This window comes from Bradyrhizobium canariense, from assembly GCF_900105125.1.
Classification (GTDB): Bacteria; Pseudomonadota; Alphaproteobacteria; order Rhizobiales; family Xanthobacteraceae; genus Bradyrhizobium; species Bradyrhizobium canariense_A.
This window is the reverse complement of the sequence record NZ_LT629750.1, coordinates 395,536-506,239: the sequence shown is the minus strand read 5'-3', so window position 1 is coordinate 506,239 and position 110,704 is coordinate 395,536. Positions and strand designations below refer to the sequence as shown.

The following is a 110,704-nucleotide window of genomic DNA, read 5'->3' as shown; positions in this document are numbered from 1 at the left end:
AAAATCAGAACACCGAACAACGACTGCAGCGGACGGTCGACCAAAAGATAGTACATCATGAAGCCGGTCACGAGCAGGAAGATCGCCGGGGTGATCGGGTAGCCCCAGGTGCGGTAAGGCCGATGCAGATCGGGCTGCATGATCCGCAATTTGATGACGCCGAGCACCGTGAAGAACGAGCAGAACAATAGGCCGAACTGGATGAAGTCGAGCACAGCCTCGAAACTGCGGGTGAACAGCAATAGTCCTGCTACCGCGAGCTGGAACAGGATGGCGTAAGCAGGCGCGCCGTTGGCGGACTTGCGGGCGAACAGCCGCAGCGCCGGAATATCCTCTCCCATTGTCATCATGACGCGCGGACCGATCCACATCATCGCACTGATGGAAGAAATCAGGCCGATGCAAATCATGGCGCCGGCGATGCGGCCGCCGATCTCGCCGAAGATCTGGCTGCCTGCGATACGGGCGACGTCGAGTTGCCCCGACAGCTTGTCGATCGGCGTGGTGTAAAGGAACACCGCGTTGAGGGCGACATACAGCAACAGCACGATCAGTGTTCCCGCCAGCAGTGCGCGCGGCAGGTTTTGCTGCGGCAGCCGCATTTCGCCGATGATGTAGGTTGCGGCGTTCCACCCCGAGAACGAATACATCACGAAGACCAAGCCGATCGCGAACGGCGCGCTGGTGATGTGGGCAAAATCGGCAGCCGACGGCGCGAACGTGGCCTGCTGCGGCACGCCGATGACAAATCCCGCGATCAGGAACGCCACGATCAGCGCCACCTTCACGATCGTCGCGGTCAATTGAAAGGTGCTGGAGTGCCTGACGCCGCATAGCTGCACGATCGACACCACCCAGATCACGCCCATCGCAAGCGCGAGCGGCGGCGCACCCGGAACCACCGACCTGCCGTACTCGCCGAAAGCCATCGCGGCCAGCGCCACCGGTGCGGCGAAACCAACCGTCGCCGACACCCAGCCGGCCAGGAATCCAAACGCCGGATGGTAGGCGCGGGTCAGGAAATTGTATTCGCCGCTCGAGCGCGGAAACATCGCGCCAAGCTCGCTGTAGGAAAAGACCCCGCACAGGGCGACGACGCCGCCCACGGTCCACAGCAGCAGGATCGCAAAGCCCGAAGGGAGGTCCTTGACCTGAAAACCGAGGCTCGTGAAAACGCCGACACCGATCATGTCCGCGACCACGATAGCGGCCGCCACGATGACCGAGACGGTAGCCCGCTCACCCGGGAGCCGACCGCGCAACGCCGCGCCTCCCGTTTCTGATACCGTCATATCCGGGGCTCACTGCCATCGCGCGCTGGTGGCTTCATCGTGCAGGCTGCGTCCCCTCAATTCAAGCAGTGTTATCAGCGATTTAATGCCTCAGCCGAATTCCGTATCATGATACCGAAAACGCCCCGGCGATTGCGAAATGTTCGTGACGGTCCCACAATCGGGACACGATTTCGTGCTCTCTCTTGGGCTCTTTCGGTCTTCCCGGGATGTGGGGAGTTTCTTGGTCAGCTCCCGGGGAGCTTAACGTCACCTAAACGCCAGCGCGCTGAAATACGGGCCGCGTTGAATTGGGTCGGTGGGTGGATGGTCGGGGCTAATCCGAAATGGCGGATGTTTGACCTTGCGCGCCGGTTGAAGACACCGGTCGCGGCTTGGTGCGAGCCGCATTCGGCACGACGATATCGCGCCGGTGTTCTCCGATCGCGCCGGATCGCCCTGCTCTGCGCATTCATGCCCCTGTCGTTGGTCCTGGCTCAATGCGGACAGGCGCCGAGCGGAGCTTCCTTCGACGAACGTTTCCCGAAACCTCAATTCAAGGACCGCTTCCCGACGGCGAGTGAGAGTTTCCAGCAACGCCAAGCCGCCGATCTCCTGCCCAACCGCACGGAGCAAACGGTCGCTCAAGCCGCGCCAGCACCGTACCGGGTTGCCTCATTGGCGCCGGAGCTTCCGTACCAGCGGCCACCGAGAGGCGATCAGACCACGCTGGTCAGCCTGAAATCCTCGGCCTTCCCCTATTCCGGCAATAATCCCCGCACCGACGAGCCGTTCCTGAACGTTTCGAAGGGCGAGCGCCGGGGCCATCGCGGCTTGGGCGGCAAGGTTTTCTGGCAGGACGAGACCTTCAACGACAATCGCGTGCTGATGCATGTCCCGGAGAATTTCGATATCCGCAAACCGGGCGTGATCGTCGTGTTCTTCCACGGCAACGGCGCTACGCTGGAACGGGATGTGCGCGACCGGCAGCTGGTGCCGCAACAGATCTCGGATTCCGGCGTCAATGCGGTGTTGCTGGCACCGCAGCTTGCGGTCGATGCCGCCGATTCAAGCGCCGGCAAGTTCTGGCAATCGGGCGGGCTCAAGCGTTTTGTGACGGAGTCCGCCGATCACCTCGCCGCGCTCTATGGCGATCCGCGCGCGGCCAAGGCTTTCGCCAACATGCCGGTCATCATCGTGGGCTATAGCGGTGGCTTTTTACCGACGGCCTGGAGCCTGAACGTCGGTGGTCTTGGCAATCGCGTGCGCGGCGTGTTCCTGCTCGATGCGGTTTATGGCGAATTGGATAAGTTCGCGTCCTGGATCGAGAACGACCGCACCGGCTTTTTCGTCAGTTCTTACACGCACTACACCGCGCGCCACGACCAGGAACTCATGCATATGCTCAGAGACAAGGGCATCGCCATTTCCGAAAGCATGGACGGACCGTTGAAGCCCGGCAGCGTGGTTTTTGTCGAAACGCCGGAGGGCGTGACGCATCGTGATTATGTCACGCACGCCTGGACGAAGAATCCCGTCGAGGAGGTGTTGGAGAAGATGGCTGCTTCACCTGCGCTGACGAGGATTGCAGCGAGTTCCACATCGCCGGCGGGTCAATAATCGCGGCCTTCACAGCCCGTAAATCTCGCGCCGGTTCCATAATTAAATTGCGGTGTTGATGGCCGCGCATTTTCTTTTGCGCGGGATTGTTCGGCGCGTATCCGAACCATAAAGTACAACTCGGAAAATTCTTGAACCGCCGGGGATGCAGGTTGCGGCAAGGTTTATACAAAGTTGAGTTTCATACCGTCCACGGCAGCGGCAGCGGCGTGGTGTACGCCATCGACGGCAAAATTCGCGGTGGCAATTCCGGATTTGCCTTTATCGGAAACTACACCGGCACGGACGACGACATTCATGTCAAACTATCGACGCTGCGCCACAACGCGGATCCCGGGTTCAAGCCGTTGTTCGGAATCGACATGATCACGCTAATGCTCAAGGGCAGGCAAACCGACGACGATATGTTCGACTTCGAGGGTGAAGCGCTGCAACTGCCCGGCGTTTCCTTCAAGGCGATATTGACCCGCATCGGCGACTGACAGCCGCTCCCTTCACGAAACGATCTTCGCGCGGCGAGATTTCATCCGCGGGGCCAGCGCCTCGTGAGAACGATTCAGGAGGCGCCGGCTATCGCGAAATCCCGCAGATCAGAATTTCGGTATCTTCTCCGCGAACCCGTTGTAGCAAGCCAGCCGGTCGTCTTCTTCCTTGGTAAGACGGCAATCCGCGACGCGCTGCGCAGCCGGCGCCTTCGGATTTGGCTTGGGCGGGAAGATCGCGTCGTAGCAATCCAGTCGGCCTTTCGTCCCATCGTCGATGTCCAGGCAGGCTTGCAGCTTGCCCGCAATCGACGTCGGTTTTGCCGGCGCAGGCGCACCGTGCGGCTTCACCTGTACTAGCGGTTTTCCCCCGATCGTCGGCGGCGGACTCCCTTGAGCCATGGCAGTGGCCGAATAGAGCACCGCGACGATCGCCAGCATTAGTCTCATATAACCTCACCTCGTTTTTGTCCGGCACGCGATTTAGTTCACCGTCGGCAGCGCCAGCGCGACAAAACTCATCAACATATAACCGGCGCCATATAACAGATCGCGCCGCATATAACATACCGCCCTGCCGGCGCCAGAAACATCCACGTAGCGCTTCACCGCCCCCTATTAGCAGACGCCGACTCCAATGCAATTGCATCTAAATACCTGGCCAGCCGTCATTGCCCCATCGCGCCCGTTACTGTGCCGGGCTGAAGGTAAGACCGGGAGACGCGATCACTGACTTCGCATTGGCCGGCGCGGCTGGACACGACGCCAGGAACTGCGTCCACGCCGCCTCCATGCCATTTGTGTCGATGTCAAATGTCGCAAGGCTGGTCTTGCCTTCCGACATTGACGCCCCCTCGCCGATCTGCAGATGAGAGGCGGCCAGCACAGCCTTCATGGTGTCCGACGCGATCGTCTCGCTCCACACCTCGTACGTTCCTGTCCGCGCGGGAAATTTGCCGAAGATCACGGGCTTTTCAGAACCCGCTATCATGATCACCGAATTCACGGCGGCGCCGCCCTGATCGAATTCCCGAACAAACATCAACCGGGCACGATCCTTGTTCTCGCAGAACAACCGCCATTCCATCGTTCGAAACGATTGACTGTCATCCTTCTTCGCAAGGACGATCTTGCGGACATACGGACGCGCCGCGCCTTCCAGCCTCCAGGCGGTTTCGACGGTGGGCCGCGTATCGATCCCGAAACGGTAAAGCTCCGGTCGGGTCAATATGTGCAGGCTCTCGAATTTCACGGTTCTGACGAGATCGGTAAGCTCGTGGCTGATACCCATCGCCGCAATGAACGATGCTCTCTCGCGATCGGCTTTGACCGTGCTGCGCTCGGTAAAAGCCGCAATCTGCTGTGCCGAGGGATGCCCGTGAAAGATCATGGTCAGCTTGGAATTATGGACAGCCATTGCAGCGTCGGGAGCCACCTCGCGCGTCGTCGCGCCGAGAAACAGATAGCTGCAGGCGGAATTGCACATGGCATACCGAGTGACGATCTCGGCCTCAACTTCGCCGCCTCCGGTCTTGATCTTGAGGCAGGCGTCATCGACCTGTGTTGCTGCGCCGCAGGCTGTAACGATTGTTCGTCCGATCCGCGCCACGGCCTTCCGGCTACGCAGCAAGCGCCCGATCAGGAAGGATTGTCCGACCACACCGCCCGGCGAATGAAAATAGATCGGGCGTTGCGTGTCCTTCACTTTCAGCAGGAAACGGCGAATGCGCGAGGCGGCGTCCTGATCGATCCGGCCTTCAACCGCAATCCAGCGGTCACAACCGGGACCGCACGCGTTTGCGGCGCCCTTGGCAGGGTAGATGATCAGCTTCGGTGCAAACGCGGCATCGACCGCGGGCGGCTTGGCTCGCACCACTCCGGGGATCAGCGACAGGGCTGCGGCAAGCAGGACGCGGTGGATCATGTGGATGGCTGAGGATATGCGGGAAGGAGCGGAGCGCGACAAAGCTAGACAATGAACCTCCGTGCCGCAACTACTACGAGCAGGCCTATTCCTTCTACACCGATGGCGCACAGCCTGCGAAAACCGTGCTTTTTGCCGGTTGCAGGCCGCGAATCCCCTGCTATACCCCTGCTTTCCGCTTACCTGCGCTCGTTCGCAGGAGTGAGCTACAGGAGACCGCCATGTCCGACTTCAAGTACAGCCTCACGAATCTGAAACCGGCCGAAGCGTCACAAAAAATTGCCGTCACCTTTCCCGACGGCGCAACGCGCGAATTCCCCAGGGACATCACCGGACTCGAGATTGCCAAGGGCATTTCGCCCTCGCTGGCCAAGCGCACCGTGGCGATGGCATTGGACGGCGTGGTCGCCGATCTCACCGATCCGATCGGCCACGATGCGAAAATCGAGTTCATCAACCGCGACGACGCCCGCGCGCTGGAATTGATCCGGCATGACGCCGCCCATGTGCTGGCCGAGGCGGTGCAGTCGCTGTGGCCGGGCACGCAGGTCACGATCGGTCCCGTGATCGAGAACGGCTTCTATTACGACTTCTTCCGCAACGAACCATTCACGCCGGAGGATTTCGCCGCGATCGAAAAGAAAATGCGCGAGATCGTCGCGCGCGATAAGCCCTTCACCAAGGAAGTGTGGGATCGCGAGAAGACAAAACAGGTGTTCCGCGACAAGGGCGAGAACTTCAAGGTCGAGCTGGTTGACGCCATTCCCGGCAATGAGCCGATCAAGATCTACTTCCAGGGTGACTGGTTCGATCTGTGCCGCGGGCCGCACATGACGTCGACCGGCAAGATCGGCAATGCGTTCAAGCTGATGAAGGTCGCGGGCGCCTATTGGCGCGGCGACAGCAACAATCCGATGCTGACGCGGATCTACGGCACGGCGTTCGCAAAACAGGAAGAACTCGACGCCTATCTGAAGCAGATCGAGGAGGCCGAGAAGCGCGACCACCGCAGGCTCGGCCGCGAGCTCGATCTGTTTCATTTCCAGGAAGAAGGCCCCGGCGTGGTGTTCTGGCACCCCAAGGGCTGGACCATCTTCCAGGCGCTGATCGCCTATATGCGCCGGCGCCTGACCGGCGATTACAGCGAGGTCAACGCGCCGCAGATTCTCGACAAGTCGCTGTGGGAAACCTCAGGCCATTGGGACTGGTATCGCGAAAACATGTTCGCGGCGCAATCCGCCGGCGATGAGGCCGAGGACAAGCGCTGGTTTGCGTTGAAGCCGATGAACTGTCCCGGCCACGTGCAGATCTTCAAGCACGGCTTGAAAAGCTATCGCGATCTGCCGCTGCGGCTGGCGGAATTCGGTGTCGTGCACCGCTATGAACCATCCGGCGCCATGCACGGCCTGATGCGGGTCCGCGGGTTTACCCAGGACGACGCGCATGTGTTCTGCACGGAAGCGCAGCTCGCCGAGGAATGCCTGAAGATCAACGATCTTATCCTGTCGACCTATGCGGATTTCGGCTTCACGGGCGATCTCACGGTGAAGCTTTCGACCCGGCCCGAAAAGCGCGTCGGCACCGACGAGATGTGGGATCATGCCGAGCGCGTGATGGCCACCGTGCTGTCGCAGATCGAGGCGCAGGGCCACAACCACCGTATCAAGACCGCGATCAATCCCGGCGAAGGCGCGTTCTACGGCCCCAAATTCGAATATGTGCTGCGCGATGCCATCGGCCGTGACTGGCAATGCGGCACCACGCAGGTCGACTTCAACCTGCCGGAGCGATTTGGCGCGTTCTACATCGACGCCGACGGTTCGAAGAAAGCACCGGTCATGGTGCACCGTGCGATCTGCGGCTCGATCGAGCGCTTCATCGGCATCCTGATCGAGCACTTCGCCGGCAATTTCCCGCTATGGCTGGCGCCGGTGCAGGCGGTCGTCACCACCATCACCTCGGAGGGCGACGAGTACGCCAAGGTGGTCGCGGCGGCGGCGCGGCGCGCGGGACTGCGCGTCGAGCTCGACCTTCGCAACGAGAAGATCAACTACAAGGTCCGCGAGCACTCGCTGGCGAAGATCCCGGCGCTGCTGGTGGTCGGCAAGAAGGAAGCGGAGACGCATTCGGTCTCGGTGCGTCGGCTCGGTAGCGACGGGCAGACGGTGATGTCGACCGAGGCAGCGCTGGCGGCGCTGGTCGAGGAAGCCACGCCGCCTGATGTAAAGCGGGCGCAGGCGGTGGCTTGATCATTCACAATCGATCTAAATTGGCTTCCGCTCGTCCGTTTGCGTCCTATCTGCTCTGGCAGTCTTCCGGCTACTCGATGTTAAGGAAATTGTCGTGCCTGACGCCATAGAACTTCTGAAGGTCCGCCGTTCGGTAAAACCGCGCGAGATGAGCGGCCCCGGCCCCTCGCCGGCCGATCTCGACACCATTCTCACTATCGGGGCGCGGGTACCCGACCACGGCAAGCTGACGCCGTGGCGCTTCATCGTGTTCGAGGGCGACGCCCGCGTCCGCGCCGGTGACATCATCGCAAAGGTGTTCGCGAAGAAAAATCCGGGTGCGCCGGCCGCCGAGATCGAGATCGAAAAGCGCAGGCTGATGGATGCGCCGCTGGTGATCGGCGTCGTCAGTTTTACCAGGCCGCACCCCAAGGTGCCGCCGTGGGAACAAGAACTGTCCGCAGGCGCAAGCGCGATGAACATCGTCACCGCGGCGACAGCGCTGGGCTACGGCGCCAACTGGCTGACCGGCTGGTTCGCGTTCGACCGCGACGTGCTGGACGGATTGGGATTGAAGGCGGATGAAAAGCTGGCCGGCTTCATCCATATCGGCACGCCAGCCAAACCAAGCGAAGACCGCCCTCGCCCGGCGCTTGCCGATATCGTGACGCGGTTTTGAAACCGCCTCGGCGATGTCAGGCTCGGCTATGTCAGGCCGCTACCGTTACGCGGCTTGCGACGCGCGCCGGCCAAACCTGAACAATAGCTGTTCGATCTCGGCCGCCGGCCTGGCCGCGCTGAACAGATAGCCCTGTACCTGGTTGCAGCCCTCGGCGCGCAGCCAGTCAAGCTGATCCATGGTTTCGACGCCTTCCGCCGTGGTCGTGATGTTGAGGCTGCGGCCGAGACCGGAAATCGCCCGCACGATCGCAACGCAATCGGGACGCTCCCCCAGATCCTTCACAAATGAGCGGTCGATCTTGATCTTGTCGAATGGAAAGCTTCTGAGATAGCTCAGGCTGGAATAGCCGGTGCCGAAATCGTCCATCGAGATGCTGATGCCGAGTTCGCGCAACTGATGCAGGATTGCAAGATTGGCCTCGGTCTCCGCCAGGAAAATCGACTCGGTGATTTCAAGCTCGAGTCGCGTCGGCGACAACCCCGATTGCGCCAGCGCCGAGATCACCATCTGAACCAGATTGCGGCTGCGGAACTGCACCGGCGACAGGTTGACGGCGATCTTGATATCCGCCGGCCACTTTACAGCCTCGGTGCAGGCTTCCCGCAGCACCCACTCGCCAAGCGCGACGATCAGTCCGATATCCTCGGCTACCGGCACGAACTCCGCCGGAGAGATCATGCCCTTTTCGGGATGGCACCAGCGCAACAGCGCTTCGAACCCGCTGATCCGGTCGGAAGCGATATCCACCAGCGGCTGATAATGCAATTCGAATTCGCCGTTGGCAAAAGCACGACGTAGATCGAGCTCCATGTCGCGGCGTTTTTGCGCCTGCAGGTCCATTTCCCGTTCGAAGAAGCGGTGAACGCCGCCGCCATCCTCTTTCGCCCGGTAAAGCGCCATATCGGCGTTGCGCAGCAGTTCCTCGCTGGTCATGCCGTCGCCGGGTGAAAGCGCGATGCCGATGCTGGCTCCGATCACGATCTCCATGCTGTCGATGCCGTAGGTTGCGCTCAACATCTTGATCAGCCGCGCCGCATGATCGCTCGCCTCGTTCGGCGACACATCGGAAGCGAGGATGACCGCGAATTCGTCGCCGCCAAGCCGCGCAGCGAGATTGTTGCCGCGCACCTCCGACCTCAGCCGGTCAGCCACCATCTTCAGCAGGCGGTCGCCCATCGGATGGCCGAATGAATCGTTGACGTTCTTGAACAGGTCGAGATCGACGCACAGTACCGCGACCCGCTTGTTTCCGGGCTGGGCCTGTTCCAGCGCTTGCTTCAGACGTTCCCGGAACAGCTCCCGGTTTGGCAGATTGGTCAGGCCGTCATGGTGAGCCATATGGGCGATACGCGCCTCGGCCCTGCGCCGTTCGGTGATATCGACGATGGCCACGAGATAGCCATCGCGGCCGCCGAACGCGACACGGCGTCCATAGGTCAGCACCTGAATTTCGCTGCCATCGGCCTTGAGATGCCGCCAGTAGCGGCTGGAATAGGCATCGCCGATCTGCTGCAGCGCCTGGCTATGGGTTACCCATTCGTCGTGCGGCCAGATCTCCTGCAGCTTCATGCGCAGGAAGGTCTCGCGGCTATATCCATAATGCTGCACGGCGGCGTCGTTGACGCTCAGGAAATCGGTCGTTTCGGCATCGAACACCCACATCGGCATCGGATTGTTGTCGAACAACAGGCGAAACGAGGCCTCGCGTTGCCTGAGAGCCGTGACATCCGTGACTGTCAGCGAGAGGATGTCACCGAATGCCGTCACGCCCAATTTCAGATTGCGATCGTCGCTGTCGACCTCGAACTGATCGCCATGACCGTCCCTGACAATATCGAGCAGCCGCCCGATCACTTCCGGCAGGCACAACAGATTTCCACCGGCACTGAGCCGGCGCCAGAGCAAGCCGGTCGTCGGCAATTTGAGCAGGCGGGATGCGCCCTGATTGTGGTGAACGATCTGGAAGTCGAACGGCTCTCCGCTCGCATCGCGCAGCGTCGCAAGCGCCAGGACGCCTTCATCCGTTTGTGAGAAGATGGCGTCCAGCAAATTATACTGAGCGCTGCGCTCGTTGACGTAAGTGCCGATCAGCGTACCGCCCCAGCGCGAAGAGGTGGGCAGCGCCAGGATATCGTAGGTCCGCACCAGGCCATCGCGCACGCAATGCGCAACGGAGAGATGAGGACGGCTCTTCTCGAGGGCATTGGCGGCGGCCTCGCCGAGCGCGGTCGCGCAATCCGGTGACAGTGCGGTCAGGGGAATATCCCAGCGCTCGTCTTCCAGCCATTTCTGGACGTAGCGGCCGGTACGCGACACTTCCAGCGTTTCGTTGTTGTGCTTCAAAAGGACGATGTGATCCGCCAGCCGGCCGAGGCTTCCGAGCATCACGTCCTCATAACCGGGCAGCCTTCCGTCCGGTCTTAGCGCGGCCTGCCACTTGCGCTGCAGGATCGAGATATCGTTGAACATCTCGGTGCTAAGTTTACCGGATGGTTTCTTGGCAGCAATCATGACGCCCCGCAACGCAAACGCTAGATCATGATCCGATTAGGTTGAATCGAATCCGATCTCTTCTTTTTTGAGCATGGATCACGCTCTAGTCCCCGCGGCATCCAATGCAGCGCGGCTTAATGCGGTGTAAAAATTGCAGATTTGGCGCGATCAACCGGTGATTATGACAGTTTTAAGTCATCCGATGGTTAGTGCGCATTAGTGACTATGACAGTCAGTCCTTGGCGGCGCGCACACGTGGATCGCGCCGCAGAACCGCGATGGCGGCGGCTGACAAAGCCAATGCGTTTTACGGCTCTACGAGCGTTGCGACTTCGTGGCCTGCCATCAACTCCAGCGCCTTGACCATTGCCGAATGATCCCACGCCTTGCCGCCGTGAGCGGCGCAGGCATTGAATAGCTGCTGCGCCGCCGCGGTCGCCGGGAGCGAAACCCCGAGAGCCCGGGCGCCTTCGAGCGCAAGGTTGAGGTCCTTCTGGTGCAGTTCGATCCGGAAGCCGGGCTCGAAATTGCGCGTCACCATGCGCTCACCATGCACCTCCAGGATACGGGACGACGCAAAGCCGCCCATCAGCGCCTGCCGCACCAGTGCCGGATCCGCACCTGCCTTCGAGGCAAACAACAACGCCTCGCCGACGGCTTCGATGGTTAGCGCAACGATGATCTGGTTGGCGACCTTGGTGGTCTGGCCGTCGCCGTTGCCGCCGACGCGCGTGACGTTCTTTCCCATCGTTTCGAACAACGGCTTGACCACGTCAAACGTGGCCTGCGATCCACCGACCATGATGGTCAGCGTCGCGGCCCTGGCTCCGACTTCGCCGCCGGAAACCGGCGCGTCGAGATATTCCGCGCCGAGCGCGTTGACCTTTTTGGCGAACGCCTTGGTCGCGAGCGGAGAAATCGAACTCATGTCGATGACGATTTTGCCTTTCGAGAGGCCTTTGGCGACGCCGTCCGCACCGAACAAGACGGTCTCCACATGCGGCGTGTCCGGCACCATGAGGATGATGATCTCAGCTCTTTCCGCAACTTCCTTGCCATTATCGCAGGCGACTGCCCCGTATCGCATGAGCTCTTCGGGGAGTGCCGCGACATCATGAAGAAACAAACGGTGGCCAGCGGTCTGCAGATGGCCGGCCATCGGCCGGCCCATGATTCCAAGTCCGATAAATCCGATGTCGGTCATGTCAGGTTTTCCTTGGTGGATCGTTCAGGCCGCAATGGCCTGACCCGCCAGCCACGCCAGGCTGTCATCGGTCGCTGTCTTCGGCTTGTATTCGCAGCCGACCCAGCCGGCGTAACCGATCTCGTCGAGGTAGCGCAGCAGATAAGGAAAGTTGATTTCGCCGGTGCCCGGTTCGTGGCGGCCGGGAGTGTCGGCAAGCTGGATATGCGCGATGCGGTGGAAGTGCTTTCCAATCGTCGGCGCGAGATCTCCCTCCATGATCTGCATGTGGTAGATATCGTATTGGATGAACAGATTGTCCGATCCCACCTCAGCGATGATGTCTTCGGCCTGCTGCGTTCCCGACAGGAAGAAGCCGGGAATATCGCGGGTGTTGATCGCCTCGATCAGGAGACGAATATTGTGCCGGGCTAAGGCATCGGCGGCGAAGCGAAGATTTTCGACGAACACGCGATGCAGCGTCCCGGTATCAATTCCAACAGGCGCTATTCCCGCCAGACAATTGAGCTGGTGACAATCGAGCGCCCTGGCGTAGTCGATGGCCCGCTCTACGCCAGCACGAAACTCTGAAATCCGGTCAGGCAGCACAGCGATGCCGCGCTCACCCGCACCCCAATTGCCGGCCGGCAGATTGTGCAGCACCTGAACGAGGCCATAACGATCGAGCTTTTCCCGAAGCACGACTTTCTCGAATTCGTAGGGAAAGAGAAATTCGACCCCGCTGAATCCGGCCGACTTGGCGGCGGCAAAGCGATCGAGAAACGGCAGCTCATTGAAGAGCATGGTGAGATTGGCAGCGAATTTCGGCACGATCGAACCTCCGGTGAATGCGCGTGGTGTTGCGTAAAGGCGCCCTAGACCGGAATCAGGACAGGCCGTCGTGCTCCGCTGCCTTGCGGCGCATCGAGGGGAACGTCGAGAACGTCCTCGAACTCGACAACGCCGTCGATCTCCGCACCCATCGCGATATTGGTGACGCGCTCCAGGATGAACTCGACCACCACAGGAACTTGATGTTCCGCCATCAGCTCGCGCGCGGTCCGGAAGGCGTCCTGCGCTTTCGAGGGATCGGTGACGCGGATCGCCTTGCAGCCCAACCCCTCGGCCACGGCGACGTGGTCGACGCCATAGCTGCCGATTTCGGGCGCGTTGATGTTCTCGAACGAAAGCTGGACATGATAGTCCATGTCGAAGCCGCGCTGCGCCTGACGGATCAGGCCGAGATATGAATTGTTGAGCACGACGTGGATGTACGGCAGCTTGAACTGTGCGCCGACCGCGAGTTCTTCGATCAGGAACTGGAAATCATAGTCGCCTGAGAGCGCGACGATCTCGCGATCGGGATCCGCGGCGCGAACGCCGAGCGCTGCCGGAAGCGTCCAGCCGAGCGGCCCCGCCTGCCCGGCGTTAATCCAGTTGCGCGGGCCCTGCACCCTGAGGAATTGGGCACCGGCGATCTGTGACAACCCGATCACGGTGACGTAGCAGGTGTCAGCCCCGAATGCCTTGTTCATCTCCTGATAGACGCGTTGCGGCTTGATCGGCACATTGGCGAAATCGCTTCGGCGCAGCATCGACCGCTTCCGGTCGTGGCATGCCGCCGGCCACGCCTGCCGCGCCTTGATCCTTCCCTGGCTTCGCCATTCTTTCGCAACCTCGACGAAGAGCTCAAGTGCAGCCTTGGCGTCGGATACGATGCCGAGCTGCGGATTGAAAACGCGCCCGATCTGCGTCGGCTCGATATCGACATGAACGAAGCTGCGCCCCTTGGTGTAGACGTCGACCGAGCCGGTATGGCGATTGGCCCAGCGATTGCCAATGCCAAGCACGAAGTCGGATTCGAGCATCGTGGCATTGCCGTAACGATGGCTGGTCTGCAGGCCGACCATTCCCGCCATCAGAACGTGATCGTCGGGAATGGCGCCCCACCCCATCAATGTCGGGACCACCGGAACGTTGACGGTCTCGGCAAATTCGACGAGCAGGTCGCACGCGTCGGCGTTGATGATGCCGCCGCCAGCCACGATCAGCGGGCGCTCTGCCGCGTTCATCATGTCAAGCGCGCGCTCGATCTGCTTGCGTGTCGCCGCCGGCTTGTAAACCGGCAGCGGCTCGTAGGTTTCATCGTCGAATTCGATTTCGGCGAGCTGCACATCCAGCGGCAGGTCGACCAATACCGGACCCGGCCGTCCCGAGCGCATGATGTGGAACGCCTGGCTCAACACGCGCGGCACCAGCGCCGGTTCGCGCACCGTGACTGCCCATTTGGTGACGGGCTTTGCGATCGATTCGATATCGACGGCCTGAAAATCCTCCTTGTAGAGACGCGTGCGGGGGGCTTGCCCGGTGATGCACAGGATCGGAATGGAGTCGGCGATCGCGGAATAAAGCCCCGTGATCATGTCGGTGCCGGCGGGACCCGAGGTGCCGATGCAGACACCGATATTTCCCGCCTTGGCGCGCGTGTAACCTTCGGCCATGTGCGAAGCGCCTTCGACGTGGCGCGCCAGGATATGACTGATCGAGCCGCGCTTCTTCAGCGCGGAGTAAAGCGGATTGATCGCAGCACCAGGAACTCCGAACGCGCAACGCACGCCTTCCTTTTCAAGAACGCGTACGGCGGCATCGATTGCTCGCATCATCGCCATGGGTCACCTCGGTTCACGAATGTCGCAGCGATCATCACTGGATCGCGCGGCAGTCTCAACGAGGCGGGCCTTAGTTTTTCACGATGCGGAAATGACCGGGGAAATGAGCGCTGGATCAACGATTTGAGTTTGCCGCCGTTTGAAAAGAGCTTGTCACCCCTTTCAGGCTCGATGCGGCGTAACCCCTCCGATCGCCGATGTCAGTTCCAGCGCTATTTCATGCACGGCTTTGCCGAGCACCGAGAGACGATCGTCCGGCACCCGAGAGGTTTTGCCTGATACGGAGATGGCGGCATGCGGCTCGCCAAGTCCGTCATAGACCACGGCAGATACGCAACGCAGGCCGATCTGCGCCTCTTCGTCGTCGACCGAATAGCCGCGCTGCCGGATGTCGTGAAGCGATTTGCAGAGATCCCCTGCCCGTACGATCGAGTTCGAGGTCAGTCGCGGCATGCCTTCGCGCTTGATGACGGCAAAAACTTCGGCGTCGGAATAGGCCGACAACAGCGCCTTGCCGAGTCCCGAAGTGGCCATTGAGACCCGTCCGCCCACTCTGCTGACCGAGCGCATCAGTTCGCGGCTTTCAACGCGGGTCAGCACCAACAGCGCCCCGTCATCGACAATGGCGAGATTTGCGGTCTCCTGCGTTTGATCGCGAAGCTTGCGCAAGTAAGGCAGCGCCTGCGTCGCGAAGCTATTACGTTTCATGAAGGTGGAGCCGACCAGATAACTCTTGGCGCCGATCCGCCACGTGCTGGTGGCTCCGTCGAACTGAACGAAGTGCCGCTTCTCCAGCGTCGTCAGCAATCGATGGACAGTCGACGGAGGCAGGCCGGTCCTGATCGCGAGGTCGGTCAGGCGGTAGCCCTCGCCGTCTTCGGCAAGCGTCTCGATGATGTGCAGCGCGCGCTCGACGGATTGAACCGCGCCGTCCCTTGCATCCGGATTTGTTTCACTTCCGGACTTTGAAAGACGAGCCACTCTGATCTTCATGGTGACCTCCCGATCGACGGCTTTTGTGGGCAGTGCCAGAATCTGCTTGCCAATTGGCATTCAATATACCAGAATATATTCGTGACGGAAACTACCGAACTGGTAGCGACCGCTCCCATCTCGTCTCTTCCTGACTCCAAAGCCCCAGTTTTACTGGGGCTTTTTCTTTTTATAGGGGCTGAGGCGGCCGAACCAGCAGGTCGGTCAATGGCCCTCCGTATCGGCCAGTGGCCGAACCGTCTTGCAATTTGGAATATTGTATACCAAAACGACAGCAACGCACGAGGGAGCGGACATGAACATTCACGAATACCAGGCCAAGGCGCTGCTGCACGAATTCGGGGTGCCGATTTCGAAGGGCGTGCCGGTGCTGCGGGCGGCCGATTCCGATGCCGCCGCCAAAACCCTGCCCGGCCCGGTCTGGGTGGTGAAGAGCCAGATCCATGCCGGCGGCCGCGGCAAGGGCAAGTTCAAGGAGGCCAGTGCCGGCGACAAGGGCGGCGTGCGGATCGCCAAGTCGGTCGCCGAGGTCAACGAGTTCGCCAGGCAGATGCTGGGCGCAACCCTGGTGACGGTGCAGACCGGGCCGCACGGCAAGCAGGTCAACCGCCTCTACATCGAGGACGGCTCCGACATCGACAAGGAGTTTTATCTCTCGATCCTGGTCAACCGCGAGACTTCCGAAGTGTCGTTCGTGGTGTCGACCGAAGGCGGCGTCAATATCGAGGACGTCGCCCATAACAGCCCGGAGAAGATCGTGACCTTCTCGGTCGATCCGGCCACCGGGATCATGAGCCATCACGGCCGCACGGTGGCAAAAGCGCTGGGACTGACCGGCGATCTCGCCAAGCAGGCGGAAAAACTGGTGGCGCAGCTCTATGCGGCGTTCGTCGCCAAGGACATGGCGATGCTGGAGATCAACCCGCTGGTCGTCACCAAGCAGGCTCAGCTGCGCGTGCTCGACGCCAAGGTGTCGTTCGACGACAACGCCATGTTCCGCCATCCCGAAGTGGCTGCGCTGCGCGACGAGACCGAGGAGGACGCCAAGGAGATCGAGGCGTCGAAATACGACCTCAACTACGTCGCGCTCGACGGCAATATCGGCTGCATGGTCAACGGCGCCGGCCTGGCGATGGCGACGATGGACATCATCAAGCTGTACGGCATGGCGCCGGCGAACTTCCTTGATGTCGGCGGCAGCGCCACCAAGGAAAAGGTCGCCTCCGCCTTCAAGATCATCACCGCCGATCCCAATGTGAAGGGCATCCTGGTCAACATCTTCGGCGGCATCATGAAATGCGACGTCATTGCCGAGGGCGTGGTGGCGGCGGTGAAGGAAGTCGGCCTCGAGGTGCCGCTGGTGGTGCGGCTCGAGGGCACCAATGTCGATGCCGGCAAGAAGATCATCCGCGAGTCCGGCCTCAACGTGCTGCCGGCCGATGATCTCGACGATGCCGCGCAGAAAATCGTCAAGTCTGTGAAGGAAACCGCGTAAATGTCCGTCCTGATCGACAAGAACACCAAGGTTATCTGCCAGGGTTTCACCGGCAAGAATGGCACGTTCCATTCGGAAGCCGCGATCGCCTATGGCACCAAGATGGTCGGCGGCACCTCGCCGGGCAAAGGCGGATCGACGCATCTTAATCTGCCGGTGTTCGATACCGTGGCCGAGGCGCGCGAGAAGACCGGGGCGGACGCCAGCGTGATCTATGTGCCGCCGCCGGGGGCGGCCGATGCGATCTGCGAGGCGATCGATGCCGAAATCCCGCTGATCGTCTGCATCACCGAGGGCATTCCGGTGCTCGACATGGTGCGGGTCAAGCGGTCGCTGAGCGGCTCGAAATCGCGGCTGATCGGGCCCAATTGCCCGGGCGTGATGACGGCGGGCGAATGCAAGATCGGCATCATGCCGGCCAACATCTTCAAGCCCGGCAATGTCGGCATCGTCTCGCGCTCGGGCACGCTGACCTATGAGGCGGTGTTCCAGACCACCCAGGAGGGTCTTGGCCAGACCACCGCGGTCGGCATCGGCGGCGACCCGGTCAAGGGCACCGAATTCATCGACGTGCTGGAGATGTTTCTGGCCGACCCCAAGACCACCTCGATCGTGATGATCGGCGAGATCGGCGGCTCGGCCGAGGAAGATGCCGCCCAGTTCCTCAAGGACGAGGCCAAGCGCGGCCGCAAGAAGCCGATGGTCGGTTTTATCGCCGGCGTCACCGCCCCTCCCGGCCGCCGCATGGGCCATGCCGGCGCCATCATCTCCGGTGGCAAGGGCGACGCCGGATCCAAGGCCGCGGCGATGGAATCGGCCGGAATCACCGTCTCGCCCTCGCCCGCAAGGCTTGGAAAGACCCTTGTCGAAAAATTGAAATCGTAAAGGGCGAGGCTTCTCGATGAAAATTTGGCTGCGCTTTCAATATCGCGACAGAAAAGGCTTTGGAACGGCCGACCGCGAATGGATCACCGAATATGCCGGCGACATGTTCCGAAACCCGGAAGCGACCGATCGCAGGATCGCGCTTGCCGAGGTCGAATTGTTGCCGCCGACGGTCCCATCGAAAATCGTCGCGCTCTGGAATAATTTTCATGCGCTGTCGGCGAAGCTCGGCGTTCCCGAACCGAGCGAGCCGCTTTATTTGCTGAAGGCGCCGTCATCGGTGACCGCGCCTGACGCCGTCGTCAGCCGGCCGCCATCCTATGACGGCAGGATCGTCTGGGAGGGCGAACTGGGAATCGTCATTGGCAAGACCTGCCGCGGCATTTCGCCTGATGAAGCCGATGCCTTCATCTTCGGCTACACCTGCGTCAACGACCTGACGGCCGCGGACCTGATCGGAAAGGATGCGACCTTCGCACAATGGGCGCGGGCCAAGAGCTTTGACGGCTTCTGCCCGTTCGGGCCGGTCATTGCGACGGATATCGAACCCGCGTCATTGATCGTGCGCACGATCGTCAACGGCGCGGAACGCCAGTCCTATCCGATATCCGATATGATCTTCAGTGCTCAGGAGATCGTGAGCCGACTCTCCCACGACATGACGCTATTTCCGGGCGATCTGATTTGCTGCGGCACCTCGTTGGGCGTCGGCAGCATCAAGGAGGCGAGCAGTTCGCTGGTGATTGCGATCGACGGGATCGGCGAGCTGAAAACCGAATTCAGGCTCTATTTTTTGTGATGCGTTGGAAGCCACTAGCCGACTGTCAAAACGGCACGACTGACCTACATCGGTACGATTTGAATTAAACTTCTAAGCAACCAGAAAGAGAGTTCGTCTAGAAAATTGTCAAATGGGGCCGGGCTCGGCCATGACGAAGGGGTGGCGCGCTTGCAGCACTTCAAAACGCAGCTGGATTTGCGCCGCGTACCCTTCGTAAGAAAGCCTGATCCGAAGCCACCCATCGTCGATCGGCTGGTCCTGTGGTTCTCAACGAGCCGAAAGGTCGACGGGCTCTGGGTGGGGACTATGGAAGGCAAGCCTTACCCCGGCTTACGCCGCGTCGAGGACGCGCTCCGACTGATCAAACGCCACGATTCGCTTCATTATTCGCGCGTCATCCATAACCTGGAGCGAATAAAGGTGGGTGTAATCCCAAACGCACGTGCATGCTACAACCGGTCATTAACGGCATGCGTGTTTGATGAGCGTTTCGTTCTCCCTGAAACAACGACGCTCGAACGGATTGCCTCGGTAATAATTCATGAAGCGACCCATGCGAGGCTCGAGGGATGGGGCGTCAGTTACGATGATGAGAAGCAGCGCGCACGGATCGAAGCGATTTGTCTTCGGCGAGAACTGAGCTTCGTCAGCAAGCTACCGCACGGCGAACCATTGCGGGAAGAGATTGCGCGCACGTTGGAATGGTGTATTGGCGATCACGATTACTTTTCCAACGTGAGCTTTCGGCAACGCGCCGACCAAGAAAACGTCGAAACACTACGCTACCTTGGAACTCCGGACTGGCTCATTAGATCTCTGCCGAAAGTACGGGCCATCTTTTTCGGAGTGCGTAGATTGGTCCACCGCTTCGCTGGGTGCTTCCGCGGCAAGCGTAGGAACGTGGTATCGTCTCCGTCTGACGCCTTCGGACCTGATCCAAAGTCCGACTTGAGTCCGTAACGTGCGCAAAAAGCGGATGTGTGTCAGCGCTTATGGATTTATGAATGCAGGCTGTGATTGGCGCGACCGTATACCCGGCCGATCAAAAACTAATGCGCGACAACCTCGACTTCGCCGTCGACGCCGTTGACGACGTTGAAGGGACGCTCGAACACCTTGCCTTCGTTCTTGGCGATGGCGCGATATTCGCCCTCTGACAGCACGACGCGGGGGAACGCGCCGATCGATTCCTTGATAACGTCGCCGCCGGGCGTGATCACCGACCACGCGGTGTTGGCCAGGGCCTCGCCGCCCTTGTCGCTGACCAGCTTTAACGTGATCACCGCCGCACGGTGGGTGATGGTGACGTCGGTCAGCTTGCCGGCCTGGACGCGGATATCGGAACGCACCACGGAATTGGCGTCGCCGTAATTGGAGACGATGTAATAGGTCCCTTCCGGCAGCAGCGCGACATCGCCCGGAGAGACGTTTGGCAACAGCGCCGGGCGTTCGCTGGTTTCGAACTGGCTGCCCTTGTAGATCGAGAATACAATCTGATTCGGGGCGATCTTGCTGGTGCCGACCCGGCCCTCGATGCGCAGGCCGCCCGCCGGGAGCACGAAGGCCTCGCGATCGGTCTCGGCCTTCAGCGTCACCGGCCGTACCGCGCTCACCAGGCCAAGCGCGACATGGACCACATAGCTGCCGGGCGGCAGCGCGATGTTGGGCGTCGCGCTGTGATCCTCACGGATCAATTTGAAGGTGCCGGTGTCGTCCGGCCGGTCTGAAAATACCCGCCACACCAGTCCGCTGGTGATGGCCGGCAGGTCCTTGCCGTAACGCGCCGTCAGCAACAATGCGGCCTGGCCGGCCGTCGCGGTTCCAGGCGGCGCGATAACCGGAGGTATCGCCGCAACGGATGGCTGCGTTACCGGCGGCGGGATGTTCGGAACGGCCGCGGGGCCAGACGACGGCGCCAGGTTCATCGCGCCACCCGGCGCTTCCGGAACCGACGCGGGAGGTACCGGTGGCGGGTTATCCATGAACATCTGCGCCGAACCGGCGGCGGGAATCATGGCAGCCAGCATAGCCACCAGCGCGAACGCCATCACGGGGCGTCCACGCCGCCCCGATCCACCGCTGCCATTACCCCCTGATGTCATTGTGATGCTTTTCACCGAAAACGCGGCAAATTCAAGCCTGCCGGTCGATCCGCCGGAGCTATCCTGCGTGATACACCAAAGAGCGCGGTATCGGCGGGGTCGCGATCCAGTCACATTCCCTGCCTAGTCCCACCGGACTGCTGCATAAACCATGCGCGTGGGACGTTCTGGCAAGGACAGGCCATAGCGAATAGGCTTGTCCTTAAGGAGAAGTTCGGTGCTGGAGAATTTGATCGGGCGCGGCCAGTCCGCCCCAAATGGCCACGACAAAGCAGGACTCGGTAGCGTCAGGCGGCCGGTGATCGGCCTTGCCTTGGGCGGCGGCGCAGCGCGCGGATTCGCCCATATCGGTATCGTCAGGACGCTGCTGGCCCACGGCATCGTGCCCAACGTCGTGGTCGGTACCTCGATCGGCGCCGTGGTCGGGGGCGCCTATGCCGCGGGACACCTCGATACGCTGGAGGAATGGGCACGCAGCCTGCAGCCGCGCAACATTCTGGGCTATCTCGACATCCGTCTCAACGGCTCGGGCCTGATCGGCGGAGCCAAGCTTGCCGCCCAGCTCGAAGCCGCCATGGGCCAGAACCTGATCGAGGATCTGCCGGTCAAGTTTGCCACCGTCGCGACTGAAGTCCGCACCGGCCACGAGATCTGGCTGACCCATGGCCGCATCGTCGACGCCATGCGCGCCTCCTATGCGCTGCCTGGGATATTCGCGCCGGTGCTGGTCGGCGATCGCTGGCTGGTTGATGGCGCACTGGTGAACCCGGTGCCGGTGTCGGCGGCACGGGCTTTCGGTGCGGAGATCGTGATCGCCGCCAACCTGTCGAGCGACGTGTTCGCCCATAGTACGACGGTCTATGCCCATGGCCCCGCCCCCGCGGTCGCGGTGACCTCGACACCCGAAGTGCTCGACCCCGCGCCTCCGAAACGCGGGTTCGGCAAGCTGTTCTCTCCCGAGCGCACCATGAAGCGCGAATTTTTTGGCAGCGGCGGCCGGCCGGGCATCTCCACCGTGATGGTCGACGCCTTCAACATCATGCAGGACCGCATCACCCGCGCGCGCCTGGCGGGCGATCCGCCCGACCTCCTGATCTCGCCGCGCGTCGGTCAAATCGGCTGGTTCGATTTCCACCGCGCCGACGACCTGATCGCCCATGGCGCGCGTGCCGCCGAGCGCGCCATCGAATCCATTCAGGAGGCGATCGACATTCTGGTCCCGCCGTCGACCAAGACGGCCGATAAGACCGTCACCGCCAAGACCGTCAAAGAGTAGATCAGGCGGTCTTGATATAGTCGCGCAGCGCCGCCTGCTCGTTCTCATATTCCTGCACGCGCTGCTTGACGATGTCGCCGATGGAAATCAGGCCGACAACCCTGCCGTCCTCGACCACGGGCAGATGCCTGAATTTACCGAGCGTCATCATCTCCATGATCGCGCTGACGGTGTCCGACTGCTTGCAGCTGATGACCTTGCGGGTCATCACCGCGCTGACGGGTTCGTCAAGCACCGCCGCGCCGCGGTCGCCAAGCACGCGCACGATGTCGCGCTCCGACAGGATGCCTTCGAGGCGTCCCTTGTCCATCACGAGCAGCGCGCCGATCTTGCGCTCGCCCAGGATCTTGATCGCGGCCGCCAGCCTGGCGTCCGGCTCGACGCTCTGGATCTGATGGCCCTTGGAATCGAGAATTGTACGTACCGTCATTGTTGCCTCCCTGAAGCCGGTCGCGCCCTTGAACGAGCGCGATCTTTGTTCCCTTGAGTCTGCAATCAACAGTTGAGCGCCGATTTCGTTGCAGGCGCATTCGGCAAACGCGGCTATCAGCACGCACGCTTACGGGCTCAATGCCTTGCCGCGTAATGTCTGCGATGATGAATGAAATCGCGCCGTGCCGCAAGCGATGATCAGTCGCGCGTCGATACGTCCTGAGATGACGCATCTGCAGCATCGGCCGCGATGCGCGGAACCGGATCGAACAGCGAGAACAACACCAGGCCTGCGAAAAATCCGCCGATATGCGCCTGCCAGGCGACGGTGGCGCCCTCCGCGCCAATGGCGATCGATCCGACGCCGAAAATAATATTGACGCCGAACCACACGGCGAGAAAACCCAGCACGCGGCCATTGCGCAACGCATGCATCAGCGACAGCGCCGGCACCCGCGCCGCGGCATCGGCGTCGCCGCGGCTGAACGACAGAAAGCTGCCCTTCACGAAGGCAAAGCGGATAGCGGCCGCCATCGTGCCGGATACCGATGCGGAAGCGCCGATCATCGGCGCAACCGCATGTTCATGGGTGACGAAATGGGCCAGCGCGCCCGCCGCGGCGGTTACCGCCATGAACAGATAGAACCTGAGCGTACCAAAGCGGCGCGCCAGCGCACTGCCGAACGGCAACAGCCACAGCACGTTGAACCCGATATGGCTGAGATTGGCGTGCAGCAGCGAATAGGTCACGAAGGTCCAGACCTTGGCGCCGGTGCCGCCGGGAAAGGTGACGTCCAGCAGCGTGGAATCGTAGCGCTTCGGAATGAAACCGAAGATCTGGATCACGAGGTCGTCGATGTCGAACGGCAGCAGCATCCGCACGCCATGAATCACCGCCAGCAGGGCGATATAGGCGGTCAGCGCGCCGGGCAGCGTCAGGAGCGGCTCGCGCGGCGGTTCCGGCGGCAGCTCCGGCTGGGATTCGAGCGGGAATTCGGGTGAAGATTCCAAGGGGTCGAGAACCTCAGGCGGCAGCTCACGCGAGCGATGGCGCCCCAATAGGCGGCTTGGCCCCGCTGTGCAAGTGCACAAAATCCAGAAGAGGTCCCAAAGAAAAAGGGAGGGCTTTCGAGAAGCCCTCCCTTGTCCGTGCTGATCTTTTCGCGCCGGGACCTAAACGGGAAACATCCCCACCCCTCCCCGCACGACGACCAAACTGTTTGAACCAACCCTGTGTCTCATCGGCGCTGACCCCTGGAGAAGCCAGCGCCGTAACCTGCGAGAGCCATCCTACCCACATCGCGGGCGGCGCCAACCCCATAGTTAACTTAACCTTAACGTCTAAAAGGCCGCGCGAAATCGGCAGAAGTCTAGCTATGGCATGGACGCTGCACCGCCCCTCCTGCAAAACAAACACGGGGAATGCGCATGCGCGAAAGCGGGACACAAGTGTCCCGCCGAGCCACGCGCCGGGGTAAATTGAGTATGAAACATCCGTCGAACCGCGAATTTTTCGCATATTGGGACAATAAGCGCGGCGACGCGCGCGCCCCGGACCGAAGCGACATCGAGCCCGGCGCGGTGCGCGAACTGCTCGGCGATATCTTCGTCCTGTCCTATGACGGCGACGCCGGCTATCCGTTTCGCGTCGCGGGAACGCGGGTCTGCGCCCTGCTCGGCCGTGATCTGAAGGATAAGAGTTTCTCGGCGCTGTTTGCGCCGGAAAGCCGCCGCGAAATCGAGGAGATTACCGCGGTAGTGGCCGAGGAACTGCTGGGCGCGGTCGCCGGCATCACCGCGACGTCGCAGGATGGCTCGCCGGCGCACCTGGAATTGCTGCTGCTGCCGTTCAACACCCGCGCACATACGCCAATAAGCCTGACCGGATTGCTGGCCCCGTTTGATAATGGGTATGGCGTGCTCGGTGATTTCAAGCTGACATCGTGGCGCTACCTCGCCCACCCGCCGCAGCGTCTCGTTCCCCGCGCGCTACGGAAGCTCGCCATCGCCCGCGGCCTCATGGTCTATGAGGGATTGCGCTAGGACGTGAGCTCGTAGACCAGTGTCCCCTCGCCTTATTTCTTTTTGGCGCCCACCCTTGAGATGCTGGTTATCTTGAGCGGGGCACGGCCGGACTTTTCGGCGATTTCGTGATCCTGTTGCATGATGAATTCACGCGCAGGCTCATCCTTGTCCAGCCCATCGAGCAGCTCGGACGGAACGCGCCGGTTCGAGCGTTGCGAGCCGTCCTCATAGAGAACGTTGAAAAAGGCGAATTCGCCCTTCGGATTTGTTCCAGGCTTTTTTGGCATGGGCAAGCTTGTGATCGATACGCAGGACGATGTCAAAGCCGATTTCTGCCCGGTAAGGCATGTATTGCTGACGAATCGCAGCTTTTGGCCAGTCAGATGTCATCCGGCAAGGAGAAGCGAGGTGCGGCGAAATCATATTTCGCCTTGAGCCTCGTGATGAGATCGAACGTACGGATGCGATAGAAATTATCGCCCCTGGAAATCGGCCGGCTGATGCTCGCGTTCCATCCATAGGCATCGTCAAATACGAACAGCGTCATTCCCGCAGGCCAAGGGCCGTGGCAGGTCGTCGCTTGTTCGACAATCAGATCCTTGAGTTCATATGCAGTCATGGAGGGCCTGGAGTTCATTGCTGTCCCCGCTCCTCTCTCAATCGTCGGCTTGGCGCTTCGGTTTTTGCGCTTCACTCTGCTTGGAGCAGATCGAACTCATCGGACAGCAGAATCTGGCCCCGCGGAGTGCATATCTTCACGTCGAGATAGCCTTCCTGCAAAAGCTCCTTTGCCTTCGTCAGGGCGGCGGTCGCTGTGGGGCGGCCGAGATTGACGCGACCCGATCGATTGTTGCCGCTAATCAGGTAATCCAGTCGGGTCGTTCTATCCACGCAGGACAACCGCTGCCAAGACCAACAGCAGCAGAAACAGCGGGACGACCACCGGAGGCACGATCCAATCGCGCAGGCGAAACTGAGACATACGCGCTCCCTTTTATCCAACGGCGGGAGCGTTCATCACCCTCAGTCACCGATAGAGGCCATGGAAAACGCGGTGATGGCCAAGGCTACGCCGATGTCCTGTAAATAGCGAGCGCTAGAATGCCGGGACCGTCGTGAGCCCTCAGGGGACTTCGACCAGAACTTCGCTTCAACGACGCTCTCTCTCGGGAAGTCGACGCTGCGCCGAGCATTCACACGATCTCATCCGTCCAGACCTTAAAGCTGACCAGTGTATTCGGCCCGAACGTCTGGGTAAGTGGCACGTCTGCGGCGTCGCGGCCTTGCGCGATCAGAACGCGGCCGATCCGCGGCATGTTGTTGCGCGCATCGAACGTGTACCATTTGCCGCCGATATAGGCCTCGAACCAGCCTGCAAAATCTCCCGCGGCGTATGGTGGAGGCATTCCGATATCACCGAGATAGCCGGTGCAATACCGCGCCGGAATGTTCATGCAACGGCAGAACGCAATGGCAAGATGCGCATAGTCGCGGCAGACGCCCTTGCGCTCGTTGAACGCTTCCCATGCCGTCATGGTCGCGCGCGCATGCTCGTAACCAAACGCGATGTGGTTGTGAACGAAGTCGCAAATCGCCTGGACCCGCGCCCAGCCAGGCGGCGTCTTCTCGAACAACTTCCACGCGATGTCAGAGAGCCGATCGGTCTCGCAGTAACGGCTGCCAAGCAGATAGACGATGGTCTCCGCCGGCAGTTCCTCAATGGGATGTTGCGCGGCGGACGGAACGATCACATCGGGCAGACCGCTATCGTGCACCGTACCGTCAGCCGAAAGGCGCATGCGACCTGCCGGCGCGACGATCCGGCTGCACCAGTTGCCGAAGCTGTCGCGATACGGCGTGATGGGCACGGAAGGACTGGTGGTCAAATAATCCGGCACGATGATATCGGACGCCCGCGTAAAATGCGTGCCGAGCACCGCGATGAGCGGGGTCGCTTGCGGAAAATCGTAGATCATTTCAAAGCCGACACGAATCTTCATGCGAAATCCCCGATCCTGCCGGCTGCGCTATCCAGTAATTGCACGCCGCAATTACGTCGCCTGCACCGAGCCGCATGGTTGCAGCTCGCAGCAGATCCTGAAGTGAAGCTTGAAAGCATGTCCGAACACGTCGGACGGGCGCGTGGCCAGTCCGGTCTGATAAAATCGTTCCGGCGCACTGCGAAGATGGCTACGAGGGCGGCCGAGCACAAGACGTGATGCGGGCTGTTCGCCCGCGGCCATCCATCCCACGAGAAAGAGATAGCTAATCGGGACGAAAGAGCGCACTATCAACGCATGCACAATTGTGGCGTTGGCTTGGGGCTGCTTGCGAAAGGCAATCGGTCATGACCATGCGCTCGCGACGGGAAACCGTTACCTTCAAACACCCTTTCCAGATCAAGGGCGTCGACCGGCTGCTTCCGGCCGGTGATTATGAGGTCGTCACGGATGAAGAAATGATCGAGGGGCTTTCCTTCGCGTCGTTCCGCCGGGTTGCCACCATGATCATGGTCCCTTCGGCCGCACCGCGCAGTTCGGCGATGGAAATGGTGTCCATCGGCTCGATCGATCTGGCGGATGCACAGCGGATCGATGCCAGCGCGCCTCATGACTGAGAAAACGCTGGATCTCGACAAGCATCGCGGCATGGCCGCACAGAAGGCCACCGATATCCGTCGTGTTTTGGCGGAGGTGGAGAACAATGCAAGGGAGCTGCGCGATCGGCAGGGCGTCGTCGAAAACCAGCTTCTGTCGATTTCAGCAGCGTCGTGGCCGGAAGCGGCGGCCAAGGCGCGCTACATCTTGAATCTATACGCCGCAGGGCTGCCGCCGGACGACACCCATCATCGAGATCTCGTTGCAGCCGTACTTGCGGACTTTGCCCGGCTCTCCAACGAGAACTGAACAAACGGTTGTTCGCCGAACAACCGGAAACCTCACCTCGCGCTCGACAAAAGATCGGCGCCGATCTGAAAGTACACGCCGATGCAAAACCTTTCACCACGCCATGTCAAAACCGAAGAGTCGCTCCGACTCGGTGTTGTTTCGGGCTGGTACAGCACCAAAGCGAGCGGAACATTTGTTTCGGGACCGCATGATTCCGAAGCCGATTGCCTGCGCAAGATCGCGGAAATCGACCCGCCGCCGCCAAAAGACACAAAAGCAAAGCGCGCGGCGTAACAATCAGACAGGGTCCAGGGCGTCTCGCGATTGAGCGAGACGCCTCGCTCGAAGGAGAGCAACACCCTCTGAAGGAGTGGATCAAATGGCGCTTACCCGCGGTAATTTCCTCGGCTACGAATTCGACCGAATGGTCATCCTCTTCTCGATGGTTGACGGCCAACGAGAGGTCCCGTGTGCCATCTCCACCTCCGCCATAGACGGCCTGGAAAGCCAGGCGCGGATCAAGCCGAATGAGCGCGAGGCACAATTTATGCGGCTGCGCGATCGGATCGAAGACTGCGCTTCGCGCAAATTCGTTGCGATGGAGTTCGAAGGCACGCCGCCCGGCATCATCTTGCGCAGCATCGATTTTCGAAACAGCGCATAGGGCTCTGCCGGACCGATTGGGCGCCCAAGATCAGCCCGAACAACCCGTCAGACGCTGACGTTTGACGCCGATTATTTCTTTTTTCCGGAACCGAAGGTTGGTTGCCAGCCTGCAGTCTTTTGGCTCGGCGCTGCGGCAATTGTCTTGATCTTCTCTTTTTTGGGCTTCTTGACTTCCCGATTACCTTTTTGCTCGCCTTTGGCCATTCTGATCTCCTCTGGATTGGTGATGCGCATTAATTGAATGTAGAACTTTACATTGAGGCGTAGCGCTCCGCGCTTTTTATCGCGCTGTCGATCTCATCAGCTAAATCGACTTCCCCCAGTTTATGAAGACAGGAGGCCATCGTCGATGCCTGGGTCGCGCTCATGGAGAGCGGTTCGCCGGTTTCGTAGCTGAATTTGATGCGCCAAACTCCCCCATGATTGCGGTGCGGCTCAATGAGCAGCACTGGAAGATTAGGCAGTCCATTCTCAAAAAGCAGTGCCGGTAGTGTTACCATCACGACATCACACCGAATTCAGCAGGTGCCTGAAAGGACATCTTAGACCGGTCGTCACCCATTCCGGCATCCGAAATCGCGGGAAAGGTAAGGATGCTTGTCTTACCCAGGGCAAGTTCTTCCGCGGTTCGCGACACAAATCCGGACGTCCGGCGTATGGGCGACGCACCAGGCTTCGATTCACCTTCCGCCAAGGGCTCTAAAGCTCGGACGAAGTTCGTCTGGCGCGACCTGAAGACTCGCATTTCCCAACTCTGCGCTCTTTGCCGCCCAATAGCTATGCATTAGTTGGAGCCCGCTTCGACCGTCCCGAACGTCAACAGCTTATCCCGGCTCACTCAGCTCTTTTCGAGACGCTTTCCTCTCCGCTTATGGCGCGGTCCAGTGCGTCGATCAGCGTTTGAATCTCGGTGAATTTGGTGCGTGCCCGCTCGGCCTTGTCGCGATCAAACGGAGCGGCCAGAACCTTCGCGTGCGCGTCCCTGTCCTCGACCATACGCTCACGGGCCTTCTTCAGCGTTTCAAGTCGCTCACTCATTGAGGCTCCTTTGTATATATACCGCCACCGCGATCGATCTCAGTCGAAGGCGGAAGGAAATTTGCCGTTACGGAAGATGACAGTAGGCTCGTCATCATAGTCACCCATCTCGGGATCTCCGGTGGATGAGAAGGCAACGACACCGAGCTTGCTCAACGCCAATCGTTCCGCGGTTCGAAGAGCGCCTGTTTCCGATTTACAGGCTATCGGAGCATCGGCCTTCAGCTTTCCGCCTTTGCCGGTGTTGAACGACTGAACGAAATAGCTTGTTTCGCGGGTCATAAAATCTCCTCACGTAACGGGCGGGTGTGGCATGGCGCAGTCACGGCAGAATCAGCTCTTCATCGTCGCCAGCAGGGTCGAAATCTTGACGGTCGCGAAATTGGAGAACGTGTCCGACACGGCGTATGGCAAAATGATGTGATCGTTGTGCTTCATTGCCCCGCAGGTATAAACGACGTTGGGGACGTAGCCCTCGCGCTCCGACGGTTCGGGCCGCAGCAGTGGCTCGCGCGAACGCGCGAGCACTTTGAGTGGATCGTTCTTGTCGAGCAGCGCCGCGCCGATCGAGTATTTGCGAACCGGCCCGACGCCATGGGTGAATAGCAGCCAGCCCTCATCGAGTTCGATCGGCGATCCGCAATTGCCGATCTGTACGAACTCCCAGGGGAATTCCGGTTTCAGGATGGCTTGACCGCCGTCCCACCTGTACAGATCGTCTGAATAGATCAGATACAGGTTTTCATTATCTTGCCGTGCGATCATCGCATATTTGCCGCTGATCTTGCGCGGAAACAGCGCCATACCCTTGTTGTGCGCGGCCGCGCCTTGCAAGGGCGTCATCCGGAATGACAGGAAATCGCTTGTCTCCATTAGTTCGGATCGGATCGCGCGCCCGCTGTAAGCGGTATAGGTTGCGTAGTAGGTCTTGCGGCCGAGATCATTGAATTCGACGAAACGTGCGTCTTCTATCCCGTTTGATTGAGATTCCGTCACGGGAAAGATAACGCGTTCGCTGATATCTTCTTCCGGTTTGAATATCACCTCAACGTTGTCCCCGATTGACCCGGGCGTCCGAGCTTTAATCCGGGGACTTGAGGCGAGCCGGGCCGTCGGATCGACCTCCAGGCTTCCGTCAGAGGTGACGCTGCCGGCGCGAAACGTCAATGATGATACATGTCCCTCGCCGACGGCGCGGAGACTGAGAATGAAGCGCAAGCCGCCCTTGGGTGCCCCCGATTGGTCCGGGTGCGGCACGATGCTGGGGTTGAACAAGGCCGAGGCTTCGAACGAATACTCGTTGAGAAAATAGGCTCCGATCAACTGGCGCTGAACTTTGGAAAAAGTACCGTGAGCCGCCAGCGCCTCTTCCATTTCGTCGGCACGGGCTTCGAACGTCTCCAGCAGGTTGCGATGGCGGCCAAGGAAATTCTCCAGGACGTCGGCGAGCAGGCTGGCGGCGGCTTCGGAATCGAGCGCGAGCATCCGGTCGACGATGTGGTTCGCACGTTGCCTGTCGGTCGGGTTGAGATCGCGCGGTTCAGTCGCCGGCTTGAACGGACGCACGATCACCCGTGCGGGGTCGGGGCGCAAATAAAGAGCCTGCCGGTTCAGGAATGTGTCTTGCAACGAGATGCCCTCGGTTTGCTGGAGTGGAGATGAAAATCAGGCGCCGACGGCGCGAACTGCCGAAGGTTTGGTCAGACCCGGGTTAACGCGCGCGAGCTGACGAATGTCCGCGAGACCGAGAAGATAGGACACCACCGACTCGCCCCCGCGATTTTCGTTGGCGCGATCGGGATGCAGTCCATCGCGGCAGCTCCCGGTGTGCAGATCGACCAGTGTAACAGACAGATCATTGCTGCCGAGAAACCAGGCGAACACGTTGGTCGCGATGGCCTTCCATCCGGCATCGCCCTCCGCTCTCCAAGCCATCAGGCAGGCGGCAATCGTCGCGGTGGCTTCCAGGGGCTGCTGATCGAAGTCACGCGGATGTTGCCGCCGTTCGCCGAAGCCCGCTGTGCCGACCGGCCGGAAATGCCCCCTCGAAGTCGTTTGTTGTGTCATTAGCCAGCGCAGGGATCTTAGCCCCGCATTGATATAGGCCGGCGTTTGCGTCGCCATACCCGTCAGCATCAAGGCCTGCGGCAGGCGCGCGTTATCGTAGGCAAGCCCCTCCTCGAACCATACCCAGTCCGGTGTGTCGACCGCCGTCAGGCCAGCCATCAATCTGTCGGCGAGGAAATGCCTCACTTCCTGGGCGTGGAGGTCATCCGGAGCTACAGCGCAATAGGAGTTCAAGCCGAGCAATGTAAATGCCCATGCGCGCGGAGAGCTAAAGGATTCCGCGGGCGTCAACGCTTCGACAAACAAAGCTTCGGCCCATCGGCGGCGCGATGGGCTTGCGTCCCTGCGTGAGCATTCACCCAAGGCCCACAGCGTGCGCCCGTGACTGTCCTCGGAACCGCTGTCTTCGAGCCAGACCCGATTGAAGCCCATGAAGTTACGAAATCGTTTTGTGTCGGGATTCCACGCATGCTGCACGAAAGCGGCGAAGCGGGACGTCAGGGCTTCCGATAGACGCTGCTCTCCCGGATTGTTGAGGGCGCAGGCCAGCAGCAGTGCACGGGCATTGTCATCGACGCAATAGCCGTGCGAACGATCAGGTACCGAATGGACGGCGTGCTGAAACAACCCGGTGTCGTCGCACATCGAGAGAAAATGACCTATTTGCATGTCAGGCGCGGCGGGGCTTTCAGGTTCCGGCAAGGCCTTGTCGGAACGCGCAATGACCTTGAGCCAGTAACCCTGCCTCGCGCTCGCGAAGGCGCCCATGTAGCGTTCTGCGGTACGCTCCCATGTCATCGACCGGCTGGCGGCGTAGGCGCGCACGCGCATCGCCTGTCGGCGAGGATCATCGGTGAGCAATTCCGCGATTTTGTCGGCGATCGTCACCGCGTCGCCGAAAGGAACCAGAACGCCGCGCCCGTCAGCCAGCAACTCGCGTGCGTGCCAGTACGGTGTCGAGACCACCGGCTTCCCAAGCCCAAAGCTGTAGGCCAGGGTCCCCGATGTCATTTGCGCTTCGTTGAGATAGGGCGTGACGTAGACGTCGCACATCGAAATGAATTCGAGCAGCGTGCCCTGATCGACGAACTGATCGAGAAACACCACGTGGTCCTCGACGCCAAGTTCACGGACGCGCGTCATCAGGCTCTCGCGATAGGCCTCGCCCTGCTCCCGAACCAGATTGGGATGAGTCGCACCGAGCACGACGTACACGGCATCGGCGCGGCGTTTCAGTATCGACGGCATGGCGTCGATCATGACTTCGATGCCCTTGTTGGGGGACAGCAGGCCAAATGTCAGAATGACTGATCGCCCGCTGAAACCGAGTTCGGCCTTCGCGGCGTCCGGGGCAACAAATGGAAAGTCGGGAATGCCGTGAGCGATGACTTCGATTTTATCGGCCGGCACCTGATAGACGCTGCGCAGCAGTTCGCTTCCCTTGTTGGCCATCACGATGACCTTCGAAGACGCCTCGGCGATGCGCCCTAGCACCGCGCGCTGGACCGCCGTGGGCTTGGCCAACACTGTGTGCAGCGTCGTGATCACGGGCATGGTGAGGCGCGACAACAGCTCGAGGATGTGGCTACCGGCTTCGCCGCCGAAAATCCCGAATTCATGCTGCAGGCAAACCGTGTCGAACCGGCCGGCGTTCAGGAAATTCGCTGCGCGCACATACTCTTCGATCGTATCGTCCTTGATTTGCAAAGCGACCGAAGGGGGATAGTCATAGGCTTGACCATGGTCGGTCATCGCCACGATGCATATCTCAAGGTTCGGGTGTGACGTCGATATCGCCTGTTGCAGGTCCGTCGTAAAGGTTGCGATGCCGCAGCGGCGAGGCAATGAATTACCAATAATGGCGATGCGGCGGAGCGGCGTCATGTCTGTGCCTCGACGGTATCAGTCATTTGCGGGACGGCCACATCGACCGACGGAATAAAATTGGTCGGTCGCTTGCTGAGGCTCTGCAATAAAGACTCAATTGGATCGGGTCCGGGATAAGCGATGAGACCACTCAATCCATTGGTGCCGACCTCGACGCTGGTGCGATCGCCGCCGACGAATATGACCTGCCCGGCAGATGCGGTGACCAATCCGATCGCTGCGTGGCCGTCGAGCACGAGGATCCAGGTCTCCGGGGCAGCGAGCAGCGCCCAGCTTGAATCCTCGGGAAGGTCAATTCGCTCCAGAACAAAATGCTGGCTCGCGATGAGAACCGTTCGAGCGCCAGTGAGGTGGGATGGATTGCACAGCGTCTTAACCGGCGAGGCATCAGCAGCGGCTACGGCGTTGTCCTCGTGCAAGTCGCGCAGCCTGCCATAGTCGAACAGACGGAATGTCGCGTCGCTGCGCTGCTGAATTTCGGCAAGCACGATGCCGGCGCCGATAGCGTGGATTGTACCGGCGGGCACGAAGATGACATCGCCTTTCGCAACCGGACGCCATTGAACCAGATCGGCGATCGAGCCGTCCCTGATCGATGCACGCAATTCCTGCGGCGTGAGATGACGCTTCAATCCAACGGCAACCTGTGCGGCCGGCGTTGCCGAAAGAATGTACCACGCCTCGGTCTTGCCGTTCGGCAGACCCATCGTACGTGCAAAGGCATCGTCGGGATGGACCTGGATCGACAAGGGCTTGCCGGTAAACAACAACTTGAGCAGCAAGGCTGGGATTGGCGCGTTTTTATCGAGGCGGTCGAACCACAATTCTCCGATCGCGTCACCGGAGCCGTCGATGCCGCTCCAGGGTTGCAGATCGGTGAGTCCCCAAGGCTTGCGTACAACCTGCACGGAGACGTGTTCGATGGCCATAGGTTATCCTGCCCCGTGACGCGCATATCGAAGCGACATGCCGTTGGTCGATACCGTCTATAAGGTTTGTCGTGGCTAAAGCTTCGCGCTTCGGGATGTGCGCTGTTGAAGCGATCCGATTGCACTAATGGATCAGATGGATACTCCGGCACGCAATAGCAATCTGCCGGCAGCCATAAAACGCCTGCGTGCTCGCATTGCCGGCAAAACGCTAAATCACGGTATTCCAGCTATCGCCCGCTAAATCAGAGACTTGCATTGCTTTTGGTGCGCATGTTGCTCAACGCGCGCGCTTAATTTTGACCGTTGTTAAGCTAATCGGGATCATCTGGGCTATAAGATACTTGTCTCAGTGCGCTTAACCATCCTGAGCCATGGCGCATGGCTGTTCTCTTTTGCTCACTTTCGAAGGCATCGCTTATGATGATCCTGAATCCTTCGGGTATCCCCGCCGTCGTTCTCATCGTCGAAGACGAACTGCTGCTGCGGATGTCTGCGGCCGATATGGTGGAAGACGCGGGTTATACCTCGGTTGAGGCCGTGGATGCGGACGAAGCCGTCGCAATCCTCGAATCCAGGTCTGACATCGCGTTGATATTCACCGACATTCAAATGGCCGGCAGCATGAATGGGCTGAAGCTCGCCCATGCGGTGCACAAGCGCTGGCCCCCGATCAAGATCATCCTGGTGTCCGGGCAGTTGAAGCTGGAGAGCATCGATATGCCCGCCGGCAGCCGGTTCTTTGGCAAACCGCTCGATGCCAAGATCATGATTGCCCAGATGCAGAACATGATCGGTCACGCCTGATACCCGCCTCATCAGGCGGAAGCGGCGATATATCACCCTATCGTGCTGCAACCGTGGCGCAGGGGATATGACCGGAACCCGACTTATGGTGATATAGTCAGAGATGCCTGAAATTAATGATAATCTGGATAAGCGCCGTTCGAACAGCGCAGCACCGCCTCCGGAGTTTCTGGCAACGGAGAACATCAGCCTGCGGCTGTTGCTGGCCCAAGCCGAAATTGATGCTCGGGAGTTGCTCGCTCAGGCCGGTATCGATGCCAAAGAGCGCGAGGCCGCTGATAAGCTTCAAAAACTGATCCTGGAAGAGCTTCACCACCGCATCAAGAATACCCTGGCGATGGTCAGCGCCATTGCCTCCCAAAGTTTGCGAAATGTGCCGGGCGCCGAACACGCACAGCACGCGATCGAAGGCCGGCTGCTGGCGTTGGGGCGGGCTCACGACCTTCTTTTGCAGGCAAGATGGACCGGCGCGGACCTCGGGACGATCATTCGCGGCGCCATCGAGGCCTTCGACAATCCCGATATGCCGAAATTCACGATTGCAGGACCCGATGTCCGGTTGACATCAGGAGCCGTGACCGCAATTGCGATGACCCTCAACGAGCTCTGTACCAACACAACCAAGTTCGGTGCCTTGTCGGTGCCTGTGGGCCGCGTCGACATCGCCTGGACCATTGATCCCAAGACGCAACGTTTGCATCTGACGTGGACCGAGCGGAACGGCCCACCGGTCCGGGCTCCGGAAAAGCGCAGTTTCGGCACCCGCCTGGTCGAAACGCTCGGCAAGCAACTCAAGGGCGATGTGCAGTTGACTTATGAGAGCAGTGGCTTCGTGTACGCGTTCGATGTGCCGCTAACATCCTTGACGTCGATAGCGTAGCTAACGCAGCACGTCGACCTCAAGGTCGCCGGGCCAAATCCAATTTATTAGCTGTATCTATAAAGCCGACATCTCTTTATGGTCCCTCATCCGAACGTCTCAACCAGCGTTGGAAAACTCTGCAACTTCACCCAATCCGGCGGCCTCCCCTCTCGGCGACCTTTTTGGTCAAGGAAATGTCATGCTTTCTACGGCTCATTTCCGGCAAGAGATTCGATCTCGGCTGGACCTGGCCGCCACTCGGGGAGACCAAGACCTGACCATCGACTCTGGAGAGCTTTACAAGTCTCTCAGCAATCTCCCTGTCTCTGACCGATGGATGATCTTCTGCTGCAACGCGATGCGCGCCGAGATGACGGTGACCGATAGTTTGATCTTTTATGGTGCCAGAGAAAGCTGGCTGACCGTGAACTACAGACTGCCACGAAATCAAACCAGGCCAGCGCTCAAATCACACTAGGCCATTCGGACCATATCTATGTCGTGTCTACGTCCTGGCCCGACATCCCAATCGACTTTGAAATACTCCGCAGACTTGCGGCGAGCAGCTTCGTTCGAGTCACGTCAAGCGGATGATCTATCGATGGCCGAAGCCGTGCCGGGAATCGAAGGATCTTCAGAGACCCCTGTCGCAAGCCTTCAACAGATCAAGCCTGCAGATCAAGCCTTGGGACAGATAACGGATTGGACCTTTCGATGAGCACGATCAATCCCACCGCGCGAATTGAAGATGGCGCTGTCATTGGCGAGGGCACCTCGATCGGTCCCTACTGCACCATCGGTCCTGACGTCATTATCGGCGCAGACTGCAAGCTGATCTCGCATGTCCACATCTCAGCGCAAACCACCATCGGCCACGGCTGCACCATTCATCCCTTCGTCTCGCTCGGCACGCCGCCGCAATCCCTGAGCCATCGCGGCGAACTCACCAAGCTTTGGGTTGGTGAGGGTTGCACCATTAGAGAGCAAGTGACCATGAACGCCGGGACCGTGGCCGGCGGCGGCATTACCCGCGTCGGCAATCGCGGCTACTTCATGAATCGCAGCCATGTCGGTCACGACTGCCAGGTTGGCAACGATGTGACCTTCGCGACGTCGGCGACATTGGGCGGCCATTGCGAGGTCGGCGACTTTGTTTTTATTGGACGCCTTTCGGCCGCCCATCAATTCGTCCGGATCGGGCCGCAGACAATGGTCGGTGCTGCAAGCTGCGTGCGCGACGACGTGATTCCGTTTGGCCTCGCGAATGGCCAGCATGCCGCTCTTGCGGGCCTCAACATCATCGGCATGAAACGCCGTAAGTTCAGCCTTGAGCGCCTCGCGGCGGTGGGATCATTTTATCAAAAACTGTTTCACGGCCCAGGCATCTTTGCCGAGCGTTTGAGCGACGTCAGGAATCTCGCGCACTCGGATCCTGCGATTGCGGAGATCCTGACCTTCATTGATGCCGAAAGGCATCGCTCGCTGTGTCTGCCGACGATGAACGGGAGCACATCTTGATACCGCGCCCCATTGTCTCGCTCCGCTCCTCGAAGCTCACGCGTAGCATAGAGTTAGATCCGAATGGACGCTCGCGTAAGCCCGTGGGAGAGCTTTCGTAACGGCGTCAGCTTTTGATGAAATCGTATTAGATCGGCGTGATGCCGGCGAACCTGACCACCTTGGCCCACTTCTCGGTTTCCTCCGCCACGAGTTTTGCCATCGTGGACGGCGGACCTCCGATCACCGTACCGCCGAGATCGGGCAGCCGCGCTTTGAACTTGGGGTCGACAAGGACCGCGTTGATCTCGGTGTTAAGCTTGTCGATGACTTCGGTGGGCGTATTCTTTGGTGTACCGATGCCGTACCACGTGCTCATCTCGTAGCCCGGCACGAAATCGGCCATCACGGGAACATCGGGCAGCGCTTCCGAGCGGGTCGCGCCGGTTACCGCCAGCGCACGCAACTTGCCGCCTCTGACGTAAGCCGTTGAGGAGGATAGGCTCCCGAACACGGCATGAATCTGTCCAGCCAGCAAGTCGGTGATTGCAAGAGCCTCGCCGCGGTAGGCCACGTGCACCAGATTGACACCGGCCATCATCATGAACAGTTCACCGGCCATGTGGACCGGGCCTCCATTGCCGCCGGATCCCATGTTGACCTTGCCTGGATTGGCCTTGGCATAGGCGATGAACTCGGAAACGGAATTGGCAGGAAATGAGGGATTGACCAGCATCACATTGGGCGCGCGGAGAAGCGCTGCGACCGGCGCAATGTCGCGCACGAAATCGAAACTGAGCTTGTTGTAGAGCGATGCGTTGACTGCATTGGCGGTATTGGCCAGCAGCAGGGTGTAACCATCCGCCGTCGCATTCACCACCATCTCGGCGGCAATATTGCTGCCGGCGCCGGTGCGGTTCTCGATAACGAAGGGCTGACCGAGCCGTTCGGAAAGCAACTGCCCCGTCAAGCGCGCGACGACATCGGTTCCTCCTCCCGCGGCAAAGCCGACGAGCAGGCGAACCTGCCGCGAAGGATAGGTTTCCGCACGTGCAGGCCGCAAGACAGCCGAAAGCGCGACAGCGCCGGCTCCCAGCAGCAGAAATTGACGGCGCGGTACTTTCATTGACGACGCCCCCGGACGACACCAAGACTATCCCAAGCTCTCCTGCCTGCGGAAGGGTCTACCTCTTCCTTCGATGATCCTTACGCTGGCTCTGATCCCCGACGCTCACACTCCGGTTCACTCAACCAGCTCAGGCCACGGCACGATCGTCGATTTCACCGTCTTCATCGCCATCGCATCCGCCACCGCGCGACCGATGCCTTCCTCGCTGAACGGGTAGATCGTCTGCATCTCCAGCCAGGGATATTTGTTCCGCGTGCGGTAGAGCATGTCGACGCCGAGCGGCAGATCGTTGCCGGTAAAACCCCACGAGCCCAGCACGTTGAGGTCCTTGGTGCAGATGCGATGCCAGGAGGTCTCGATCGAGCCGGCGTCGGTGAACTGACCCATCTCGACATAGGTGCCGCCATCGCGCAGCATTTCGATGCCCTCGGGGCCCGCGGTCGGATGCCCCGAACAATCCATCGCCAGATCGGCGCCGAAGCCACCGACGATGTCGCGCACGGCCCTGATCCGGGCTTCCGGCGTCGTCACTTCCTCAATGTCGACAGTGGCTTCCGCACCGAACTTGCGCGCCAGCTTGAGCCGCGGATTCTCCGGCGCGCCGACGCAGATAACGCGCCCTGCCCCCATTTCCTGCGCGGCCGCGACCGCGAGAATGCCGATTGGGCCGGAACCCTGGATCACGACGGTATCGCCCCAGCTAAATCCACCGGCGCGCGTGGCGCGATTGAAAGCGCGGATGCAGGAGGTCAGCGGCTCCGACAGCGCGCCGAGCCGCAATGACATGTCGTCGGGCAGCTTGTAGATCTTGGTGCCCGGCAGCATGTCGAGATCGACATAGACATATTCGGCCCAGCCGCCCCATAGATGCGGCGCCTTGTCGAAGCCGAGATAGCGGCCGTAATAGACCGGCGTCAGGCACTTGTTGGCGCTTTGGGGATAATGGATGCAGTAATAGCAATGGCCGCACGGCATCAGCGGCGGGATCATCACCTTCGATCCCACGGTGAGCGGCTTGCTCATGAAGTCTTCGTTGAATTTCGAGCCGATTTCGACCAGCACGCCACCGATTTCGTGGCCGAGCGTAAACGGCCACGGCAACTGCTTCGGCCAATGCCCTTTGAGGATGTGCAGATCGGTGCCACAGACGCCGCAGGCGCCGACCTTGATCAGCGCCGCCTTGTTGGGAATTTTTGGCCATGGCACGGTGCGAATGACCGGCTGTGCGCCGGGTCCATCGTAGGTGCATACGCGAATCTGCTCCATGGACGCCTCCTCTTTTGCTCTTTGCTTTTCTTGTTGATGTTCAGACCAGCTATTGCCCCGCAACCGGTGGCTTGATGGCGGTGCCATCAGGCGCGAAGGCTTTGACTTCGTCGGAAATCGTGAACGACATCAGATCGCGCCCGACCAGCAGCGGCCCGTCATACGTGGTCCGCGTTCGCGCGATCAGTGCCTCCTCCGGCACGTCCTGTACCGGCGGCAGCGTTGCGAACACGATGTGGGAGTAGACCGCGAGCTTCGGTTTCGCGGTTGAGAAAATCTTGCCGGCCTCTTCGGGCGAGGTGTGATGATCTTCGATGGCGCGGTAGTTCGGATAACTCTTGAGGAGTGTCGGATCGATGATGGCCACTTCGTGGATCAGCAGATCGGCGCCCGCGGCGGCTTTCGCCACACGCTGGTCCGGCCTGGTGTCGCCCGATAACACGACTTTCTTGCCGTCGAACTCGATGATGTAACCGAACGCCGGCTTTATCTTCTCGCCGTGATTGACTTCGATCGCCGTCACCTTGACGCCGTTGTGGTCGTAGGCAAGGCCAGGCTCGATATCATGGGCATCGAACGCCACCCCCGCCGGCGGATAATCCTCGTCGGCGACACGAATCCGGATGTCTTCTGAGAAAGCCTTGGTGAGATTCTCCGTCATCGCGACCGTGCCTTTGGGACCGTAAATCACCATCGGCGATTTACGCGAGCCATAGGGCGTTCCGATCCAGCCGGTCAGCCACATGTCCGGCAGGCCGACGACATGATCCGAATGCAGATGCGTGATGAAATGCGCCGTGATCGAGCCGAGCGGAATTTTCTTCTGAAACAGACGGATCGACGAGCCACGTCCGAAATCGAAGATCAGCCGCTCGGATCCCGCTTCAACCAGGGTCGATGCGCTGAAACTGCTGAGGCGTGGCGTCGGCGTTCCCGTGCCGAGCAGCGTCACCTTGATCTCGGCAGCATCAGCTGCCCCCACCCAGGCGAATGCCGTCAGGACAACGGCGGACAGCGTCAGGCCCAGCCTAACCCGCATTGATCGTTTCCTCCGGCCCTTCGGCAATTTTTTGGTTTTGCGCGGGCCACGCGAACTTAAGTGAATTGATTGGAGATGCCAATGTCGGCAACGACGTCGTTCGGCACCGGCCGTGGATTGACAGGCGTGGATTGCGGTCTCAGGTTGCGTAGCAATCTCTGGGGGAGTGAGGCATTGCGTAATCGCTGGGGCATTCTTGCCGTCCTGTTCCTGGTTCGCCTCACGATGGGCTTTCAGTTTCAGAGCGTCGCCGCGGTCGCGCCGCTGCTTGGCCGCGATTTCGGTGTTGGGCTGGCCGACATCGGCATACTGATCGGCCTGTATTTTACGCCGGGCGTTGTGCTGGCGTTGCCGGGCGGCGCCATCGGGCAAAGATTCGGCGACAAAGCCACGGTGCTTGGGGCACTGCTGCTGATGCTGATCGGCGGCGTTGCGATGGCGCTTTCGACTTCGTGGAGCGGTCAGATTGCCGGACGGCTGATTGCCGGCGCCGGCGGCGTACTGCTCAACGTCCAGATGACAAAAATGGTGGCCGACTGGTTTGCCGGCCATGAAATCGCAACCGCAATGGCGATCTTCGTCAATTCGTGGCCGGCCGGGATCGCGGTCGCGCTGCTGACGCTGCCCTCGATCGGCACCGCCTATGGCGTCGGCGCGGTGCATCTCGCGGTGGTCGCTCTGATCGGACTGGCAACAGCTCTTCTCGCCGCGGCATACCGGCCGCCTCCGAATTCGGTGATCACGGCGGCGACATCGGCGCGGCTCGACCGCAACACCGTGATCGCCGTGATCATCGCGGGCCTGATCTGGGGTCTTTTCAATGTCGGCATCGCCGCGATCTTCAGCTTCGGGCCCTCGATGCTGGTCGAGCACGGCTGGTCGGTCACGGCGGCAGGATCGGCCATCAGCATCGTGCTGTGGTTGACGGTGATCTCTGTTCCCGTGGGCGGTTTCCTGGCCGACCGGACCAAGCGACCTGAATTCATCCTGGTTGCCGGCTGCATTTTATTTGCGGCACTGATGATTTTGCTCTCGCGCAGCGGCGCAGTGATCGCGGTTGTCATCGCGCTCGGCCTGGCTTGCGGTCTGCCGGCCGGCCCTATCCTGGGCCTGCCCGCGCGGGTGCTGCAGCCTGGAAATCGAGCGGTCGGCATGGGGCTTTTCTTTACCGTCTATTATGCCGCCATGATGCTGGGACCCGCCGCCGGCGGCGCCTGTGCGAAATGGGCCGGCACCGCCGGTGCTGCGCTCGATTTCGGCGCCGCCATGATCCTGGCATGCCCCCTCATTCTGTGGGGCTTCAATCGCACCCCGGCCGCGGTGCCGAAGGCGGCGTGATCTGCGCGTCATGCAACCCCTGCTAACCGCTCATTAACCTTGCTGGCCGTAGGGTCGGAGCGACACCGAAAAGCCGGTTGTCGGGTGGCGAAGATGGCGTTGGCGCACAAAAAATCTATTCTTCCGGCCGCCGAAGAACGGCGGCGTTTCCAGCGCGTCAAAGTTCATCTGCTCGGCCGCTATATGCTGCCGGACCGCCGCGAGTTTCCCTGCCAGATCATCAATATGTCGCCGGGTGGATTAGCCCTGCTGGCGCCCGGCATCGGCAATGTCGGCGATCGCGTGATCGCCTATCTCGACCATATCGGCCGCGTCGAAGGCAAGATCACCCGCATTATCGACAACGGCTTTGCCATGACCGTGGGCGCCACCCCACGCAAGCGCGACAAGCTTGCCGCGCAGCTCACCTGGCTTGCCAACCGCGACATCCTCAACCTGCCGGAAGATCGCCGCCACGACCGCATCATTCCGCGCAACCCGATCGCGGTGCTGACGCTCGAGGACGGCACCAAGATGACCTGCCGGATTATCGACATGTCGCTGTCCGGCGCCGCCATCGCCGCGGAAAACCGGCCACCGCTGAAATCCTCGGTATGGCTCGGCAAGGTCGCTTCCCGGGTCGTGCGTAATCTCGAAGAAGGCTTCGCGCTCGAATTCCTGCACGAGCAACTCGCCGAGACGCTCGAAGACAGCGTCACCGCGCGGTAAAGTGGTCCCCCGCGGGTTATTCGCCGCGCCGTGCCGGCTTGGACAGATAATCCTGCGATTGCGCCTCGCTCTTGAGCGGCGTCACTTTGTCAGGATCGATCCGCACCATGAGATAATCGATGTGATCGTCGATCCTGGTAAACCAGTGACCGGTGCCAGCCGGAATGACGACGACATCGCCGGCCTTGATCTCGTAGGCGAAGCCGTCGCGAACCTCAGAACCGTTGTTTCCGGGACCGTTGAATTCGACGACCGTGCGCATGGTCGCCGGGCGGCGCTGCCGGTTGACGATATCAGGGCCCAGCACCAGCGTCGCCGCGCCGGAAATGACATGGTAGACTTCGCTGATCTGGTCATGTTCGGCGACTGAATCCGGAGCCGGCTTGTCCAGCTTGCCGCGATGGACCATGCCGATGCCGATATGCGCCTTGCCGATGTCGATGTCCCGCACCTGCTGGTCGAGCAATTTCTCCGCGAGCGCTTTCTGCGTATAGCCTGCAAGTTCGCTGGCCGGAATGTAGGTCCCGGGGCACATGGTGCAGGTCGGCTGGGGATCGGTGGGATTTACCCGGACGGGATCCTGGGCCAGCGCCGCCGTGCCGATCAGGAGGCACAGGGCCGCCGGCAAGCTCCAGACAATAAGCTTCATGACCACCTCGCTGTTGCCGGCAGCATGCACGGACTTCGCATTTTGCCAAGTTCTCAGCGCATCACCGAAGACAGCGTTACTGCAAGGTAAAGCCCCGCGCACCGCGATTGCCGGCTTTTCCCGTGGCCGGGAGGTAATATCCCACAACACCGAGGCCGTCTTTGTGCCGTTTGGCGCGACCCGTGCACGGTTAACGCCGCCCGCCATGCTGCTACAAACCGCAGCATTGGCGCGGTCGCGCCGGTTAATGCGTAAAATTTGAATCAATTGCAATTACTTCGAATTTTAATCGAATTCGATTCAAGTATAGATCGAATTAACCTCTGCTTTTACTTGCATTCGCGTCAAATGTACTTGCCTGACTTAGCGGCGGCGAAAAACCTTTGTGCGAAACGTGGTCCCAACAAGAAACGGGGGCCACAATGTTTGGGTTCAGGGGACAGGGGAAAGGGTTGGCGATCGGCGCCATCCTGTTGGGAATGAGCGCAACGGCTCATGCCGGCGACGAACGAGTTCTGTATGCGAGCCTTGGCGACACCACGCGTGCGCCGATCGGTTGGGTCGACTTCTGCGCCGACACTCCCGAGGAATGTCCGAGCGGCACGTCGCAACCACGCGACATCGTGATGTCGCAGACGGCATGGCGGGATCTGGTGCGGGTCAATCACTGGGTCAACGAAAACGTCAAGCCGATGACCGACATGGATCATTGGGGCGTGATCGAAAAATGGTCGCTGCCGACTGACGGCTACGGCGACTGCGAGGACTACGTGTTGTTGAAGCGCAAGATGCTGATCGACGCCGGTTGGCCGCGCGAAGCGCTGTTGATCACGGTGGTGCGCGACAAGAAGGGCGAAGGCCACGCGGTGCTGACCGTGAAGACGGACAAGGGCGAGTTCATCCTCGACAACCAGAACGAAAACGTCGTGGCCTGGACCGAGACCGGTTACCGCTTCATCAAGCGTCAATCGCAAAGCGATCCGAACGTGTGGGTCTCGCTTGGCGACAACCATCCTGCGGTCGCCACAGCCAGCGCCCGCTAACGAAACAGGACATCACAGGACACGCGACCCGGTCACATCCCCACCCCTCCCCGTCCCAGACCGGTTCGCGCGCGGCCAGCCTTCCCCCAAAGGCTGGCCGCACTTTTTTAAGAGTTGTAAATACTGATTTTATTGTGGAAGGGGCTTATTCGACAGTCAGCGGTCGACTTCTCAGCACGGGACGCTGCCTTCCAATAGCCTTCCCCAGTTCGATGGCGGGCAACTCAATCCATCGATGGATGAACTCCGACGCGACAACCGTGCCGACGAACGCCATTGCGCCGACCGCCAGCACCGAAGCGAAACCGGAAAGCCGGTACTGCCAGCTAATGAACAGGGCGATGACCATAATTGGCGCGTGGATGATGTAGACTGCGTAGGATCTCATGCCCGCGGCCCGCGCGAAGCGGCTATCAACGATGGCCCACATCTTTGGCTGTAGAAAATAAGCAACCATTGCGATCCAGATTGACAAGACCGCAAGTCGCTTATCCAAGACCGCGAGACCGCAGAAACCCAATACGATCGCGAACGGATATTTTTCCAGACGTGGAGCCATCGGCATCGCAAGGCGCGTCGCTATTCCAAGGAGAAACCACAAGCCGGCACCAGGCAAGAAGCTTGGATTAGAAAATACTTTCGAAAGAAACAGTTTGTAGGCGATCGCCGCAACGAGTGTGATGGCTACTACGAGCAACGGCTTTCTTTGGATCGCCCACACCCAGACCGGTGCAATCAGGTAGAATTGCCATTCGAGTGACAGGCTCCAGGCTGGCCCCAGGAACATGTACTGGCTATCGGGCAGAATGTTATTTGGCACCGCACCGTGCAACAACGAAATGTGTGCCAGAAGATGTGCCGCGAAGTTATTGTTGAACTGATCTTGCTCCAGCATGAAGTGCCGAATCACCCAGTCTGGTGTTGTCGCGGAGGCGAGAATGGCCTGATACAACATGGTCGACGTCGCAATCGCGAGCAGCAGAGCCAACAAATATGCGGGGTATATTCGCAAGAACCGACGCGTAATGAATGTTGGAAACGACTCCTTCTTTTCCACGATCAGATGTGTGATCACGAAACCGCTGATGATAATGAACACTAAAACCGCATCGTCCCCGGCTTCATCGAATATTTTTGCCTTCGGAATCAGCGTCTCGAGGCCAGAAACCTCCACGAGGTGAGCAAAGACGACAGTCCACGCCAGCCACGCGCGCAAGCCCTCAATTCCTTTGAACACAACCTGCCCCACCCTATTCCGCCCAAGGGCGATACTCGGGGCGCTACTATTGGTTGTCAACGGCCTTTCGGTATTGTTGTCCGCTCACCAAATACCGGTTGCGAAGGCGCTACTGCCGACGCGGACCGAGTCCCATTTGAGGCGTGGCAGGATGCCTGGGACGCCATCGTGAAGAAATACACGATGTCGAAGCGCGGCAGTTGCCGCCGCCACAGAAACCGAACACCGTCAAGAGTTGCCCGTTCGGAACGATGTTCGCCAGCCACGATGCGTGGCGGTAGCCTTATCCCTCGCCAACACACCACAGCTCGTGCAATTCGTCGCCGGCAGGCCATTTAATGGTCACCGCCGATTCGGGCGACGGCTTCGACATCGGGTTAGCGCAAGGACTCCCTCACCAGCTCGTAGACTTTCCTGGTGTAAGCCAGGCGAACACCGGGACGAACATGGTTGATGGTATTTCCGAGATCTGCGTCGGGAATTGCAATCGGCGACGGGCGAATGACTTTGATGCCCGTGCGCTCAATTCGGTCTCCCAGATTCTCAATGAACTCCTGGTTTTGCTCAACCACCAACTTCACAAGCGGGCCGTGCATATAAAGACAATTCAGACCATGCGTTTCACAGAGCTTGGCGATCTTGCCGAAGAAGACATCATAATCGTGGGACGATTCCGGTTCCCACGTTATCGTCGCGGTCTTTGCCAGGTGCAGCACATTGTTCGATGGCTCCAGATAGTCATACTTGCTAAAAGAATCCGGGACCGCCACACGCCCCCCTCGCAAGTATTCAATCCCATCCATCAGGAACTGCTTGTCAAAAAGCTGCACGGCCGCCGTTTTCGCCACCTTCAACGAGATTTTCCGATTGACGGTGAACAGCATCTGCGGATGCCGCCGGGATGCCTGAACAAAGCCCTGGATCGGACGATCATGAATTTGTGAAATCGAAACCGAGAACGTCTGCGGAGTCAGGGAGATCAAAACATTCTTTGGATGGACTTTCGACAGCAGCTCGGTCAACAGGACATAAACTCCCCCGATGCCGTAATCGTATCCAGTCAAAGCCATGTTCAACGTCTTTTTGCCGCTCAGATCGGAAAACTCTTCCGCGTCGAGCGCATAGCCGATCGAGCTGTCACCAAGCACGATGGTTTCAGCTTCGGACGCCAGAGCGATCTTGGATTCCTGGTACCGCAGCAACTCGCATTTGAAACATGCGTAAACGCCGGTCCCGGCCAACGACATCATCACGAGGATGGGGACTATTATGATCGCGGCAATGGTGACGAGATAAGATTTCATGCATCAAAACTGAAAATATATAAAGTCGCCGACTCTTTTTTCAAAAATGATCGTCGCCAGCGATGCGACTGCCATTGTGCCGACGACAATGGCGGAAGCGACGGTCGGCCGCCACAGCACCGCCCAAGGAGCTGCGCAAATTGCTGACGGAGTGCCCAGCGCCGGCTTGTATAGCGACATGATCTCCTGTGTGTTTGGCAAAAACCACGCTATCGCCAACGCCGCTGCCGCGATCGCAGTAACGTCGCCCGATGGCAGATATGATCCAACCGGATCGGCAGGCGAGAACGTCGTGTTCAATCCAAGCATGCTTTGGGCGATGCTCAACGCCGTGCCAAAGGTTGGGGAGCGAAAAAAGACCCATGCGACGGTAACCAGCAGAAACGTCGTGAGGCGTCCCGTCAGGATTGATAACCGGCTTTTTGTCGGGTTTTCCCCGATCAGCAAGTGCCAGGCACGGTTTGCCATCAGATAGATGCCGTGAAGACCACCCCAGACCATAAATGTCCAGGAAGCACCGTGCCACAGGCCGCCGAGCAGCATAACGATCATGACGTTGGCGAGCCTTCGGGTCTCGCCCACGCGGTTGCCTCCCAGCGGAATATACAAATAGTCGCGCAGAAAGCGCGATAGGGTCATGTGCCAGCGTCGCCAGAAGTCAGTGATATTGACGGCCTTGTAGGGCGAGTTGAAGTTCAGCGGCAATCTTACCCCGAAGAGCAGCGACAATCCGATTGCCATATCGGAATATCCGGAAAAGTCGAAATAGATCTGGAGCGCGTAGAACAATGCTCCCGACCATGCCTCCAGCGTCGAAAAGCTGGCTCCCTGCCCGGATGCGTCGAATATCCTGTGAACGTGCGGCGCGAGGCTGTCGGCTATCATGACTTTCTTGAAAAGCCCGATGAAAAAGACGGACAGCCCGATAGCGAAATTTTCGATTCTTGGGCGGAAGGTTGATTGGGCCGAAAACTGCGGCATCATCTCGGCATGATGCAGAATTGGCCCCGCGACCAAATGCGGAAAATACGAGACAAAGAGTGCGTAATTCAAGAATCGTGTTTCGCTGACTTTGCGTTGATAGGCATCGACCAGGAACGCGACTTGCGTAAATGTAAAAAACGAAATGCCGAGCGGTAGCTCGATCTTCAATGGATCGATGTTGACGACGTGGAGGCTATCGATCGTATAGATGAAAAGATCGAGATATTTGAATATAAAAAGGCAGGCCAGGTTGGCTGCTATTCCGAATGTGACGACCGCGAAACGGCGACGATCACCGATCCATGCACGCGACAAGGCGCTGCCGATCAAGTAATTGACGATGATCGAGGGGACGAGGATGAGAAGGTAGTGGCTGTTCGTCTGAGCGTAGAACACCAATGACGCGACAGCGAGAAAAAACAGAGCAAGCGTGCGCGAGACCGTACCAAACAGGAAAAAAATCAACAGGGTCGCCGGCAAGAAGACGAAGATGAAGGAGACTGAGTTGAAGAGCATTCGTCGTCCGGCGTAATCTGACCCTGATAACCCTGCGGCGAGTAGCGCAACTAGCGCGCGAGATCAATGGGGGCCACGACCCTAACCACGTTCGACTAAGACGTGATCGCTCCCTCAAGTTCGAGCCATGAAATTGATCGGTGACAGCCCGTTCGGCGATCCGGAAGCCGCCGCGCGCAAGCTCTACGCAATTTCCTGCTCTCGGCCTCCGTCCGGGTCTGCTATTGCTAGTCTCACCGGATATTTGGGTGTGCGATCGGGTTTGCTCGGGAGAAGCTGACCTTTTGGGAGTCTTTCTGGAGAAGCAGAATTGGCCCAAACCGAGATTGATGCCATCCGCGCATTGCTGGGTTCAAAGCCCCGACCGGTCGGATGGTCACAGCGGCGCCAGCGCATCGACGAGGTGGGATCGGTCTGGCCGATCGCCGGCGACGTGACCTGTGAGGCCGTCGACTGCGATGGCGTACCCGGCGAATGGTCGCTTGCACCCGGCAGCGATCCATCGCGCGTCCTGATGTTCTTTCACGGCGGCGGCTACTGCTCCGGCTCGATTGTCAGCCACCGCAGGCTGGTGACGGAAGCGGGCCGCGCGGCAGATGCGCACGCTGGCGATCGGGTACCGGCTTGCTCCCGAGCATCCCTATCCGGCCGCCCATGAGGACGCGATGACGGCATGGCGCTTCCTGCGCCGACAGGGTATCGCGGCCGACTGCATCGCCATCGGCGGCGATAGCGCAGGCGGCAATCTTGCGCTTGGGCTCATCAACAGCTTGCGCGGGGCTAACGAGGCCCGACCTGCATGCGTGTGGCTTCTCTCGCCATGGACCGATCTTACGATGTCCGGCGCGACACACGACACCAAGGATGCCGTCGATCCGCTCATCCACAAGGCCTATCTGGAAGAATTGGCGGACGCCTATGCGCCCAAATCCGTCAGCCGCGAGAACCCGATGATCTCGCCGCTATTCGCTGACCTCAGGGGTTTCCCGCCCGCCCTGATCCAGGTCGGTTCGGCCGAGACGCTGCTTGCCGACGCCACGCGGCTCGCCGCAGCCGCTGGATCGGCCGATGTCGAGGTAACGCTGCAAATCTGGCCGCAGATGATCCACGCTTGGCCGATGTGGAATGCGCGACTGGAAGACGGCCGGCTGGCGCTGGCAAGTGCTGGCCAGTTTATCCGAACCCACCTTCGAAAGCCCTGAGGGCTCCCGCGGATACCCCGGCAGGAGCAACGACTTATCTCGCTTTTTGCACTGCACACTTGAATTAAGTACTGGAACTTTCAGGGCGAGTCTGGCTTTCTATTGCCATGCTTGACGTCCCTCCGGCTGACGTAAAGGCTGATGGTATCGCGCGTTTCGGCGGACAGCCGATTATGCTTGCGGCCGTGGCGCTTGTCGTCCTGGTGGTTGGCGCCGGATCGATTTCCGTGTGGCGGGCCTATAGCGGCGCTTCGCCCGAGCAGGACCTCCGCGCCCTAGCCACGCGACAGATTCAGGCCCGAGCGGTTCAGGCCTCCGAGCAACTGATCGAGAAAACGAAGGCCTTGGATGTCTCCCAGCAGGAGGCCATCGACCAGTTGCAGGCGCTTCAGGATCAGATGGAAACCGTCAAGCGGCTGATAGCGGCGCAGCAAAACGAGGCCAAGCGACTGACGGATCAGGTTGGAAGTCTGACCAGCGCCGTCGAGAGCCTCAGGCAGTCGTTCGCCAGCGCCCAGCCCACTGAATCGGCCAGTCAGCCTTCGCCTCGACGTACAAGCCGATCCCACGCCGCCCAGCGCAGACGGGTTAAATCAGGGACTTAACGGCAGGATAGCCGCAGGCGGGGCGCCCGCCGCGCGACTTCCCCACGGCCAACCGTGACTTTTTTGAGCCATTTGTGAAATGGATCACAGTCTCCAGACCGGGAACTGGGCCATGATGTCGGCACCGGGTGGCGAAAGCCGATTTTAATATCCGGGCAGGGCAAGGCCGCATAGGCGTTATACTCCGCCTGCGGCCTTGTTTTTTTGTGGGCTGCCGCGGCGTAGGCGACCTCCTCCGCCCTCCCCGGGCGGCGGCCTGGAGCGCCCCGGCTATTCCGAATCCATCCGGTATTCGTGAACGCTTGTCATGTCGCCATGCCAGACGACGAACTGCCGCGATACCTTATCCGGCAGACTGCGATCCGAAATACAACTCAACACGCGAGAGAATGTATTAACCAGATCGACGGTTCCTTGCGCGTAGCTCGAACAGGCTGCGGGCATGCGAAGCGCGTTCAATGCGCCAAACCGTTCCTTCAGATCCAACTGGTCCCAGGCATCGAACGGTTTCTTGAACTGGCCGCGAAACGCGGTGCCATGGTCCGATTGAACCACAATGATCGCCTGGGGATCTCTTTGAACCACGGTCTTCAGGAGCGCAATCGCCTCGTCGTTCACACAACCCAGTTGATCCAGGAAAGCGGACCTGTCCTTCGAATTCCAATCCACGAGATCCGGTGTAACCACTCTCACGGAACAATCGCGTCGGAAGCGGATCGGCGGATGCGGAGCCAAGACGTGAGCGTACAGGAAAAAGGGCTCGCCATGTTCAGGCACGCTCGAAAGCTTGTTGGTCAGCTCATGTACCGCCCCCTTCATAAACGGCGATTGATCGGCCGATCTGTTCGCGAACGCGGCGATCAAATCCATCAGAGGGGTTTTCGACAGAACGGCCAGGTTGAATTCGTCAAACTGGATGACTCCACCGTCAGACTGAACGTTGCCCTTGATGCAAATCGCTCCTTCCATGGGGCATTGAGTCAGATTGTCATACCCGTTCTCGAAATGGATGTAGCGATAGCCCATCGATCGCATCGTATTGACGACAACGTTTTGGCCACGGACGGCGCGATATAATTCCGCAGATGGCGGCATCTTGAGCGAGGATCCTGTCCCGCTTACCAGAAACCCCAAGGAAACCGTGCTCGATATCGAGAATATCGTCTCCGGAAAACTCGCCAGCGCATGATCGTAGACGGTGAAGTCGAGACCCTTCAAACTCTGCACGAACGGTTCGTTGTCAAAATTGAAAAATTCCTGAAGGACATCCTGCCGCGGATAACCATCCAGCACGATCCAATAGACATTGGGAGTCCTGCGCGCAGTCAGGGCGAGCGCCTTGGGATCGTTCACCGTGACGGGATGCGCGCGCGCCTGAACGAGGCTCATCGCGGCCGGCACCACATAAATGATGCCGACCAGCGCCATCGTCGGCAGAACAACCGCTTGCCTGGAGAAAATGCCGACCAGCACGCCGATCAATAGGGTTGCAACAGCCCAGCAGCCCACCGAAAATTTCAGGAAATTATCGTCGCCGACGAGGGTTTTGATCTCATCGTGGGAAACCAGCATTTTTATTTCGTCGTAGGAAAACGCCATGAAGGATATGACGGCGGCGACCAGAAATATCCGGGCGATTGGAAACGACCGAAACACCGCCTTGGCTGCCAGCGAAATCACGATCGCGGTCGCCAGCACCATGAAATACCAACGAAGGGTGCGAGACGCCCCTTCGAGGCTTTCAAAGTTTATCCGGTAAAAATTCAGAAAAGCCACGCCCGAGAACAGCCCGAGGACGACGACGGAGAGGCAAATCTCGAATATTCTACGCACGGGACGGATTTTTCGCATAGACATAGAGCGTCCGTCCCGACGAGGAAACGACTTCCTTTTTCTCGATGGCCGCGCGCTTGGTCAATTCGCATTCGAATTCAGCTTGCGAGTATTGATCGAAGATGTCCTGCCGGATGCTCAGCATGCGCTGGACCGTCGAATCGCTCTTCGGAACGAACTCCACAACGCCGCAGTCAGCCAGACCGGTCATCCAGTCCAGAAGCATCGGCAGCGGCACGTTGCGGCCGATCGCAATGTGATGCTCGATCGCCAACGCCAATATGGCGTCCGGTTTGCTTCTGGAAGTCAGTCCGGCGCGCTCTTTCTGGTTCCACCCCTGGCTTGGGCTGGGGTTGCACGCATCCATCAGAAGCGGCAGAAATTTCAGATTGCTCCGGACAGAGCGTTGTACGGCAAGGCTGAGCGCGCCGTGATCGCTGTCGAAACCGACGGCAGTTTGGGCGCCGGCACGCAGGGCCGTCTCGCTATAGCGGCCGGTGTTGCAACCGAGATCCCAGACCATCCGGGGCCGCAAGCGGGCAATAAAATCCGCCACGAAGGATTGCTTGCGTCTCTCCTCTTCCGGCAAATAAGAATTTTCGACCTCGTAGCTGCTCCAGGTCGTCGTCTCCGTTGTAAATGGATCGCGCATTCCCGCAATCCATGTCCTGAGATTGCGCAGCATGAATTGAAGGGCCTTCATCGGCAATTTTCGTTGTTTTGCCGTGGCTATTCTTGACGGATCGGATCGGGCAGAGCGCTGCAGCCAAACCGGAATCAGAACCTCGGACCAGACGCGCCACGACAGCTTGTGCTTCGGACGGAGCGCACGCGCCAGATCCTCGGATGAAATCCCCTCAAGCGAGCCCCGATACCAGGCATTGAACGGGATCTTCAACAGTGAAGTGAGCAGGAGTGGATTGAGGAACTGCTCACAGAACTGGCGCTGGCCGAACCAGAGCTGGCCTTCGCTGTACGAGACCAGCGACAACGGATCGATGAAGATCGGTTTGGTCCCGATGAATTGAACGTTATATGCACTGGCGTCCGTCAGCGTAAAACTGGATTCAAGCGCCAGAAGGTGAAGATCGAGGTGAAACAGCGCCGCGCGCTTCAAAAGCTCAAACGGCCATTCATACGGATAGGATATAAAGTCGATCGGCTCGTGCTCGAGGACGCGCTGCGAGATATCTCGAATAGCCGGCTCGGAAGATACGTCTGTCGGCACCAGCCACTTTTTAGCGACCAGTTCGGCCAGGAAGCCGGAGGACTTCAACCATTCGAATGAACTGAATGCGTCCTCCCGCAGCACTCTGAAGATTCTGTCTCCGTAATGCGCAACGTAGCCGGAAGGATCGCGAAACGACCCATGGTCACGTACGATTATCATGAGCCAAGCACTTTGTACTTTGCGAGCCAGGCCTGCATCTGGCGCCACGCGTCCTCGGCGGCTTCCTTGCGATAGCTCGCCCGATAGTCGGCATGAAAGCCATGTGGCGCACCCGGATAAATCTTGAATTCGGCGGTTTTCTTGTTTTCGGCGAGCGCAGCCTTCAGCGCCTCGACGGTTGCAACGGGAATGCCGGTATCAGCCTCTCCGTACAGACCCAGCACCGGCGCCTTCATGTCGGGGGCAAGCTGCGTCGGGCTCTTCGGCCAGAGCGGGTTCGGCGGATCGACGGGCGGACCATAAAACGCGACACCCGCCTTGAGCGCGCTACTATGGGCGGCATATTCCCACACCGTGCGCCCGCCGCGACAGAATCCAATGATGCCAAGCCGGCTAGTATCGCCGCCCTGCAATTTGGCCCAGGCCACCGTGCTGTCGAGATCGGACAGCAGCTCCGCGTCCGGCTTGGCGTTCACGACCGGAAGCAATTGCGCGATGTCGGAAATCTTGGTGAGGTCGACGCCCTTGCGGAAATAATAATCCGGCGCGACAGCGAAAGCGCCGAGCTTGGCAAGACGCCGCGTCACGTCCTTGATGTATTCGTGCAGACCGAAAATCTCCATCGCCACCAACACGACCGGCGGATTGCTGACGCCGCTCGGCCGCGCGAAATAGCCGGGCATCTCGCCATCGGCCACTTTTATTTTTGTATCGCCCGCGGTGAGGCCATTGGTATCGGTCTTGATGACGTCGGCACGCACAGGTCCGGCGGCGAGCGTATAGCCCGCGGTGACAGCGGCCGATGCGGTCATGAATCCGCGGCGCGAAAACGGCGCGACTTTTGTCAGTCCGACGACGTCGGATGTCAGGAGTTCGTCGCTCATTGTAAATTCCCCGGGTCGTTGAGAGGCGCATTCAGCAAAGTAGCTTTGTGAAACGCAAATCACCTGCTTGCGAGCAGACAATCCGTTGCTCGCGAACGGGCAAGTCGCCTGCTTGCAGGCGTTACCGATCGTCGCGCGTCCCCCACCAAGAACGTGTCAAATCCGGCGCTTAAATCAAATTAAATAAAGTTCACCTCGCAATGCAAAAACCTTCATTGACGATGCGTGTCACGACACTGATAGTCCGCCGATGAATCGAAAAGTAAAATACATCCTGCTGTGCTTCGCGCTCTTGAATTTCACGATCGCGGGCGTATCGGAGGCGGCTGCCTATTTGGATCCCGGCACCGGAAGCATTATTTTTCAGGGTGTTATCGCCGTTGTGGCGTCAGGTCTGGCGGTTTTCGCCACCGCATGGAAAAGCGTCTCGCGTTTTTTCAGCGGCTTGTTCCGCAGCAATGTTGAGAAACATTCCGACAAAGAATAACCGGCGCCCGGCAGGCAGTCCGTTTATCGCGGCGAGCAAGCAGAGACCCAAGCTAACCCACATGTTAGTGAACGACGTCTTGATCAGCGAATTCAGTTACAATTAGAAATCTTTATACAATTAGAAATCTTTATAATGAGAGGACTGCAAGTCCGCCGTTGCGGACAATTGCAATCCTCTATTTCAGTTCAATGCCGGATATATTCCGAGCGATCCAAATCAGCCGCAGATCTCGACAGGCCTGATGCGCCAGCCGTACGGCGTATGTACACGGCGCCGCACGATGTAGCAGCTGCTCTCGTCGGCGTAATAATCGTCGTAGTACGGATAACCGTAGCCGCCGTAATAGCCGTAGGGGCCATAAAGCCCGTAGCCCAGACCCAATCCCAGGCCAAACGCACCTACCCCGTAGCCAAAGCCGCGGCCGCGGAAACCTCCGCCATGAAAACCACCACCGCCAAAGCCGCCGTGGAAGCCGCCTCCACCGAAGTGCCCTCCACCGAAGCCGCCACGTGCGAGTGCGGCTCCGGGCATCAGCAGGCCAATCGAAGCGGCTGCTGCCAACGCTAGAAAGGTTTTACGCAACATCATCATCTCTCCATGATCAGAAATGGGCTCTCAGCATCACGACTCCCAGAGCCGGATTACGCTCCGAATGTAGGCCCTCCTGTGGCATCATCCACGAGGAGTCTTGCTCAATTCTCCGCGACCTCATGCAATTGGTCGCGGTTGGTTAATCAACAGCCTCGGCAAATACTTTTGAGCTTGCTGTCGAGCTGTCGATCTTCGGCCTTGATCGCAGCGTCCGTGTCTTCGCGCCGCGTCGATGAACCGGCGCTTGCGCCGCTACCGGAAGCCGATCCCGCTGCGCCTGTGGTGACACCAGCGCCCGAATTTAAGTTGGCGCTCGAAGTCGCAGGCGAGCCCGATGCGTTCGCCGTGCCGGCGCTGTTGGTGCCGGATGCCGGCTGCGACACAACCTTCGATGGATTGCCGGCGCCGCTCGGGTCGTTGCCGGAGTTATTGAGGCCGCCGACATTCGCCGGCCCGGACGGCACGCCGCTGACGCCGGCCGTCCCTGCTCCGGCCGAACCGGCGTTCGGCGAACCCGCGGCCGTGCCGCTGCCCGCCGAGGCCCCGCTCGCGGCTCCGCCGGCACTTTGCGCGAACGCAGCAACGGGCGACGTCAGGAGGACGATTGCAGTAAGGGCGGCCGCTACGGTTGTCCTGTTCATTGGAAAATCTCCTTATGCGAGCTAACGGCCAAGCAAATCGTCAGTTCCTCGCGGGAACAATTCTGCTCGATGGCGATTGGATCGGCGTCCGCTGCGGCGCAGGAGCAGACTGACGGGTGCGCAAATTGATCGCTTTCGACGACGAAACCTTCGATAAGCTGAAGCAGCTCGGCCGCGACCGCATGGCGACGATTCAGGAATTGGCGGACGAAGCCTTTGCCGATGTGCTAAAGAAGCATGGCATTCCCGTCGATCTCAAGGATGCGCTTCGCAAGAGTGCCGCGAACTCGAAGACGGCGAACCTGAAGACGGTGTCGCCAACCAAGCGCCCCGCAAAACGAGATCGAGCCTGACCAGGAAAACGAAATCATGACCACCGATCCCGATCCGTTTGAGCAAGGCCAGCGCGCCGCCCGAGAAAATATTCCGGCGGGAGGCAACCCCTATCAGGACGGCAGCCAGGAGCATGCGCTGTGGGCCGCTGGTCACGAGGAAATCGCCGGCCCGGCCGAAGCCGACGAATCCGAGGGCAGCTGAAGCAGCGCTCAGCCGATCTTTTTCAGGCCGCTTTTGAAACGCGGGCCGTTCGACTGGTAGAATTTCGCAGCACTTCCCATCGCTGCGACCTGCGCGGGTTCGAGGGTGCGGATCACGCGCGCCGGCGCACCGATGATCAGGGAGTGCTCGGGGAATTGTTTGCCTTCGGTGATTACAGATCCCGCGCCGACGATGCTGCCGCGGCCGATCTTGGCACCGTTCATCACGATCGAGCCCATCCCGACCAGCGCTCCGTCTTCGAGCGTACAGCCGTGCAGGATCACGTTGTGACCGACCGTGCAATTCTTTCCGATCGTCAGCGGAAAGCCCCGATCGGTGTGGCAGGTCGAATTATCCTGCACGTTGGAGCCTTCGCCGATCTCGATCCATTCATTGTCGCCGCGCAGCACCGCGCCGAACCACACGCTGGCGGAATTCAGCAAACGCACCTTGCCGATCACGGTAGCCGTGTCGGCGATAAAGTAATTTCCGTCCGCGGGCAGTTCGGGCGCCTGCCCGTCAAGTTCGTAGATCGCCATGCTTACTCAATCTCCTGTTCGAGGAAGACCTTTGCATGGCGGCCACAGCGTTTTCAAGCGAAGCCGGTACCGGCTCGCCTCAAGACACGCATCAAAACAAAATCGGAGGTTCAGGCCAGCAGGCCCGCGGCACGCAACGTCATCAGGAAGAACGTTCCGGACATCAGGCTCCAGAACCCCGCCAGCACCGTCGCCATCATCACGAATTCGAACCGGCGGCGTTCGATCCGCGCGCCGCGCAACGTGTTTCGCATGATGATAAAGGGTGCAGCAAAGACCAGGAACGGCACCGCGGCGAATGTCCTTGGAGCTACCCCATCCTGCAGCAAGCCAAAGCCCGCCGGGCGCTGCACCAGCGCCTGATATCCGCTGGCCAATGCCCCGGCCAGCGCGAAGCCGATGCAAAGGGAGAACAGGGAATTCAACGCATCAGGTGACATCGGGGATTTTCCACACCACAACGAACCCCCGTTGCTTCGCAAAATTAGCCGCCGGCCGCCACACTATCCTTAAGGAAGGGTTAACGCCGCCGGCCGGAACCGCGCTCGGCACATGGCTCGCGCGGCATGGATCGCGTCACGTCGCGCGGAAATTCGGTCACCGCATGGCATATTCGCAAGTGATTCGGTTCTTCTTCTGATGTCCCTAACGACACTGCGTTCATGACATATCTCTCAACGGCCCAGTATATCGTCCGCCGCTCGCGCCAGCGCCACAGCCACTTGGTTCCGATCATTGTCGCAGGTGCGATTGCCGCCGGCGCGATCGCCTTGGTCGCCTACCTGCTGTGGCCGACCTGGGAAACGCAGGCTTCGAACGGACCGGACCGCTTGCCGGTCAGCATCGGAGCCACCCTCTTCAACGTGCCGCCAAAGGCGATCCGCATGAAGATCCAGCGCCATTCGGGACCGCAGGAACGCGTCGATCTCAGCTTCTCTTATCCCTCGCTTGAAGTCCCCGACGCCCCGAAGCGCGTCAGCGCCGATACCGTGGAAGAAGAGGCAATGCAGCCGATCGACCGGATCTTCCTGTCGATTGCCGCGCATCACGATGCAATGGCGCCGGACATACTCGTGAGTACGATCTATCCGCGCTATTTGGACCAGCCCTCGACATCGGGACAGGACGGATTGACCATGCGTGCGTTTCGCGATGGCACGCCTTACAGCGGCGAAGATCTGTTTGTTTCGAACGCGCCGAGCCTCAGCGCGCGCTGCACGCGGGATGCCGCGACACCCGGGATGTGCCTGAGCGAACGGCGCATCGATGGCGCAGATCTGACATTTCGCTTTCCGCGGAGCTGGCTCGCGCAATGGCGCAACATGGCCAATGCGATGGATCGTTTGACGGTTGAATTGCACGGCGCCAAGGCAAATCCGTCACCTCAAGGATGACGTCATCATGCTCGGGCTGACTTCAGTCAGTCCCCGAGCATGATGGTATCGTTGCAGCAGGCTTAGTCCTGCTCCACCAGATCGTCCTCCAGGATCGCCATCTGGAACTGAAACGAACGATCGTCGTCCTCATCGTCGACGAACAGCACGCCGATGAATTCCTCGCCGATATAGACCTCCGCGGAATCGTCTTTTTTCGGCCGCGGCACCACGCGAATCTTGGGATTGCTGAACACACGCTTGAGGTATGCGTCGAGTTTCCTCACTTCTTGAACGTCCACGGCAGTCTCCCATTCGATTGAAATTTAGAGAAGTTTCTAGGACGAGACGAAGCAGAGCGCCAGCCATATCCTCAAGCATCGCCTAAGCGATTCAAGCAAGTTGAAAATCAAGCGGTGTGAAAATCAAAGTCCGATCGCATTGAGCATCTGATCCATGGTGCGCGACGGCTCGGCACAACCCGCCTCACCGACGATCTTGGCGGGAACGCCGGCAACCGTCACGTTGTGGGGCACTGGCTTCACCACCACCGATCCCGCCGCGATGCGGGCGCAATGGCCGACCTCGATATTGCCGAGAATCTTCGCGCCTGCGCCGATCAATACGCCGTGGCGAATCTTCGGATGGCGGTCTTCGTTCTCCTTGCCGGTGCCGCCGAGGGTGACGCCGTGCAGGATCGAGACATCGTCTTCAATGACAGCGGTCTCGCCGCACACGAAGCCGGTGGCATGATCGAGGAAGATGCCGCGGCCGATCCTGGCCGCTGGATTGATGTCGGTCTGGAACGCCGCAGACGACCGGCTTTGCAGGTAATACGCAAAATCCTTGCGGCCCTTTTGATAAAGCCAGTGCGCCAGGCGGTGAGTCTGGATCGCGTGGAAGCCCTTGAAATAAAGCAGCGGATCGATGAAGCGCGAGGTGGCGGGATCGCGGTCGTAGACGGCGACGAGGTCAGCACGGAAGGCATTGCCGAGATCGGGATTGTCGCGCAGGGCTTCATCGAAAGTTTGGCGGATCAGATCGCCCGACAGCGCCGAGTGATCGAGTCGGTCAGCGATGCGATACACCACCGAATCTTCCAGACGTTCGTGATGCAGCACGGTCGAATAGATAAAGGAGGCGAGCTCAGGCTCACGCCGAACGATGTCCTCCGCCTCCTGCCGCACGCGATCCCAGATCGGATCGAGCGCCGCCAGTTTCGTACCCTGCGGATTAATCTGATGCATTGCCATTTGCCGCTCTCGCAAATTCGATTTCTGGATGGGGATTATAACACAACGAAGGGACGGCTGTCTCAGGCGCAGCGCCGCCAAAGATGAATGTCACGTCTGCTCCAAATGCACCCTAAACCATTGAAGTGACGTATTTTCTTCATACGGCGCAAGACCCGCCTGCCCTGCAAACGTCGCCTCAAAGTGGTCGGGAATTTCGGGAAATCAAGCAGCCGGGCACGGTATTATAGCGCAAGGCGTTTGCGCCATCATACCGGCAGCGCAATCCAACTATTTGCGGATTTTCGGCTCCCGCCCAATGCGGGCAAGGTGACCGCAAACAGGGGGCAGTAGCATTAACACGCAGACTTTAGCGGCGCGCCGGACCGGTTCAACCTGGGTCTGGGCGTCAACGCTGGCCATTCCACTGCTGTTGGTCGCGCCGGCGATCTGGAACGGGTATCCGCTGCTCCAATGGGACACCGGCGGCTATCTGGCGAGATGGTACGAAGGCTATCTGGTCCCCAGCCGTTCCACCGTATTCGGCCTCTACCTGCATTTCGGGGAAGATTCAGGCTTCTGGATCAATCTCGGGATTCAGGCGCTGGCGACGCTTTGGATCGTGCAGCTCATGCTGCGCGTATTCGGCATGGCGCGGCCATCGCGGCTCGCCGCGGTGAGCGGCATCTTGATCGTGACCACCGCGCTGCCATGGCTCGCAAGCATGCTGCTGACCGACATCTTCGCGGGTCTGTCGGTGCTGTCGCTCTTCATACTGGTCCTGCATGGCGACAAGATTTCCGCGATCGAAAAGATATTGCTGTTCGCGTTTACCGCCTTTGCCGGGGCTACCCACAGCGCAACGCTGGCGGTGCTTCTTGGGCTGTGTTGCGTGGGCTGGATCGCACAACCATTCCTGCGCGCGCGAATTGCGGTTTCAGGACTCGTGCAGGGCAGCCTGACCATCGTCACCGGAGCGATCATGCTTCTGGCAGCTAATTTCGCATTGTCGGGACAATTGGCATGGACGCCCGGGGGCTATGGTGTCGCGTTCGGACGGATGCTGCAGGATGGCATCGTCGCGCAATACCTGCACGACCATTGCCCAGAACAGAGACTGAAGCTCTGCCCTTATCGCAACCAGTTGCCGCCCACCGCAGACGACTTTCTGTGGGGCCACAGCATGTTCGATAAGCTCGGCCGCTTTCAGGGCTTGAACGACGAGATGGGCTTCATCGTGCTGCATTCGCTGGCCGAGCACCCGGTCTGGCAAGCTGAAGCGGCCACCATTGCCACGGCGCAACAACTGTTTCATGTCGCCACCGGCGAAGGCAGCGATGTTTGGCTACCTCATACCTACGGCATCATCGAACGGTACATCCCGAAGCAGGCCGCGCGGATGCATGCGGCGCGTCAACAGCACAGGGGCATCGACTTCACCGCGGTCAACTGGATCCACGTTCCGGTGGCACTGGCGTCGTTGCTGCTGATCATTGCCATCGTCACATCCGCCATCCGGCGCCGGCGGCTTGATGATCTGACGCTGCTCGCCGCGACGGTCGGTTTTGCACTGCTCGGCAATGCCTTCATTTGCGGCGTAATATCAGGGCCGCACGATCGCTACGGCGCGCGGATGGTATGGATCGCGACGCTGACGGCGCTGATCGCCGCCTTCAGGCACTTCGCCGATGGCGATGCGCCGCTGCGCGACGATTCATTTTCGCTGTGAGAGAAATTCCAGGACACCGGTCTTGTAGACCTTGTCGCCAACGGCGCGCATGTGGTCGCGGTTGGGAATGTCGAGCACCTTTGAACCCGGAATGATCTTTCCCAGTGCTGTGGCCGAGCCCGCGATTTCGTCAGCCGTACCCACCGCGATCAGCACCGGCACGGTGATATCAGCGGCCTCCTCTCGGGTCATCAGGCGGCGTGAGCCGCGCAGGCAGGCTGCCAGCGCCCGGCGATCCGAGCGGGTTTGATCGGCGAAGGCGCGAAACGTCCGCCCCACCGGGTCGGTCACGTCCTCGAGCGAGTCCGCCTCCAGCGCTTTCGCCACGTTTTCACCGGGACCACCGCCCTCGATCAATCCCATGGCAATGCCGCCGAAGATCGCCGAGCGCAACCGCTGCGGCTCACGGTGCGCGAGCCAGGCTGTCATCCGGCCGCCGAGCGAATAGCCCATGATGTCGGCGCGCTCGATATTCAGATGATCCATCAGCGCGGTGACGTCGCCCGCCATGGTGCCGATATGATACTGCTCGGAATCGTAGAGCTTGGCGGAATCGCCGTGGCCGCGATTGTCGAGAGCGATGACGCGGTAGCCGTTTTTCTTCAGCTCCGAAACCCAGGTCGGATAGACCCAGTTGACGTTCTTGCTCGAGGCAAAGCCGTGCACGAGCAGAACAGGATCGCCCTCACCTTCGTCGAGATAGGCAATTTCAACAGCGCCGTTGTGAAAGCTCGGCATTGGTCATTCCGTAATCTGGGGGAAGGATCTGAAATGAAAGGCTGCAAACTAGCCTTGAGCGACAGCGCTCGCCATGGACATGTTGGACGGCGAAGCCGCGGCCATCAGCTTTCGTAGCCGCCTCGCCTTCTTGCGGTGAAGCCACGCCAGCGTCAAGCGTTCGGTACCGGACTTGATCGACGACAGCAGGCCGAACAGCGCCAGCACGGCGCCAAATACCCAGAGCGTGAGATTGAACGCGCCGGCCGCCAGCAGCAACGCGCCGCGGCCGAGCATTTTGAGGATCGCGCGCGTCTGCCCGCCCTTGGATTCCGCCAGCCGAGCGGCGCGGGCGACATCTTTTGGACCTTCGGCAATTCTCAGCGTATCGAGCGCACCACGCGTGCCGGCCTTCTCCCCGACCCGTCCGACATCCTTGGCGAGGCGGACCAGCGCACCGGCCTGTTCGGGGCGAAACGCCGCCTTGATCGCCGTGACCGTTTGACCGGGCCGCATCACCGAGGCGGACTCAACTGCGTTCTCCAGCATCGGCGTATCGACGATGTCGCGCGCGGAGCGGCCGGCCCACAGCGTAAGCCCCTCGCCTAGCCGCCCGACCTTGCGGGCATCCTTGACCAGCGTGAGGCCGGCGCGCACCGGCGCCGCGCCGCCGACAGACACATAGGTTGCCGCGGTGACCACGAGGCCCGCCGCGGCCAGTCCCAGCACCAGCCGATCGGTTTCCTCGCCCATCGCGAGATGCTTGCCCTCGCGCACCGCGTCCCTGACATCGCCGAACACGAACAAATCGCCCGCCACCGTGCCCGACATGCTCGCCACATCGTCGGCGTTCCCGGTCAGCAGGCCGCCGGCAAAACCCTTTGCAAAATGCGAGGTCGAGTTCTGCTCAGCCATGGCATCGCTTACCCGCCGCAACAATTCATCATTGAGGGGGACATTCTTTTCTTTTGCCAGATCGGCAAAGCTGCTGGCGAGATCGGCGTCATTGGCCGCCAGCGCGGCCTCGATATTATCAGAAATAACCGAATCGTTATTCCGCAGAGCAGAATTGATCTGGACGTCCGCCAGCTCGGCAGGGTCGTCCTGCGCCGCCAGTATGGCAGCGGCCTGGCGCGCATGCGGCCATAGCAGTATGCATGCCACCGCGCATACCGCCGTACCAGCCAAAGCCGAACCGAGCCGCAACCGTTTCATCCAGGAAACCCTGAAATTTTCGCTTCTTTTGAAATGGTGTGCCGTTTTTAAGACACAACGTCCCCGACGAAAGAAGGGCTTCTCTGGGACGACAAGATTGTGTCGAATTTGCATGAGCAAATGAGCGGTCGGGGCCTAGGAATCAACTCCACCCGTCAGTATGGTTCGCGGCATTTCAATGCTGCTCCGTGTTGTTGATGACATCCGCCTGCATTGCTATCCAAGGTGAATACTATGTCCGACCATGTCGTTCCGCACTTTCACAATGACGCCGGCGTTTCGGTGATTGAAATCGGATCGAAGGAGTTCATGTGCGTTGGCGCCAATCCGCCTTTTGACCATCCCCATGTTTTCCTCGACCTTGGCAACGACAACGAGATCATCTGCCCATATTGCTCGACCCTGTATCGTTATGCCGCCGACCTCGCTCCCGGCGCGGCCCGCCCGCCCGAATGCGTGCTGAAAGACAAGGTCGCCTGAGCGGCCGGTGGCCGCTTCACGCACTGTTTTCGTTGTTGGAGCCGGGATCGGAGGACTGACCGCGTCTCTGGCGCTGGCGGGTCGAGGTTTTCGCGTCGTTATACTCGAGAAAACCGAACGCCTCGAAGAAGCCGGCGCCGGCCTGCAACTTTCGCCTAATGCCAGCCGCGTGCTGATCGAGCTGGGCTTGCAGTCACGGCTTGCCGCCAGCGCCGTCACGCCGGACGCGATCAGTATCATGAGCGCACGCGCCGGCTGCGAAATCGCGCGCCTGCCGCTCGGGGAAGCCGCCACGTCTCGCGCCGGGGCGCCCTATTGGGTGGTGCATCGCGCCGATCTGCAGGCCGCGCTGCAGGCCCAGGTCAACGACAATCCCGACATCGAATTGCGGCTCGGCTGCCAGTTTGAAGACGCCGTCCCCCACACCAAGGGACTTACCGTGGTCCAGCGCAGCGGCATGACGCGCCAGCAGGAAGTGGCGATGGCGCTGGTCGGCGCTGATGGAATCTGGTCCGCGGTCCGCAGTCACTTGTTTCCGCAGACGCAGCCGCAATTCTCCGGGTTGATCGCCTGGCGCGGCACGCTCGAGGCTACGCAATTGCCGCGCGAACATACCTCGCGACGGGTGCAATTATGGATGGGTCCGAACGCGCATCTGGTCGCCTATCCGATCTCCGGCGCGCGGCGGATCAATGTCGTCGCCATCGTGCCGGGAGCGTGGAACAGGCCGGGCTGGAGCGCGCCCGGCGATATGACCGAAATCAAGAACGCGTTTGCGTCCCCGCAATGGCCGCCAACCGCGCGGATGCTGATCGGCGCCGTCGATGAATGGCGCAAATGGGCGCTGTTCACGCTCGCCGGCGGCGGTGAATGGACCAATGGTGCGATCGCATTACTCGGCGACGCCGCGCACGCCATGCTGCCATTTGCGGCGCAAGGCGCGGGAATGGCGATCGAGGACGCGGCCATATTGGCAAAATGCCTCGGTGAATCCCAACACGAGGGCGGTCCTGCGATATCAGCGGCGATGCAGCGTTATGCGCGCTTGCGCCAGCCGCGGGTGGCGCGTGTGCAACGCTTCGCGCGACAGACAGGACGGATTTATCACCTCACGGGACCGGCGGCCTATGCGCGCGACCTTGCGATCAAGACGATGGGCCCACAACGCATGCTCGCACGACAGAGCTGGATCTACGACTGGCGTGCGTAAGCAAACCTGCGCTGGCTGCCGCAGATCAATTGACGGCGTCGCCGGACCGCGCAGGTGAACGCGCGCCTTTGTGTTTCGCAGGCGGTGGTACGGGAGCTGGTGCCGCCGACGCGGTGCCAGGCGCAGGCGGCGGCGAGTCATGACAATTGTTGCGCCGCCAGGCCTGATCGGCCAGTTTGGCCTGACCGAGATTCGCAATGTAGTCGTTGCGATAGGCGAGTTCTGCCACCACGGGGCCGGCGACCCCGGTATCGGCCTTAGCCATCTGTTTCTTCAATTCTTCAATGTGGCTGGCGATGCTCTTGCGCTCGGACTCCAATTGCTTGCAATCGTAGAAGTCGTATCTGGCAGGGTCGACGAACGCCAAGGTCATGCTGTCGCCGACGTCGCTCACACTGGCACAGCCGGCAAGCCCGATGCCGAGCAGGAATAGCGCCGCGACGGTAGCGGCGCGGGGCGACGGCTGGTGGTGAGAAGCGCGAGTGTTCATGCGGCCTTGGTAAATAGACAATCTTGCGGTTGCGTAAAGCAGGCGCTGGTGTCGGCATTGAGGCTTTGCCTTGCACCGCGCGCCGCACTGTGGAAAGGAGTGCCTCAGGCAAGGCTAGCCCATTTCCTGCAGCTAAGGAAACGCGCTAAGTCTCTGATCTCGTGGCCAAAGCGGACGTGGCGGAACTGGTAGACGCAAGGGACTTAAAATCCCTCGATGGCAACGTCGTGTGGGTTCGAGTCCCACCGCCCGCACCAGGAGTGACGCGCAAGAGAACATCGGGGAGCGCGCGGACAAAACCAATCAAAGGCTGAAACTGGTTTTCACAAACCGTTAACCTCTCCGCAACCGCTAGCTGTATTTCTGACGATGCTCGCACCATTTGTTAGTTCTTTCCATGCGAGGGGTGTTCCATGCTCAGAGACGGCGAATATGCTGCGTGGTATAGAACCCCCCGGGGCGAAGGCACCGGCATCATCGTTCTTGCCAAAGGCAAGATAGCCGGCGGCGACAGCGTGCTGACTTATTCCGGCTGGTACGAAGTCAACGAAGATCGCTTTACGGCAACCTTGTCCACCAAAAGGCACACTGCCGGACAGCCCACCCTGTTCGGTATCGACGAGGTGGAATTAAAGCTTACGGGACAATCAAACGGAACGACCGCTTCGTGTTCCGGCATAGCTTTGCAAGCGCCGGAACTGCCATTTCATGCGACACTCATCCGCGTTCAAGGCCAGCCGCTTTTGGTAACCGCGATGACCGGCAAACGAAGATTTGCCAAGCAGCCGGTCCGGCAATGGAGCCATTTCGCTCCTCACCCCCCGCCCAAATTGCCGTAGCTCGCAGCCGGAGCGATCGTTTGCTCAGGCCGCCTTTTTTGTCAGGCCGCCTTTTTTTGCCGCCTTGGCCATTTCGGCCATGCGCTCCCACGTCTATGCGGCCGCGTTCCGCTCAGCTTCGCGGACAAAGCGTTCGATGAGGCCCGGCCAGCCGCCATCAACATCCCTGCGCATCGACACGCCCGCCTCCGCGCCCATGGTCTCGAATTTGTGGTGCAACAGTTCGACAAGCGTCGCGTCCGGTCCGTCGGCCGTGAAGCGTATGTCGACTTCCGATCTCATCGCCTGATCCGGCTTCCATTGCGCATTGATCTGCCAGAGCATGACAAAACGGTGCGGCGGCTCCCAAAGCGTAATCGTCGCCGCAACGGTTTCCGTGCCGTCTTCCGAAATTTCAAGCCAGCGTCCACCCAGACGCGGCTCCATCAGCACCTTCGCAATCGGCTTCTTGCCGATACCGTGATCGTACGGCCACCAGCGCGTCAGCCCGCTGGTGAAGACCTCGAACGAATGCGCGACCGGCGCCCTGACGCGAACGGTTTTGCGCACGGGCGCGATGACAGCCACGTCGTTCATTCATTTACTCCCTCTATTCTGGTGAGACCCCTCCGCTTCCAGTGCGAAAGCTTCCAGCGCATCGCCCCAAAAACTGTCCAGCCAGCCCCGCAATTCCACCAGGCCCTCAGGCCGCAGCGAATAGATCCGCCGCACGCCTTCGCTGCGTTCCTCGACGAGGCCTGCGTCCTTCAACACTTTCAGATGTTGCGACACCGCTGGTCGCGACACCGGCAGCCCGGCGGCAAGCGCGTTCACAGGACGCGGCCCGGCACGCAGGCGCTCGAACACCTCTCGCCGCGTCGGATCCGCCAGAACAGCCAATGCATTTCCGTAAGCCATGACTAACGGTAAGCTATAGCTTACACATCTGTCAAGGTGGCGCTCCAGTTTGTGGAGCGGGTGGACATGCAGGCCTTAACCCCGCTCAATGCGAAGCTGCCTGGGTTCGAGTCGGACCATCTCGCATCCGTGGCACGCAGAAGCTGCTCGCATCGGAATGACGAATGTCTCAGCTCGAAAAAATCACCATCGCCCCTCACCTCTCCTTTGACGCACTCGTGGGCGGCCAACGGGCTGCGCCGCTCGTACTGCTGGTGCACGGTTTTGCGGAATCCATGAACTGCTGGCGCGCGCAGGTGGCAGCGCTTGCGGGTGCGGGTTACCGAGCGGTGGCGCCGAGCCAGCGCGGCTATTCACCGGGCGCGCGGCCGGCTGTCAGCGATACCTCAAATTATCAGATCGAGCGGATGATGGACGATGCGATGGCGATCGTCGCAGCAAGCGGCTATGGCGAAGCTCGCTTTCATCTGGTCGGACACGATTGGGGCGGCAGCATCGCCTGGGCGCTCGCCGATCGCCATCCGCAGCGGCTGGCGTCGCTTGCCGTGTTGTCGCGGCCGCATCCCAACGCCTTCAATCGCGCACTGCAAATGCCCGACGGCGATCAGGCGCATCGATCACGGCATCACAAGGCCTTCCTCGAACCCGACGCTGCGGATGTTGTCCTTGCCGAAAATGCCAAATGGCTGCGCGAACGGTGGGCTGCCGCCGGTGTGCCGGCTGCCGCCATGGAAGAGCATCTTTCCGTCATCGGCAACAAAGAGACGATGGAGGCCGCCTTGGCCTGGTATCGCGCCCGCGGCGCGATCCGCAGCCCGCTTGGCCCGATCCGCGTGCCGACGCTCTACATCTGGGGCGACGCCGATGACACCGTCGGGCGAGCTGCGGCTGAAGGAACCGAAGATTTCGTCGCGGCTCCCTACCGCTTCGAAGTTCTTCCCGGCGTCGGCCATTTCGCGGCTGATCAGGCCCCTGACCACGTCAACGACCTATTGCTGCATCATATTGTAACTTATCCGGTCTGACGGATTGCGTCCGCGGACACGATCCGGAACTTCGCGGCCTCGAAAATGTTGTCCTGCAGCAAATGGAGCAAGACACATGGCCGGCGAAAGCACCCAGGACCATCGCACGAACGATGAGCGCGAACCGCGCAGCGATTTACACCCAACGACGAAGCCATCGCAGAAAAGCGGCCCGCCGCTTTTCAACGACGGGCCGGAATTGATCCGCGACAACCATTGCTGATCGCGCGTTAGAAGCAACCGCGTGCCTCTACGACTTGCCTACTCAGACTTGTCGATATTCCAGAAGATCGGCGTTGCCGGGCCGTCGAGCACACCGGTGAGCGACTTCCGCCACACGCTCGGCGCCAGATATTGCCCGAGCGGAACATAGATCACCTGGTCGTAGACTTCCTTCTGGATGTCGGCCGCAATCTTCTTCTGCTCCTCGGGCGAACCGGCGCGCGCAAACGCATCGCGCATCGCTTCCAGTTTGGGATCATCGGCCCATCCGAACCAGCCGCCATTTTTGCCCCTGCCGCTGACCGATGCGTTGACAACGGGATTTAGGACGTCGGCGCCAACCCAGTTGGTGAAAAACATATCCCAGCCGCCCTCGCTGTCGGGCTTCTGGCTGGCGCGGCGCGAAACCACGGTCTGCCAATCGGTCGCCTGCAAATCCACCTTGAAGCCGGCCTCTCGCAGCAATTGCGCGGCGACAATCGGCTGCGCCTTCAGCGTGACGACATCGCCCGGCGCCATGACCACGACAGGCGTGCCGTCATAGCCGGACTCGGCGAGAAGCTTTTTCGCTTCCGCCATGCCGTCGCCCTTGGTAAGCGATTCCGCACCGACATCCGACGCCAGCGGCGTGCCGCAAACGAAGACCGCGCCGCAAATCTTGTAATAGTCGGGGTTGCCGACCAAGGCATCCAGCACGTTCTTCTGGTTCATCGCCATGAACGCGGCGCGGCGTACCTTGACGTTGTCGAACGGCGGATGGATGAAGTTCATCCGGCCGAGCGTCTGGAATCCGAGCTTGTTCAGCACGTCGATCTTCAAATCCGGATTAGCTGCCAATACCGGCAGGAGGTCGAACGACGGAGCCTCCATAAAATCGATATCGCCGGATTGAAGTGCGTTCACCGCGGTCTGTGCGTCCGCCATCGTGATCCACTCGACGCGATCGACCTTGACCACCTTGCCGCCGGAGGTCCAGCTCGGCGGCTCCTTGCGCGGCACGTAGTCGGTATTCTTCACGAACACCGCCTTCACGCCGGGCTGGAATTCCTCTTTCACGAATTTGAACGGACCCGAGCCGATCTGCTCGGTGATCGGCTTGTCCGCCGGCGTCTCCGCGACGCGCTTCGGCATCATGAAGGGCACCACCGATGAAGGTTTTCCGATCGACTCCAGCACCAGGCCGTAGGGCTCCTTTAATTTCAGCGTGATGGTCTTGGCGTCGGTGGCCTCGAGGCTCGCGGTGAAATCCATCAGTTTCTGGCCCATGCCGTCGCGCTTGCCCCAGCGCTTCAGCGAGGCCACGCAGTCTTCCGCCGTGACCGGCGCGCCGTCATGCCATTTCAAGCCGTCGCGCAGCGTGAAGGTGTAGGTGAGCTTGTCGTCGGAGACCTTCCAGTCCGCCATCTGCGGCTGGATCTTGAAATTGGAATCCATCGCCAGCAGCGTGTCATAGACCATGTAGCCATAATCGCGCTGGATGTAGGCGGTGGTGATGATCGGATCGAGAAAGCGCAGATCGGAATGCATCACGGCCGTAATCGTCTTGGTGGTGGCGGCCAGCGACGGTGTTGCCAGCGCAGCCGAGAGCGCGATCGCCGACGCTATCGCGGCACGCTTCCAACGCGAGATATGGAACATTCGATCTCTCCTGACGTGAAACTGGTCAAACGCCGATCATTAGTTATGCAGATGGTCCGTTATTTAGGCGCAGTAACACGCTGTAAAAAAAGGACATTTGAGACTTGCACCAAGCACGCCGCGCGTCAATCGGGTTTTGATTTATCGCAGCACCAGCAAATCGCGCCGACGCCTTATCGATGTTTCACTTTACAAATTCATCGCCGATCATTCTCGTAGACGTCTCGACGATGCATCCGCATAACCAAAACGTCCCGTTCGAAAACCTGAAGAGATTCCCATGAACCCCGCCAACCTTCCATTCGATTCCGAAACCATGCTGCAGGGCTTGCGCAACTGGGTGGAGTGCGAAAGCCCAACCTGGGATAAGAGCGCCGTCAACCGCATGCTCGACATCGCGGCGCGCGACATGGCGATCATGGGTGCGTCAATCGAACGCATCGCCGGACGGCAAGGCTTTGGCGACGTCGTCCGCGCCCGCTTTCCGCATCCCCGGCAAGGCGAACCCGGGATTCTGATCGCCGGGCATTTCGACACCGTTCATCCGGTCGGCACGCTGGAGAAACTGCCGTTTCGTCGCGAGGGCAACAAATGTTTCGGCCCCGGCATCTTCGACATGAAGGGCGGCAGCTACCTGGCGCTGGAAGCGATCCGGCAATTGGCGCGCGCCGCATTCACGACGCCGCTGCCGATCACGGTGATGTTCACCCCGGATGAAGAGGTCGGCACGCCGTCGACCCGCGACATCATCGAGGCGGAGGCCGCGCGCAACAAATATGTGCTGGTGCCCGAGCCGGGCCGGCCCAACAACGGCGTCGTCACCGGGCGTTACGCCATCGCGCGCTTCAACCTCGAAGCGACAGGCAAACCGAGCCATGCCGGCGCCACGCTATCCTCAGGCCGCTCGGCGATCCGCGAGATGGCGCGCCAGATCATCGCCATCGACGGGATGACCTCGGATGACTGCACCTTCAGCGTCGGCATCGTGCATGGCGGCCAATGGGTCAACTGCGTTGCCACAACATGCACGGGCGAAGCGCTGAGCATGGCAAAACGCCAGGCCGATCTCGATCGCGGCGTGGAGCGGATGCTGGCGCTTTCCGGAACCTCTCATGACGTCACGTTCAAGGTGACGCGCGGCGTTACCCGGCCAGTGTGGGAGCCCGCCGCGGGCACCATGGCGCTGTACGAAAAAGCGCGCGGCGTCGCCAGTCAATTGGGCGTCGAGCTTCCCCACGGCAGCGCCGGCGGCGGCTCCGATGGCAATTTCACCGGCGCGATGGGGATCCCGACGCTCGACGGTCTCGGCGTTCGCGGCGCCGATGCGCATACGCTCAACGAACACATCGAAGTCGACAGTCTTGCCGAACGCGGCCGTCTGATGGCGGGTCTGTTGGCGACACTGGAGTAAAACGCAACGAAGCGAGCAAACGTTCGTCATGGCCGGGCTCCGTCCCGACCATCCACGTCTTTCATGTTCCGGGCAACAAAGACGTGGATGCCCGGCACAAGGCCGGGCATCACGAGATTTGAAGTCCTCGCGGCGACTAATGGCACAGGATTTGCTGACCTGATACGCTGCTGTGGGGAACCTTGGTCTGCGCAAACCAAATCACGGGTTGCCGCATTGTGTGATGGGTAACGATGCTCGGATATCTGCTTCGTCGTGTGCTGGCCGCCATTCCCGTGATGGGCGTGGTGGCATTGTTTGTGTTCCTCTTGCTCCGCATCACCCCGGGCGATCCCGCCGCTATTCTCGCCGGCGACAACGCGACGCCGGCGCAGCTCGAACGCATCCGCACCTCACTCGGATTGAACGAACCGCTCTACATCCAGTTCGTCACCTGGGTCGGCAAGCTTCTGCACGGCGATCTCGGTGTTTCCCTGATTTCGAATGTCCCGGTCCTGAAGCTGATTGGCCAGCGCGTCGAGCCTTCGCTCAGCATTGCGTTGTCGACCATCATCCTCAGTATCGTGGTCGCGGTGCCCCTTGGCGTGATCGCGGCCTGGAAGCACGGCACCTGGATCGATCGCTTCGTAATGGGTCTGTCGGTAATCGGCTTCTCGGTCCCGGTCTTCGTGATCGGCTATGTGCTGATCCAGATCTTCGCGATCGATCTGCGCTGGCTGCCGGTGCAGGGTTTCCGCAGCATCACCTCGGGCTTCGGTCCGTTCCTTGAACGCATCATCCTGCCGACCATCGCATTGTCCTTCATCTATGTTGCGCTGATCGCCCGCATGACCCGTGCGGCGATGCTGGATGTGCTGGGCGAGGATTACGTGCGGACCGCGCGCGCCAAGGGTATCGCCGAACCGGGCGTGCTGTTGCGACACGCGCTGCGCAACGCCGCGGTGCCGGTCATCACCGTGATCGGCTCTGGTTTTACGCTGCTGATTTCAGGCGTCGTCGTCACCGAAAGCGTGTTCAACCTGCCGGGCATCGGACGGCTCACCGTCGACGCCGTGCTGGGCCGCGATTATCCCGTGATCCAGGGGATGATCCTTCTGACTTCCTTCGTCTACGTTCTGGTCAACCTGCTGATTGACCTCGCCTACACCCTGCTCGATCCCAGAATCCGCTATTGAGGCCGATATCTATGGCGATCGAAACCCTCCCCGAACCGTCACTCCCGATCACGACGCCGTTGCGGCCGAGGTTCGGATTCCTGACATCGACGCCGATCATCGCGACCGCCACCATCTGCCTTGGACTGATCGTTGCGTCCGCAATCCTGGCGCCGCTGTTGTCGCCGCACGATCCGATGCTGCTCGCACCGGCGCAGCGGCTGAAGCCGGCGAGCGCGCAGTTCCTGCTCGGCACTGACTCTTACGGCCGCGATGTACTGTCCCGGATCCTCTACGGCGGCCGGATCTCGCTGATCATCGGCGTGGGCGCCGCTGTTCTCTCCATCGTCATCGGTCTTGTGACCGGCCTCCTCTCCGGTTTCTTCAAATGGATCGACGCGATCATGATGCGCATCATGGACGGCTTGATGGCGATCCCGAGCATCCTGCTTGCGATTGCCGTGGTCTCGCTGTCGGGCGCAAGCCCCACAACGGTGCTCATCGCCATCACCATCCCCGAAATTCCGCGCGTCGCACGGCTGGTTCGCGCCGTGGTGCTGTCGGCGCGCGAAGAGCCCTATGTCGAGGCCGCGATCTCGGTCGGCACCAGCCTGCCGAAGATCATGTGGCGCCACTTGATGCCGAACACGATCGCGCCCTTGATCGTGCAAGGCACTTACGTCTGCGCCTCCGCCATCCTCACCGAGGCGATCCTGTCGTTCCTGGGTGCCGGCATCAGCCCGGAGACCCCGACCTGGGGCAACATGATGGCCGAAGGCCGCGCCTTTTTTCAGATCAAGCCGTCGCTGATCTTCTGGCCCGGCTTGTTGCTGTCGATTGCAATCCTCAGCATCAATCTGATCGGCGATGCCGCGCGCGACGCGCTCGATCCCCGCATGAAGCAGCGCGAGGGCGGAAAATGAGCATGGCACCCAATTCAAACGCCGTCGTTCTCGATATCAACAATCTCACCGTTAACCTCGGCAAGAATCCGCAAGGCCAGCGCATCATCGACGGCATTTCCTTGCAGGTGCGCGAGGGCGAAACGCTGTGCCTGGTCGGCGAAAGCGGATCGGGCAAATCCGTCACCTCGCTCACCACGATGGGACTGCTGCAAAAGGGCTCGCTGGTGCCTTCCGGCGGCAGCATCAAGCTGGTCGGTGAAGAACTGCTCACCGCCGGCGACCGGCGGCTGCGGCAATTGCGCGCCACCACCATGGCGATGATCTTCCAGGAACCGATGACCGCGCTTAATCCGGTGGTGCCGGTCGGGCGGCAGATCGACGAGGTGCTGCGCACCCACACCGATCTCGACGCGCGAACCCGTCGCAAGCGCATTCTGGCGATGATGGAGCAGGTGCGCCTGCCCGATGTCGAACGGATTTTCTCATCTTTTCCGCATCGCCTGTCCGGCGGCCAGCGCCAGCGCATCATGATCGCGATGGCGCTGGTGCTCGAGCCGAAGCTCCTGATCGCGGATGAGCCGACCACCGCGCTCGACGTCACCACGCAGAAACAGATTCTGACGCTGATCCGGGATCTGCAAAGAGACCACGGCACCGCCGTGCTCTTCATTACCCACGATATGGGCGTGGTCGCGGAAATCGCCGATCGCGTCGCGGTCATGCGTCACGGCAAGCTGGTCGAGACCGGAACGCTCGACAACATTCTGCGCAAGCCCACCATGGAATACACGCGCAACCTGCTCTCGGCGGTGCCGAGCCTGGTGCCGCGGGCGCCGCGCCCGGAATCAACCGAGCCGGTGGTGCTGGAAGCCAACGAACTCGGCAAGGTCTATCGCGAGCGCTCGCTGTTCGGCAAAGCCCGTGAAGTTGCGGCGGCGCAGGACGTCACCCTCACCTTGCGCAAGGGCCGCACGCTCGGCATCGTCGGTGAAAGCGGATCCGGCAAATCGACCGTGGCGCGCTGCATCGTACGGCTGATCGATCCGACCTCGGGCGGCATCCGTCTGGTGGGGCGCGAAATCTCCGAGCTGTCACGCCGGCTGCTGCAACCGCATCGCAAGCGCATTCAGATCATCTTCCAGGACCCCTATCGTTCACTCAACCCGCGCATCACCGTGGGCGAGACCATCGCCGAGGGGCCGATCAATTACGGCATGGCGCGGAAAGAAGCGCTGGCAAAGGCGCGGGAACTGCTTGAACTGGTCGATCTGCCCGCCGATGCCGTCTCGCGCTACCCGCACCAGTTCTCCGGCGGCCAGCGCCAGCGCATCGCCATTGCCCGCGCGCTGGCGCTTGATCCCGATGTGCTGGTGGCCGATGAAGCGGTCTCGGCGCTCGACGTCTCGGTGCAGGCCCAGGTGCTTGAATTGCTCGACGAGATCCAGGCCCGGCTCGGCATCGCGCTGTTGTTCATTACCCACGATCTGCGCGTCGCGGCACAAATCTGCGACGATGTCGCTGTGATGCAGCATGGCCGGGTCATCGAACAGGGACCGGCGGCGCAAGTCTTGACCAATCCGAAAGAGGCCTATACCCGCGCGCTACTTGATGCCGCACCCGGACGGCAATGGGATTTTGCCAACTTTCGGCCAGTTTCGCCGGGCGCCGTTGTGACGGCATAATTCGCTGCAATTGCGAGAGGTGAAGCAATCCCAAAATGGTTCGAGGCCATGCGGGAGTGGATTGCTTCGTCGCTTGCGCATTCAGCAGTGACAAGTCTAACGTCCCGCGCGACCACTAACCGAGACCAAACGATGACCCGTATCGCCGTCGGCGGCTTCCTGCACGAAACCAATACCTTCGCGCCGACCAAGGCGACCTACGACGACTTCGTGCATGGCGGCGGCTGGCCGGCGATGGCGCTGGGCGCCGGCGTGCTCAAGACCATGCGCAACATCAATGTCGGATTGGCGGGCTTCGTCGAGGCCGCGCAAGCCAATGGCTGGGAACTGGTGCCGACCATTTCATGCGGCGCCAGCCCTTCGGCGCATGTCACCGAGGATGCGTTCGAGCGCGTCGTCAAAGTGATGGTTGACGGCATCCGAGACGCGGGGCCGCTCGATGCGGTCTATCTCGATCTGCATGGCGCCATGGTCACGGAACATTTTGACGACGGCGAAGGCGAGATTCTCGCGCGCGTGCGCAAGGTGATCGGCAAGGATCTGCCGCTGGTGGTCAGCCTCGATCTGCACGCCAATGTCACGCCTGCCATGGTCGAGCACGCCGACGCGCTGATCGCCTACCGCACCTATCCGCATGTCGATATGGCCGATACCGGCCGCGCCGCCGCGCGGCATCTGGCGCTGTTGCTGCAATCCGGACAGAAATTCGCAAAATCGTTCCGGCAATTGCCCTTCCTGATTCCGATCAGCTGGCAATGCACCAACGACCAGCCGACCAAAGGCATTTATCAGAAACTGGCGGCGCTCGAGAGCGACGCCGTGCCGACGCTGTCCTTTGCGCCCGGTTTTCCGGCGGCGGACTTTCCTGATTGCGGGCCCAGCGTATTTGCCTACGGCAGGACGCAGGCCGACGCTGACTCGGCGGCGGATGCGATGACAAAAATCATCGCCGGCCACGAAGACGATTTCGATGGCCGGATCTATTCGCCCGATGAAGGCGTCCGCCACGCGATGGAACTGGCAAAGTCCGCGCGCAAGCCGATCGTCATCGCCGACACCCAGGACAATCCCGGCGCCGGCGGCGATTCCGACACCACGGGCATGTTGCGGGCGCTGGTTCGCAACAACGCCACCAAGGCTGCGATCGGCGTGATCTATGATCCGCTGTCGGCGCAGGCCGCCCATGCCGCGGGCGTCGGCGCCACCGTCGCGCTGGCGCTTGGCGGCAAGTCGGGCATCTCAGGCGACGCGCCGTACAAGGAAAACTTTATCGTCGAAAAACTATCCGACGGACAGTTCGTCGCGCCGGGTCCCTATTACGGCGGTCGCGACATGGACATGGGACCGTCGGCGGCGTTGCGGATCGGCGATGTCAGGGTGGTCGTGAGTTCGCACAAGGCGCAGCTCGCCGATCAATCGATGTATCGCTATGTCGGCATCGAGCCGACCGAGCAATCGATCCTCGTCAACAAGAGCTCGGTGCATTTCCGCGCCGATTTCGAACCGATCGCCGAAAAATTGCTGATCTGCGCCTCGCCCGGCGCCATGCCCGCCGATACCGCGACGCTGCCGTGGACGCGGTTGCGTCCGGGCATCCGAATCAAGCCGAACGGTCCCGCCTTCACTTCCGCCGTCAACTCAGGTTCACCCTCCTCCGCCATCGGATAACAGACATGCCCAATATCGACCGTATCGAAGGCTTTGCCGACGAACTGACCGCGATCCGCAGGGATCTGCACGCGCATCCCGAAATCGGCTTCGAGGAAGTCCGCACCTCCGGCATCGTTGCCGACAAGCTGACGCAGTGGGGCATCGAGGTGCATCGCGGCCTTGGCGGCACCGGCGTGGTCGGCGTGCTCAAGGGCAATGGCGGCGGCGGCAAGCGCATCGGGCTGCGCGCCGATATGGACGCCCTGCCGATGGAAGAGAACACCAATCTGAAATGGCGCTCGACCATTCCCGGCCGCTTCCACGGCTGCGGCCATGACGGCCACACCACCATCCTGCTCGGCACCGCGCGTTACCTCGCCGAGACCCGGAATTTCGATGGCACCGTGCATTTCATCTTCCAGCCGGCCGAAGAAGGCCTCGGCGGCGCGCGCGCCATGATCAAGGACGGGCTGTTCGAGAGGTTTCCCTGCGACGAGATCTACGGGCTGCACAACGCACCCGATTTGAACCACGGCGAGCTTGCAGTACTTCCGGGACCGGCGATGGCCGGCGCTGATTTCTTCGACATTGTCATCCAGGGCTATGGCGCCCATGGCGCGATGCCCGAACGGTCGAAAGACGCGGTCGTGATCGCGATGACGGTCGCACAGGCCCTGCAGACCATTGTCAGCCGCAATGTCGGTCCGACCGATCCGGCGGTGCTGTCGATCACGCAGATCCACTCGGGTTCCGCCTACAACGTAATCCCCGGCGAGGCGAAGCTTTGCGGCACCGTGCGGGCGTTTTCCGACGAGGTACGCGCGCTGATCCGGGAACGGATGCGAACGATTTGCGCCGGCATTGCCAGCGCCTTCCAGGTCGAGATCAAAGTCGACATCCGCGACATCTTCAGCGTACTGGTCAACCAGGAAGAGCAGTCCAAAGTGGTCGCCGAAGTGGCGCGCACGGTGGTCGATCCCGCGAAGGTCATCACCCGGACGCAGCCGAAGATGGGCAGCGAGGATTTCGCCGACATGCTGCACGCGGTGCCCGGCGCCTATTTCTGGGTCGGCCATGAGGGTTCGGTGCCGGTACACAATCCCGGCTATGTCTTCGACGACAAGGCGATCCCGATCGCCGCCAGCATGTTCGCGCGCATCATCGAAACCCGGTTGCCGGTGGCCGCCCATGCATAAATCAGCAGCGCAGGATGCGGTCACGCCGCTACATGATCTCAGCGCCGTCGATCTGCTCGCGGGATATCGCAGCAAGCAATTCTCGCCGTCCGAGGTGCTCGATGACGTGCTTAAGCACGTCGCGGCGTGGGAGCCGCATATCAAGGCGCTCTATGCGTTCGATCCGGAAGGCGCGCGCGCGGTCGCAAAAGCCTCGACCGAACGCTGGCAGAACGGCGCGCCGGCCGGTTCGCTCGACGGCGTGCCCGTCACCATCAAGGAGAATATCGCGACCAAAGGCGTGCCGATGCCGCTGGGCGCCGCTTCCAACACGCTCGTACCGGCGACGGTGGATGCGCCCCCGGCCGCGCGGTTGCGCGAAGCCGGTGCGATCATCTTTTCCAAAACCACCATGCCGGATTACGGCATGCTGTCGTCAGGTCTGTCGAGTTTTCATTCCCTCACCCGCAATCCCTGGGACCTCAGCAAGAACCCCGGCGGCTCCAGTTCGGGCGCTGGCGCGGCCGGTGCAGCCGGCTACGGCCCGCTGCATCTTGGCACCGACATCGGTGGTTCAGTGCGCCTTCCCGCCTGCTGGTGCGGTCTCGTTGCGCTGAAACCAAGTCTGGGACGGGTTCCGATCGATCCGCCTTACGTCGGCCGGGTAGCCGGGCCGATGACGCGCATCGTCGACGACACCGCGCTGATGATGGGTGTGCTGTCCAAGCCGGATCGCCGCGACGGCATGAGCCTGCCGGCGCATGACATCAACTGGAAGGCGCTCGAGAAATCTCCGCGCAAAATGCGTATCGGGCTGATGCTCGACCTCGGCGTCGGACAAAAGCTAGAGAAAGAGGTCCGCGATATCTCGATCAAAGCCGCAAAGGCCTTTGAGTCCGCCGGCGCCGTCGTCACCGAAGTCGACGGCGTGCTGACGCGCGAAATGCTCGACGGGCTCGACAATTTCTGGCGCGCGCGGATGTGGGACGATCTGTCGAAGCTGGCGCCGGAACAACGCGCCAAGGCGCTGCCCTATATTTACAAATGGGCGGAAGCCGGCGCGAAGCTCAGCGGTGTCGATGTGGTCAGGGGCTTCAATGCGACCATGGCGATCCGGGCCGCCGCGGCAAAACTGTTTACCGATCTCGACTACGTGATTTCGCCGGTGTCGCCGGTGGTGAATTTCCCGGCCGAGTTCGCCGCCCCGCTGAACGATCCGGAAAAACCGTTCGAGCACATCTGTTACACCGTGCCGTGGAACATGTCGGAGAATCCGGCAGCCTCGATCAACGGCGGCTACGACAAACACGGCTTTCCGATTGGCGTGCAGATCATCGGCCGCCGCTTCGACGATCTCGGCGTGCTCGGCATGGCGAAGGCGTTCGAGGGTTTGCGGGCTGCGCAAAAGCCGTGGCCGAAGCCGCCGAAGAAGTAACGGCACGACATACCCAACTGTCATGCGCGGGCTCGACCCGCGCATCCATCCTCTTGATAACGATGGATTGCCGGGTCAAGCCCGGCAATGACAAAGAAAAGAGGAAACACCCGATGGCCTATGAGACGATCAAATATGAGGTCGCCGAACAGATTCTGACCATCACGCTGAACCGGCCCGACAAGCTGAACGCCTTCAACGCCACCATGCAGAAGGAGTTGATCGACGCTTTCGACCAGGCCGACAAGGACGATGATGTCCGCGCCATCATCGTTACCGGCGCAGGCCGCGGGTTCTGCGCCGGAGCCGATCTCTCTTCCGGCGCCGATACTTTCGACCGCGACGCCAAGCGCGGACCGGTGAAGCGTCTTGCCAATGGCAAGGTCGACTACAGCGATCCGAATGTGCGCGACGGCGGCGGGCAGGTTACGTTGCGCATCTTCAAATGCCTGAAACCCGTAATCGCGGCGGTCAACGGGCCTGCGGTCGGTATCGGCGTCACCATGCAGCTCGCGATGGATATCCGCATCGCCAGCGTGGACGCGCGTTTTGGCTTCGTGTTCTCCCAGCGCGGCATCGTGCCCGAGGCCGCCTCGAGCTGGTTTTTGCCGCGCATCGTCGGCATCTCGCAGGCGCTGGAGTGGTGCTACACCGGCCGCGTGTTCCCGGCGCAGGAGGCGCTGGCCGGCCGTCTCGTCAGCAAGGTGGTGCCGGCGGACCAATTGCTGCCGACGGCACGCGCGCTGGCGCGCGAGATCGCCACCAAAACCGCGCCGGTCTCGGTGGCGCTGATCCGGCAGATGATGTGGCGCATGATGGGCGCCGACGATCCGATGGAAGCGCACAAAGTCGACAGCCGCGGTATCTACACCCGTGGCCGCTCCGACGATGTCAAAGAAGGCGTGGTGTCGTTTCTGGAAAAGCGCCCGGCGCAGTTCAAGAACAAGGTCTCGGCCGACATGCCCGACTATTTCCCGTGGTGGGACGAGCGGGAATATAAGTGAGGGCGATCGATATCGCGGTCAGCTCGTAGGGTGGGCAAAGACGCTTTTCGCGTCGTGCCCACCGTGTGCCTTCTTCCGCACCCTGGTGGGCACGCTTCGCTTTGCCCACCCTACGGCTACAGCCGCGTGATCAGCGCCACGCGCCCAATCGCCTTGCGATCGATCAACAGCCGCATCGCTTGCGCGTAATGCTCCAGCGGCAGGCGGTCCGAAATGTTCGGCCGCACCTTCCCTTCTTCCGCCCACCCCAGCAGCGCCTTGATCCGCGCCTCGCCAAGCGCCGGGTTTTTCCGCACCGCCTCGCCGGCGCGGACGCCGAGCACGCTCGCGCCCTTGATCAGCAGCAGATTGGTGCGGGCAAGCCCGATGCCGCCGGTGAACCCGATCACGAGCAGGCGCGCGCCCCAGGCGATGCAGCGCACACTGTTCTCGAAAATCTCGCCGCCGACGGGATCGAACACCACATCAACGCCGCGGCCATCGGTGATGCGCTTGACGGCATCGCGGAACGGCTCGTGCGTGTAAAGCACGAGATGATCCGCACCCTTTGCTCTCACGATGGCGAGCTTCTCCTCCGATGAAGCCGCAGCAATCACGGTGGCGCCGAGCAGCTTGCCAATCTCGACCGCGGCAAGGCCAACGCCACCACCGGCGCCATGCACCAGCAGCACCTCGCCTCGCTGAAGCTGACCGCGATCGACCAACGCGTGATACGCGGTGCCGTGCGCGGCAAGGAACGTCGCGCCTTCGGCATAATCGAAGGTCGAGGGCAACGGCGTCAACTGTCCCGGCGTCACCACCGCCTCATCGGCGTATCCGCCGTGCCGCAATTTGACGATGACTTTGTCGCCGATTGCGACGCCCGCCGCTCCGCGGTCGACCTCGATTACCTCGCCTGCGGCTTCCACGCCCGGCGTAAACGGCAGCTCTGGCTTGAGTTGATATTCACCGGCCGCCATCAATATGTCAGGGAAATTGATCCCAGCGGCGTGTACCGCGACACGCACTTGTCCCGCCGCCAGCGGCGATGACGCAAACGTCTCCAGCCGCAGACTTTCGGGCGGGCCAAGTTCGCGGCAGACGACGGCCTTCGGCATCAGGCCGCGCTCGCCCTGCGCCGTTGCAGCGCTTCGCGGATCAGCGGCAGGCGGTCATTGCCGAAATACATGTCGGTCCTGTCGATGAAGATGGTCGGCGAACCGAACCCGCCCCGCGCCATCACCTCATCGGTGTTGGCCTTGAGCTGGTCCTTGATCGCTTGCTGGCCGATTCCGGCGAAGAATTTCGCGGGATCCACGCCGACCCGCTTGCAGACCTCCGTCAGCACCGTGTCCTGCGAGATGTCCTTGTCCTCGCCCCAATAGATCTCGAACGCCGTGCGCGCGAACGGCAGCATGTCCTTGCCGAGCCAGATACAGCCGCGCATCGTCTTGACGCTGTTTACCGGGAACACCGTCGGCCGCATCTTGATGGTCAGCCCGGCGGAGCGCGCCCAGTCCGCCATGTCTTTCTTCTGGTAATCCACCTTGGCCTGCACCGGATGTTCACGCGAGGCATAGACGCTGGGATTGATGCTGTTGAAGATACCGCCGACCAGAATCGGCCGCCACGAAATCTCGACGCGGAACTCTTTTGCGAGCGGCTGGATGTTGTGAAAGGCGAGATAGGTCCAGGGACTGGAGCAGTCGAAGAAGAACTCGATCATGGCGTTTCCTTTGTTGTTGGTTCAGTCAACCCAACTCATTCTCGTCATTCCGGGATGCGCCTCTTGGCGCAGACCCTGAATCCATACTCCCGATTGTGGTGATGGATTCCGGGCTCGCGCTTCGCGCGCCCCGGAACGACGAACCGTTATTTTTGCTGCAGCATCTCCTTTGCGGCCTGCCCGAACACGTTCTTGCGCGCCTCGTCGTCGAACGGCTTCTTTTCGAATTTGCCGATCGCCAGCCCCGCCTGCACCTGAGGCCGTGCGCGGACCACGGCATACCAGCGTTTGATGTTGGGATAATCGTCGAGCGTAAAACCTTGCGCCTTGTGGGTCATGGTCCAGGGAAAGCAGGCGATGTCGGCGATCGAATAGTCGTCGCCCGCGACAAAGCTTCCGGTCTTGCCGAGTTGCGTATCGAGCACGCGATAGAGCCGCGCCGCCTCGTCGCGATAGCGCTCGATGGCGTAGGGGATTTTCTCCTGCGCATAGAGCGCGAAATGCCCGTGCTGGCCGAGCATCGGGCCGAGCCCGCTCATTTGCCACATCAGCCACTGCATGACCCTGGACCGTGCGCGCATCTCCTTGGAGAGAAAACGGCCGGTCTTGTCGGCCAGATAAATCAGGATCGCCCCTGTCTCGAACACCGAAAACGGCCCACCGCCGTCGACCGGTGCATGATCGACGATCGCCGGAATGCGATTGTTGGGGCTGACCGCCAGAAATTCCGGCTTGAATTGCTCGCCGGCCCGGATGTCGACGGGAATGACCGTATAGGGGAGCCCCAATTCCTCCAGCATGATCGAGATTTTCCAGCCATTCGGCGTCGGGGCATAATGCAGGTCGATCATGGTTTCCTTGCCATCTTCCCTTGCCATCAATTGATGCCTAAAAAGCCCGGCGATGGCGACTTTTGTTGTTCTGTACCTCGATCATAAGACATGGCAGACAGGCACTCAATTAAATCCGATCGGGAGGCTCCCATGCTGTTTCCAACCACGATCGCTGGCTCCTTGCCGAAACCAGAATGGCTGGCCGAGCCCAACACGCTCTGGGCGCCCTGGAAGTCTTCGGGCGAGGAGTTGGTGCGTGCCAAGCGCGACGCCACCGTGCTGGCGGTGAAGCTGCAGGAAGACGCCGGCATCGACATCGTCACCGAAGGTGAACAGGCGCGCCAGCACTTCGTCCATGGCTTCCTGGAGAAGATCGAGGGCATCGACTTTGCCCACAAGGTCGAGATGGGAATCCGCAACGACCGCTACAAGGCGATGGTGCCGCAGGTGGTGGCGCCGCTGCGGCTGAAGAGCCGCGTCCATGCCGACGAGGCGCGCGTTGCCCGCACCCACACCACGCGACAGCTGAAATTCACCCTGCCCGGCCCGATGACCATCATCGACACCATCGCCGACCGTCATTACGGCGACCGCGTGAAGATGGCGTTCGCCTTCGCCGAACTGCTCAACGAGGAAGCCAAGGCGCTGCAGGCCGACGGCGTCAATGTCATTCAATTCGATGAGCCGGCCTTCAACGTCTATATGAGCGAGGTCAGCGACTGGGGCATCAAGGCGCTGGAGCGCGCGGCCGAAGGCCTGACCTGCGCCACGGCCGTGCACATCTGCTACGGTTACGGCATCAAGGCCAACACCGACTGGAAACAGACGCTGGGCGGCGAATGGCGGCAGTACGAGGATATTTTCCCGGCGATTGCCAAAAGCCCGATCCAGCAGGTCGCGATCGAATGCCGCAACTCGAAAGTGCCCCTGGAATTGCTTTCCCTGCTCAAGGGCAAGGTCGTCCAGGCCGGCGTGATCGACGTGGCCAGCGACACCGTCGAGACCGCGGAAGATGTCGCCAAGGTGATCGACGACGTCTCGAAATTCGTGCCGAAGAGCAACATCGTCGCGACCACCAATTGCGGCATGGCGCCGATGCGCCGGGAAATCGCCGAAGCCAAGCTGATGGCACTCGGCGCCGGCGCGAAGCTGGCGCGGCAGCGGATGGGGTGAGATTGCTGACTGTCAGGTCTACCGCCTCCGCGAGTGTAACGGGTCCCCTCTCCCGCTTGCGGGGGAGGGTTAGGGAGGGGGCGGCCGCAAATGCGGTGCCCACAATACCCCCCTCTCCACCTCTCCCCCGCAAGCGGGGGAGAGGTGGACCAGGCCGTGCTGCGAGTATCGCGTGAACAGAGCGCAGCGCTATCTAACGCAAGTCGGATGCAGCACGGGCCGATAGCCGGCACCCAACGCGCGCAGGGTCGACGGTGGCGTCAGCAGCATGGCATCCTTGATCCGGTCCGACGCCTCACGATAGCCGGCCGGCGACCATCGCAGCGTCCTGCCCTGCGTGATCAGGTAACTTTCCGCGCCGCTCCGCACCATCGCGCCATCGGGCAATTTTTCCATTGGCATCGGCAGCGCGTGTAAGCGTTTCCTACCGCGTTCGAGCCGTTCGCGATGCAGCACCGCATCGATGTCGCGCGCGAGCATATGCCCAACGCCATTGCCTTCGGCCCAGGCCGCGCGGAACCGGTTGGCGTTGTCGCGACGGCAGAAGAAGCACGGCCGATGCCCGGCAGCGAACGCGGTCGCCTCGTCGAGAAAGAACAATTCAGTCCAGCTGCGGCCGCCCATCACCTCGCGCCGCCGCCCCCTGAATTCGCAGACGCAAGTCAGCCAGGCGGGATTCGACCAGCGCTTGTTCAGAAGGGTTTTGGTTGCGGGATCGTGAATGATGCCGCGATTGCCGGTGAACATCCCGCGATGTGGATCAACGATGACGTCGCCTTCCGGCGTGACACGGTTTTGCAGCGGCATCCGTCAAAACTATGCACTTGTTCACGTAAGAACAAGATTCTCTACATCTTGCGAATGATCGCGGTAGCGGTCGCAGTCGCCACGATCTTGTCGTCCTGGAACAGCTCGCCGCTGAGCTGGCAGATTTCCTTGCCGCGCAGCACCACGCGGCCGATGCCCTTTAATGGTCCTGCCTTGGCCGGCCGGTGAAACTGCACATTGAGATTGACCGTCGGCGCGAATTCGCCGCTGTCCAATGTCGCGATCAGGGCGGGTCCCATGGTGTCGTCGAGCATGGCAGCGAGAAACCCGCCCTGGACGTTGCCTACGGGGTTGAGGAATTCCGGTTTGGCTTCGAATTTCACTTCAACGGTGCCGCGTTCGCCATCAACAGCGGCAAACTCGATGCCCAGCGTCTTCGCGCAGGGTGGCGGCGGCAACCTGCCGTCGACCATTTTCCAGAAGAACGAATTCTTGTCCACGGCGCCGCGCTTCCTTTGTCAGCGGACCAAGTTCAATCCCGCCAGCATCTCTTTCACCGCGGCCATCGCGGCATTCAGCTTCTCGGGGTCGCGCGAACGCACGACGAGATTGGTATTCGGCTTCTTGTCTTCGTCCTGGAACGGATAGCTGCCGATGATGGTGTCGGGGTGTGCATTGGCGATGGCGCGCAAGGGGCCGCCGATGTCGCCCTCCCGCGCATTAGCGCGAACCGACTCCGACAGCATCCGCACGCCTGACTTCAGCTTCGGCGTCACGATGTCCATCATCGCCTGCATGATCGACGGCACGCCCGCCATGACGATGACATTACCGATCTTGAAGCCCGGCGCGAGGATGGTCGCACTCTGGATCAGTTCGGCGCCATCGGGGATCCGCGCCATGCGCAGCCGTGCCTCGTTCAATTCGCCGGGATTCTGGAAGCGTTCCTTGAAGCGCGCCACCACCTCCGGGTGATGATCGATGCCGACGCCGAACGCCTTGGCGATGCTGTCGGCGGTAATGTCGTCATGGGTCGGTCCGATCCCGCCGGTCGTGAACACATAGGTGTAGCGATGGCGCAGCGCGTCCAGCGCCGCGATGATCTCAACCTCCTCGTCGGGTACGACGCGGACCTCCTTGAGGTCGATCCCGATATTGGTCAGGTATTCCGCGATAAAGCCGATGTTCTTGTCTTTGGTTCGCCCGGAAAGGATCTCGTCGCCGATCACCAGAATTCCCGCCGTAACTATATCGCTCATGACCTCTCCTCGCCGTCTCGCACCCGTTCGGCAAAATTAGCCGGAAGATACACCGGGACATCATCGTTCAGGGAACGACACGAAGTCACCAGCCACCCGCCGCATCCTGCCGCCGAAATAAGCACGGGACAGCCCCTTTTTCGGGCAAATCCCAAACCATCCATAGCAAATGCTCGCCGCCAATGCATATCGCGCTGGCCCGGGCCTTGCTACCATCCCTTTCGGTCGTGCACTGTCGCACACGGGTCGGAGAGCAATCAGGGTACATGGCTGTTGCGTTCGATGAAATGAATGGGCCGGGCGGAGACCTTCGCCCCGCCTATCAGGAGCTCGCCCGCTGGCTGAAGGATACGCCGCCGGACGCCCTGGAATATCGCCGTCAGGAAGCGGAGCTCCTGTTCCGCCGGATCGGCATCACCTTTGCCGTCTATGGCGACGCCGAAGCCCAGGAGCGGCTGATTCCCTTCGACGTGATCCCGCGGATCATTTCGGCCAAGGAATGGACCCTGCTGGAAAAGGGGCTGAAGCAGCGGGTCCGCGCGCTGAACATGTTCCTGCGCGACATCTATCACAGCCGCGACATTCTGCGCGCCGAGATCATCCCCGATGACCTGATCTTCCAGAATCCGGTGTTCCGCCCGGAGATGAACGGCCAGGACGTGCCGCACGACGTCTACGTCCACATCGCCGGGATCGACATCGTCCGGGTCGATGCGGAAAACTTCATCGTGCTGGAGGACAATGCGCGCACGCCGTCCGGCGTGTCCTACATGCTGGAAAACCGCGAAATCATGATGCGGCTGTTTCCGGACCTGTTCGCCCGCCACCGTGTGGCGCCGGTGGAGCGATATCCCGACGAATTGCTGTCAGCGCTGCGCTCGGTCGCCCCGCACAGCGCCTCGGCCGAGCCGACGGTGGCGCTGATGACTCCCGGCGTCTACAATTCCGCCTATTACGAGCATTCATTTCTCGCCGACAAGCTCGGCATCGAACTGGTCGAAGGCCGCGATCTCATCGTCAAGAACGATGAGGTGTTCATGCGCACCACCGAAGGCCTGAAACGCGTCGACGTCATCTACCGCCGGGTCGATGACGATTTCCTCGATCCCCTCACCTTCCGCCCGGATTCCGCGCTCGGCGTGCCCGGGCTGATGTCGGCGTATGCGGCCGGCAATATTACGCTGGCCAACGCAGTCGGCACCGGCATCGCCGACGACAAGGCGGTCTATTCGTATATGCCCGACATCGTGAAGTTCTATCTCGGCGAAGAACCGATCCTGAAGAACGTGCCGACCTGGCGCTGCCGCGAGCCAAAGGATCTCGCCTACGTTCTCGATAATCTCGACGAATTGGTGGTGAAGGAGGTTCACGGCTCCGGCGGTTACGGCATGCTGATCGGGCCTGCCGCCACCAAAGCGACGATCGAAGCGTTCCGCGACAAGCTCAAGCGCGAGCCGGAAGGTTTTATCGCCCAGCCGACGCTCGCGCTGTCGACCTGTCCGACCTGCACCGCCTCCGGCCTTGCCCCGCGTCACGTCGACCTCAGGCCGTTCGTTCTCACCGGAAGGGATCGCGTCACCATCGTTCCGGGCGGACTGACCCGCGTGGCGCTGAAGGAAGGCTCGCTGGTGGTGAATTCAAGCCAGGGCGGCGGCACCAAGGACACCTGGATACTGGACGAATAGCCCAATATTGGACGAGTAGAGAGCAAGATACCCGCATGCTGTCGCGAACCGCCGAAAACCTGTACTGGCTGGCCCGCTATGTCGAACGCGCGGAATATCTCGCGCGGACCATCGACGCCACCTTGCGCGTCACCGCGCTTCCCGCCGCCTATATCGGCCAAACCAATGAGTGGGATTCGGCACTGCTCACCGCCGGTGTCAGCGCGAGCTTCTATGATGGCCACGCCAGCGCCGACGAAAATAGCGTCGTGGAATATCTGGCGTTCTCGACCGACAACCCGTCCTCGATCAGGAACTGCATCGAGAACGCGCGGCTCAATTCCCGCTCGGTGCGCACGGCACTGACCGGCGAAATGTGGGACACCATCAACGGCGCCTGGCTGGAACTTCAGGAGGTCTGGGGCAAAGGCACGAAGAACCGCGAGGAACTGGCGAAGTTCCTGCGCTTTGTGCAGGAAACCTCGCTGCGCTTCGACGGCTCGGCGTACCGGACCATGCTGCGCAACGATGCCTACTGGTTTTCACGGCTAGGGGTGCATCTGGAACGCGCCGACAACACCGCGCGGATCCTCGACGTGAAGTATCATATGCTGCTGCCCGAGGAGGAACATGTCGGCGGTCCCCTGGATTTTTATCAATGGACCTCGATCCTGCGCTCGGTTTCGGCGCTGACCGCCTATCACTGGGTCTATCGCGAAACCCTCAAACCGTGGCTGATCGCGGATCTGTTGATCCTCAACGATACGCTGCCGCGTTCGCTGGCCAGCTGCTACGGCAATCTGGTGCGCAATCTCGACCAGATCGGCGTCGCCTATGGCCGTCAGGGCCCCTCGCAGCGTCACGCCCGCGGCGTCCGCAATCGGCTGGAACACAGCCATATGGACGATATCTTCCAGCATGGCGTGCATGAATTCATCCAGGAATTCATTGCGGATAATTCACGGCTTGGCGAAATCGTCACCAAGCAGTACTTGATCTGACGGATTTGAGATGAGAGACGTCAAATACCGTCATGGCCGGGCAAAAGCGCGAAGCGCGTCTTCGCGCTAGACGTCCCGGCCATCCACGCCTTACTTTAAAAAGGTAAGGTAAGACGTGGACGCCCGGCATAAAGCCGGGCAAGACGATCTTTGTCTAATTGAACTCTAGCTCTGCCTTGGTAAGTCATGCGCCTGCGCATCGCTCATTCCACCACCTATCGCTACGAACCGCCGGCTTCGGGCGTGATCCAGATCCTGCGCATGACGCCCGGCAGCCATGACGGGCAGTACGTCGCCGACTGGCAGATCGACGTCTCCGCCGATTCGCGTCTCGACATGCATCACGACGCCTTTGGCAACGTAACGCACGTGCTGACCCACGGGCCGATCGCCGATCTCACCATCAATGTCGAGGGCCTGATCGAGACCCATGACACCGGTGGCGTGCTCAGGGGCAGCGACGAGCGCTTCCCGCCGAGCCTGTTCCTGCGCTCGACACCGTTGACCGAGGTCAATCCGGCGATGGCGAATTTCGTCCGCGAACTCCGCGCGGAAGCAGACGGCGACGTGCTTGGATTCCTCCATGCCCTGATGGTGCAGATCAACGAGCACATGACCTTCGACGAGGATCCCACCAATAGCGGCACATCGGCGGCGGAAGCTTTTGGCCTAAAGCGCGGGGTCTGCCAAGACTATGCGCATATCTTCATTGCCTGCGCGCGCAACGGCAACATTCCCGCCCGCTTTGTATCCGGACATTTCCTGCGCTCCGACGGAATGGTCAATCAGCAGGCCGGTCATGCCTGGGCGGAGGCGTTCGTGCCGGATCTCGGCTGGATCGGCTTCGATCCGGCCAACGGCATCTGCACCACCGACGCCCATGCCCGCGTCGCCATCGGCCTCGATTATCTCGGCGCAGCGCCGGTGCGCGGCACGCGCTACGGCGGCGGCACCGAGACCCTGACCGTGACGGTCAAGGTCGATCAGGCCGGGCGGCAGGGGCAGTGGCAATCGCAATCGTGAAAACGACGCCATTGCGAGGAACGTTAACGACGAAGCAGCGCTGTGGGGCCGCGCGGCGCTGGATTGCTTCGCGGAGCCTGTCATCGAGCGCGCATTCGCGCGACCCGTTGGCTTGCGATGACCGGAAGTCATTGGCCCTGACCCAATTCCCAGACGCCCGGCAGAAGTGCCCGAATAGGGTTGGAGACCCCCTCGAAATTGGCTAGTAATTCCGCGGCGTATCATGCGTTCGGGGAGCCGGAATGACCTATTGCTGCGGAGTGCTGGTTCGGGACGGGCTGGTCATGATCGCGGACACAAGGACCAATGCCGGTCTCGACAATGTCTCGACCTTCCGCAAGCTCCATATCTTCAGCAAGCCCGGCGAGCGCATCATGGCGATTGCCAGCGCCGGCAATCTCGCGATCAGCCAGTCGGTGCTGTCGACCCTGACCGAGGGACTTGAAGACCCGGTCACCGGCGACATCGAAACCCTGATGAATGCGCCGACCATGTTCCAGGCGGCGCAGCGTATCGGCCGCGCGATCCGCAGCGTGCATGCGACCGAAGGCGACGCCTTGAGGTCGGAGGACGTCAGCTTCGATGTGTCGTTTCTGTTCGGCGGCCAGATCAAGGGCTCGCGGATGCGGCTATTCATGGTCTACACCGCCGGCAACTTCATCGAATGCACCACCGATACGCCCTATTTGCAGATCGGCGAGCATAAATACGGCAAGCCGGTGCTGGATCGCGCGATGCATTATGACGTCGAATTATACGAAGCGCTCAAGACCAGCCTGATCTCGATGGACTCGACGATGCGCTCCAACCTTGGCGTCGGCCTGCCGATCGATGTACTGGTGGTCCGCACCGACGCCTGCGAAGCCGATCTCAACCACCGCATCGAGGCCGGCGAGCCCTATTTCCACGACCTGCGCTCGCGCTGGTCGGCGGCGCTGCGCGCGGCGCATCGGAATATTCCGAGACCACCCTACAAGACAGAAACACAGCCAAAAACCTAAAGAAGGCAGGAAACAAATGGCAGAAGCAAAAAACAAGATCGCAGTCGTGACCGGCGCAGGCACCGGTGTCGGACGCGCGGCATCGCTGGCGCTGATGGGCGCGGGCTTCACGGTGGTGCTCGCCGGACGGCGGCTGGACAAGCTCGAAGAAACCAAGAAGCTCGGCGAGAATATCGGCAAGAGCCTTGCGGTTTCCTCTGATATGGCCGACCCCGGATCGATCGCGGCGCTGTTCGCCAAGGTGATGGATTCCTATGGCCGGCTCGATGTTCTCTTCAACAATGCCGGCATGGGCGCGCCGGCGATGCCGTTTGAGGATCTGAGCCTCGCGCAGTGGCAGGCCGTGGTCGCAACCAACCTCACCGCGCCGTTTCTGTGCACGCAGCACGCGTTCCGGATCATGAAGGACCAGACCCCGCGCGGCGGCCGCATCATCAACAACGGCTCGATATCAGCGCATGCGCCGCGGCCGTTCTCCTCGGCCTACACCTCGACCAAGCACGCCATCACTGGCCTCACCAAGGCGACCAATCTTGACGGCCGCGCCTACGACATCGCAGTCGGGCAGATCGACATCGGCAATGCCGCAACCCCGATGACCGATCGCATGGTCGATGGCGTGTTGCAGCCCGACGGCCGCAAGATGCCGGAGCCGCGCATGGACGCGAAAGCGGTCGGCGATGCCGTCGCCTACATGGCGAACCTGCCGCTCGACGCCAACGTGCTGTTCATGACTGTGATGGCCAGCAAGATGCCGTTCGTCGGACGGGGTTAGGATTGAACCGCGTATAACCGTCATTGCGAGGAGTGCGAGCGACGAAGCAATCCAGTCCTTGTTTGCCGCTCTGGATTGCTTCGCTTCGCTCGCAATGACGATCGATTTGCGTCTCCCACCCTATTCCAGCCGCTCCACATTGCGCAGCGTTGGAAACAGCTTCATCCACAATAGCGCGATCGCGACCGTTGCGACGCCGCCCAGCACCGCCGCCGGCATGGCGCCGAGCAGCGCCGCGGTGACGCCGCTTTCGAACTGACCGAGCTGATTGGACGCGTTGATGAACAGGAAGTTCACGGCGCCGACCCGGCCGCGCATGTCGTCAGGCGTGGCGAGCTGCACCAGTGAAAAGCGGATCACCACGCTGACGGTGTCGGCCGCTCCCAGGATCGCCAGCGCCACGATCGAAAGCCACATCCAGTGGGACATGGCGAACGCCGTCGTCGCCGCCCCGAACACGATGACGGCCTGAAACATACTCAATCCGACATGGCGGTTGATGGTATGGCGCGCCAGGATCGCGGTCATCACCAGCGCACCGACCGCGGGCGCCGCGCGCAGGATTCCGAGGCCCAACGGTCCGGTCTGCAAGACGTCGTGCGCGTAGATCGGCAGCAGCGCTGTCACGCCGCCAAACAGCACCGCGAACAGATCCAGCGAGATCGTGCCCAGGATCGCGGGATTATTCCGGATGAACCTGACGCCCGCGAACAGATCGCCCGGCGTCGCGGAATCCCTCGGTGCGACCGGTTGCATCAGACGGATAGCGCCGGTGAATATCATCCCCATCAGCCAGAACGCCACCATGATGCCATAGGGCAGACCGGGCGAGAGGGCATAGGCGAGACCACCGAGCGCGGGTCCGGTGATCGTCGCGATCTGATTGGCGCCGCTCGACAGCGCGGTGGCGCGCTGCAGCGAGCCCCGTGGCGCGATCAGCGGCAGCAGCGCCGCTGTCGCCGGACTTTCGAACGCCCCGGTCGTCCCAAGCACGGCGGTGGCGATAAAGATGTGGACCACGCTGAGCCAGCCCGCATAGGCGCCCCAGGCGAGGAACAGCGCCGTCACGGCCTCGGCCAATTGGCAGATCTGCACCACGCGCTTGCGCTCGTAACGGTCCGCCGCATGGCCCGCGACGAAGACCAATAGCGCGGTCGGGAGAAACTGCACCAGCCCGACCATGCCCAGATCGAACGCACTGCCGGTGAGATCGTAGACCTGCCAGCCGATCGCCACCGCCCCGATCTGGCTGGAGAAACGCGAAAGGCTTCGCGAGAGCAGGAAGAAAACCAGGGACCCTTGCTTGAGCAAAGTGCCAGCGCCCACTGGCATCGTGGAAGACATTTTCGGTGGGTTCCTGCATTTTTCCGATGTGCGGGCGGTCGCCGCCCCACTTCCTTGCTGGTCGTGCCGTGACTGACCACGGGCCTGATGTCAATGGCCCGACTGCCCCGCGCATGCGGCATTGCGCTTCAAAGCGGGCCGCTGTCATAATCGCTGGGCCTCGGGGGATTCATGCTTCAACTGCAATCGGCGTTCGGCGTCATCGCATTGCTCGCGATCGCATGGGCATTCGGCGAGAACCGCCGGGCGGTATCGCCAAAGCAGACGGCGATAGGACTCGTCGTGACGATCCTGACCGCGATCGTGCTGATCAAGCTGCCATTCGTGACGCGCGCCTTCGGGGCGATCAACGATGCCGTCGGCGCCATTGCCGCGGCCTCGCGCGCCGGCACCTCCTTCGTGTTCGGTTATCTCGGCGGCGGCGCGCTGCCGTTCGACCTGAAAGCGCCCGGCGCCGATTTCATCCTGGCGTTCCAGGCGCTGCCCGTCGTGCTGATCATGAGCGCGCTCACCACGCTGTTGTTTTACTGGCGCGTGCTGCCGCCGGTCGTTCGCGGCATGGCGTGGCTGTTGGAGCGCACGCTCGGCGTTGGCGGCGCGGTCGGGCTTTCGACCGCCGCCAACATCTTTCTCGGCATGGTGGAAGCGCCGTTGTTCATCCGCCCCTATCTGGCGCAACTGACGCGCAGCGAATTATTCCTGGTAATGACCGGCGGCATGGCGGGAATCGCCGGCACCGTGCTCGTGCTCTACGCAACATTGTTGGCGCCGCTGATCCCCGATGCGGCGGCGCATTTCGTCATCGCCTCCGTGCTGGGCGCGCCTGCCGCGATCCTGGTCAGCCTGATCATGGTGCCGGAAACGTCGGACAAGCGTACCGGCGGCGCGCTTGAAGACCCCGACATGCACGTCTCCAGCACCATGGATGCGATCGTCAAGGGCACCACGGCCGGGCTCGAACTCCTGCTCAACATCGTCGCGATGCTGATCGTGCTGGTGGCGCTGGTTCATCTTGTCAACGCCATCCTCGGGCTGTTGCCCGATCTCGGCGGCGCGGCGATTTCGCTGCAGCGGCTGCTCGGCTACGCCATGGCGCCGGTGTGCTGGCTGATGGGCCTGCCCTGGCCGCAGGCGATCACGGCAGGAAGCCTGATGGGCACCAAGACCGTGCTCAACGAATTGATCGCCTATGTCGATCTCTCAAAACTCGGCCCGGACGCGCTCGATCCGCGCTCGCGGCTGATCATGCTCTATGCGATGTGCGGCTTTGCCAATTTCGGCAGCCTCGGCATCATGATCGGCGGGCTCGGCACCATGGCGCCGGAACGCCGCGACGACATCAATTCACTCGGGCTGAAATCGATCGTCTCGGGCACGCTGACGACCTGCCTGATCGGCGCAATCGTGGGGATGTTAAGCTGACACATGAACGTCATTCCGGGGCGCGCGAAGCGCGAACCCGGAATCCGGAAGTTATGGCTTGGGATTCCGGGTTCGGACGCTATGCGTCGCCCCGGAATGACGACTCCATCACATCGAAAGCTCGACTGTCTTAAACTCCGCGGGCAGGATCACTTCCAGCAACTCGACGTCATCTGAATAATCCATGATCAGGTGCTTGATCTTCGGCGGTTGGGTCCAGGCACTGCCCTGCTGCATCAAGGTTTCGCCCTGCCCTTCCATGTAGGTCTTCACCCAGCCCTTCAGCACGTAGACCATCTGAAAGTCGACGTCATGGAAATGCAGTTTCGAGACTTCCGCCGGATTGCACGGTCCGATCAGCCGGATCACATGCGCCTGGACGAGACCGTTACTCGCGGCGGCAACACCGAGATCGCGATAATGCGCGTATGTGCGCAGGCCGTCGGCTTTGAAATCCTCATCGCGATGATGGCTGATGGCGATGCGCTGCTTCGGACGCGTACGCTTGACCGGCGCTGGCGTGCGCCCCTTGCTCTTGAGCGGCTTTCGCGCCGAGGATTTGGCGGCAACTTTGCGTGCCGGCGATTTTTTCCGTGCGGCGGTGCGGGCCGCAGCCCGCGCAGTCGGCTTCCTGGTGGGCTGTTTTTTAGCGGGCTTCTTTTTGGCCATCGACGCTCTCCCTTTCCGTTATCCGGAAAGGTTAGCACATCTGTCGCTCGTAGGGTGGGCTAAGCGATAGCGAGCCCACCTACACGTCGCGGATTTCCGTTGCGACCGCTACGGTGGACACGGCGCAAGGCGCCTTTGCCCACCCTACGAGATTCGCCTAATGCAGCCGGAACACGCCGTCGACGGCGCGAAGCTCAGCCGGCTTGATCAGCTTGGAATGCGCGACGGTGACCGAGAACAACGGCCCTTCGAGTTTCTCCTCCCAGAAGGCGAGAAAATCTTTCAGCGCCGGAAATTTCGGAAACAAATCGTAGTTCTGCCAGACATAGGTTTGTAACAGCGAGGGATGATCGGGCATTCGATAAAGTATTTGCGCTGTCGTCAGCCCATAACCCAGCACCTGTTTCCGGAAGTCTTCGGAAACCCCAACCCGCGAGACCATGCCAACCTCCATTGCTGGAGCGCATTTTCAAGGGATGGCCGGGAGCCACCCGGTGGAGATGCGCTCACATGAGAGAAATGTGACGCACGATACCAACCCATCACAAGCCTAAATGTTTAATGAATTGTTGAAATTTCTTGCGTTAGCAGCAGCTTACCGCAGGTGCTAATGGGGCGGCGCGCAGCGTTAACGATGCCGGATAAAATTGGCAGGCGTCACTTTCGAGTGCCAATTTTTCTGCTAGAAGCCCTTGTCCCCCGCACAGCCTTCCATTATGTCCAGAACGCGCACGCTGGCACTCGCCGGCGTGGACTGCTAATCCATAAAACTCAATAGCAACTTCAAAAGCTTAGGAGGACTGCATGAAATTCCGTCCGCTTCACGACCGCGTCGTGGTCAAGCGCATCGACGCCGAAGAGAAGTCCGCAGGCGGCATCATCATTCCGGACAGTGCCAAGGAAAAGCCCTCGCAGGGCGAAGTTACCGCCGTCGGCCCGGGTGGCCGCGACGAAGCTGGCAAGCTGATCCCGATCGACCTCAAGGTCGGCGACCGCGTTCTGTTCGGCAAATGGTCTGGCACCGAGGTCAAGATCGACGGCCAGGAGCTGTTGATCATGAAGGAAAGCGACATCATGGGTGTGCTCGACGAGCCCGCCGCCAAGAAGAAGGCCGCTTAAGCGCCTTTTCCCTCCCCCCTTTCAAGGAAACAAAATATGTCAGCTAAAGAAGTCAAATTCGGCGTCGACGCGCGCGACCGCATGCTGCGCGGTGTCGATATTCTGGCCAACGCCGTCAAGGTGACGCTCGGCCCCAAGGGCCGCAACGTTGTGCTCGACAAGTCGTTCGGCGCTCCCCGCATCACCAAGGACGGCGTCACCGTCGCCAAGGAAATCGAGCTCGACGACAAGTTCGAGAACATGGGCGCACAGATGGTGCGCGAAGTCGCCTCCAAGTCGGCTGACGCTGCCGGCGACGGCACCACCACCGCGACCGTTCTGGCGGCTGCGATCGTTCGTGAAGGCGCCAAGTCGGTTGCCGCCGGCATGAACCCGATGGATCTGAAGCGCGGTATCGACATGGCGGTGGAAGCCGTCGTCGCCGACCTCGTCAAGAACTCCAAGAAGGTCACCTCGAACGAGGAAATCGCCCAGGTCGGCACCATCTCCGCCAACGGCGACGCCGAAATCGGCAAGTTCCTCTCCGACGCCATGAAGAAGGTCGGCAACGAGGGCGTCATCACGGTTGAGGAAGCCAAGTCGCTCGAGACCGAACTCGACGTCGTCGAAGGCATGCAGTTCGACCGCGGCTACATCTCGCCCTACTTCGTCACCAACGCCGACAAGATGCGCGTTGAATTCGACGACGCCTATATCCTGATCAACGAGAAGAAGCTCTCCAACCTGAACGAACTGCTTCCGCTTTTGGAAGCCGTGGTGCAGACCGGCAAGCCGCTTGTCATCGTCGCGGAAGACGTCGAAGGCGAGGCTTTGGCCACGCTGGTCGTCAACCGTCTGCGCGGTGGTCTGAAGGTTGCGGCCGTCAAGGCTCCGGGCTTCGGCGATCGCCGCAAGGCCATGCTGCAGGACATCGCGGTGCTGACCGGCGGTCAGGCGATCTCGGAAGATCTCGGCATCAAGATGGAGAACGTCACGCTGCAGATGCTCGGTCGCGCCAAGAAGGTGATGATCGACAAGGAAAACACCACCATCGTCAATGGCGCCGGCAAGAAGGCCGACATCGAAGCACGCGTTACGCAGATCAAGGCGCAGATCGAGGAAACCACCTCGGACTACGACCGTGAGAAGCTGCAGGAGCGTCTGGCCAAGCTCGCAGGCGGCGTCGCGGTGATCCGCGTCGGCGGTGCGACCGAAGTCGAAGTGAAGGAGCGCAAGGATCGCGTTGATGACGCGATGCATGCAACCCGCGCAGCCGTCGAGGAAGGCATCGTTCCGGGCGGCGGCGTCGCCCTGCTCCGTGCTTCCGAGCAGCTCAAGGGCCTGCGCACCAAGAACGACGACCAAAAGACCGGCGTCGAGATCGTGCGCAAGGCGCTGTCCGCGCCGGCCCGCCAGATCGCGATCAACGCGGGTGAAGATGGTTCCGTCATCGTCGGCAAGGTTCTCGAGAACAAGTCGTACAATTACGGCTTCGACTCGCAGACCGGCGAATATGGCGATCTGGTCAAGAAGGGCATCATCGACCCGACCAAGGTGGTCCGTGCGGCGATCCAGAACGCGGCTTCGGTTGCGGCTCTGCTGATCACCACCGAAGCCATGGTGGCCGAACTGCCGAAGAAGAACGCCGGCGGCGGCGCTGGCGGCATGCCTCCGGGCGGCGGCATGGGCGGCATGGACTTCTAAGTCCAGTTCGCTTCAAGCGGTTACAAGAATGCAAAACCCCGGCAGCGATGCCGGGGTTTTTGTTTGGCCGGATTGTTCGATGCTTCGCAGGTCGAATACCTAGCGGATCATCAAGCCCAGACGCTCGGAGCGGACGCTTAGAGCGCGCCCGCTCGAGCCCGGAACCAGCGAGAAATAGATCAGCCCTACGCGACCGATCACGTTCTCGAGCGGAATATAGCCCACCACCGAAAGCATGCGGCTATCGGTCGAGTTATCGCGATTATCGCCTAGCGTGAAGAAGTAACCTGGTGGAACCGTATAGACTTGGGTGTTATCGTAATAACCGCTTTCGGTGCAATCGAGCGTCTCGTACGTCACGCCGTTGGGTAGCGTTTCTCGCCAATGCTTCACTCTGGCGATAGCATCGCCCCCACAAGCACCATCGCCGACGAAATCCTGCAACCGTTCGTGTTTCACGGCGGTGCCGTTGATGTAGAGCAGCCCTTGTTGCATCTGAATACGATCGTGGAGGCTCGACCGCCTATAAGCCTACCCGTGCAGCGCAAAATCAGCGTATTCAGATAAAGGAAAAAAATGCCGATAATCGCGCTGCAGACAACAAAGCCGAGCCAAAGGCGCCAGCCCACCAATTGGTCCAGGAAGCCCAGGCTAAGAAACTGGGAATAGAAACCGGCTATCGCGCCCAGAGCTGCGAGCAACCAGACGAACTGCCGAGGACTTGTTGCAAGAATATGATCAATTGTCCGGCGCGGGCTTAGCCATATGCTGATCCATGGCGATGGGGAGCCTGTGTCTTGCGTTATCGTCATCAAATTTCCTGACCCGGCGAGGGCCCGGCCAACTTAACCAGCCCAAGGCTAAGTGCAATCTCTCTGGCGCTATTGAGGAACGCAAAACCCCGGCAGCGATGCCGGGGTTTCTTTGGGGGGGGGGGGGCGCGTTGTCTTCAAAACGTCACGCGATCAACGCCCGGTCAACTTTGCTGATACTGGCTCTTGCCGATCTCGAATATGAAGTGCGGCGTCGCACCGGATAGCTCGCGGGTGAAAAGCTCGCTGCGCCTCACACCACCGATCTTGGTCATCGCACCCTGAGAGCGCCAGTTCTCCTCTCCCACCCAGAAGACGACCGTATCGACGAACGTAAATGCGTGATCGAGCATCAGGCGTTTGACTTCGCGATTGGTTTGTCCGCCCCAATGGCTGCGGACAATGAACGTCCAGCCGATCTCGATTTCGCTACGTTCAGCGTCATAACCATAGTAGCGGCTTGAGCCGATCAGCCGGTTTGTCGAACGATCAACAAATACAAACGCCATTTTCGATGCAACCGCGCTGTCGAAATATTCCCTGAATACCGGCTCGGTGTAGCGGTTGGAACGCGGATGCACCTTCCAGATTTCCGGATCGGAGCCCGCAGCGAACAACTCCGGCCAGTCGCCTGCCGACACCGGTCTTATGAGGGTGGTCGGACCGATCAAGGTCGGTTGAAAATCAGGCTGCGACATAGCGGGTGGATCGCATTGTTCGAGGTGCGGTCGAAATATCCATGATGACAAACTAGCACAAACCACGTCGGCGCGAATGCAAAAACCCCGGCGCAACGCCGGGGTTTTTGTTTGATATACTCGCTCGTCATTCGGGAGCGCGCTCTTGGCGCGCCACGCGCTGACTAGAGGTGCGCCACCACGGCGAGCCGCTTGACCTCGCCGCTCCTGTAAGCCTGCAGGAACCGGTTGTAGTCCCTGAACGAGACGCAGCCGTTGGAATCGCCGTTTGGCCCCAGCATGAAGGTATGCGCGAGCAGGCCTGATCGTCCGTAGATCGCTTCATCGCCGCCGACGGGAGTGAGCCGCAGCGCCGGGACGCCGTGAAACAGCGCCTCGCGCGGCTTCAAATCATACAGATGCGGCGGCGTGACGCCACGCATTCTGACCTTCGCGGAGTTGGGATCGTCGAGCGCGGAGCCGAGTCCCGAATGCGCTTCGAGCTTGGTGCCATCAGGCAAATAGACCATGTGCGCGGAGATGTCGTAGACCGCGGTCTGGCGATCATAAAGCGGCATCGTGCCGGCCGTTCCGATGTTCTGGCTCGGTCCAAGCGAGGACGTGCTGTTGACATCCGCCGAGGCGTAGGCCAGTGCCGATCCCGACGATTGGAATTTGCCGAACAGTCGCTCGAAAATCGTCGGCGGCTTCTCGGGCTTCTCGGCAGAGGCGACCGATATCGCGGCCGCCTTGGCGCGCTGCTGCGCCATATCGCGCACGGAAGCGCCCGAATGTTTTTCAGATCGGGATTCAGCAGGCCGCTGCGTCGGCGTCGGCACGATGGCGGCGACCTGACGCTCAGGTGCAGGCGCAAGTGCCGCGACCTGGCGATCCGGCTGACGTGGCGACGGCGCGACGGATTGCGGGGCTGCCGCGGCAAAACGGTCTTCGAACGAGAATGACGGGCCCGGCGAAGCCGTTGCGGGCGCGGATGCGGTTCGCGCTGATTCAACCGCTACCGAGCTGTCGGCCGCAGCGATCACGCGGCGAGCAGCAGCAGGCGCCCGCTTGACGACAGCGACATCGAAATCACTGCCGCCGCTCACGGACGGATAAACGCCGGCCCCGAGAATGTTGGTATAAACCGTCCACGCGCATCCGATGACAAGGCACGCGATTGCGGCGCTACCCAGGAAGTTGCGAGAAGCACTCGCTCTCCTGGGAAAATTTCTGGAGTTGTGGGCCGCAAAGTCATAACACGCACTCGTACTCGTATTCATTCGCCTTGCATCCAGACTGGTTCCACCTTTTTCCCCTTCCAGACTGAGTTCGATCTGCACAGCGGCACATTCGAACGCCAACCTGCGCGCGAAATGCCACCATGAAAAAAGTTCCGTTGGAGCATTTCGCAGAGGCGCGGAGCGTCATTAAGGCGACTTTTAGTTAAATGCGGATTAAGTCTAGGCGGTTGTTAGGCATGGTTAATTTTTGTTCCGCCATGGGACAATTTGCGCAGATCACTTAACAGGTTCAGCAATTCAGCTTCGGACCCGTTTGTGCCGCGCCCTTCCAGCGTTGCGTCGAGAATAGTCCAGATCGGCATCAAATCAGCGCGCCGATGCTGCTCGGGATCGGATGAAGCACGATTCATCTCACCGCCCCAGAAATGCCTGATTGCGATCTCGTTTGATTCCTGTCGCCATCCGACGGTGCGCGGAAATATCTTGGAGGCGCTGTCGCCATATTCGTCGTCATCATCCGCGGAAGCGGGTGATCCAGTATTCCAAGGCATCGGCGATAGAAACGAGAGGCCGCGGCCTACTGGATCGTCCGCTTTCGCGGACGATGACACCGGGAGTGGACCGGCACGGCGCGCTCACTCCTTACGGCGCGCCCTACTCCAGTTCCGGCGGCGGGGAACGGTCGAGCACATCGCCCTTGGCGCCTTCGAGCAAATCAAGCCCGTAGGTTTCGATCGTGAGCGCCCCGCGCTTGCGCGGCAGTTCCGCCACCCGCTCGATCCGCGCGAAGGTCTTGTCGAGATACGGATTGCCGACGCTGCGCACCTCGTCGACGTATAACAGCTTGCCGGCCAGCAGCGCCGGATCGGGCTCCGGCATGTTGACCCAGCGAATACGCTGCGTCGGCTGCACGACGCAGGTGCCCTTGGGCAGATAGAAAACGAGCCAGCTGGTAGTGCCGTAGTCCGGCGCCAATACACAGGCAGCGCCGACGCGCACACGAACCGCTTCGATCTCGTCTGCAAGCTGGCGCCAGCCGACGCCCACGCTGCGCACGGTGGCGTCGCGGCGATAGCCCGACAAGATGCCGGTATTGGCCTGCACGATCAGCAGCGCAAAGATCACGATGCCGGATGGCGAGGCCCAGCGCAGGCAGAAATCAACCAGACGCTGCTGGCGCGGCTGCCATCGCGTGAGATGCGCGGCGACCGCCGCCGCGATCGCAAAGGCGGGATAGACCGGCGCGAACCAGTTGGCCTCGACGCGGGCGTGCAGCGAATGCCAGACGAAATACAGCGCAATGGTCCAGAACATCGCATTGATCAGCACGCGCGCGCCCAGCGCGCCGCTGTTGCGGCGAAACAAGGCATAGAGCCCCATCGCGCCGAGAATCCAGACCAGCGGCGTTGCAAACGCAATCTGGGTCGGAACCAATTCGGCGATAAAAGCCGGCCTCAAATCCTCGATCCGGGCGCGGCCGATCTGCTTGATGAAGGAGACCCATTGATGATCGGCATTCCAGAGGATGACTGGTGAAAAGATCGCGAACGCAACGAGGCCGCCGACATAAGGCCAGGGCGACATCAGCCAGTGCCGCAGCTTCGGCACGGCGACCAGCCAGATCAGGATCGCGAGACCAAAGAACAAGGCGGTGTATTTCGACAGCAGTGCCGCACCGACCGCGACGCCGACACCAAGCCACCACGCGCCACGCCCGGTTTCCAGCACCTTCGCGAGAAAAAACACCACAAAGCTGGACGCCACCAGCAGCGGCGCGTCCGGCGTGACGATCATGGTGCCGATCGCCGCCATCAAGGTAATGTTGAGCAGGATGGTCGCGGTTGCAGCAGCGCGCGGGCTGCCGAACAGAATCGCGGTTGCGCGATACAGCGCCCAGCTCATCGGCAGCGCCAGCAGGATCGATACCAGCCGCACGCCGAGCTCAGTATCGCCCGCGATCATGGTGCCCAGACGGATCACCAATGCGACCATCGGCGGGTGATCGTAATAGCCGCTCGCCAGATGCTTTGACCACATCCAGTAATAGGCTTCGTCAAAGGTGATCGGCGTAAAGGCCGCCGCCACCAGCCGCACCATCACCAGCGCCAGCACAGTGAGAGCCGTATTGCGGACGAGCCGCGCCTCCTGCGCGCTCATGGCTTCATTTCTTGCGCCAGACGAACAGTCCGGACATCGCATAATTCCATACCACGCCCATCAGCGCGCCGGCCGCACCCGCCAGCCACCAGATCGGCTCCTGGGCATAGACCGAGAACGCCACCCCGACATTTGCGGCAAGCCCGACGCTGCACACGAGGTAAAACAACAACAGCCCGCGCAGGATCGCAAAACCCTTCAACCGCTGATCGCGGTAGGTGAGAAAATTGTTCAGGATGAAGTTGCTGGTCATCGCCGAGAATGCGCCGCAGCCCTGCGCCACCGCGAACGGCAGATCAAATCCGCGAAGCGCGATGAATAGTGCTGCGAAATGCACGAACACGCCGAGCGATCCGACCATCGCAAACAACAGGAAACGCAGCGACACCGCATCATGGGTCAGCTTCGCCAGCACCAACCCCAGGAAATCCAGCGCCACCATCGAGTCGAGCTTGCTCTCGCCGTGCAGCCGCGAGCCGAAGTTGTAGGGAATTTCCTTGACGCGCAGTTCGCCGCGGGCGGTCGCGACGACATCGAGCAGGATCTTGAAGCCCTGCGTCGAGAGCTGCGGCGCGAGCTGCTCGAAACGATCACGGCGGATCATGAAGAAGCCGCTCATGGGATCGGCGATCTTGACCCGCAATACGCGTTTGGCGACCTCAGTCGCGAGCGCGCTGGCGCCGGCGCGCTGTTTGTTAAAACTGTCAGCACTGCCGCCTTCGATGTAGCGGCTGCCGACCACGAGGTCGAATTCGCCACCTTGCAGCAGCGCCAGCATCTTCGGCAGTTGGGTTTCGTCATGCTGGAGATCGGCGTCGATCACGGCCGCGCACGGCGCGCTCGAAGCCAGAATGCCCTCGATACAGGCGCCGGACAGGCCCCGCCGTCCGATCCGGCGAATACAGCGAACGCGATTATCCTGGCGCGCCAGCGCCCGCACCACATCCCAGGTGCCGTCAGGCGAATTGTCGTCGACAAAGACGACTTCCCAGGGAATGCCGGCGAGTGCCGTCTCCAGGCGCCGGTACAGCGTGGTGACGTTGTCGCGCTCATTGAAGGTGGGGACGACGACCGAAAGCTGAGGCGCAACAGCGGCCTGCGGCAGGCTTTCGGGGCCCGGTCTGATGGCTTCGTTCATGGCGCCAGCGTATATCCGCCGCCCCTGACGATGCCAAGGACGATGCGGCCGCGCAGTTCCGATATCGGGGGGTAAAACGGACCTGAAACAGGCCAAAACAGGCCCAGAAATGCCAACGACCACGAACAACAGGCGCGCGTACATCCGGCGCTACCGAGCTATTCCGTGGTCGTTCCAGCGCCGGAGCTATCAAGCATCAACGTCGCCGTTAGAAGCTACATAGGGACCATCCGGGTGTTCCGCAAGGGGGGCCCGGCCATTCGACCGGTCAGCCGTCGGGGATCACTACTTCGACGCGGCGGCCTTATGATTGATAAAGGCCGTGACGACGTCCTTTTGGGCCAGCGCGATGGCGTTGTTGGCCGTCGTCATATGGGTTCCCGCATCGGTATTGGGAAATTGCACCGTCAGGTAGTCAACCAGCGCGGCCCTAAAATACTGCCGCTCGGAGGGACATACGCTGGCGATATGGAGCGTGAAATCCTGTCCTGACATGGATTTGTTGCTCTCTTGCGAATACTGCTGGGCGAGGCAGGTCCAATAGATGTCCCGCCCCTGCAGCGCCTGCCGGTGAGCATCATCGATCTCATCGGCCATCGCGCCCGAAGTCGTCAGTGCCAGTGCGGCCACAATAGCCATCCGCATCTTTTTCTCCCTTTTTTCTTATTCTAGCTTGAACGCCGCACAATTTACAGCCGCGCCCGCGCAGGTTTCATCGTCACATAAAAGGCCACTGTTCAACAGAATTTAACTCGCCTGTGTCCCAATATCAGCAACCATGGCTGAGCCCGGCGCATGTCCCCCACTTTCAACGGAATTATATTCGGGATTCTTGGCCTCGCCGCGCTTTGGGGGATTACCAAGAATATCAGAACCGGCACTGCGACGAGCCGCGGCTGGACATGCACCCTTGACGATAACCCGATCGGATTTTGCCTGATCGTCTGCGTCAAGGCCGCCGTGATCGGCCTCGCGATCGCCGAGATAATGTATGCCTTGGGACTAAGCGGTGACCCCATCAAAGATATTCAGCACGCTTTCCCCTTTCTTCCGACCCGTCCGTGACACGATTAAGCCATTCTGATTCAACGATCGCGGCAAACCATTGACGTTACCAACATTTCATACGGCCTAGCCGTTGGTTCCATCGGCCGGGCTCCTTACGTCTAGGGGAAGGAGGACGTCATGAAGCAATCCGATCACTTCCGCGAAAACGCAGAGAATTGCGCGCAGCTCGCGGAGAGAGCAGCCGACCATCCGACCTATCTCCGGTACAAACGCATGGAAGATGCCTGGCGCTCGCTGGCTGACGAGCAAGACTGGCTCGATGGTGAAACGCCGCCGGTAGCCATCGCGGTGACCTGACCCGCAGACACAGCCTTGGCTTTGTCGCTATCGAGGCGCGCGATAATCAAGATGCACTGAGTTGTCGGCCTGCTCCGACGCAGGCGGATTTCCCGCTTGATTCGCAAACAGCGACATCAGCGATAACCGCACGAGCAAAGCCAGGTTGTCTTTTCTGACTTGCAAAAACTGGTTATGGGGTCGCGCTTCCCACGCTCCACAAAATATTGGGCGCGGACTTCCAAAGCAGACACAGAACGGAAAGCCCGGAAAAGGGAAGCCCGAAATTGTGCAGGTCCACGATCATGCGGAACGCCGTTTAGCTCGAGGGTGCTCGCGTCTGGCGTTGCAACGATACCCGCGTCCGCATTTAGTTGCGGTCAACAGCCGGTGTCAGCTCATCACGTTTGAAGGAGCTAATGTCACCGGTCTGTAACAATCAGAAGTCGCCATGCGCCATCCAGGTCGCAAAGAACGGCGCCAGAAGCAGCAACGTCATTTCGATACGGACAATCATTTGAATCTTTTTGAATTGGCCTTGGGCGAGCTGTTGTCCCCGCCCCGCAAGCGTTTCGGATCTCCAGCGCAGGAACAGCACGGTCGGATAAATCGATAGCAGCGCTGCGATGATGAAAATGCCGAACAGAATATGAAACGCGATATGGTGATTGTAATAGGCGACGCCTTTTTCCAGGAACATGCGCATGATCCCGGTGATCAGCACGGCCACTGCCGAGCCGCCATAAACAATATCAAGCCGCTGGATCGTTTTGGCCTCGGTCGCCGTCAGCTCCGGCTTCAGCAGCAGATGTTCGCCGAGAAGACTCGCAATCAACAGCATGATCGCGACGTAATGTATCCACGCAACAATGATGGGCCACGCCATTGAGCCGTCCTCTTCCCAAGATTTCGGCCTTGTAGCGCAAACGTGCGACGGCGCAAAGAAGCGGTCTTGATCGAGATCGCCAAAACCGGTCCGCGTGCAACATTATCCCGGCAACACGCTGGGTGTTTCGAGATTCCCTGGGCTTACCCCGCGCTGACGTTCTTCCCCTAGCTCGCGTTCGGCTTGACGCCAGAATTCGCCATCCCTTCCGTCCGGCCGGTGATTGCGTTCCCAGATTGCGTGGGCGCGCTGGCGGATCTCATCTTCGGTCGGATTTTCCATCATGCGCCTCCGGTTTCGAATTTAGCGAAGGCACGGCCCCACCCTGGGGCTTAGGGGTTTTCTGGGGGCGGGTCCGTGCAGGCCACGCTTGTAAACCTGGCCCGACGACCAATTCGAAAATCCAGAAGTTGTTCCTGCAGAAAGCCTTGCGCGGCCAACTGGCCAATCGCGGTTGATTTGATTAGGCTTGCGCCGGTGCCCCTTTCCCTTTTCGCAAAGAGATCCAGCAAGTGACCAAAGCTCCGACCGCCTCAAAGAAATCAGGCAATATCTACATCGGCATCGGTGGCTGGACCTTTGAGCCGTGGCGCGGCGTTTTCTATCCGGAGAAGCTGACGCAGGCAAAAGAGCTGGCCTATGCCGCCTCAAAACTGACCTCGATAGAGATCAACGGCACCTATTACGGCTCGCAGAAGCCCGAGAGTTTTCGCAAATGGGCGCGTGAGGTGCCAGATGGTTTCGTGTTCTCGCTGAAGGGGCCGCGCTTCGCCACCAACCGGCGGGTGCTGGCCGAAGCCGGCGATTCCGTGAAACGGTTCTACGATTCCGGCGTGCTGGAACTCGGCGATCGGCTCGGTCCGGTGCTGTGGCAGTTCGCACCGACCAAGAAATTCGACGAAGCCGATTTCGGCAAATTCCTCGAGCTTCTGCCGCGCAAGCTCGAGGGGCGCGCGCTGCGCCATGTGGTCGAAGTGCGGCACGACAGTTTCTGCGTACCGGAGTTCATAGCTCTGTTGCGCCAGTTCGAGACGCCGGTGGTGTTCGCCGAGCACGGCAAATATCCGGCCATCGCCGATATCGCCAGCGATTTCGTCTACGCGCGCCTGCAAAAGGGCAATGACGAAATCAAGACCTGCTATCCGCCGAAGCAACTCGATGCCTGGGCGAAGCGTTTCGAGCTTTGGGCTGATGGCGGCGAGCCCGACGATCTGCCGCGCGTGGACACGGCAAAACCGAAGAAGATTCCACGCGACGTGTTCGCCTATGTGATCCACGAGGGCAAGGTGCGCGCGCCAGCCGGCGCAATGGAATTGATCGAGCGCGTGAAATAATCCGAGTATCTCATGGCCAAGACTAAAAAGCTCTTCACCATCGGCTACGAGCAAACGCCCGCGAAATCCGTGCTCGACGAACTGGAACAGGCCGGCGTCAAGCTTTTGGTCGACGTGCGCGCCGTCGCGTCGTCCCGCCGCCCCGGCTTTTCGAAAAGCCAGCTCGCAGCAGGGCTCGACGAGCGCGGCATCTCCTATCTGCATCTGCGCGGGCTCGGCACGCCGAAGGAAGGCCGCGACGCTGCACGCAGCGGCAAGTTCGATGCCCTGCACCGCATCTATGCGGCGCATCTGAGGACGCCGCAGGCCAAAGAAGAGCTCGATGAATTGTCCTCGCTGGTCAAGAAATCCGGACCGGTCTGCATTCTCTGTTACGAGCGCGATCACGCCCATTGCCATCGGCAGTGGATCGCCGAGATCATCGAAGACCGCGATGGCGTGAAGATTGAAAACCTGGTCGCGCCGCAGGTGTAAACGCTCCTACGTCACCCCTCGCCCGCCAGCCGAAACGTGCCTTCCATCATCCGCACGCAACCACCGCCGACATGCGTGGAGACGACGGCGCCTTTTTCCTTGCGAACGCGGGTGAGCAACAGGCTCGGCCGCCCCATGTCGACGCCCTGCCCGATCCGCAACGACAGCTCCGCATCTTGCTCATTGGACAAATCGGCGAGCAGAGCAGCGGCCGCCGCTGTGGCGCTGCCGGTGGCAGGATCCTCGCTCAGGCCGCTGGAACCGGGATGAAACATTCGCGCCTGCAAATCGCACGGCTTCTCTCCCTCGGGCACATCTCTGGTGTAGAGATAGACGGCGTCGCTTTCATCGCACGGAAAGGTGCGAGCAAACGCCGCCGCATCCGGCCTCGCCCGCCGCAGCGCCTCGCGCGTGGCCAGCTCCATGACCAGAAACGGCAGCCCGACCGAGACGATCTGCGGTGGGTGCCGGTCGGTTTTGACATCCGATGGTGACAGCGAGGCGCAGGCCGCCGCCTGCTCGGCGCTGACTTGTGTCAATCGCTTCAGCGGTTGCGGCGCGGTGAGTTCGGCGCCGACAATTTTGCCGTCGCGTTTAAGGATCGCGACCGGCACAAGACCGGCCTTTTCCTCGAACAACAGCCGCGCCGACGGCTTGGCCGCCTGCGTTGCCAGCACAAAGGCGGTGCCGACATTGGGGTGGCCCGCAAAAGGAATCTCGGAGCGCACCGTAAAGATGCGGACCTCCGCGTCATGGGCGCTATCGCGCGGCGGCAACACGAAGGTCGTCTCGGAATAGTTGAATTCGATCGCGATGGCCTGCATCTGCGCGGTCGAAAGTCCGCCGGCATCCAGGACCACCGCCAGCGGATTGCCGCCGAAGGCACGATCGGTGAAAACGTCCACGGTGATATAACGCCGCTGCATCCAACCCTCCTCGCCTCTACCCCAACTGCCACACCGGCATTGGCCGGTCATAGCCCTTGATCGTGACCGGTCCAAGCGACACGGCATCGCGGCTGGCTTCGCCGACCGCCTCGTAAACGGCGGACGAAATCAAAAGCTGGGAATTGAAATCCTTGTTGAGCGTCTCCAGCCGCGACGCGAAATTCACGGTATCGCCGATTACGGTATACTCCTTGCGCCGGGGCGAACCGATATTGCCGGCGACCACCTCGCCGTAGTGGATGCCAATGCCGATCCGCAGCGGCCAGCTGCTGGCCTCGTTGACTTCATCCATGGCCGCGAGCATCTCGCGCCCCGCAGCGACCGCTTCCCGCGCGGCGTTGGATGACTCGATCGGCGCGCCGAACAGCGCCAGAAAACCATCGCCCAGAAACTTGTTCACGATGCCGCCGTGCCGGTCGAGAATTTCAACCAGGATCGCGAAGGCGCCGTCGAGGCGCTCGACCACCTCCTGCGGCGTCCGGATCCGCGCGCCCGCGGTGAAACTGCGGAAATCCACGAACATCACGGCGACGTGGCGGATGTGGCTCGAGCTGTCAGCGCCTTCCACCAGCAGCCGTTCGACGACCGCGGGCGAAACATGCTGCCCGAACAAATTGGTGACGCGATCGCGCGCGGTCGCGGCCGCAATGCTGGTTTCGAACTGGTGCCGCAGCTGAACACCGACCGAACCCGCCAGTATGCCGCCGATCAGAAACATCACGCTGCGGATCAGCTCATATCCAAGTTCGGATGCCGATATGCCGGTAACGCCGGCCGGGTGATACAGCATCGCCATCACGAACAGCTCGGCCGCGGCAACAAAGCCCGTGAAGGTGGAAAGCCAGAAATCGAGCCGCAGCGTCGAGAGAATAATGAAGAGGAAATACGCCAGCGGCGCGGCGAAGCCCAGCGCCTGCTCCGGTCCCATCCAGTTCATGTGCAAATACAGCACGAACGTCGGAATGCTGGTTTCGATCAGCGCGGAGAGATAACGCCGTACCCACGGCACATCGCCCTGCATCTTCAGCCGTCGGGCAAGCAGATACAGGACCATGAATTCGAACAGCACAAACGGAACGTACACCGCATACAGCGGGGTCAGATCGAACTGGCCATGGGAGATACGGGCGAGCACCGACGGCGCGACGACATGAAGCATGGTCGTCACCGCGACCAGCAGCGAGACCGTGATGATGACAGCCTTGACGCGCGACTGCTCGGTCAGAATGATCTCGCGGGTCAGGGCATCCCTGTACTGGGCGAGCACGGGGGTGCGATCTTTCTGCCGCAGGAAGCGCCGCAATATCCCGATCCCGCGGTCTTGTCGGTCAGGCACGGTCTGTCTCTCAATCGAGCGTGCGACGGAAGCGCGTCACCGCGACGGTCATGGCAAGCAGCATCAGAGCAACAAGCGCAAACGTATCATATTGCAGATTTTGCAGCGTTGCGCCCTTCAGCATAATAAATAGCGCGAACGATCCGCACATAATGTGTCAACGGCAGGCCTTCGCCAATATATTGCGCCCATACCGGCATGCCGGCAAACGGAAACATAAATCCGGCCAGCAAAATACTGGAGCTACCGCTAGCTGTGAAACTTCAGCCCATCGACGATCTTGTCGATCACCTTGCGTTCGGCACGCATGGCAAGGCCGACGAGGTTGA

General features: G+C 60.7%; 117 protein-coding genes, 1 tRNA gene and 3 pseudogenes (2 of these 121 running past the window's edge). 56 read left to right on the top strand and 65 right to left on the bottom strand.

Features of this window, described 5'->3' with window-relative positions; genetic code table 11:
• Positions 1 to 1,292, bottom strand: the 5' portion of a protein-coding gene (locus BLV09_RS02430; protein ID WP_146686199.1) for an APC family permease. The gene continues 76 nt to the left of window position 1, outside the view; only the first 1,292 of its 1,368 coding nucleotides appear in the window; it begins with the start codon at positions 1,290 to 1,292; the stop codon falls past the left edge of the window.
• A 453-nt stretch (positions 1,293 to 1,745) separates the two neighbouring features.
• On the opposite strand from BLV09_RS02430, the gene BLV09_RS02425 reads away from it, so the two are divergent.
• Positions 1,746 to 2,891, top strand: coding sequence for an alpha/beta hydrolase (locus tag BLV09_RS02425; RefSeq protein WP_146690957.1), 1,146 nt, complete (start codon positions 1,746 to 1,748; stop codon positions 2,889 to 2,891).
• Positions 2,892 to 2,977: 86 nt separating this feature from the next.
• Entirely contained in the window at positions 2,978 to 3,373 is a 396-nt protein-coding gene (locus BLV09_RS02420) for a GrlR family regulatory protein (RefSeq protein ID WP_244548947.1), read from the top strand.
• A gap of 108 nt (positions 3,374 to 3,481) precedes the next feature.
• Here the strand turns inward: BLV09_RS02420 and BLV09_RS02415 are convergent, their stop codons facing one another.
• Positions 3,482 to 3,823 (bottom strand): hypothetical protein, encoded by a 342-nt coding sequence (locus tag BLV09_RS02415; RefSeq protein ID WP_100382569.1) that lies wholly within the window; start codon positions 3,821 to 3,823, stop codon positions 3,482 to 3,484.
• Between the two features lie 238 nt (positions 3,824 to 4,061).
• Complete coding sequence (locus tag BLV09_RS02410; protein ID WP_146686198.1) at positions 4,062 to 5,297, bottom strand: hypothetical protein; 1,236 nt, start codon at positions 5,295 to 5,297, stop codon at positions 4,062 to 4,064.
• 221 nt (positions 5,298 to 5,518) lie between these two features.
• Between BLV09_RS02410 and thrS the strand changes: the two genes are divergently transcribed.
• Positions 5,519 to 7,546: a threonine--tRNA ligase gene (gene thrS, locus BLV09_RS02405; RefSeq protein ID WP_146686197.1), complete on the top strand. Its 2,028-nt coding sequence runs from the start codon at positions 5,519 to 5,521 to the stop codon at positions 7,544 to 7,546.
• Between the two features lie 94 nt (positions 7,547 to 7,640).
• The gene (locus tag BLV09_RS02400; protein WP_146686196.1) at positions 7,641 to 8,204 is read left to right on the top strand and encodes a nitroreductase family protein; all 564 of its coding nucleotides are present in this window, start codon (positions 7,641 to 7,643) and stop codon (positions 8,202 to 8,204) included.
• 45 nt (positions 8,205 to 8,249) lie between these two features.
• Here BLV09_RS02400 and BLV09_RS02395 read toward each other — a convergent pair whose 3' ends face one another.
• The 5 genes from BLV09_RS02395 to BLV09_RS02375 all read right to left on the bottom strand — a co-directional run bounded on the left by BLV09_RS02395 (position 8,250) and on the right by BLV09_RS02375 (position 15,545).
• The gene (locus BLV09_RS02395; protein ID WP_146686195.1) at positions 8,250 to 10,718 is read right to left on the bottom strand and encodes a putative bifunctional diguanylate cyclase/phosphodiesterase; all 2,469 of its coding nucleotides are present in this window, start codon (positions 10,716 to 10,718) and stop codon (positions 8,250 to 8,252) included.
• Positions 10,719 to 11,007: 289 nt separating this feature from the next.
• The gene (gene glxR, locus BLV09_RS02390) at positions 11,008 to 11,904 is read right to left on the bottom strand and encodes a 2-hydroxy-3-oxopropionate reductase (RefSeq protein WP_146686194.1); all 897 of its coding nucleotides are present in this window, start codon (positions 11,902 to 11,904) and stop codon (positions 11,008 to 11,010) included.
• A 24-nt stretch (positions 11,905 to 11,928) separates the two neighbouring features.
• The gene (gene hyi, locus BLV09_RS02385; RefSeq protein ID WP_146686193.1) at positions 11,929 to 12,714 is read right to left on the bottom strand and encodes a hydroxypyruvate isomerase; all 786 of its coding nucleotides are present in this window, start codon (positions 12,712 to 12,714) and stop codon (positions 11,929 to 11,931) included.
• A gap of 44 nt (positions 12,715 to 12,758) precedes the next feature.
• Entirely contained in the window at positions 12,759 to 14,552 is a 1,794-nt protein-coding gene (gcl, locus tag BLV09_RS02380) for a glyoxylate carboligase (RefSeq protein ID WP_146686192.1), read from the bottom strand.
• Between the two features lie 162 nt (positions 14,553 to 14,714).
• Positions 14,715 to 15,545, bottom strand: coding sequence for an IclR family transcriptional regulator (locus BLV09_RS02375; RefSeq protein ID WP_146686191.1), 831 nt, complete (start codon positions 15,543 to 15,545; stop codon positions 14,715 to 14,717).
• A 295-nt stretch (positions 15,546 to 15,840) separates the two neighbouring features.
• On the opposite strand from BLV09_RS02375, the gene sucC reads away from it, so the two are divergent.
• The 4 genes from sucC to BLV09_RS02355 all read left to right on the top strand — a co-directional run bounded on the left by sucC (position 15,841) and on the right by BLV09_RS02355 (position 19,666).
• The gene (sucC, locus tag BLV09_RS02370; RefSeq protein WP_146686190.1) at positions 15,841 to 17,040 is read left to right on the top strand and encodes an ADP-forming succinate--CoA ligase subunit beta; all 1,200 of its coding nucleotides are present in this window, start codon (positions 15,841 to 15,843) and stop codon (positions 17,038 to 17,040) included.
• Entirely contained in the window at positions 17,041 to 17,925 is an 885-nt protein-coding gene (gene sucD / locus BLV09_RS02365) for a succinate--CoA ligase subunit alpha (RefSeq protein ID WP_146686189.1), read from the top strand.
• Positions 17,926 to 17,941: 16 nt separating this feature from the next.
• The gene (locus BLV09_RS02360) at positions 17,942 to 18,724 is read left to right on the top strand and encodes a fumarylacetoacetate hydrolase family protein (RefSeq protein WP_146686188.1); all 783 of its coding nucleotides are present in this window, start codon (positions 17,942 to 17,944) and stop codon (positions 18,722 to 18,724) included.
• Between the two features lie 150 nt (positions 18,725 to 18,874).
• Complete coding sequence (locus BLV09_RS02355; protein WP_167558596.1) at positions 18,875 to 19,666, top strand: hypothetical protein; 792 nt, start codon at positions 18,875 to 18,877, stop codon at positions 19,664 to 19,666.
• 89 nt (positions 19,667 to 19,755) lie between these two features.
• On the opposite strand, the gene BLV09_RS02350 is transcribed toward BLV09_RS02355, so the two are convergent.
• Positions 19,756 to 20,808, bottom strand: a complete 1,053-nt coding sequence (locus BLV09_RS02350) for a hypothetical protein (protein ID WP_146686186.1) — start codon at positions 20,806 to 20,808, stop codon at positions 19,756 to 19,758.
• 217 nt (positions 20,809 to 21,025) lie between these two features.
• Between BLV09_RS02350 and BLV09_RS02345 the strand changes: the two genes are divergently transcribed.
• Positions 21,026 to 22,084 (top strand): patatin-like phospholipase family protein, encoded by a 1,059-nt coding sequence (locus BLV09_RS02345; RefSeq protein WP_167558595.1) that lies wholly within the window; start codon positions 21,026 to 21,028, stop codon positions 22,082 to 22,084.
• Position 22,085: 1 nt separating this feature from the next.
• Here BLV09_RS02345 and BLV09_RS02340 read toward each other — a convergent pair whose 3' ends face one another.
• The gene (locus BLV09_RS02340) at positions 22,086 to 22,514 is read right to left on the bottom strand and encodes a CBS domain-containing protein (RefSeq protein WP_146686184.1); all 429 of its coding nucleotides are present in this window, start codon (positions 22,512 to 22,514) and stop codon (positions 22,086 to 22,088) included.
• Between the two features lie 200 nt (positions 22,515 to 22,714).
• Positions 22,715 to 23,527, bottom strand: coding sequence for a rhomboid family intramembrane serine protease (locus BLV09_RS02335; protein WP_146686183.1), 813 nt, complete (start codon positions 23,525 to 23,527; stop codon positions 22,715 to 22,717).
• Between the two features lie 474 nt (positions 23,528 to 24,001).
• On the opposite strand from BLV09_RS02335, the gene BLV09_RS02330 reads away from it, so the two are divergent.
• Entirely contained in the window at positions 24,002 to 24,559 is a 558-nt protein-coding gene (locus BLV09_RS02330; protein WP_146686182.1) for a PAS domain-containing protein, read from the top strand.
• Between the two features lie 32 nt (positions 24,560 to 24,591).
• On the opposite strand, the gene BLV09_RS02325 is transcribed toward BLV09_RS02330, so the two are convergent.
• From BLV09_RS02325 to BLV09_RS02310, 4 genes are all read right to left on the bottom strand, one after another.
• Entirely contained in the window at positions 24,592 to 24,828 is a 237-nt protein-coding gene (locus BLV09_RS02325; protein WP_100382584.1) for a hypothetical protein, read from the bottom strand.
• Between the two features lie 92 nt (positions 24,829 to 24,920).
• Complete coding sequence (locus BLV09_RS02320; protein WP_167558594.1) at positions 24,921 to 25,178, bottom strand: hypothetical protein; 258 nt, start codon at positions 25,176 to 25,178, stop codon at positions 24,921 to 24,923.
• 53 nt (positions 25,179 to 25,231) lie between these two features.
• The gene (locus BLV09_RS02315; protein ID WP_244548945.1) at positions 25,232 to 25,432 is read right to left on the bottom strand and encodes a hypothetical protein; all 201 of its coding nucleotides are present in this window, start codon (positions 25,430 to 25,432) and stop codon (positions 25,232 to 25,234) included.
• Positions 25,433 to 25,734: 302 nt separating this feature from the next.
• A complete protein-coding gene (locus tag BLV09_RS02310) occupies positions 25,735 to 26,541 on the bottom strand; it encodes a transglutaminase-like domain-containing protein (RefSeq protein ID WP_146686180.1) in 807 nt (268 codons plus the stop codon).
• Between the two features lie 347 nt (positions 26,542 to 26,888).
• Here BLV09_RS02310 and BLV09_RS02305 point away from each other — a divergent pair, with 347 nt between their 5' ends.
• From BLV09_RS02305 to BLV09_RS02290, 4 genes are all read left to right on the top strand, one after another.
• Positions 26,889 to 27,158: a hypothetical protein gene (locus BLV09_RS02305; protein ID WP_100382587.1), complete on the top strand. Its 270-nt coding sequence runs from the start codon at positions 26,889 to 26,891 to the stop codon at positions 27,156 to 27,158.
• Positions 27,151 to 27,447 (top strand): hypothetical protein, encoded by a 297-nt coding sequence (locus BLV09_RS02300; RefSeq protein ID WP_100382588.1) that lies wholly within the window; start codon positions 27,151 to 27,153, stop codon positions 27,445 to 27,447. Before BLV09_RS02305 ends, BLV09_RS02300 begins: the two co-directional genes overlap by 8 nt.
• An 81-nt stretch (positions 27,448 to 27,528) precedes the next feature.
• Positions 27,529 to 27,723 (top strand): hypothetical protein, encoded by a 195-nt coding sequence (locus BLV09_RS38695; protein ID WP_146686179.1) that lies wholly within the window; start codon positions 27,529 to 27,531, stop codon positions 27,721 to 27,723.
• An 85-nt stretch (positions 27,724 to 27,808) separates the two neighbouring features.
• Positions 27,809 to 28,093, top strand: coding sequence for a DUF1488 family protein (locus tag BLV09_RS02290; protein WP_146686178.1), 285 nt, complete (start codon positions 27,809 to 27,811; stop codon positions 28,091 to 28,093).
• A 71-nt stretch (positions 28,094 to 28,164) separates the two neighbouring features.
• On the opposite strand, the gene BLV09_RS38425 is transcribed toward BLV09_RS02290, so the two are convergent.
• The 7 genes from BLV09_RS38425 to BLV09_RS02260 form a co-directional block, all read right to left on the bottom strand.
• Positions 28,165 to 28,299: a hypothetical protein gene (locus BLV09_RS38425; RefSeq protein WP_283806830.1), complete on the bottom strand. Its 135-nt coding sequence runs from the start codon at positions 28,297 to 28,299 to the stop codon at positions 28,165 to 28,167.
• A gap of 47 nt (positions 28,300 to 28,346) precedes the next feature.
• Positions 28,347 to 28,595 (bottom strand): hypothetical protein, encoded by a 249-nt coding sequence (locus BLV09_RS02285; RefSeq protein ID WP_146686177.1) that lies wholly within the window; start codon positions 28,593 to 28,595, stop codon positions 28,347 to 28,349.
• Between the two features lie 334 nt (positions 28,596 to 28,929).
• Positions 28,930 to 29,133, bottom strand: a complete 204-nt coding sequence (locus tag BLV09_RS02280) for a hypothetical protein (RefSeq protein ID WP_100382593.1) — start codon at positions 29,131 to 29,133, stop codon at positions 28,930 to 28,932.
• A gap of 39 nt (positions 29,134 to 29,172) precedes the next feature.
• A complete protein-coding gene (locus BLV09_RS02275) occupies positions 29,173 to 29,415 on the bottom strand; it encodes a hypothetical protein (RefSeq protein WP_146686176.1) in 243 nt (80 codons plus the stop codon).
• A 51-nt stretch (positions 29,416 to 29,466) separates the two neighbouring features.
• Positions 29,467 to 30,762, bottom strand: a complete 1,296-nt coding sequence (locus BLV09_RS02270; protein WP_100382595.1) for a glycoside hydrolase family 130 protein — start codon at positions 30,760 to 30,762, stop codon at positions 29,467 to 29,469.
• 36 nt (positions 30,763 to 30,798) lie between these two features.
• A complete protein-coding gene (locus BLV09_RS02265; protein ID WP_146686175.1) occupies positions 30,799 to 33,084 on the bottom strand; it encodes a glycosyltransferase family 4 protein in 2,286 nt (761 codons plus the stop codon).
• Positions 33,081 to 34,016: a class I mannose-6-phosphate isomerase gene (locus BLV09_RS02260; protein WP_146686174.1), complete on the bottom strand. Its 936-nt coding sequence runs from the start codon at positions 34,014 to 34,016 to the stop codon at positions 33,081 to 33,083. The genes BLV09_RS02265 and BLV09_RS02260 overlap by 4 nt, the downstream gene beginning before the upstream one ends.
• 420 nt (positions 34,017 to 34,436) lie before the next feature.
• On the opposite strand from BLV09_RS02260, the gene BLV09_RS02255 reads away from it, so the two are divergent.
• The 3 genes from BLV09_RS02255 (at position 34,437) to lpxA (ending at position 37,203) form a co-directional block, all read left to right on the top strand.
• Positions 34,437 to 34,823, top strand: coding sequence for a response regulator (locus BLV09_RS02255; RefSeq protein WP_244548944.1), 387 nt, complete (start codon positions 34,437 to 34,439; stop codon positions 34,821 to 34,823).
• A gap of 103 nt (positions 34,824 to 34,926) precedes the next feature.
• Positions 34,927 to 35,703: a sensor histidine kinase gene (locus BLV09_RS02250; protein WP_146686173.1), complete on the top strand. Its 777-nt coding sequence runs from the start codon at positions 34,927 to 34,929 to the stop codon at positions 35,701 to 35,703.
• A gap of 696 nt (positions 35,704 to 36,399) precedes the next feature.
• Positions 36,400 to 37,203: an acyl-ACP--UDP-N-acetylglucosamine O-acyltransferase gene (gene lpxA, locus BLV09_RS02245; protein ID WP_146686172.1), complete on the top strand. Its 804-nt coding sequence runs from the start codon at positions 36,400 to 36,402 to the stop codon at positions 37,201 to 37,203.
• A gap of 127 nt (positions 37,204 to 37,330) precedes the next feature.
• Here the strand turns inward: lpxA and BLV09_RS02240 are convergent, their stop codons facing one another.
• From BLV09_RS02240 to BLV09_RS02230, 3 genes are all read right to left on the bottom strand, one after another.
• Positions 37,331 to 38,308: a Bug family tripartite tricarboxylate transporter substrate binding protein gene (locus BLV09_RS02240; protein ID WP_146686171.1), complete on the bottom strand. Its 978-nt coding sequence runs from the start codon at positions 38,306 to 38,308 to the stop codon at positions 37,331 to 37,333.
• Between the two features lie 117 nt (positions 38,309 to 38,425).
• Positions 38,426 to 39,577 carry a zinc-binding dehydrogenase gene (locus BLV09_RS02235; protein ID WP_146686170.1) on the bottom strand — a complete coding sequence of 384 codons (1,152 nt, stop codon included), beginning with the start codon at positions 39,575 to 39,577 and terminating at the stop codon, positions 38,426 to 38,428.
• A gap of 49 nt (positions 39,578 to 39,626) precedes the next feature.
• Complete coding sequence (locus tag BLV09_RS02230) at positions 39,627 to 40,616, bottom strand: MBL fold metallo-hydrolase (RefSeq protein WP_100382602.1); 990 nt, start codon at positions 40,614 to 40,616, stop codon at positions 39,627 to 39,629.
• A gap of 81 nt (positions 40,617 to 40,697) precedes the next feature.
• On the opposite strand from BLV09_RS02230, the gene BLV09_RS02225 reads away from it, so the two are divergent.
• Positions 40,698 to 41,954 (top strand): MFS transporter, encoded by a 1,257-nt coding sequence (locus tag BLV09_RS02225; protein ID WP_244548943.1) that lies wholly within the window; start codon positions 40,698 to 40,700, stop codon positions 41,952 to 41,954.
• Positions 41,955 to 42,047: 93 nt separating this feature from the next.
• Positions 42,048 to 42,662 (top strand): PilZ domain-containing protein, encoded by a 615-nt coding sequence (locus BLV09_RS02220; protein ID WP_100382603.1) that lies wholly within the window; start codon positions 42,048 to 42,050, stop codon positions 42,660 to 42,662.
• A 16-nt stretch (positions 42,663 to 42,678) separates the two neighbouring features.
• On the opposite strand, the gene BLV09_RS02215 is transcribed toward BLV09_RS02220, so the two are convergent.
• Positions 42,679 to 43,311, bottom strand: coding sequence for a hypothetical protein (locus tag BLV09_RS02215; protein WP_146686169.1), 633 nt, complete (start codon positions 43,309 to 43,311; stop codon positions 42,679 to 42,681).
• Between BLV09_RS02215 and BLV09_RS02210 the strand changes: the two genes are divergently transcribed.
• Together BLV09_RS02210 and BLV09_RS02205 are read left to right on the top strand one after the other, a co-directional pair.
• Entirely contained in the window at positions 43,310 to 43,573 is a 264-nt protein-coding gene (locus tag BLV09_RS02210; protein ID WP_146686168.1) for a hypothetical protein, read from the top strand. The two genes, BLV09_RS02215 and BLV09_RS02210, sit on opposite strands and share 2 nt — an antisense overlap.
• A 160-nt stretch (positions 43,574 to 43,733) precedes the next feature.
• Complete coding sequence (locus tag BLV09_RS02205) at positions 43,734 to 44,354, top strand: transglutaminase-like cysteine peptidase (RefSeq protein WP_100382605.1); 621 nt, start codon at positions 43,734 to 43,736, stop codon at positions 44,352 to 44,354.
• Between the two features lie 145 nt (positions 44,355 to 44,499).
• Here the strand turns inward: BLV09_RS02205 and BLV09_RS02200 are convergent, their stop codons facing one another.
• From BLV09_RS02200 to BLV09_RS02190, 3 genes are all read right to left on the bottom strand, one after another.
• Positions 44,500 to 45,591, bottom strand: coding sequence for an acyltransferase family protein (locus BLV09_RS02200; RefSeq protein ID WP_167558593.1), 1,092 nt, complete (start codon positions 45,589 to 45,591; stop codon positions 44,500 to 44,502).
• Between the two features lie 377 nt (positions 45,592 to 45,968).
• Complete coding sequence (locus BLV09_RS02195; protein ID WP_146686166.1) at positions 45,969 to 46,895, bottom strand: hypothetical protein; 927 nt, start codon at positions 46,893 to 46,895, stop codon at positions 45,969 to 45,971.
• 3 nt (positions 46,896 to 46,898) lie between these two features.
• A complete protein-coding gene (locus BLV09_RS02190; protein ID WP_146686165.1) occupies positions 46,899 to 48,395 on the bottom strand; it encodes an MBOAT family O-acyltransferase in 1,497 nt (498 codons plus the stop codon).
• Between the two features lie 310 nt (positions 48,396 to 48,705).
• Here BLV09_RS02190 and BLV09_RS02185 point away from each other — a divergent pair.
• Both BLV09_RS02185 and BLV09_RS02180 read left to right on the top strand, forming a co-directional pair.
• Positions 48,706 to 49,597 (top strand): annotated as a pseudogene (locus BLV09_RS02185) (alpha/beta hydrolase).
• 173 nt (positions 49,598 to 49,770) lie between these two features.
• Positions 49,771 to 50,202, top strand: a complete 432-nt coding sequence (locus BLV09_RS02180) for a hypothetical protein (RefSeq protein ID WP_244548942.1) — start codon at positions 49,771 to 49,773, stop codon at positions 50,200 to 50,202.
• 270 nt (positions 50,203 to 50,472) lie between these two features.
• On the opposite strand, the gene BLV09_RS02175 is transcribed toward BLV09_RS02180, so the two are convergent.
• Genes BLV09_RS02175 through BLV09_RS02165 form a run of 3 tightly spaced genes read right to left on the bottom strand, consistent with a single transcriptional unit; the run spans position 50,473 to position 54,237 of the window.
• A complete protein-coding gene (locus BLV09_RS02175) occupies positions 50,473 to 52,035 on the bottom strand; it encodes a sulfatase-like hydrolase/transferase (RefSeq protein WP_167558592.1) in 1,563 nt (520 codons plus the stop codon).
• Entirely contained in the window at positions 52,028 to 53,425 is a 1,398-nt protein-coding gene (locus BLV09_RS02170) for a class I SAM-dependent methyltransferase (RefSeq protein WP_244548941.1), read from the bottom strand. Before BLV09_RS02170 ends, BLV09_RS02175 begins: the two co-directional genes overlap by 8 nt.
• Positions 53,422 to 54,237: a dienelactone hydrolase family protein gene (locus tag BLV09_RS02165; protein ID WP_433994407.1), complete on the bottom strand. Its 816-nt coding sequence runs from the start codon at positions 54,235 to 54,237 to the stop codon at positions 53,422 to 53,424. Before BLV09_RS02165 ends, BLV09_RS02170 begins: the two co-directional genes overlap by 4 nt.
• 364 nt (positions 54,238 to 54,601) lie before the next feature.
• Between BLV09_RS02165 and BLV09_RS02160 the strand changes: the two genes are divergently transcribed.
• Complete coding sequence (locus BLV09_RS02160) at positions 54,602 to 54,796, top strand: hypothetical protein (RefSeq protein WP_146686162.1); 195 nt, start codon at positions 54,602 to 54,604, stop codon at positions 54,794 to 54,796.
• A 219-nt stretch (positions 54,797 to 55,015) separates the two neighbouring features.
• Here the strand turns inward: BLV09_RS02160 and BLV09_RS02155 are convergent, their stop codons facing one another.
• Positions 55,016 to 55,384, bottom strand: a complete 369-nt coding sequence (locus BLV09_RS02155) for a hypothetical protein (protein ID WP_174556517.1) — start codon at positions 55,382 to 55,384, stop codon at positions 55,016 to 55,018.
• 204 nt (positions 55,385 to 55,588) lie between these two features.
• On the opposite strand from BLV09_RS02155, the gene BLV09_RS36925 reads away from it, so the two are divergent.
• The 3 genes from BLV09_RS36925 (at position 55,589) to BLV09_RS36920 (ending at position 56,568) form a co-directional block, all read left to right on the top strand.
• Complete coding sequence (locus BLV09_RS36925; RefSeq protein WP_167558591.1) at positions 55,589 to 56,056, top strand: hypothetical protein; 468 nt, start codon at positions 55,589 to 55,591, stop codon at positions 56,054 to 56,056.
• Positions 56,057 to 56,147: 91 nt separating this feature from the next.
• A complete protein-coding gene (locus tag BLV09_RS02145; protein ID WP_146686160.1) occupies positions 56,148 to 56,384 on the top strand; it encodes a hypothetical protein in 237 nt (78 codons plus the stop codon).
• A 16-nt stretch (positions 56,385 to 56,400) separates the two neighbouring features.
• On the top strand, positions 56,401 to 56,568 hold the full coding sequence (locus BLV09_RS36920; protein WP_167558590.1) for a hypothetical protein: 168 nt from the start codon (positions 56,401 to 56,403) through the stop codon (positions 56,566 to 56,568).
• Positions 56,569 to 56,576: 8 nt separating this feature from the next.
• On the opposite strand, the gene BLV09_RS02140 is transcribed toward BLV09_RS36920, so the two are convergent.
• Positions 56,577 to 57,107, bottom strand: a complete 531-nt coding sequence (locus BLV09_RS02140; RefSeq protein WP_100386960.1) for a gamma carbonic anhydrase family protein — start codon at positions 57,105 to 57,107, stop codon at positions 56,577 to 56,579.
• Between the two features lie 110 nt (positions 57,108 to 57,217).
• Positions 57,218 to 57,547 carry a DUF6949 family protein gene (locus BLV09_RS02135; protein WP_100382615.1) on the bottom strand — a complete coding sequence of 110 codons (330 nt, stop codon included), beginning with the start codon at positions 57,545 to 57,547 and terminating at the stop codon, positions 57,218 to 57,220.
• A gap of 222 nt (positions 57,548 to 57,769) precedes the next feature.
• On the opposite strand from BLV09_RS02135, the gene BLV09_RS02130 reads away from it, so the two are divergent.
• Positions 57,770 to 58,501, top strand: coding sequence for a hypothetical protein (locus tag BLV09_RS02130; RefSeq protein ID WP_146686159.1), 732 nt, complete (start codon positions 57,770 to 57,772; stop codon positions 58,499 to 58,501).
• Between the two features lie 62 nt (positions 58,502 to 58,563).
• On the opposite strand, the gene BLV09_RS02125 is transcribed toward BLV09_RS02130, so the two are convergent.
• Together BLV09_RS02125 and cysE are read right to left on the bottom strand one after the other, a co-directional pair.
• On the bottom strand, positions 58,564 to 58,782 hold the full coding sequence (locus tag BLV09_RS02125) for a DUF3126 family protein (protein WP_100382617.1): 219 nt from the start codon (positions 58,780 to 58,782) through the stop codon (positions 58,564 to 58,566).
• Positions 58,783 to 58,905: 123 nt separating this feature from the next.
• Positions 58,906 to 59,733 carry a serine O-acetyltransferase gene (cysE, locus tag BLV09_RS02120; RefSeq protein WP_146686158.1) on the bottom strand — a complete coding sequence of 276 codons (828 nt, stop codon included), beginning with the start codon at positions 59,731 to 59,733 and terminating at the stop codon, positions 58,906 to 58,908.
• A 334-nt stretch (positions 59,734 to 60,067) separates the two neighbouring features.
• On the opposite strand from cysE, the gene BLV09_RS02115 reads away from it, so the two are divergent.
• A complete protein-coding gene (locus tag BLV09_RS02115) occupies positions 60,068 to 61,441 on the top strand; it encodes a hypothetical protein (RefSeq protein WP_146686157.1) in 1,374 nt (457 codons plus the stop codon).
• Here the strand turns inward: BLV09_RS02115 and BLV09_RS02110 are convergent.
• Together BLV09_RS02110 and BLV09_RS02105 are read right to left on the bottom strand one after the other, a co-directional pair.
• Positions 61,427 to 62,179, bottom strand: a complete 753-nt coding sequence (locus BLV09_RS02110) for an alpha/beta fold hydrolase (protein ID WP_146686156.1) — start codon at positions 62,177 to 62,179, stop codon at positions 61,427 to 61,429. The genes BLV09_RS02115 and BLV09_RS02110 overlap by 15 nt on opposite strands.
• Positions 62,180 to 62,227: 48 nt before the next feature.
• Positions 62,228 to 63,373: a hypothetical protein gene (locus tag BLV09_RS02105; protein ID WP_146686155.1), complete on the bottom strand. Its 1,146-nt coding sequence runs from the start codon at positions 63,371 to 63,373 to the stop codon at positions 62,228 to 62,230.
• A gap of 234 nt (positions 63,374 to 63,607) precedes the next feature.
• On the opposite strand from BLV09_RS02105, the gene BLV09_RS02100 reads away from it, so the two are divergent.
• Both BLV09_RS02100 and BLV09_RS02095 read left to right on the top strand, forming a co-directional pair.
• Positions 63,608 to 63,853, top strand: coding sequence for a zinc-finger domain-containing protein (locus BLV09_RS02100; RefSeq protein WP_100382624.1), 246 nt, complete (start codon positions 63,608 to 63,610; stop codon positions 63,851 to 63,853).
• A 7-nt stretch (positions 63,854 to 63,860) separates the two neighbouring features.
• The gene (locus BLV09_RS02095) at positions 63,861 to 65,063 is read left to right on the top strand and encodes an FAD-dependent monooxygenase (RefSeq protein WP_146686154.1); all 1,203 of its coding nucleotides are present in this window, start codon (positions 63,861 to 63,863) and stop codon (positions 65,061 to 65,063) included.
• Between the two features lie 25 nt (positions 65,064 to 65,088).
• Here the strand turns inward: BLV09_RS02095 and BLV09_RS02090 are convergent, their stop codons facing one another.
• The gene (locus BLV09_RS02090; protein ID WP_146686153.1) at positions 65,089 to 65,553 is read right to left on the bottom strand and encodes a twin-arginine translocation pathway signal; all 465 of its coding nucleotides are present in this window, start codon (positions 65,551 to 65,553) and stop codon (positions 65,089 to 65,091) included.
• Between the two features lie 170 nt (positions 65,554 to 65,723).
• Between BLV09_RS02090 and BLV09_RS02085 the strand changes: the two genes are divergently transcribed.
• Positions 65,724 to 65,810: transfer RNA gene (locus tag BLV09_RS02085), tRNA-Leu, on the top strand.
• 156 nt (positions 65,811 to 65,966) lie between these two features.
• Positions 65,967 to 66,392, top strand: a complete 426-nt coding sequence (locus BLV09_RS02080) for a hypothetical protein (RefSeq protein ID WP_146686152.1) — start codon at positions 65,967 to 65,969, stop codon at positions 66,390 to 66,392.
• Positions 66,393 to 66,485: 93 nt separating this feature from the next.
• Here BLV09_RS02080 and BLV09_RS02075 read toward each other — a convergent pair whose 3' ends face one another.
• Both BLV09_RS02075 and BLV09_RS02070 read right to left on the bottom strand, forming a co-directional pair.
• Complete coding sequence (locus BLV09_RS02075; RefSeq protein ID WP_146686151.1) at positions 66,486 to 66,968, bottom strand: SRPBCC family protein; 483 nt, start codon at positions 66,966 to 66,968, stop codon at positions 66,486 to 66,488.
• Positions 66,969 to 67,289, bottom strand: a complete 321-nt coding sequence (locus BLV09_RS02070) for an ArsR/SmtB family transcription factor (RefSeq protein ID WP_146686150.1) — start codon at positions 67,287 to 67,289, stop codon at positions 66,969 to 66,971.
• A gap of 164 nt (positions 67,290 to 67,453) precedes the next feature.
• Here BLV09_RS02070 and BLV09_RS02065 point away from each other — a divergent pair, with 164 nt between their 5' ends.
• Positions 67,454 to 68,314 carry an alpha/beta fold hydrolase gene (locus BLV09_RS02065; RefSeq protein ID WP_146686149.1) on the top strand — a complete coding sequence of 287 codons (861 nt, stop codon included), beginning with the start codon at positions 67,454 to 67,456 and terminating at the stop codon, positions 68,312 to 68,314.
• Between the two features lie 76 nt (positions 68,315 to 68,390).
• Positions 68,391 to 68,537 (top strand): hypothetical protein, encoded by a 147-nt coding sequence (locus tag BLV09_RS36915; protein ID WP_157809971.1) that lies wholly within the window; start codon positions 68,391 to 68,393, stop codon positions 68,535 to 68,537.
• Between the two features lie 38 nt (positions 68,538 to 68,575).
• On the opposite strand, the gene BLV09_RS02060 is transcribed toward BLV09_RS36915, so the two are convergent.
• Positions 68,576 to 70,174, bottom strand: a complete 1,599-nt coding sequence (locus BLV09_RS02060; RefSeq protein ID WP_146686148.1) for an ABC transporter substrate-binding protein — start codon at positions 70,172 to 70,174, stop codon at positions 68,576 to 68,578.
• 280 nt (positions 70,175 to 70,454) lie between these two features.
• On the opposite strand from BLV09_RS02060, the gene BLV09_RS02055 reads away from it, so the two are divergent.
• The 8 genes from BLV09_RS02055 to BLV09_RS02020 all read left to right on the top strand — a co-directional run bounded on the left by BLV09_RS02055 (position 70,455) and on the right by BLV09_RS02020 (position 80,590).
• On the top strand, positions 70,455 to 71,585 hold the full coding sequence (locus BLV09_RS02055) for a M20/M25/M40 family metallo-hydrolase (RefSeq protein ID WP_146686147.1): 1,131 nt from the start codon (positions 70,455 to 70,457) through the stop codon (positions 71,583 to 71,585).
• 233 nt (positions 71,586 to 71,818) lie between these two features.
• Positions 71,819 to 72,760, top strand: coding sequence for an ABC transporter permease (locus BLV09_RS02050; RefSeq protein ID WP_100382633.1), 942 nt, complete (start codon positions 71,819 to 71,821; stop codon positions 72,758 to 72,760).
• An 11-nt stretch (positions 72,761 to 72,771) separates the two neighbouring features.
• Positions 72,772 to 73,662, top strand: a complete 891-nt coding sequence (locus BLV09_RS02045) for an ABC transporter permease (protein WP_146686146.1) — start codon at positions 72,772 to 72,774, stop codon at positions 73,660 to 73,662.
• Positions 73,663 to 73,664: 2 nt separating this feature from the next.
• Positions 73,665 to 75,326: an ABC transporter ATP-binding protein gene (locus BLV09_RS02040; protein ID WP_146686145.1), complete on the top strand. Its 1,662-nt coding sequence runs from the start codon at positions 73,665 to 73,667 to the stop codon at positions 75,324 to 75,326.
• A gap of 132 nt (positions 75,327 to 75,458) precedes the next feature.
• Entirely contained in the window at positions 75,459 to 76,994 is a 1,536-nt protein-coding gene (locus tag BLV09_RS02035; RefSeq protein ID WP_146686144.1) for a M81 family metallopeptidase, read from the top strand.
• 5 nt (positions 76,995 to 76,999) lie between these two features.
• The gene (locus BLV09_RS02030; protein WP_146686143.1) at positions 77,000 to 78,172 is read left to right on the top strand and encodes a M20 aminoacylase family protein; all 1,173 of its coding nucleotides are present in this window, start codon (positions 77,000 to 77,002) and stop codon (positions 78,170 to 78,172) included.
• The gene (locus BLV09_RS02025; RefSeq protein WP_146686142.1) at positions 78,165 to 79,586 is read left to right on the top strand and encodes an amidase; all 1,422 of its coding nucleotides are present in this window, start codon (positions 78,165 to 78,167) and stop codon (positions 79,584 to 79,586) included. Before BLV09_RS02030 ends, BLV09_RS02025 begins: the two co-directional genes overlap by 8 nt.
• 113 nt (positions 79,587 to 79,699) lie before the next feature.
• Entirely contained in the window at positions 79,700 to 80,590 is an 891-nt protein-coding gene (locus BLV09_RS02020; RefSeq protein WP_146686141.1) for a crotonase/enoyl-CoA hydratase family protein, read from the top strand.
• 116 nt (positions 80,591 to 80,706) lie between these two features.
• On the opposite strand, the gene BLV09_RS02015 is transcribed toward BLV09_RS02020, so the two are convergent.
• The 3 genes from BLV09_RS02015 to BLV09_RS02005 form a co-directional block, all read right to left on the bottom strand.
• Positions 80,707 to 81,687, bottom strand: coding sequence for an NADPH:quinone oxidoreductase family protein (locus BLV09_RS02015; RefSeq protein WP_146686140.1), 981 nt, complete (start codon positions 81,685 to 81,687; stop codon positions 80,707 to 80,709).
• Positions 81,687 to 82,295, bottom strand: coding sequence for a 2-hydroxychromene-2-carboxylate isomerase (locus BLV09_RS02010; protein WP_146686139.1), 609 nt, complete (start codon positions 82,293 to 82,295; stop codon positions 81,687 to 81,689). Before BLV09_RS02010 ends, BLV09_RS02015 begins: the two co-directional genes overlap by 1 nt.
• A gap of 146 nt (positions 82,296 to 82,441) precedes the next feature.
• Entirely contained in the window at positions 82,442 to 83,146 is a 705-nt protein-coding gene (locus tag BLV09_RS02005; protein ID WP_146690950.1) for a glutathione binding-like protein, read from the bottom strand.
• Positions 83,147 to 83,278: 132 nt separating this feature from the next.
• Here BLV09_RS02005 and BLV09_RS02000 point away from each other — a divergent pair, with 132 nt between their 5' ends.
• On the top strand, positions 83,279 to 84,301 hold the full coding sequence (locus BLV09_RS02000) for a methionine synthase (protein WP_146686138.1): 1,023 nt from the start codon (positions 83,279 to 83,281) through the stop codon (positions 84,299 to 84,301).
• A gap of 189 nt (positions 84,302 to 84,490) precedes the next feature.
• Here BLV09_RS02000 and BLV09_RS01995 read toward each other — a convergent pair whose 3' ends face one another.
• The 3 genes from BLV09_RS01995 to BLV09_RS01985 are packed head-to-tail and all read right to left on the bottom strand — an operon-like array spanning position 84,491 to position 86,328.
• Positions 84,491 to 85,108, bottom strand: coding sequence for a hypothetical protein (locus BLV09_RS01995; protein WP_146686137.1), 618 nt, complete (start codon positions 85,106 to 85,108; stop codon positions 84,491 to 84,493).
• A 41-nt stretch (positions 85,109 to 85,149) separates the two neighbouring features.
• Positions 85,150 to 85,569, bottom strand: a complete 420-nt coding sequence (locus BLV09_RS01990; RefSeq protein ID WP_197685018.1) for a PaaI family thioesterase — start codon at positions 85,567 to 85,569, stop codon at positions 85,150 to 85,152.
• Positions 85,570 to 85,587: 18 nt separating this feature from the next.
• Positions 85,588 to 86,328 carry a competence/damage-inducible protein A gene (locus BLV09_RS01985; RefSeq protein ID WP_146686136.1) on the bottom strand — a complete coding sequence of 247 codons (741 nt, stop codon included), beginning with the start codon at positions 86,326 to 86,328 and terminating at the stop codon, positions 85,588 to 85,590.
• A 266-nt stretch (positions 86,329 to 86,594) separates the two neighbouring features.
• Between BLV09_RS01985 and BLV09_RS01980 the strand changes: the two genes are divergently transcribed.
• The 5 genes from BLV09_RS01980 (at position 86,595) to BLV09_RS01960 (ending at position 91,792) form a co-directional block, all read left to right on the top strand.
• Positions 86,595 to 88,013 carry a circularly permuted type 2 ATP-grasp protein gene (locus BLV09_RS01980; RefSeq protein ID WP_146686135.1) on the top strand — a complete coding sequence of 473 codons (1,419 nt, stop codon included), beginning with the start codon at positions 86,595 to 86,597 and terminating at the stop codon, positions 88,011 to 88,013.
• A 35-nt stretch (positions 88,014 to 88,048) separates the two neighbouring features.
• Positions 88,049 to 88,993, top strand: coding sequence for an alpha-E domain-containing protein (locus tag BLV09_RS01975; RefSeq protein ID WP_100382646.1), 945 nt, complete (start codon positions 88,049 to 88,051; stop codon positions 88,991 to 88,993).
• A gap of 186 nt (positions 88,994 to 89,179) precedes the next feature.
• A complete protein-coding gene (locus BLV09_RS01970) occupies positions 89,180 to 90,016 on the top strand; it encodes a transglutaminase family protein (protein WP_146686134.1) in 837 nt (278 codons plus the stop codon).
• 242 nt (positions 90,017 to 90,258) lie between these two features.
• On the top strand, positions 90,259 to 91,017 hold the full coding sequence (locus BLV09_RS01965; protein WP_100382648.1) for a peptidase: 759 nt from the start codon (positions 90,259 to 90,261) through the stop codon (positions 91,015 to 91,017).
• Between the two features lie 16 nt (positions 91,018 to 91,033).
• Positions 91,034 to 91,792 (top strand): SDR family oxidoreductase, encoded by a 759-nt coding sequence (locus tag BLV09_RS01960; RefSeq protein ID WP_100382649.1) that lies wholly within the window; start codon positions 91,034 to 91,036, stop codon positions 91,790 to 91,792.
• A 120-nt stretch (positions 91,793 to 91,912) separates the two neighbouring features.
• Here the strand turns inward: BLV09_RS01960 and BLV09_RS01955 are convergent, their stop codons facing one another.
• Positions 91,913 to 93,136 carry an MFS transporter gene (locus tag BLV09_RS01955; RefSeq protein ID WP_146686133.1) on the bottom strand — a complete coding sequence of 408 codons (1,224 nt, stop codon included), beginning with the start codon at positions 93,134 to 93,136 and terminating at the stop codon, positions 91,913 to 91,915.
• A gap of 171 nt (positions 93,137 to 93,307) precedes the next feature.
• Here BLV09_RS01955 and BLV09_RS01950 point away from each other — a divergent pair, with 171 nt between their 5' ends.
• A complete protein-coding gene (locus tag BLV09_RS01950; RefSeq protein WP_146686132.1) occupies positions 93,308 to 94,558 on the top strand; it encodes a NupC/NupG family nucleoside CNT transporter in 1,251 nt (416 codons plus the stop codon).
• Positions 94,559 to 94,666: 108 nt separating this feature from the next.
• Here BLV09_RS01950 and BLV09_RS01945 read toward each other — a convergent pair whose 3' ends face one another.
• Both BLV09_RS01945 and BLV09_RS01940 read right to left on the bottom strand, forming a co-directional pair.
• On the bottom strand, positions 94,667 to 95,227 hold the full coding sequence (locus BLV09_RS01945) for a cupin domain-containing protein (RefSeq protein WP_146686131.1): 561 nt from the start codon (positions 95,225 to 95,227) through the stop codon (positions 94,667 to 94,669).
• A gap of 157 nt (positions 95,228 to 95,384) precedes the next feature.
• Positions 95,385 to 95,669 carry an usg protein gene (locus BLV09_RS01940; RefSeq protein WP_146686130.1) on the bottom strand — a complete coding sequence of 95 codons (285 nt, stop codon included), beginning with the start codon at positions 95,667 to 95,669 and terminating at the stop codon, positions 95,385 to 95,387.
• 362 nt (positions 95,670 to 96,031) lie between these two features.
• Between BLV09_RS01940 and BLV09_RS01935 the strand changes: the two genes are divergently transcribed.
• Together BLV09_RS01935 and groL are read left to right on the top strand one after the other, a co-directional pair.
• Complete coding sequence (locus BLV09_RS01935) at positions 96,032 to 96,346, top strand: co-chaperone GroES (RefSeq protein ID WP_100382653.1); 315 nt, start codon at positions 96,032 to 96,034, stop codon at positions 96,344 to 96,346.
• A 36-nt stretch (positions 96,347 to 96,382) separates the two neighbouring features.
• Positions 96,383 to 98,029 carry a chaperonin GroEL gene (gene groL / locus BLV09_RS01930; RefSeq protein ID WP_100382654.1) on the top strand — a complete coding sequence of 549 codons (1,647 nt, stop codon included), beginning with the start codon at positions 96,383 to 96,385 and terminating at the stop codon, positions 98,027 to 98,029.
• A 99-nt stretch (positions 98,030 to 98,128) separates the two neighbouring features.
• Here the strand turns inward: groL and lepB are convergent.
• The 7 genes and pseudogenes from lepB to BLV09_RS01895 form a co-directional block, all read right to left on the bottom strand.
• Positions 98,129 to 98,536: pseudogene (gene lepB, locus BLV09_RS01925) on the bottom strand (signal peptidase I); the annotation flags it as partial.
• 469 nt (positions 98,537 to 99,005) lie between these two features.
• Positions 99,006 to 99,539, bottom strand: coding sequence for a GNAT family N-acetyltransferase (locus BLV09_RS01920; RefSeq protein ID WP_146686128.1), 534 nt, complete (start codon positions 99,537 to 99,539; stop codon positions 99,006 to 99,008).
• A gap of 164 nt (positions 99,540 to 99,703) precedes the next feature.
• On the bottom strand, positions 99,704 to 100,624 hold the full coding sequence (locus BLV09_RS01915; RefSeq protein WP_244548940.1) for a DUF2778 domain-containing protein: 921 nt from the start codon (positions 100,622 to 100,624) through the stop codon (positions 99,704 to 99,706).
• Positions 100,625 to 100,989: 365 nt separating this feature from the next.
• Positions 100,990 to 101,169 carry a hypothetical protein gene (locus BLV09_RS37805; protein ID WP_433994374.1) on the bottom strand — a complete coding sequence of 60 codons (180 nt, stop codon included), beginning with the start codon at positions 101,167 to 101,169 and terminating at the stop codon, positions 100,990 to 100,992.
• Positions 101,170 to 101,413: 244 nt separating this feature from the next.
• A complete protein-coding gene (locus BLV09_RS01905) occupies positions 101,414 to 102,916 on the bottom strand; it encodes a glycosyltransferase family 39 protein (RefSeq protein WP_146686126.1) in 1,503 nt (500 codons plus the stop codon).
• A gap of 4 nt (positions 102,917 to 102,920) precedes the next feature.
• Complete coding sequence (locus BLV09_RS01900) at positions 102,921 to 104,054, bottom strand: glycosyltransferase (RefSeq protein WP_146686125.1); 1,134 nt, start codon at positions 104,052 to 104,054, stop codon at positions 102,921 to 102,923.
• Positions 104,055 to 104,339: 285 nt separating this feature from the next.
• Positions 104,340 to 104,699, bottom strand: a complete 360-nt coding sequence (locus tag BLV09_RS01895; RefSeq protein WP_146686124.1) for a hypothetical protein — start codon at positions 104,697 to 104,699, stop codon at positions 104,340 to 104,342.
• A gap of 150 nt (positions 104,700 to 104,849) precedes the next feature.
• Here BLV09_RS01895 and BLV09_RS01890 point away from each other — a divergent pair, with 150 nt between their 5' ends.
• Both BLV09_RS01890 and BLV09_RS01885 read left to right on the top strand, forming a co-directional pair.
• Entirely contained in the window at positions 104,850 to 105,119 is a 270-nt protein-coding gene (locus tag BLV09_RS01890) for a hypothetical protein (RefSeq protein WP_146686123.1), read from the top strand.
• Positions 105,120 to 105,239: 120 nt separating this feature from the next.
• The gene (locus tag BLV09_RS01885) at positions 105,240 to 105,419 is read left to right on the top strand and encodes a hypothetical protein (RefSeq protein ID WP_100382660.1); all 180 of its coding nucleotides are present in this window, start codon (positions 105,240 to 105,242) and stop codon (positions 105,417 to 105,419) included.
• 418 nt (positions 105,420 to 105,837) lie between these two features.
• On the opposite strand, the gene BLV09_RS01880 is transcribed toward BLV09_RS01885, so the two are convergent.
• Positions 105,838 to 106,284, bottom strand: a complete 447-nt coding sequence (locus tag BLV09_RS01880) for a DUF2214 family protein (protein WP_100382662.1) — start codon at positions 106,282 to 106,284, stop codon at positions 105,838 to 105,840.
• A gap of 102 nt (positions 106,285 to 106,386) precedes the next feature.
• Positions 106,387 to 106,566, bottom strand: coding sequence for a DUF2934 domain-containing protein (locus tag BLV09_RS01875; protein ID WP_349536712.1), 180 nt, complete (start codon positions 106,564 to 106,566; stop codon positions 106,387 to 106,389).
• Between the two features lie 230 nt (positions 106,567 to 106,796).
• Here BLV09_RS01875 and BLV09_RS01870 point away from each other — a divergent pair, with 230 nt between their 5' ends.
• Both BLV09_RS01870 and BLV09_RS01865 read left to right on the top strand, forming a co-directional pair.
• Entirely contained in the window at positions 106,797 to 107,618 is an 822-nt protein-coding gene (locus tag BLV09_RS01870) for a DUF72 domain-containing protein (RefSeq protein ID WP_146686121.1), read from the top strand.
• A gap of 12 nt (positions 107,619 to 107,630) precedes the next feature.
• Positions 107,631 to 108,092 carry a DUF488 domain-containing protein gene (locus BLV09_RS01865; RefSeq protein ID WP_146686120.1) on the top strand — a complete coding sequence of 154 codons (462 nt, stop codon included), beginning with the start codon at positions 107,631 to 107,633 and terminating at the stop codon, positions 108,090 to 108,092.
• Positions 108,093 to 108,103: 11 nt separating this feature from the next.
• Here the strand turns inward: BLV09_RS01865 and BLV09_RS01860 are convergent, their stop codons facing one another.
• The 4 genes and pseudogenes from BLV09_RS01860 to BLV09_RS01845 form a co-directional block, all read right to left on the bottom strand.
• Positions 108,104 to 109,018 (bottom strand): PhzF family phenazine biosynthesis protein, encoded by a 915-nt coding sequence (locus BLV09_RS01860; protein WP_146686119.1) that lies wholly within the window; start codon positions 109,016 to 109,018, stop codon positions 108,104 to 108,106.
• A 16-nt stretch (positions 109,019 to 109,034) separates the two neighbouring features.
• Entirely contained in the window at positions 109,035 to 110,342 is a 1,308-nt protein-coding gene (locus BLV09_RS01855; RefSeq protein ID WP_244549245.1) for an adenylate/guanylate cyclase domain-containing protein, read from the bottom strand.
• 43 nt (positions 110,343 to 110,385) lie between these two features.
• A pseudogene (locus BLV09_RS01850) lies at positions 110,386 to 110,614 on the bottom strand (ABC transporter permease); the annotation flags it as partial.
• Between the two features lie 10 nt (positions 110,615 to 110,624).
• A protein-coding gene (locus tag BLV09_RS01845) for a DUF2000 family protein (protein ID WP_146686118.1) crosses the window boundary here: on the bottom strand, positions 110,625 to 110,704 show its end. It continues 331 nt past the right edge of the window; only the last 80 of its 411 coding nucleotides appear in the window; its start codon lies beyond the right edge, outside the window; its stop codon occupies positions 110,625 to 110,627.

What these genes read in the sequence shown, in the direction of transcription:
- BLV09_RS01860 (WP_146686119.1), bottom strand. Translation starts at nt 109,018, where the DNA reads ATGCAGCGGCGTTATATCACCGTGGACGTTTTCACCGATCGTGCCTTC.
- BLV09_RS01980 (WP_146686135.1), top strand. Translation starts at nt 86,595, where the DNA reads ATGGCTGTTGCGTTCGATGAAATGAATGGGCCGGGCGGAGACCTTCGC.
- BLV09_RS02410 (WP_146686198.1), bottom strand. Translation starts at nt 5,297, where the DNA reads ATGATCCACCGCGTCCTGCTTGCCGCAGCCCTGTCGCTGATCCCCGGA.
- BLV09_RS02055 (WP_146686147.1), top strand. Translation starts at nt 70,455, where the DNA reads ATGAACCCCGCCAACCTTCCATTCGATTCCGAAACCATGCTGCAGGGC.
- BLV09_RS02255 (WP_244548944.1), top strand. Translation starts at nt 34,437, where the DNA reads ATGATGATCCTGAATCCTTCGGGTATCCCCGCCGTCGTTCTCATCGTC.
- BLV09_RS02260 (WP_146686174.1), bottom strand. Translation starts at nt 34,016, where the DNA reads ATGGCCATCGAACACGTCTCCGTGCAGGTTGTACGCAAGCCTTGGGGA.
- BLV09_RS01880 (WP_100382662.1), bottom strand. Translation starts at nt 106,284, where the DNA reads ATGGCGTGGCCCATCATTGTTGCGTGGATACATTACGTCGCGATCATG.
- BLV09_RS02340 (WP_146686184.1), bottom strand. Translation starts at nt 22,514, where the DNA reads ATGACGGTACGTACAATTCTCGATTCCAAGGGCCATCAGATCCAGAGC.
- BLV09_RS02330 (WP_146686182.1), top strand. Translation starts at nt 24,002, where the DNA reads ATGAAACATCCGTCGAACCGCGAATTTTTCGCATATTGGGACAATAAG.
- BLV09_RS02080 (WP_146686152.1), top strand. Translation starts at nt 65,967, where the DNA reads ATGCTCAGAGACGGCGAATATGCTGCGTGGTATAGAACCCCCCGGGGC.
- BLV09_RS02230 (WP_100382602.1), bottom strand. Translation starts at nt 40,616, where the DNA reads ATGCGGGTTAGGCTGGGCCTGACGCTGTCCGCCGTTGTCCTGACGGCA.
- BLV09_RS02300 (WP_100382588.1), top strand. Translation starts at nt 27,151, where the DNA reads ATGACTGAGAAAACGCTGGATCTCGACAAGCATCGCGGCATGGCCGCA.
- BLV09_RS02035 (WP_146686144.1), top strand. Translation starts at nt 75,459, where the DNA reads ATGACCCGTATCGCCGTCGGCGGCTTCCTGCACGAAACCAATACCTTC.
- BLV09_RS01955 (WP_146686133.1), bottom strand. Translation starts at nt 93,136, where the DNA reads ATGTCTTCCACGATGCCAGTGGGCGCTGGCACTTTGCTCAAGCAAGGG.
- BLV09_RS02015 (WP_146686140.1), bottom strand. Translation starts at nt 81,687, where the DNA reads ATGCCGAAGGCCGTCGTCTGCCGCGAACTTGGCCCGCCCGAAAGTCTG.
- BLV09_RS02010 (WP_146686139.1), bottom strand. Translation starts at nt 82,295, where the DNA reads ATGATCGAGTTCTTCTTCGACTGCTCCAGTCCCTGGACCTATCTCGCC.
- BLV09_RS02030 (WP_146686143.1), top strand. Translation starts at nt 77,000, where the DNA reads ATGCCCAATATCGACCGTATCGAAGGCTTTGCCGACGAACTGACCGCG.
- BLV09_RS02110 (WP_146686156.1), bottom strand. Translation starts at nt 62,179, where the DNA reads ATGCCGAGCTTTCACAACGGCGCTGTTGAAATTGCCTATCTCGACGAA.
- BLV09_RS02000 (WP_146686138.1), top strand. Translation starts at nt 83,279, where the DNA reads ATGCTGTTTCCAACCACGATCGCTGGCTCCTTGCCGAAACCAGAATGG.
- BLV09_RS01960 (WP_100382649.1), top strand. Translation starts at nt 91,034, where the DNA reads ATGGCAGAAGCAAAAAACAAGATCGCAGTCGTGACCGGCGCAGGCACC.
- BLV09_RS01940 (WP_146686130.1), bottom strand. Translation starts at nt 95,669, where the DNA reads ATGGTCTCGCGGGTTGGGGTTTCCGAAGACTTCCGGAAACAGGTGCTG.
- BLV09_RS01920 (WP_146686128.1), bottom strand. Translation starts at nt 99,539, where the DNA reads ATGTCGCAGCCTGATTTTCAACCGACCTTGATCGGTCCGACCACCCTC.
- BLV09_RS01905 (WP_146686126.1), bottom strand. Translation starts at nt 102,916, where the DNA reads ATGAGCGCGCAGGAGGCGCGGCTCGTCCGCAATACGGCTCTCACTGTG.
- BLV09_RS02065 (WP_146686149.1), top strand. Translation starts at nt 67,454, where the DNA reads ATGTCTCAGCTCGAAAAAATCACCATCGCCCCTCACCTCTCCTTTGAC.
- BLV09_RS02210 (WP_146686168.1), top strand. Translation starts at nt 43,310, where the DNA reads ATGACCACCTCGCTGTTGCCGGCAGCATGCACGGACTTCGCATTTTGC.
- BLV09_RS02310 (WP_146686180.1), bottom strand. Translation starts at nt 26,541, where the DNA reads ATGAAGATTCGTGTCGGCTTTGAAATGATCTACGATTTTCCGCAAGCG.
- BLV09_RS02375 (WP_146686191.1), bottom strand. Translation starts at nt 15,545, where the DNA reads ATGAAGATCAGAGTGGCTCGTCTTTCAAAGTCCGGAAGTGAAACAAAT.
- BLV09_RS02205 (WP_100382605.1), top strand. Translation starts at nt 43,734, where the DNA reads ATGTTTGGGTTCAGGGGACAGGGGAAAGGGTTGGCGATCGGCGCCATC.
- BLV09_RS01975 (WP_100382646.1), top strand. Translation starts at nt 88,049, where the DNA reads ATGCTGTCGCGAACCGCCGAAAACCTGTACTGGCTGGCCCGCTATGTC.
- BLV09_RS02180 (WP_244548942.1), top strand. Translation starts at nt 49,771, where the DNA reads ATGCTTGCGGCCGTGGCGCTTGTCGTCCTGGTGGTTGGCGCCGGATCG.
- BLV09_RS02350 (WP_146686186.1), bottom strand. Translation starts at nt 20,808, where the DNA reads ATGACATCAGGGGGTAATGGCAGCGGTGGATCGGGGCGGCGTGGACGC.
- BLV09_RS02415 (WP_100382569.1), bottom strand. Translation starts at nt 3,823, where the DNA reads ATGAGACTAATGCTGGCGATCGTCGCGGTGCTCTATTCGGCCACTGCC.
- BLV09_RS01890 (WP_146686123.1), top strand. Translation starts at nt 104,850, where the DNA reads ATGTCCCCCACTTTCAACGGAATTATATTCGGGATTCTTGGCCTCGCC.
- BLV09_RS02275 (WP_146686176.1), bottom strand. Translation starts at nt 29,415, where the DNA reads ATGACCCGCGAAACAAGCTATTTCGTTCAGTCGTTCAACACCGGCAAA.
- BLV09_RS02190 (WP_146686165.1), bottom strand. Translation starts at nt 48,395, where the DNA reads ATGCTCTTCAACTCAGTCTCCTTCATCTTCGTCTTCTTGCCGGCGACC.
- BLV09_RS02070 (WP_146686150.1), bottom strand. Translation starts at nt 67,289, where the DNA reads ATGGCTTACGGAAATGCATTGGCTGTTCTGGCGGATCCGACGCGGCGA.
- BLV09_RS02060 (WP_146686148.1), bottom strand. Translation starts at nt 70,174, where the DNA reads ATGTTCCATATCTCGCGTTGGAAGCGTGCCGCGATAGCGTCGGCGATC.
- groL (WP_100382654.1), top strand. Translation starts at nt 96,383, where the DNA reads ATGTCAGCTAAAGAAGTCAAATTCGGCGTCGACGCGCGCGACCGCATG.
- BLV09_RS02170 (WP_244548941.1), bottom strand. Translation starts at nt 53,425, where the DNA reads ATGATAATCGTACGTGACCATGGGTCGTTTCGCGATCCTTCCGGCTAC.
- lpxA (WP_146686172.1), top strand. Translation starts at nt 36,400, where the DNA reads ATGAGCACGATCAATCCCACCGCGCGAATTGAAGATGGCGCTGTCATT.
- sucD (WP_146686189.1), top strand. Translation starts at nt 17,041, where the DNA reads ATGTCCGTCCTGATCGACAAGAACACCAAGGTTATCTGCCAGGGTTTC.
- BLV09_RS02135 (WP_100382615.1), bottom strand. Translation starts at nt 57,547, where the DNA reads ATGTCACCTGATGCGTTGAATTCCCTGTTCTCCCTTTGCATCGGCTTC.
- BLV09_RS02105 (WP_146686155.1), bottom strand. Translation starts at nt 63,373, where the DNA reads ATGAAACGGTTGCGGCTCGGTTCGGCTTTGGCTGGTACGGCGGTATGC.
- BLV09_RS02225 (WP_244548943.1), top strand. Translation starts at nt 40,698, where the DNA reads ATGTCGGCAACGACGTCGTTCGGCACCGGCCGTGGATTGACAGGCGTG.
- BLV09_RS01900 (WP_146686125.1), bottom strand. Translation starts at nt 104,054, where the DNA reads ATGAACGAAGCCATCAGACCGGGCCCCGAAAGCCTGCCGCAGGCCGCT.
- BLV09_RS01865 (WP_146686120.1), top strand. Translation starts at nt 107,631, where the DNA reads ATGGCCAAGACTAAAAAGCTCTTCACCATCGGCTACGAGCAAACGCCC.
- BLV09_RS02050 (WP_100382633.1), top strand. Translation starts at nt 71,819, where the DNA reads ATGCTCGGATATCTGCTTCGTCGTGTGCTGGCCGCCATTCCCGTGATG.
- BLV09_RS36920 (WP_167558590.1), top strand. Translation starts at nt 56,401, where the DNA reads ATGACCACCGATCCCGATCCGTTTGAGCAAGGCCAGCGCGCCGCCCGA.
- BLV09_RS02235 (WP_146686170.1), bottom strand. Translation starts at nt 39,577, where the DNA reads ATGGAGCAGATTCGCGTATGCACCTACGATGGACCCGGCGCACAGCCG.
- BLV09_RS02395 (WP_146686195.1), bottom strand. Translation starts at nt 10,718, where the DNA reads ATGATTGCTGCCAAGAAACCATCCGGTAAACTTAGCACCGAGATGTTC.
- BLV09_RS38425 (WP_283806830.1), bottom strand. Translation starts at nt 28,299, where the DNA reads ATGGCCAAAGGCGAGCAAAAAGGTAATCGGGAAGTCAAGAAGCCCAAA.
- BLV09_RS36915 (WP_157809971.1), top strand. Translation starts at nt 68,391, where the DNA reads ATGGCCGGCGAAAGCACCCAGGACCATCGCACGAACGATGAGCGCGAA.
- BLV09_RS02025 (WP_146686142.1), top strand. Translation starts at nt 78,165, where the DNA reads ATGCATAAATCAGCAGCGCAGGATGCGGTCACGCCGCTACATGATCTC.
- BLV09_RS02090 (WP_146686153.1), bottom strand. Translation starts at nt 65,553, where the DNA reads ATGAACACTCGCGCTTCTCACCACCAGCCGTCGCCCCGCGCCGCTACC.
- BLV09_RS02215 (WP_146686169.1), bottom strand. Translation starts at nt 43,311, where the DNA reads ATGAAGCTTATTGTCTGGAGCTTGCCGGCGGCCCTGTGCCTCCTGATC.
- BLV09_RS02100 (WP_100382624.1), top strand. Translation starts at nt 63,608, where the DNA reads ATGTCCGACCATGTCGTTCCGCACTTTCACAATGACGCCGGCGTTTCG.
- BLV09_RS02425 (WP_146690957.1), top strand. Translation starts at nt 1,746, where the DNA reads ATGCCCCTGTCGTTGGTCCTGGCTCAATGCGGACAGGCGCCGAGCGGA.
- BLV09_RS37805 (WP_433994374.1), bottom strand. Translation starts at nt 101,169, where the DNA reads ATGAATCGTGCTTCATCCGATCCCGAGCAGCATCGGCGCGCTGATTTG.
- BLV09_RS02005 (WP_146690950.1), bottom strand. Translation starts at nt 83,146, where the DNA reads ATGATCGACCTGCATTATGCCCCGACGCCGAATGGCTGGAAAATCTCG.
- glxR (WP_146686194.1), bottom strand. Translation starts at nt 11,904, where the DNA reads ATGACCGACATCGGATTTATCGGACTTGGAATCATGGGCCGGCCGATG.
- BLV09_RS01945 (WP_146686131.1), bottom strand. Translation starts at nt 95,227, where the DNA reads ATGGCCAAAAAGAAGCCCGCTAAAAAACAGCCCACCAGGAAGCCGACT.
- BLV09_RS02285 (WP_146686177.1), bottom strand. Translation starts at nt 28,595, where the DNA reads ATGGTAACACTACCGGCACTGCTTTTTGAGAATGGACTGCCTAATCTT.
- BLV09_RS01875 (WP_349536712.1), bottom strand. Translation starts at nt 106,566, where the DNA reads ATGGAAAATCCGACCGAAGATGAGATCCGCCAGCGCGCCCACGCAATC.
- BLV09_RS02360 (WP_146686188.1), top strand. Translation starts at nt 17,942, where the DNA reads ATGAAAATTTGGCTGCGCTTTCAATATCGCGACAGAAAAGGCTTTGGA.
- BLV09_RS02195 (WP_146686166.1), bottom strand. Translation starts at nt 46,895, where the DNA reads ATGAAATCTTATCTCGTCACCATTGCCGCGATCATAATAGTCCCCATC.
- BLV09_RS02280 (WP_100382593.1), bottom strand. Translation starts at nt 29,133, where the DNA reads ATGAGTGAGCGACTTGAAACGCTGAAGAAGGCCCGTGAGCGTATGGTC.
- gcl (WP_146686192.1), bottom strand. Translation starts at nt 14,552, where the DNA reads ATGGCGATGATGCGAGCAATCGATGCCGCCGTACGCGTTCTTGAAAAG.
- BLV09_RS01895 (WP_146686124.1), bottom strand. Translation starts at nt 104,699, where the DNA reads ATGCGGATGGCTATTGTGGCCGCACTGGCACTGACGACTTCGGGCGCG.
- BLV09_RS02155 (WP_174556517.1), bottom strand. Translation starts at nt 55,384, where the DNA reads ATGTTGCGTAAAACCTTTCTAGCGTTGGCAGCAGCCGCTTCGATTGGC.
- BLV09_RS02020 (WP_146686141.1), top strand. Translation starts at nt 79,700, where the DNA reads ATGGCCTATGAGACGATCAAATATGAGGTCGCCGAACAGATTCTGACC.
- BLV09_RS01995 (WP_146686137.1), bottom strand. Translation starts at nt 85,108, where the DNA reads ATGCCGCTGCAAAACCGTGTCACGCCGGAAGGCGACGTCATCGTTGAT.
- BLV09_RS01970 (WP_146686134.1), top strand. Translation starts at nt 89,180, where the DNA reads ATGCGCCTGCGCATCGCTCATTCCACCACCTATCGCTACGAACCGCCG.
- BLV09_RS02220 (WP_100382603.1), top strand. Translation starts at nt 42,048, where the DNA reads ATGGCGTTGGCGCACAAAAAATCTATTCTTCCGGCCGCCGAAGAACGG.
- BLV09_RS38695 (WP_146686179.1), top strand. Translation starts at nt 27,529, where the DNA reads ATGCAAAACCTTTCACCACGCCATGTCAAAACCGAAGAGTCGCTCCGA.
- BLV09_RS02325 (WP_100382584.1), bottom strand. Translation starts at nt 24,828, where the DNA reads ATGCCAAAAAAGCCTGGAACAAATCCGAAGGGCGAATTCGCCTTTTTC.
- BLV09_RS02140 (WP_100386960.1), bottom strand. Translation starts at nt 57,107, where the DNA reads ATGGCGATCTACGAACTTGACGGGCAGGCGCCCGAACTGCCCGCGGAC.
- BLV09_RS02045 (WP_146686146.1), top strand. Translation starts at nt 72,772, where the DNA reads ATGGCGATCGAAACCCTCCCCGAACCGTCACTCCCGATCACGACGCCG.
- BLV09_RS02075 (WP_146686151.1), bottom strand. Translation starts at nt 66,968, where the DNA reads ATGAACGACGTGGCTGTCATCGCGCCCGTGCGCAAAACCGTTCGCGTC.
- BLV09_RS02250 (WP_146686173.1), top strand. Translation starts at nt 34,927, where the DNA reads ATGCCTGAAATTAATGATAATCTGGATAAGCGCCGTTCGAACAGCGCA.
- cysE (WP_146686158.1), bottom strand. Translation starts at nt 59,733, where the DNA reads ATGGCAATGCATCAGATTAATCCGCAGGGTACGAAACTGGCGGCGCTC.
- BLV09_RS02305 (WP_100382587.1), top strand. Translation starts at nt 26,889, where the DNA reads ATGACCATGCGCTCGCGACGGGAAACCGTTACCTTCAAACACCCTTTC.
- BLV09_RS02165 (WP_433994407.1), bottom strand. Translation starts at nt 54,237, where the DNA reads ATGACCGCATCGGCCGCTGTCACCGCGGGCTATACGCTCGCCGCCGGA.
- BLV09_RS02265 (WP_146686175.1), bottom strand. Translation starts at nt 33,084, where the DNA reads ATGACGCCGCTCCGCCGCATCGCCATTATTGGTAATTCATTGCCTCGC.
- BLV09_RS02240 (WP_146686171.1), bottom strand. Translation starts at nt 38,308, where the DNA reads ATGAAAGTACCGCGCCGTCAATTTCTGCTGCTGGGAGCCGGCGCTGTC.
- BLV09_RS01950 (WP_146686132.1), top strand. Translation starts at nt 93,308, where the DNA reads ATGCTTCAACTGCAATCGGCGTTCGGCGTCATCGCATTGCTCGCGATC.
- BLV09_RS02130 (WP_146686159.1), top strand. Translation starts at nt 57,770, where the DNA reads ATGACATATCTCTCAACGGCCCAGTATATCGTCCGCCGCTCGCGCCAG.
- BLV09_RS01985 (WP_146686136.1), bottom strand. Translation starts at nt 86,328, where the DNA reads ATGAGCGATATAGTTACGGCGGGAATTCTGGTGATCGGCGACGAGATC.
- BLV09_RS01965 (WP_100382648.1), top strand. Translation starts at nt 90,259, where the DNA reads ATGACCTATTGCTGCGGAGTGCTGGTTCGGGACGGGCTGGTCATGATC.
- BLV09_RS02290 (WP_146686178.1), top strand. Translation starts at nt 27,809, where the DNA reads ATGGCGCTTACCCGCGGTAATTTCCTCGGCTACGAATTCGACCGAATG.
- BLV09_RS01935 (WP_100382653.1), top strand. Translation starts at nt 96,032, where the DNA reads ATGAAATTCCGTCCGCTTCACGACCGCGTCGTGGTCAAGCGCATCGAC.
- BLV09_RS02040 (WP_146686145.1), top strand. Translation starts at nt 73,665, where the DNA reads ATGGCACCCAATTCAAACGCCGTCGTTCTCGATATCAACAATCTCACC.
- BLV09_RS01885 (WP_100382660.1), top strand. Translation starts at nt 105,240, where the DNA reads ATGAAGCAATCCGATCACTTCCGCGAAAACGCAGAGAATTGCGCGCAG.
- thrS (WP_146686197.1), top strand. Translation starts at nt 5,519, where the DNA reads ATGTCCGACTTCAAGTACAGCCTCACGAATCTGAAACCGGCCGAAGCG.
- BLV09_RS02320 (WP_167558594.1), bottom strand. Translation starts at nt 25,178, where the DNA reads ATGAACTCCAGGCCCTCCATGACTGCATATGAACTCAAGGATCTGATT.
- sucC (WP_146686190.1), top strand. Translation starts at nt 15,841, where the DNA reads ATGAACATTCACGAATACCAGGCCAAGGCGCTGCTGCACGAATTCGGG.